The following is a 92,876-nucleotide window of genomic DNA, read 5'->3' as shown; positions in this document are numbered from 1 at the left end:
CACCCCCCCCCCCCCCCCCCCGCCCGCCCCCCCGCCCGCCCCCCGCCCCCCCCCGCCGCCCCCCCCCGCCCCCCCCCCCCCGGGGGGGGCGCGCCCCCCCCGCCCCCCCCCGCCGCCGTATTCCGGCTTGGGAAAGTCTTTATCGGTGGCATATGTCACCCGCCGTCAACCCCTCCTTACGGTCGCGTAGGTCACACCCGAAGGGGAAAAATGTGCTCCCGTGGCAGACGATTCGAGATCAAGAGACAAGAACGCATTCGGGTCGTACGCGGCGATCGGTGACAGCTTCACCGAGGGCGTCGGAGACCCCGGGCCCGACGGGACGTACGTCGGCTGGGCGGACCGCTTCGCGGTGCTGCTCGCCGACCAGCTGCCGGAGCACGACGACTTCCGCTATGCCAACCTGGCCGTACGCGGACGCCTCCTCGACCAGATCGTGGCGGAACAGGTCCCCCGGGCGAAGGAACTCGCCCCCGACCTGGTGACCTTCTGCGCCGGCGGCAACGACATCATCCGCCCCGGCACGGACCCCGACGACGTGGCCGAGCGCTTCGAGCGCGCCGTCGCCGACCTGACCTCCGCCGTCGGCACCGTCATGGTGACCACCGGCTTCGACACCCGCGACGTGATCCTCCTCAAGCACCTGCGGGGCAAGATCGCCACCTACAACGGGCACGTCAGGGCGATCGCCGACCGCTACGGCTGCCCGGTCCTCGACCTGTGGTCGCTCAAGTCCGTCCAGGACCGGCGGGCCTGGGACGACGACCGGCTGCACCTCTCGCCCGACGGCCACACCCGGGTCGCCCTGCGCGCCGCCCAGGTCCTCGGCATGCCGGTGCCCGCCGACCCGGACCAGGCATGGCCGCCGGTCCCGCCGCGCGGCCCGCTGGAGGTGCGCCGGGACGACATCCACTGGGCGAAGGAGTACCTCGTGCCGTGGATCGGACGCCGGCTGCGCGGCGAGAGCTCGGGCGACCACGTCGAGGCCAAGCGCCCCGACCTCATGCCGCTGTAGGTCCGGGCGGGACCGGCGGGGGCGGGACGGCGGGGATCCGCTCCAGCACCCCGCCGGCGAACACGTCGTACAGCGGCAGCGTCTCCAGGTGGACGTAGCCGATGTGGCAGTCGCAGACGGCGAGGGGGCAGGCGCGGGGGCGCAGCGCGGCGCGGTACGAGCCGTCGTACAGGTTCCCCAGCTCGGCCCTGACGAAGTGGCAGCGCCGCACCGTCCCCTCGCCGTCCACGGAGATCACCGACTCGCCCGTGCGACAGGGCAGCCCCGCCGAGCGGTGCGGATGCCTGCTGTAGGGGAAGAGCGGGTCGAGCGCCGTCCACGCGTCCGCCTCCGCGTCGGCGTAGGTGTGTCCCTCGGCCGCGTTCACCCAGAGGTAGACGTGCGACGGCAGCGCGGCGCGCAGCCGGCGGGCGTGCTCCAGGTGCTCGGGGAGGCCGACCACGCCGACACTGAACCGGACGCCCCGGTCGGCCAGATCGCGGCACTTCCCGAGGAAGCGCTCGTACGGCGTCTGACCCGGGTGGTACGTGCACCAGAGCGCGACGCGTGCGGGGTCCGCCTCCGCCAGCCAGTCGGTGCGGCAGCTCAGATTGGTCTGGATCGCCACCCGCTCGACGTGCGGCAGCCGGGACAGCTCGACCAGCGCCCGCCGGTACCAGGAGCGCACCAGCCCCTCGCCCCAGGGGGTGAAGAGGATCCGCAGCCGGTCGCCGGCCTGCCCCGCGGCCCAGCCGGTGAACCTCTCCAGCGCCGCCCGGTCCGCGCGCAGCAGCTCGGGGCTGTCGCGCCGCTTGGCGAAGGGGCAGTAGGGGCAGTCGAAGTCGCAGGAGGAGAGCGGACCCCGGTAGAGCACGGTGAGGTCCATGCCGGGGTCCGGCCCCGGGCCCGGGGCCGACGCGGAGGGCGGTGTCAGGTCCACGGCCGCCCCGCTACTTCGGCTCGTACGCGGCCATCGCGGCCCGCACACCGGAGGAGAACAGCTCGGGGCCCAGCCCGTCCGAGTGGGCCAGGCCCTCCGGCGACAGCCTCAGGAGTCCCGCGGGGGCGTCCCCGTCCAGCCAGCCGAACGCCTCGAACCGCGCCAGTTCCACCGGGAAGTCCGCGAACGGCGACGCGCCGAACCGCTCCTCGTACCCGGCGACCGGCATGCCCTCCGCCTGGAGCAGCGACTGCAGCAGATGGCGCCGCCGGGCCTCGTCCCCGTCCACCGCGCGGCCCACCTCGGCGTGCGCGAAGTCCCCGGTCTCCGTGTAGGCGTCGATCAGCGTCCGGATCTCCCGCATGTCGACGGCGTAGTCGAAGGAGTAGTGGAGCGTCGAGGTGTACGAGCGCGCCCCGCAGCCCAGGCCGATCATCCCGTCCGTCTGGCAGGCGTGGTCGTCCGGTCCGAGCGGGGCGGCGTCCGCGCGGCGGAACATCCGCATCGACACCTGGGTGTAGCCGTGCGCGAGGAGGTGGTCCCGGCCGTACCGGTAGAGACGGAGCCGCTGCTCGTCCCACGCGCGGTCGGCGGCGGCCGGGTCCTGGAGCCGGCCGAGGCCGGTGAGCGGCCGGACGTACAGCGGGTAGAGGTACAGCTCCTCCGGCCGCCAGGCCAGCGCGGCGTCCAGCGAGACCCGCCAGGACCGCTCGGTCTGGCCGTCGATGCCGTAGATCAGGTCGATGTTCAGCACGGGGACGCCGGTGTCGCGGATCCGGCCGAGCGCCGCCTCCACGTCGGAACGCCGCTGCGGCCGGACCGCGGCCCGCGCCTCGGCCTCCACGAAGCTCTGCACGCCGATGCTGAGCCGGGTCGCGCCCCGCTCGGCGAGGAGGGAGAGCCGGTCGGCCGTCGCGGTCGAGGGCGAGGTCTCCACCGAGAGCGGCACCGCCTTCAGGTCCGCGCCCATCCGCTTCTCCGCGATGTCGCAGAGCCGCTCCAGCTCCCCGGCGGTGAGGAAGGTGGGCGTGCCGCCGCCGAAGGCCGCCGTGGCGAACCGCACCGGGCCGTCGTCGCCCAGCGCCTCGCGCACGGCCGCGGCCTGGCGGTCGAGCGCGTCCAGATAGCGGGTCGTCAGCTCGTCCGGGGCGCCGACGCGGGTGAAGAGGTTGCAGAAGCCGCAGCGGACCTCGCAGAACGGTATGTGCGCGTAGAGGGAGAGGGCGTCCTTGGGCTGGTCCGCCCACAGGCTCCGGAGGGCCGGCCGGCCGGGGAGCGGGCGGTACGCGGTCTTGTGCGGGTAGGCGTAGACGTAGCTGCCGTAGGGGCGGGGGACGGGGGTGTTCACGCGGCGGCCTCCCGGTCGGGTCCCGGCAGGACGAACTGCGCGTACGGCACGGTCCACACGACCTCGTGGCCGATCCGGTGGCCGGTGTGGCCGTCCTCGCCGTACGCGGTGCCGTGGTCGGAGCAGACGACGGCGAAGCAGGGCCGGCGGCTGCTCATGGCGGCGAAGAGCCGGCCGATGTGCCGGTCGACGTACTCCAGGGCCGCGGCGTGCGTCTCCCACGAGTCGCCGGCCTCGCGGGTCGCCCCGGGCGTGTGGAACCAGTTGGGCTGGTGCAGCGCCGAGACGTTGACGAAGAGGAAGAGCGGCCGCTCGCGGGGGAGACCGGCCACCACCTCCTCGGCGCGCTCGACCTGGGACTCGAACGAGGTCGGCGAGGCGACGCCGAAGGAGGGCTCCCAGTGGCTCTCCTGGAACAGGCCGGGCAGCACCGTGCCCAGCGGCGGCTGCTTGTTGAAGAAGCCCACCCCGCCGACGCACACCGTCCGGTAGCCCTCGGCGGCGAGCGCGGACACCAGGTCGGGGGTGTCGTGCACGAAGGTGCCGCCGGCGGTCGTCTCGCTCCCCGCGAACCGGGCCGCGAACAGGCGCGGGTGCGGCCCCGGGGCGGCCGGGGTCGGGAGGAACCCGGCGAACATCGCCTGGTGCGAGGCGTAGGTGAAGCTCCCGGGCGCGTGCCGGCGCTCCCAGACACCGCCGGGCAGATGCCGGGCCAAGTGGGGGAGACGGCCCTCGGCCAGCAGCTCGACGGCCACGTCGTACCGGAGCGTGTCGAGGGTGACCAGGAGCAGGTCGTGGCTGCCGACGATCGCGTTCATGTCGGGCTGGTTCACGTGGTGCTCGTTCCTGTGGTGCGGTTCTCGTGCGGCGGGCGTCCCGCCCCGGGCGGAGCGGCGCCCGCGGCGGCGTGGGTCGGACCGGCGGCGCGGGGGCCGGGGAATCCGGCCGCGACCTGCGCCCCGTACGTGTCGAGGCCCTCGGCGCCGCTGCCGGGCAGGCCCGTGAGGCCGGGCAGCAGATCGCCGAAGGCGTTGACCTCGCCCACGGCGAAGCGCCGCCAGCCCGCCGCGGGCAGCAGGTCGACGCCCACGCAGCGGGTGCCGGGGAAGGCGGCGGCCGCCCGCTCGCAGACGCCGAGCGCCTCCTCCCAGCGCCCGCCGGCGGCGGTGATCGCGGCCCGGGCGGCCGCCAGGTCGCCCCGGGCGCCGCCCAGGTGCAGATTGGTCATGGGGGAGCGGCTGGTGCGCAGCACGGCGTGGGTGGCGCGGCCGTCGATCACCACCACCCGCAGGTCGGCGGCCCGGCCTTCCTGGGTGGCCTTCGGCAGCCACCTCTCGACGTGCAGGCCGTCGGGAGCGAGGGCGTCCACGATCGGGGCGATCTCCGACTCGCCCGTGTAGCGGCGTACCCGCAGGGAGTTGAAGAGCCGTCCGCCCGGCCCGCGCTCCACCGACGTGGTGGCCTGGAACCGGCCCGCCCCGTTCGTCTCCACCGCCAGCACCCCCGAGGCCGAGGAGCCGTGCGCGAGCTTCACGAACACCCGGCGCAGGCCGGGCCGCCCGGTCAGCTCCCGGACGTCCGCCCAGCCGCGTACGACGGGGGCGGCGGCCCCGGACGTCGGCGACACGGGCACCGGCACCCCGGCGGCCCGCAGCCGCTCGTGGCCCAGCCGCTTGTCGAAGAGGAGGGACAGCTCGCCGGGGTCGTCGACCAGGGCCGCCCCCGACTCCGCGACCGTGCGGGCGAGGCCCGCCACGGCGGCCGTGAACCGCGCGTACCAGAGGCCGCTGCCCTCGACCCGGGCCGGATCGTCGACGCCCCGCAGCAGCCGGTCGGCCACCGGGTCCTCGCCGGGCGAGTCCAGCCGTACGGTCTCGCCGGCGGCGAACCGGGCCTCGCCCCGCAGCACCTCGGGCCAGGACACCACCCGCGCCCCCGGCAGCCCGGCGGCCCGCAGCGCGTCCTGGAGGAACGCGACGCGGCGGCCCGCGGGATCGCCGACGACCACCGGGCGCCACCCGGTGACGGAGGGACGCGGGAGGACGGTCATTCGGCGACCGCGACGTACCGGTAGACCTCGCCGTCCCCGTCGTCCTCCGGCTCCTGGGCGTCGTCGAGGTCGACGGTCACGCCGTGCGGGACGAGCGCGGCGCGGACCCGCTCCTGCATCGCCTCGGAGAGGTAGTGGTGGGACAGGTCGAGGTGGCCGAGGTGCGTCAGCGGCTGGCCGTCGAGGAGCGCGGCCGCGCCCTCGTCGGTGAGCACCCCCATGGAGAGGTCGAGCCGCTCGATCCGCGCGACGACGGGCGCGCCCGCGACGGCGGACGCGACGGCGTCCTGCACGACGCTGTTGCGCAGGCCCAGACGGCGCAGGGCCGGGAAGGCCGTGCCGGCGAGCAGCGGCGCCAGGTCCTCCGGGGTGCTGTCGCCGCCGTACTCGTCGGTGCCGAGCCAGAGTTCCAGGTTCTCCAGGGCGGGCAGGTCACTGCCCACGATGCCGCGGACCACCTCGGCGCCGAGCCCGCCGGTCTCCACCACCAGGGTCTCCAGACCGGTGTGCCGGACCGGCGGGAAGACCAGCGAGGAGCCCCCGCGCACACCGAGCTCGCGCAGCTCCGGATAGGCGGCGAGCAGCGGCGTCACGTCGGACTGGATGATCCAGGAGATCTCGCAGTCCTCACCCGTCATGTCCCCGAGGAACACCGCCGCCAGCCCCGTCAGGCGGTTGTTGGCGCCGATCAGGGCGGTCACGATGTCCGCCGACGAGTTCTCGTACGCCTCGTCCCAGCCGCCCACGACCAGCGCGCGCACCCGCCCGGTGTCGACCGTCCTCAGGAACCGCGCGAACCGCGCGTCCCACAGCTCGTCCCCGGGATCGGAGTACGTCGGCGCGGAGATCCGCCAGGCCACCCGGTCGGCGTCGGGCAGCTCGACCCGCGCGTCGGCGCCCGGGAAGTCGAACACGGGCAGGCCGTGGAATTCCTGCAGGTAGTGGCCAACGGTCATGACGGTGCTCCAGACAACGGACGAGAGGGGTCGGCTGACGGAGAGAGTTCTACCAAGCCCCACCGACAACGCCCGTGACCGGGTCGCCCCGACCGGGCCGGGGACCGGTGGAGGCCGTGCCCCCCGACCCGCCGAAGGACCGTTGTCAGTGCCTCCCCCTAGCGTCGTCACCGTGTCCGGCCGACCGTGCCGGACGACGAGGGGGAGAGCCATGTACCGGCAGGGAGACGTGCTGATCGCGCCCGTCGACGAGGGGGCCGTCCCGGCACGGGCCAGGACCGCGGCGGGGGAGCCCAGGGACGGCCGGGGCCGGCTGGTCCTCGCCCTCGGCGAGGTCACCGGCCACGCCCACGCCGTCCCCGGACCCGGCCGCCTCGTGCGGGAGCAGGGCCCGTTCGGCCCGTTCCTGCTCGAACTGCCCGAGGGCGGCCGGGTGGTGCACGAGGAGCACGCGCCGATCCCGCTGCCACGGGGCTGGTACCGGGTGGTGCGCCAGCGGGAGTACGTGCCCGGCGCGTACCGGATCATCGCGGACTGACGTCCGCCGGACCGCAACGACAGACGTGGGGGAGACCGACATGAACGACACCACCGCGCGGGACCGGTGGCGGGCCGTCGCCGCGGCCACCGGCCCGGCCGACCGCGCCGCCGCGGAGGCCGGCGTCCTGCTCGCCTACCGCTCCGCGGGACTCGCCGCGCCGCGCCGGATCCTGTGGGCCGACTCGCCGCTCGCGGCCGTCACGCTCCTGCCGGACCTGACCGACCGGGGCCGCTCGGTGCGGGACGAGGTGCGCACCCGCCCGTGGGCGGCCGAGCGCCGCCGCGTCCACGACGTGCTGGGCCCGGCCGGCTGGGCCGACCACTGGCAGCGGACCGGGGCCGCCCTGTGGGACCCCACCCGCGCCCTCGCCGACCGGATACGGGCCGGGGTGACGCAGGCCCTGACGGACCCGGACGCGGTCTCCGCGGACCCGGAGGCCACCGCGTCGGCCACCGGGACCGCCGTGCGGCTGCTGCTGCTCGACGCCGTGCTCGGCCAGCACGACGCCGCCTGGCTCGCCGCCTTCGACGGTCACGGCGACCGTCTGGCGGGCCTCGCCGCCGTGGCCGCGCACGCCGGCTGGTGGTGGCCCTACGAGGACGTCGCCGTCCTCTGCGAGCGGCCGGTCGAGCTGCACCGGGACGAGGCGGGCCGGCTCGACCGCGGGGACGGCCCCGCGCTCGCCTTCCCCGACGGCTTCGCCCTGCACGCCTGGCGGGGGATGCAGGTGACCGCCGGATTCCTCGCCGGCCTCGTGGACCTCACCCCCGAGCGGATACGGGACGAGGAGAACGCCGAACTGCGCCGCGTGATGCTGGAGCACCACGGCTACGACCGCTACCTCGCCGCCTCGGGGGCCCGGCACCAGCACCGCGACGAGACCGGCGTCCTGTGGCGGATCGAGTTGCCCGACGACGAGGACGTCGTGATGGTCGAGGTCGTCAACTCCACGCCCGAGCCGGACGGCAGCCACCGCACGTACTGGCTGCGGGTGCCGCCCACGACGCGCACCGCGAGGGAGGGCGTCGCCTGGACCTTCGGGCTGCGCCCCGAGGCGTACAAGCCGCTCGTGCAGACCTGAGCGGAGCCCGCCGCGAGCGCCCCGGCTGGTACGGAGAGGTGAAGGGAGGCGCCGGTCAGGAGTGGCGCGCGGGAGCCCGCGCCGCCGGGTGCTGGGATGTGCCCGCCGGAGCCCCGGCCACCCCTCCCGAAAGGACCGCCCGTGACGATCCGCCGGCCCAGCGCCGCCCGCACCGCCCGTCTGCTCGCCGCCACCGCCGTGCTCGGCGGCCTCCTCGCCGGCACCGCGGCGCCCGCCCTGGCCGCGGCGCCCGCGCGGACGTCCGCCCCCGCCGCCCAGGAGCCCGCGCCCGCGACGGTCACCGTCGCCGGGCAGGGCCGCGCGTCCGCGGCGCCGGACCTGGCGATCCTCTCCGTCGGCGTCGAGGCCAGCCGGAAGACGGCCAACGAGGCGATGGCCGCGCAGAGCACGGCCGCCGAGGCCCTCCTCGACGTGCTGCGCCGCCAGGAGATCGCCGACCGGGACATCCGTACCGACAGCCTCTCCCTGTCCCCGGTCTACACGCAGAACGCGGCGGGCGAGAGCAAGGTGACCGCCTACCAGGCCGGACAGAACTTCTCGGTGAAGGTCCGCGTGATCGACCGGACGGGTCAGGTCATCGGCGCGGTCAACGGCGCGACGGGGGACTCGGGCCGGATCAACGGCGTCGTCTTCGACGTCGCCGACCCGACGTCGCTGCGGGTCAAGGCGCGGGAGGCCGCCTACCAGGACGCGTACGACAAGGCGTCCCAGCACGCCCGGCTCAGCGGGCACCGGCTCGGCCGGCTGGTCTCGCTCACCGAGGGCGAGTCCGTGCGGCCCGGTGCCGGCGCGGCGCCCGCCCTCGCCGCGGACGAGCCGAGCGTGCCGCTGGCCCCCGGCGAGATCGAGGAGCAGGTCACGGTCTCGGCGGTGTACGAGCTCCTCTGACGAGGCGCGGGGCGGTGGACGGGGCGCACGCCCGCGCCCGAGCCGGTCGGGCGCACGCTCGTGCCCGGGCCGGTCAGCGGGGCGCGGGTCCGGGCGCCGGGGCGGGGGCGGCCGGCTCGTCCGGCAGTCCCAGTTCCCGTGCGAGGGCGGCGTCCGCCCACCGGAGCATGGCGGTGCGGGAGAGGGAGCCGGCGTAGGCGGTGGTCTGCACGGCGAGGCCGTCGAGGAAGGCCGTGAGGCGCCAGGCGGCGGCCGCCGGGTCGGGGCAGTCGAACTCGCCGGCGGCGGTCCCCTCGGCGATCACCCGCGTCAGCGCCGCCTTCCACTCCTGGTCGAGCGAGGTGGCGACCCGGCGCAGCCCGGGGTCGCGCAGCGAGGCCGCCCAGCCCTCGATCCACAGCCGCCAGCCCTTGGCCTGGCCGGTGGGCGCGTACCAGCGGACCGCGGCACGGAGCCGCCGGACCGCCGGGGCGCGGCGGCCGAGGAGCCTGCGCAGGTGGGCGAGGTCGGCCTCGGCGGCATGCGCGAAGGCTGCCGCGACCAGCTTCTCCTTGGTGGAGAAGTGGTAGAGCACCAGGGCGTTGCTGACGCCGAGCGCGGTGGCGACGTCGGAGATCCGGACGGCCGCGACCCCGCGCGCCTCGATCTGTTCGACCGCGGCACGCAGCAGCTCGTCCCGCCGCTCCGCCACGTTCAACCGCACTCTCGCCACGTCGGGCAGCCTACACAGCGCAGGTCGCGGCCATGATCGACTTCCGTGTCCGCGCGTGGCCGTCTCAGTACCAGCCGTAGCGTTCGGCGATCACCGGCAGCCGCTCCGCCACCAGCGCGTGCGCCGCGGCGCGCGGGCTCGTACCGTCGGCCTCGGCCCGGTCCAGCATCCCGCCCACCAGTGTGCGCATGGCCGCGCGCACGCGATCGAACGCCTGTTCGGCATCGGCCTCGATGTCGCCGAAGAGCGTCCACCACCACCAGGCGTTGGTGCACGAGTTCACCACCACGTCCGGCAGCACGGTCACCCCGCGCTCGGCCAGCGCCTCCTCCGCCTCGGGGAGCACCGGCATGTTGGCCGCCTCCGCGATCCAGCGGGCCGTGATCCGCGCCTGGTTCCCGGCGTCGACCGCGTACGAGACGGCCGCCGGGACGAGCACCTCGGCCTCCGCCGACAGCCAGGCGTCCGCCGGCTCCTCCCGGTCCCCGGGCCGCAGCGCCGAGCGGTCGACGGCGCCGTGGGCGTCACGGGCGGCCAGCAGCGCCTCCACGTCGAGCCCGTCGGGGTTCGCCATCGTGCCCCGGACGTCGGCGACGGCGACCACCCGCAGCCCGGCCCGGGCCAGGAAGCGGGCGGTCGCCCCGCCCATGGTGCCGAGCCCCTGGAGCGAGACCCGGGTCCCGGCGTACTCCCGGCCGGCCCGGTCGAGGGCCACGAGCACGGACTCGGCCACCCCCAGCCCGCCGACCAGCTCGTCGAGGCCGATGCCGTCGACCTCGATCGCGAACGCGTCGGCGAGCCGCTTCCGGGCCGCCGCCTCGTCCTCCAGGAGCGGGTACACGGCCTGCACCGAGGACTCCAGACCCGCCTCCGCCACGGCCCGGTCCACCAGCTCCTGGGTGAGGCCCAGGTCCTCCCCGGTCGTCCAGAACCGCTCCACGTAGGGCCGCATGGCGCGCAGGTAGCGGACCAGGACGCCGTACGCCTGCGGGGAGCGGGGATCGCAGTCGATGCCGCCCTTCGCGCCGCCCAGCGGCACGTACCGGGCCGAGGGGTCGTAGTGCAGGGCCTCCTTCATCGTCATCCCGCGGGCCAGCCCGGCCACCTCCTCGGCGGTGCAGCCCTCTCGCATGCGCAGGCCGCCGCTGGCCACGCCGCGGACCAGCCGGTCCACGACCAGATGGCCCCGGCGGCCGGTGACGTGGTCGGTCCAGGCGACGGAGAGCAGGGGGTCGGTACGCATCGCGCGGCTCCTCGGGAGGGACGGACGGCCGGACGGCCTTACTGAACGATGGTTCAGTATGAACGACCGCCCCGGCCGTTCGCGGCGCGGGCCGCCCATAATGGAACGACCCCCAGAGACCAGGAGGCCCTGTGACCGGTACCGGCTCCGACCGCTCGCCGCGCGCCCGGCTGCGCGCGCTCCGCCCCGAGTCCTTCGGCGCGGATCCCACGGGAGCGCGCCTCGCCCGCATCCAGGGCTCGCCGAACTTCGCGGACGGGATCTTCCAGAACCCCGAACCCGCCCGACGCGGCCCCTCCGGCTCCACCGTCGACCTCGCCAAGATCTACTTCGACAAGGAAGGACGGACGCGCCGCGCCCCCACCGGCACGATCCCCGTCCATCCGACCACCCTGGCGGACCTGGCCAAACCCCCGGCCACCGGGCTGCGCATCACCTGGATGGGGCACTCCGGCGTCCTCGCGGAGATCGACGGCCGCCGGGTCCTCTTCGACCCCGTCTGGGGCGACCGCTGCTCCCCCTTCCCCTTCGCCGGCCCCAAGCGGCTCCACCCGGTGCCCCTCCCGCTCGCCGCGCTCGGCCCGGTCGACGTCGTGGTGATCTCGCACGACCACTACGACCACCTCGACCTGCCGACGATCAAGGCCCTCGCCACCACCGACACCGTCTTCGCGGTGCCGCTGGGAGTCGGCGCGCACCTGGAGCGCTGGGGCGTGCCCGCCTCCCGCCTGCGCGAGCTGGACTGGAACGAGTCCACCGAGATCGGCGACCTGACCCTCACGGCCACCCCGGCCCGCCACTTCTGCGGCCGCGGCCTGCGCAACCGGCAGATGACGCTCTGGGCCTCCTGGGTCGTCGCGGGGCCCGGCCACCGGATCTTCCACAGCGGCGACACCGGCTACTTCTCCGGCTTCGAGACCATCGGGGCCGCCCACGGCCCCTTCGATGTCACCATGATCCAGATCGGTGCCTACTCCGAGTTCTGGACCGACATCCACATGACCCCCGCCGAGGGCATGCGCGCCCACCTCGACCTCCAGGGCGGCGGGCCCGGCGGCGTCCTGCTGCCCATCCACTGGGGCACCTTCAACCTCGCGCCGCACCCCTGGGCCGAGCCCGGCGAGTGGACGAAGGACGCCGCGGACGAGGCCGGCCAGGCCGTCGCCCTCCCCCTGCCCGGCGAGCCCTTCGAACCCGCCGGCAAACTCCCCGGCGAATCCTGGTGGCGGGCCGTCTCCCACCCGGGCCCCCGCCCGTGGCGCCGCCCCCGCCCCGCCCCCGCCCCGACCGGCGACCACGCGGACGACCTCGACCTCGCCGGCGAACGCTGACGCACCCGCCCGGCCCGAGCCGGTCCCTCCCGTCCCACATCGTGATCTCCCGCGGTGTGGGACGAGGCGTTTTCCGGGGGGAGGGGATCACCGACGGTCACCCTCCGGTCGCGGAGGAGGGCAGGGCGGAGGGGGCGCGGACGGCGGCCGGGGGGCCGGACGCCGGGGCGTGAGTGGCGCATGGGGGGAGTGGGAGGGAGCGCGGACGGGGTGGGGGAGTGCGGACCTGACGGTCCGTGGCCTCCTCGGGGGCATTCCGTTCAGGAACGATTTCCGCAGAGGGCGGGGGCGAGTTCACGCCTCCGCCTCCTTCCGTTCCTGCTCAGGGGGCGGCGCGGACGGTACGTCAGCGCGTTTCGGCCAATGCTTCTCGGCCTGTCGTGCGAGGGGTGATACCAGACGGGGTCGGACTACGGGTAAGTTTGCCAACTGCGCACCGCACATGAACGGTTGACGACTACAGTGTGTGGTTGATGATCATCGGTAGGCTCATCGCACCCCCCACGTAGACCACCCCCCGAAGACCCCGCAGAACACTCCCGCAGTACGCCGATTCCCGGGCACGTACCAAGGACACTCATGTCTCAACTTCGCGCACCCGCCTCGCGGTCCGACCGACGCGAGGGCGGGCGGCACGGCCGGTCAGGCGCCCGCTCCGCCTCCGGCAGCGGCAGTACCCCGCCGGCCCCGCCCGCCGCACCGCTGTCGACGGAAGCCCGCATACGCCCCCAACTCCTGCGCACCTCCGTGCTCCCCGCCGTCGCGGTGGCACTGGGCGGCGCGGCGGCCGTCCTCTTCACCATCCGCTCCACCGGAGCCAGCCCCACCCCCGGCCTCTGGGCCGCCCTCACGGGAGCGGCGGCCCTCACGGTCGCCTCCGTGACGGCCGCGGCGCTGGGCGCCGACCGGGCCGCCAAGGCCGTTCTCGACCGCTGCAACGCCCTGCGCCGCTCCAGTGCCCGCGGCCAGAGCGAACTGCGGACCGTCGTCGAACAGTTGCGCAAGGGCGAGGGCATCCCGCCCCGGCCCGCCCTGCCGACCGGCACCGTCACAGGTGACGAATTCGACCTCCTGTCGCAGGAGCTGAACCGGTCCCACGAGGCCGCCGTCGCCGCCGTCGTCCAGGCGTCCCGGCTCTCCAGCAGCGTCGGCAACGAACAGAAGGTCGAGGTCTTCGTCAACCTCGCCCGGCGCCTGCAGTCCCTGGTCCACCGCGAGATCCAGCTCCTCGACGAACTGGAGAACGAGGTCGAGGACCCGGAGCTGCTCAAGGGTCTGTTCCACGTCGACCACCTGGCCACCCGCATCCGCCGGCACGCCGAGAACCTCGCCGTGCTCGGTGGCGCCATCTCCCGCCGCCAGTGGTCGAATCCGGTCACCATGACCGAGGTGCTGCGCTCCTCCATCGCCGAGGTCGAGCAGTACCCGCGCGTGAAGCTGGTCCCCCCGATCGACGGTACGCTCCGGGGCCATGCCGTGGCCGACGTCATCCACCTCCTCGCCGAACTCGTCGAGAACGCGACGCTCTTCTCCGCGCCGCACACCACGGTGCTGCTCCGCGCCCAGTACGTCACGGCCGGCCTCGCGATCGAGGTCGAGGACCGCGGCCTCGGCATGCCCGTCACCGAGCAGAACAAGATGAACGCCCTGCTCGCCGACCCCGACCAGGTCAACGTCGCCCACCTCCTCCAGGACGGGCGCATCGGGCTCTTCGTCGTCTCCGCACTGGCCCGGAGGCACGGCATCGCCGTCCGCCTCCAGTCCAACATCTACGGCGGCGTCCAGGCCGTCCTCGTCCTCCCGCAGGGCCTGCTCGGCGCCGACCCCGAGGGGCTGGCGCAGCACGAGCGCCAGACCGCCGCGACCCCCGGATCGTCCGCGATCCCGCCCGGCCAGGTGCAGCTGCAGCCGCAGCCCGCCCCGGTCTCCCCGCCGCCGGCCGCCGCCCCGCCGGCCCCGGCCCCGGCCCCGGTGCCGCGCCCCACGACGGCCCCGGCCCCGGTGCAGAACCCCTTGACGGCCCCCCTGCCGAGCCCCGCGGCGGCGCCCGCCCCGGTGCACGCCCCGGCGCCGGCCGCCGCGTACGGGACGGCCCCCGCCGCCCCCGTACCGCCGTCCGCCCCCTTCCCGGAGCGGGCCGCCGCCCGCCCCGAGGAGGCTCCCGACTCCGGCTCGCACGTGTACCCCCGTACGCATCCGCAGTCGAACGGGTATGCGGGCTTCGAGCACGCCCCCGCGATATCGGGTCAGCCGGGCGGCGCCGACCACACGGCACCGCCCGCCTCCCTGGTCTCACCGCTCCCCCCGGCTCCCCGTGCCGAGGAGAACGGACGCCCGCTGCTCCCCAAGCGGCGCGCCCAGGAGCACCTCGTCCCGCAGCTGCGCGACGAACCCGTGGCCCGCAGGACCGAGGAGCACGCCCTGCACGACCCCGGTCTGATGGCCGCGTTCCAGCGTGGAATCGGCCTCGCCGAGTCCCAGCCCGCCCCCCAAGAAGCGCTGCGTCCAGGCGACGCGCACAAGGAGTAGATGCACCATGGCGAGCAATGTGCCGACCGGCCATTCCTCGGACCTCGACTGGCTGCTGAGCGGACTGGTCCAGCGGGTCCCGTACACCCGCAACGCCGTTCTGCTCTCCTCCGACGGCCTCGTGAAGTCCGTGCACGGCCTCGACCCCGACGCAGCCGACCACATGGCGGCGCTCGCCTCCGGGCTGTACTCGCTCGGGCGCAGCGCCGGCGCCCGGTTCGGTGACGGCGGCGAGGTCCGGCAGGTGGTCGTGGAGCTCGACTCCACCCTCCTGTTCGTCTCCACCGCGGGCTCCGGCACGTGCCTGGCGGTCCTCGCCGGGCGCGAGGCGGACGCCGCCGTCCTCGGGTACGAGATGGCGATGCTCGTCAAGAGCGTCCGGCCGTACCTGGTCACCCCCGCCCGGCAGGCCGCAGGCATGGTCGGTGGCCTGGGACAGTGAACGTGACATCCGCTCAGGAAGGGCCCTGGCTCGACGACGCCGCCGGCCGGCTGATCCGTCCGTACACCGTCAGCGGTGGCCGGACCAAGCCGACCACAGCGCTCGACCTGCTGTCGATGGTGATGGCGACCGGTTCGTCACCGCAGACGCACATGGGGCCCGAGCACAACCTGGCCCTCGGGCTGTGCGACGGGCCCACCTCGGTGGCCGAGATCGCGGCGCACTTACGGCTCCCGGCCGTGGTCACCAAGGTCCTCCTCTCCGATCTCGTGGACTGCGGGGCGCTCACCGCCAGGGCCCCCCGGTTCCACGCCTACTCAACCGACCGTTCCTTGCTGGAGGCAGTGCTCGATGGCCTACGACAACGGCTCTGAGCGTCATGACGGCTCCGCGGCCGACCCCTTCCCCACCGCGCTCAAGATCCTGGTGGCGGGCGGATTCGGCGTGGGCAAGACGACCCTCGTGGGCGCGGTCAGCGAGATCGAACCGCTGAGCACCGAGGAGCTGCTGACCTCGGTCAGCGCCGCCACGGACAGCCTGGAGGGCGTGGAGTCCAAGACCACGACCACCGTCGCCATGGACTTCGGCCGCATCACGCTGGACGACCGGCACGTGCTCTACCTGTTCGGCACGCCGGGCCAGGAGCGCTTCTGGTTCATGTGGGACGAGCTGTCCGAGGGCGCCCTCGGAGCGGTCGTCCTCGCCGACACCCGCCGGCTCCAGGAGTGCTTCTCCGCCGTGGACTTCTTCGAGCGGCGGGGCATCCGCTTCGTCGTCGCGGTCAACGAGTTCGACGGCGCCTACCGCTACGAACCGAACGAGGTACGGGCCGCCCTCGACCTCAAGCCGGACGTGCCGGTCGTCCTCACCGACGCCCGGATCTCCAGCTCCGGCATCCGCACCCTGCTCACCCTCGTGCAGCACCTCCTCACCACCATCCCGGACACCGTGCCGAGCTACGGAGCCACGCCATGACGTACGACCCGACGGGTCACCTCCTGCTGACCCCCATCGACAAGGAGGCGCCGGCCCGTGTCCAGCGGCTGCGCGAACTCGGGCTCGGTGAGCGGCCGGACCCGGCGTTCGACGAGTTCGCCCACCGGCTCGCGGAGGTGACCGGCGCACCGTTCTCGATGGTCAACTTCATCGACGAGAACCGGCAGTTCTTCGCCGGGCTGCACACCCCCGAGGGCACCCACTCGGGCAGCGACCTCGGCGCGGCCGCCGCGGGCGCGGGTGGCGTCGGCCGCTTCATGGCCCGTGACCACGGCTACTGCCCGCACGTGGTGGTCCGTCGCAAGGCGCTCGTCCTGGAGGACGTCTGCGACTACCCGCGCTTCGCGGGGAACCCGGTCGTGGACGAGATCGGCATCCGCTCCTACATGGGGGCGCCGCTCATCGACCGTACCGGCGTCGCGCTGGGCACCATCTGCGTGGTCGACACCGACGTCCGGCCGTGGGGGCGCGCCGGTCTGGAGACGATCAAGGGGATGGCCGCCGAACTGATGGAGCAGATCAACCGGCGCGAGGACAGCATGTTCTGACCGTCCCCGCGGGACACACACCGGAGCCCCGGTGCGGCGATCGCCGCACCGGGGCTCCGGTGTCGTGAGGGGTGGGCGCGTCAGGCGTGCACCGGCTCCAGGTCCGGTGTGCGGACCAGCTCGGAGAGGCGCTCGGACCAGCTGCCCTTGTCCTGGCCGAGGGCGACCTCGGCCAGCCGCAGGAGCTGGATGTCGGAGGTGCCCGCCGGGGCGAAGATGTGGTGCGCGTCCCGGAGGTACCGCTCGATGGCCCGGTCGGTGAAGAGGCCCGCCGCGGCGTGGATCTCCATGGCGTTGCGGCCGGAGTCCACGGCCGACTCCACGTTGACGAGCTTGGCGTTCATCAGCTCGGCGTCGCAGGACAGGCCCTGGTCGAGCAGGTGCACCGCGTGGTAGGCGGCGAGCCGGGCGGTCATCAGCCGGGACTGCATCTGGCCGAGCTTCAGCTTGACCGTCGGCAGGTCGTGGAGCGGCTTGCCGTAGCGGATGCGCTCGGAGGCGAACCGGGTGGTCTCCTCCAGGATCGCCTGGTGGATGCCGAGCGAGACGGCGGTGAGGTTGGCCCGCCCGTACAGCACGCTGGAGGAGTACGCGACGGCGAGGCCGTCGCCCTCGTCGCCGAGGCGGTGGGAGGCCGGAACCCGGCAGTTCTCGAAGATCAGCTCGCCGAAGCTGAAGCCGTGCAGGCCCATCGCCGGCTTCTGCGGACCGGTCCTGAACCCCGGGCGATCGGATTCGACCAGGAAAGCGGTGAGTCCCTTCGATCCGGGACCGGTCCGGACCACGACGCCGTGCAGATCGCCCACGTGGCTGTTGCCGACGTAGACCTTGCTGCCGTTCAGGATGTAGTCGTCGCCGTCCCGCACCGCGCTGGCGCTCATGCCGAGGACATGGCCACCCGACTCGGGCTCGGTGACCGCGATGGTCGGCAGGCACTCGCCGGAGGCGACGGCGGGCAGCCAGGTCTTGCGCTGCTCGTCGCTGCCGAAGTGGACGATCTTCGCCGTTCCCAGCTGGGACGCCTGGACCATGGCACCCATGGCGCCGCTGACCCGGGAGAGCTCCTCGATGATGATCGTCTTGGCCAGATGGCCGGCGCCCATGCCGCCGTACTCCTGGCTGATCGTCGCGCCCAGCCAGCCCTGCTCGGCGATGCGCCGGGACAGTTCGTGGTGGACGGTCCGGGACTCCTCCATCTCGGCTATTCGTGGCCGAACCTCACGCTCAGCGAAGTCGCGGACCGTCTTCCTGAGCTGATGATGCAGTCGGCTGCTGAAGTAGCTGTCCATCCGAGTCCCTCCCGCGAAACGCCTGACCGGTGGGGTTGACCGGGCAGGTGGTACATCGGCAGTGGTCCCGTCCCGAACAGGCCGACCACTTCATGGTGTTGATCTTTCCGGGGTGGAGCAATATCGCCACGATTTTTGGCCGAAACCGGAATGGTTGACGATTGTTTCCGACTGTGTTTCGCGTGCTCTCGGCCTGCTCGGTCCGATCCCGGGTCCCTTCCCCGTGGGCATCTTTCTGCCACATGCCAACGGCATCGAAGTCGTGGGCATATGGCCCCGAGCCCCTTCGCTTCACCACATGCACCCCTTCTTCACCAGAGAGGCGGCATTCCGGATCTCTTCCGCCCCGTCTCCTGCCCAGGTGGCGGGCCCACCGGAGCTCCGTGACGCCCTTCTCGGCCCTGCCCGGGGGGCGCGCAGGCGCATCGCCAGGCGCCCCGGCGCATCACGGAGAGTGAGCATCCGGCTCCCATGTGCGCCCCTCCCGTGTGCCGCGAAAGGCGTTCGTGACCACCCACGAAAGTGCGGTATTGTTCTCATGCGCGTTCGGCCAGGGGAAACCCCAGGTCAGACGGGCATCGGGACGTGGCGCAGCTTGGTAGCGCACTTGACTGGGGGTCAAGGGGTCGCAGGTTCAAATCCTGTCGTCCCGACTCGAAAGAGTCGTGGTTCGAGGGGCCGTTTCAGAGAGATCTGAAACGGCCCCTCGACCGTTTCCGGGAGGAGTGAGGGGCCACGGCCGGGGCGCCGCGTCGGCGCTCTCGGACGAGGGCCCCGCGCGGGTCTCCGCTAGCCCACGAGGTGCTTCGCCCCGCCGGAGACCGGCGGGGTGACGCGCAGGCGGGTGATGACCTCCTCACGGGCGACCGCCGGCAGGAAGTACCGCCACAGGGCCGCGACCTGCTCCAAGAGGTCGCGCCGACCCGTGGAGATGTGGGAGTAGAGCTGCACGCCGGAGTACGAGGCCATCAGGATGGTCGCGAACTCCCGTTCGTCGACGCCGAAACGCAGCTCGTTGCGGGTGCGCGCGGCCATCAGCTGGCGGTGGAAGTGCTCCGCCCACTCCTCGTACGCCGTGGCGTCGCGGCCGCCGAACTCCTGCTGCTCGACGGCCAGCCGGACGCTCGCGCGAAACAGGACGTTGTTCTGGAGTTCCTGGGCGAGGTGATAGCTGGTGTCGATGAGGCGCTGCAGCCCGTCCGGGCCCTTGGGCAGCTCGACGAAGCTCTGCTGGGCCGCCACGACCGCCTCGGCGATCTCCCGCTTCGACTTGAAGTGGAAGTACATCCCACCCTGAGTGACCTGCGCTCTTTCCATGATCGTCCGGATGCTGGCGGCGTGGTACCCGCACTCGTCGAAGACTTCGGCGGCCGCTCGCAGGACGGTCTCACGCGTCCTCACGGCACGCTCCTGGCGCAATTTGGACATCGTGGTCCGTCCCTTCGAAAAACGATCGATCTGTATTTTACGTCTGTTCACACCATCAGCCCGCATGGGGGTCGAGCGGGCGCCGGACCCCCTCCCAGAGGGTGTCCCACAGCCGGGAGCATTCCTCCTGGGGCACCTCCAGCGCACGCGCCCGGGGCACCCGGGGCCAGCAGCCCGCTCCGTAGACGAACAGGGTCACGAGCATCTCCACCTCCTCGGGGCGGAGCCGGTCGGGCAGACCGCCGCTCAGGTACGCCTGCCGGGCCAGTCGCCGGACGGCGCCGAACCATGGGGCCGACCACGTCGTCTCGGCGTCCGGCCGGTCGAGTTCGAGACGGATGGAGCAGCGGACCTCGACGGACTCGCGGATGCTGTGCATCAGGTCGGACACCAGGTCGCCGAGCTGGGCCAGGGGCTCACGCCCCGGCTCCGCGCGCGGCGCCTCCTCCGGTGTGACGCCGATGAGTTGGCGGGCGCGGTGGACGACGGCGTCGGCGAGGTCGTCCTTGTTCTCGAAGTGGAAGGTGAGCGCGCCCGTCGAGAGGCCGGCGGTCCTCGAGATCCGGCTCAGCGAGGTCGCCGCGTACCCGTGACGGTCGAACTCGATGGCGGCGGCCCGGATCAGGGCCGCTCGTGTGCGCGCGGCGCGCTCTTGTGTCATGGCTCTGGCCCTTGTCTGCTCGCCGGTTCGCAACCGCTCCACCAGGGGGTCGATGACGTCGCGCGCGGGCCGCGGCACCAGGGCCCGTACCGGAGTCACCGGAAGTAAAGACTCTACAAAGAAACCCGCCGTCCTGGCGGAGGGGTCGGCGCTCTCGGCTCGATCTGGCCGCAACTTACAGAGCGATCGCCTTGTTTACGTCCCCCGGGGTGCCCCGGAGTTCTGTGACGCTCCTCACGGGCGGGCCGGTGTGTCGCTTCCGGACGATCGTACGACCGATGGGCGAGGGTTGGCTTGAACAGGGGGAATCCACCTCGTCAGGTGTTCGTTACCCGCCGGACGCGTGGCTGTGACCGGATCCTGATTCTCTCGGGTGGCGGCCTCAGGGACGCGTCAAATGAGGTCGACAAAAAAAACAATCGTCCTTTATCTTTCTTGGGCCGCAGGGCTTGCGGCTCTACGGACGACGACGTTCGTGCTCTCGATCGAATGCAGGCATCTGCTCGTGAGGTTCGGAGTACTGCACATGCCCCACACCCTCCCCACCGCCGGAGTGACCGCCGTGTCACGGCAGTTGGTCCACAAGTCCGCCGTCAGCGAGGTCCTCCTCACCGGCTACGAGCGCACGGGCGACGACACGTTCACCGTCACCGCGCAGTGGCCCCGGTCCCACAGCTTCTACGACGTCGTGGCGGGGTGGCACGACCCGCTCCTCGTCGTCGAGACGGTCCGCCAGTGCATCCCCTTACTCAGTCACCTCGGCTACGGGGCACCGGACGACCACCGTCAGATCTGGGACCACCTCACCTGGTCCGTCGAGCACGAGGCGCTGCGGGCGACGACGGCCCCGCCCGAGATACACCTGGCCGTCCGGTGCCGCGACGTCGTGAGCCGCGGCGGCCGGCCCGTGGCCATGGTTCTCACCGCCGAACTCCTGCGCGACGGGGTGCCGTTGGGCAGCGCGACGACGCGCTTCACCAGCCATTCCCCCTCCGTCATCGCCCGGCTGCGGGACCCCTACCGGAAGCTCCTCAGCTCGACCCTGCCGCCCGTCTCGCTGCCCGCCCCCGTTCCCGCCGAGCACGTCGGACGGGACCGTCCCCGGGACGTCGTCCTGGCGCCGGGCGGAGCCCCGCACCGCTTCCTCCTGAGGATGGACGGACGGCACCCCGTCCTCTTCGACCACGAGACCGACCACGTGCCCGGCATGCTCCTCGTGGAGGCGGCGCGCCAGGCCGCCCAGGCCGTCGCCCATCCGGCCACGGCACGGATCACCGGGATGGACAGCGTCTTCGACAAGTACGTCGAGTTCGACCGGGTGTGCGTCATCGAGGCCGAGGTGCTCTCCGAGAGTGCCTCCGGCGAGGTGTCGACGCGTGTCACGGCGGTCCAGGACGGAGCGGTCGCGTTCACGGCCGTCGTCACCGCCCACCGCGCGCCCGCCGTCGACCACTTCGCGCGGAGCTACTGACCCGGCGTCCACGGCGGACCGGACCCGGCGCGGGGCGGCCGGATCCGCCGATCGCGCCCGGGAACCCGTCGAGGGTCCAGGGGCGCCGCTCTCCCGCGCGGACCGGACGCGGGAGGCGTCCGCCGAAGACGAGCCACATCGACCAGGGGGAAGAAACCATGCAGGAGACGGAGCGGACGGCTCAGCGGCGCCACGGCGGGCGTGCGCGGCCCGGGCCGGGGACCGTGCCCGGACCGCGGACCCGCGACATCCCGGCGGAACCGCCCGCGGTGCGGCCGGCGAGCTGGTCCGACAGCCTGGCCCTCGTCATGGACGCCCTGCGGCGTTCGCGCGTCGGCGAGCTGTGCCTGATGCTCTCCCCCGAACTCCTCGGCGATCCCCGGGTGTGCGAACAGGCGCGGGCCCTCAGCGGGTTCGCCGTCGCGCGCGGCACGCGCGTGCGCGTCCTCCTCCAGGCGGAGGGGGAGGACCGCGACCGCCTCCCCGAGCACGTCCGGAGGATCGCGGACACCGGGGCCCTGATGCGCACCATGTCCCGGTCCGGGGGACCGATGATCGTGCTCGACGACGACCTCGCGGTCCTGCCGATGACGCCGGACCTCGGGACGTGGCACTGCACGCTGCTGCGGGGCAGGACCCTGGTCGCCGCCTACAGGGCGCTGTTCGACGCGACCTGGCGGCTGAACGCCCGGTTCGACGGCGTCGCGATGGCCTCGCAGGACGCGGTCGAGGACGCCCTCGGCCTCACGCCACGCGAGCGCGAGGCCCTGCGGTTGCTGGCCGAGGGCCTCACCGACGAGGGGATCTCCCGGCGGACCGGCCTGTCCGTGCGCACCCTCAGGCGCGTCATCGCGGGCGTGATGCTGCGGATGGGAGCGCAGAGCCGCTTCCAGGCGGGAGCGGAAGCGGCCCGGCGCCACTGGATCTGAGGCCCGGCGTGCCCGGTCACACCCCCCAGGGCAGGTCGCGGGGGAGTACGGACGCCGCCCGCAGGGGCAGCGTCTCGGGGCCGCGCAGCACGACGTGCGGCCGGAAGTCGAGCTCCTCGTCGACGAGTCGGGGAGCGGTGACCCGCTGGGCGAACCGGACGAAGGCGAGCTCCGCCTCCAGCCGCCCCAGAGGTGCCCCGAGGCAGTAGTGCGTGCCGAGCCCGAACGACAGGTGCCGGCCCGCCTCGGGGCGGTCGGCGCTCAGCCGGTGCGGGCAGGAGAAGACGTCGGCGTCGCGGTTGGCCCCGCCGAGGAGCAGCACCATCGTGGTGCCCCGCGCGATCCGCGTACCGCGTACCTCCATGTCCTCCCGCGCGTGGCGGTGCACGATCTGCAGGGGTGCTTCGAGGCGAAGCAGCTCCTCGACGAGCCGGGGGGCGGTCGCGGGGTCCTCGCGCAGCGCCGCCAGCTCCTGCGGCCGCCGCAGCAGGGCGTACAGGCCGTTGGCGAGGAGGTTGACCGTCGTCTCGTGCCCGGCGTTCAGCAGCAGACGGCACGTGGTCACGATCTCCTCGTCGGAGAGCGGCCGGCCGTCGACGCGGGCGTCGAGGAGCCGGGACATCACGTCGTCGCGGGGCTCTGCCCGCCGCTCCGCAGCCAACCGGGAGAAGAACAGGGTCAGTTCACGCTCCGCCCGCAGCCGCTCGTCCGCTCCCGGCGCGGGCGTGCCCAGGAACGCCATGTAGGGGTCGACGGCGCGCCCGAGCAGCGACGACCGCGTGCGGTACCAGTCGCGTTCGCCGGTGTCGATGCCCAGCACCCGGCAGATGACGGTGACGGGGAGCGGGGAGGCGAAGGCGCCGACGCCGTCGACGACGGAGCCGCGGGCGACCGCCTCGGCCATGTCGTCGATCAGCCCGTCGACCAGGTCCTTGACCATCGGGGTGAGCCGCCGGACCGCCCGGGGCGTGAAGTCCCCGGCGGTCAGGCGGCGCAGGACGGTGTGCCGGGGCGGATCGGAGAACAGGAAGGACGGCAGCTCCGCCCGCGGTCCGCCGTCGTGGGCCTCCCCGTTCCCCCGCGGCCGGTACATGAGGGCGTGGGCGCGGTCGTTGCTGGCCCGGGGGTCGCGCAGGACGTCGGAGCACGCCTCGTGGGAGGCGAGGACGACCACGGGGTGCTCGCCCTCCATCCACACCGGCTCCGCCGCCCGGATCTCGTCGTAGTACGGATACGGGTGGGGCCGGGCCGCCGGGTCGAGGAGACCGCGCGCCGTCGCGGCCGGGTCGCCCGTGGAGCGCGGGCACGACGCGTCGCGGTTCACCGGCCCGCTCCGGCGTCGAACAGCTCCACGTCCCTGCGGGCGGGGACCTCGCCCCGGGCGGCCGCCAGATCGGCGAACCGGGCGAGCCCGAGGAGGCAGCGGGGATCGAGGTCGTACCGCAGCGTGCGGTAGTAGAGCTCCAGTTGGCCGCGGGTGAAGCCCGACGCCTCCGCCGCCCGCTCGGCCACCTCGCCGAGCGCCCCGAGCGCCAGGTCGCGGGCGTGCAGGAGGCGGTGGAGGGCGTCGGCGACCGCCTCGGGGCGGCGGCGCGCGTACTCCCGGCGTACCGCCCACACCGCGAAGACCATGGGCAGCCCGGTCCACCCCGTCCACAGTGCCGCGGTGTCGTGGACCCACGGCTTCTCCTCGGTCGGCCAGGGGCCGTGCGGCCAGGCGTCGGCGTGACCGTCGAAGAAGGCGCGCAGGGCGGGGTCGCCGATCACGACGGCCGCGTCCCCCGCCTCCAGCAGGGCCGCGGGGTCCGGCGGCCCGGTGAAGTAGGCGGGGGACAGGCCGACGACGTCCTCCAGCAGGATCCGGGCCAGCAGGGCGGTCGTCCGGCTGGTCGACGTGAGGCCCACGCGGGGAGAGCGGAGCGTGTCCAGGGGGCCGGGGCTGACGATGTTGCAGGACATGACGGCGCCTTCGGCGGCGATGGCCAGGCCGGGCAGGAGCAGCAGGTCGTCGGTGTGCCGCAGGTACTCGGCCAGGGAGATCGGCCCCATGTCCAGCTCGCCGGAGACCAGTCGCTCTCCGGCGAGCTCCGCGCTGAGCAGTCTGATGCCGGGCAGCGATCCCGTCCGGCGCAGGCCCCACAGCAGGGGGCGGCAGTTCAGGAAGGAGATCAGGCCGACGCGGGGTGCGTCGAGGGCGCCCGGTCGCGCCGTGACGGCGGGGAAGGACACGGTGGACTCCTGGTGTCGTGAGCGGATGGCGGGAGCCCGGCCTACTTGCGGCCCCACGACTGGATCAGGGCGGGCGTCAGGTCCCAGAAGTCCGGGTCCGCCAACAGCGCGTAGAAGTGCTGGAGTTCGTCCTCCGTCGCATGGCCGCCGTCGACGAGACGCCGGTGCGACATGTGGACGGTCAGCCGCCAGAAGTCGGCGAGCGGCGTGCCGCCGCGCACGTTCTGGGTGTGGGTGCGCGCCCCCACGTCGCGGTAGCCGTAGCCGGCGAAGGAGGCGGGCTGGCTGCGGGACCACCAGCTGTCCGTCCCCAGCGTGCCGCAGATCAGGTCGCTCCACGCGCCCATGACCTTGCGGTAGAGGGGATGCGGCGAGCTGTCGATCGGGAACCAGCAGAAGGACTCGATCAGCACGAAGCCGCCGGGGCGCAGCCAACCGTGGATGCGGCGCATCACGTCGTCGCGCTGCGGCAGGTGACTGAGCACCAGCCGGGCGTGGACCAGGTCGAACGAGTCCTCGGGGAAGGGGTCGGTGGTGACGTCGTGGCGCAGCGCGCGCAGCCGCGGGTGCTCGATCCGGTCGAGCAGGGCGGGGTCGATGTCGGTCGCGACGACCTCGCCCTCCCGCGCCTCCGTGCAGAGCCAGGAGGCGACCGACCCCGAGCCGGCGCCCACTTCGAGGCACCGGGCGTCGGGGGCTATCACCAGGTCGCGCAGCGTCTCGCGGCACAGCGGGTCGAACACCTCCGCGAGGAGCGCGAGCCGCGCCTCCTCGGCGGAGTCGAGCGTGAACAGCGTCTGGCCGTACTTCTCCACGGGAATCCTTTGTGAGGGGGGATGTTCTCCGGGAGAAGATACGGGGAGAGCGGAAGGAAATTTCCGCGGGAATGGATTCTGGCAATTAGCTGCCGGTCGCCCGTTCCGCAGGGGAAACGGGCAGGGGGTGGAGCGTCGATATCCCGCCGATCACCCGGATGGAATCCGTCAGATTCCGGTGCGGGAGAGATCTCCCGCGGCGTACCGCTCGCCTGCGGGCGGGCTGATGAGGTCGAGCCGGCGGACGTGGTCGGCGGAGAGGGCGATCGACGCTGCGGCGGCGTTCTCGGTCACCCGGGCGACGCGCTTCGTCCCCGGAATGGGCACGATGTCGTCGCCCTTCGCGAGGATCCATGCGAGCGCCACCTGGGCCGGGGTCGCCTCGATCTCCGCGGCGACGGCCGCGACCTCGTCCGCGAACTTGAGGTTCTCCTCGAAATTGCCGTCGCGGAAACGGGGAGTGGACAGCCGGAAATCCTTCTCGTCCAGGACCTCGCGGCTCCGGATCGCCCCGGTAAGGAAGCCCCGTCCCAGGGGTGAGTAGGCGACGACGCCGATACCGAGCGCGCGCAGGGCCGGGAGCAGGGTCTCGGTGGGCTCGCGGGTCCAGATCGAGTACTCGATCTGGAGGGCGGCGAGGGGGTGGACCGCGTGCGCGCGGCGCACCGTGTCCAGGCCCGCCTCGGAGAGCCCGATGGCGCGGACCTTCCCCTCCGCCACCAGCTCCGCCATCGCGCCCACCGTGTCCTCGATGGGCGTGTCCGGGTCGACCCGGTGCTGGAACAGGAGGTCGATGTAGTCCGTCCCCAGACGCCGCAGCGATCCCTCCACGGCGGCGCGCACGTTCGCCGGGGAGCTGTCGATGGTGTCGGCGCCCGCGCCGGCGTGCGAGACGAGCCCGAACTTGGTGGCGATGACCGCCTCGGAGCGGCGGCCCCGGACGGCTTCCCCGACGAGTTCCTCGTTGACGAAGGGCCCGTAGATCTCGGCCGTGTCGATGAAGCCCATGCCCAGGTCCAGGGCCCGGCGCACGGTCCGCCTGGCCTCCGCGTCGTCACTGCGCGCGCCTGTGTAGTAATCGGACATCGACATGGCTCCCAGACCGATCCGGGACGTTTCGAGAGTGCCGATCGAAACCTTCTGCACGGGAAACTCTTCTCTCTCCTGCGGGCCGGTCGGGCGGCCGGACAGGGAGGGAATCTACTGCCCGCCCCGGCCGCGACGGTCCGATGGCGGAGCCGCTGGCAGCTATCTGCCACGAAAGGGCCGCTCCCACCGGCGCCTTCCCCGGCCCGCGTGTCATCAAGCGGCCACTCGCTTCCTGATCCCGAATCGCACTGTTCTAATTTTCCTGGCACGCCGATCCGGTCGGAGAAACTGGAGCACCCGATGCCGAAAGAGACCCTCGGTCCCATACCCATCAACGAGGCGTACGAGACCGAACAATTGACACGGCGCATGGGAATCGAGATCGTCACATGCGAACCGGGGCTCGTGGTGGGAACCATGCCGGTGGCGAGGAATCGCCAGCCCCTCGGCATTCTGCACGGCGGGGCGAACGCCGCCTTCGCGGAGACCCTGGGATCCGTCGCCGCCTTCCTCTACGCCGGACCCGGTGGAAACGCGGTGGGAATAGATCTGTCCTGTGTGCACCACCGGTGGGTCTCCTCGGGAATTCTCCGTGGAATCTGCACACCGCTCGCCGAGCGGATGTCGATGGCCACCTACGAGATCAGCATCCGCGACGAACTGGACCACCGCGTCTGCACCGCCCGCCTCACCTGCGCCATCCGGCGCCGCAAGCCACGACGGCCACGCGACCGAGCCGGCAAAGGAGCGGCACCGCGGACGGCCGGCGCCCCCGGCCGCGCCACCCCGTGACCCACGCTGCGAACGGAGCACCCATGAATACGAGTTCAGCACCACCGAGAGCGGAGTCCATCGACGACCTCCTCGGACCCGCCGGCGGACGTTTCTTCGGCCGGGGCTTCCGCCGGGTCGCCTACGACATCGGCGACGTCCGGCTGGCCCGCGGCCCCCAGGGCACGACGACGGCGAGCACGAGCGTCGGCGTCCGCTACCCCGCCGACTGGTCGAAGAAGAAGGCCGGCTCGGACCTGCGCCCCCACTTCAGCACCGTCGACGGCATCGTGATCGCGGCCCAGCTGGCCGAAGCCTGCCTGGGCGGGCCCGGCGCGGACCTGCGGGACGCCTGGCTGCGCTCGGTCAGGCTCTCGGCCGGATCCGCGCCCCAGGAGGACCTGGACGGCCTGCGGGCCGAGGCCACCGTGCGGGGGACCGAGCCGGTCCCGCGGACGCCCGGCAGGTCCGTGTCCCGAGTGGACTGCGCGATCGGCACGATGCGGGTCCGCCTGGAGGTGGAGCACTCCTCGGCGTGCACCCTCGCCGCCGAGCAGGCCGGCACGGCGCTCGACGCGCTCCTCGGCCCGGCGGGCGAACGCTACTTCGGCACCGGATTCACCCGGCGCACCCAGCACATCCGCCGGGTCGACGTCGACCCGGAGCGGCTGCGGGCGAGCTCCGCGCTCACCCTCGCCCAGGACGACGCCACCGTTCCCCGCGCGGGACTCGAAGGCGCCTTCCAGCCCTCCGTCTCGATGATCGACGCGTTCGTGACGGTGCTCCAGCTCGCCCAGATCATGCTGTACGACCTCGACGGCATGCGCCGCCAGGACAGCAACACGCTGTGGATGCGGCAGACCACCCTCACCGCCTCGCGCCCCGACCGCGGCGACACCGACCTCACGGTCGAGGCCGCGCTGGAGGAGGCGCAGGTGCACCGGATGCGCGGCGAGACGTGGCGCACCCTCGACATCACCGGTGAGCTGCCCGGCCTGACGGTGCGCTCCGCGGTCGCCCACCAGCTCCCGGAAGGCCACGTCGCCCCATGACCCCAGCAGCAGTGATCGCCGGCGTGGGAGGCCACGTGCCGGCCCGCGTCGTGACCAACGACGAACTGGCCGAGCGGTTCGACACGTCGGACGCCTGGATCCGCAGCCGGACCGGCATCGCGCAGCGCCACGTGGTCGAGGCCGGTGTCACCACCAGTGACCTGGCGGCCGAGGCCGGCCGACGGGCGCTGAAGAACGCCGGCGAGGACACGGCCGACCTCGTCATCGTCGCGACGACCAGCCCTGACCGGCCCTGTCCCGCCACCGCGCCCACCGTCGCCGCCAAGCTGGGGCTCGGCGAGGTGCCGGCGTACGACGTGGCCGCGGTCTGCTCCGGCTTCCTGTACGCGCTGCAGGCCGGTGCCGCCGCGGTGCTGGCCGGGTACGCCGAACGCGTCCTGGTCATCGGCGCCGAGGCGTTCAGCACCCTGCTCAGCCCGACCGACCGGACCACGTCGGTCATCTTCGGCGACGGCGCCGGCGCCGTGCTGCTCCGGCCCGGCCGGGCGGACGAGCCGGGGGCCGTGCACGACGTCCAGCTGGCCAGCGACGGCACCATGGCGGACCTGATCACGGTGCGCGGCGGCGGCGCCGAGGAACGCGTCGGCGGCGAGGAACCGCGCGAGGAGCACCGCTGGTTCCAGATGGAGGGCAAGTCGGTCTTCCACGCGGCGGTGCGCCGCATGACGCAGTCCTCCCGCGCCACCCTGGCCCGGACCGGCTGGGACGTCGAGCAGGTCGACCGGCTCGTGGGCCACCAGGCGAACACCCGCATCCTGCACGCCGTCGCGGAGCAGCTCGGCCTGCCGCCCGAGCGCTGTGTGATCAACATCGACCGGGTGGGCAACACCTCGGCGGCGTCCATCCCGCTCGCCCTGGCGCACGGCATGGCCGAGGGCGAACTCCGGACGGGCGACCGCGTGCTGCTGACCGCCTTCGGCGGAGGCGCGACCTGGGGGTCCGCGACCGTGACCTGGCCCGACCTGCCCCCCTCCTGACTCCCCGCCCCCACCGGGCTTCCCGCTCTCCCCCCACCGCCACCCCCCACGGCACCCACACCTCCCACAGAAACGAGGCATCCCATGTCCGGCTCCGTCGCAACGATGATCATCGAAATCCTCACCGGCAAGTTCGACGTCCCCGCCGAGGACGCCACCCGGACGACCGTGCTGGAGGACGTCGAGGTGGACTCGCTGGCCCTGCTGGAGATCTCCCTCATCCTGGAGAAGCGCCTGGGCGTCTCCATAGAGGAGGGCGTGCTGAACTCCCGGCAGACCGTCGAGGAGGCCGCCGAGGTCGTCGCGCGCCTCGACGACACCGCGCCCGCCGCGGTCTGAGCACCGGAACCACCGTGCGCATCGTCCTGCTCCGGCACGGAGAGACCGACCGCAACACCGCCGACCTCTTCCAGGGACAGGCCGACGTGCCGCTCAACGAGGCCGGCGGGCGCCAGGCGCGGCAGGTCGCCGAGACCCTGAGCCCCGGCGCCTGGTCGGCGGTCTACTCCTCCCCGCTGACCCGTGCGGTGGAGACGGCCTCGTACGCGGCGAGCCGCCTCCGGGTGCCGCACCACCTCGTCCACGGGCTGCGCGAGCGGCACCTCGGCGACCTCGACGGCCGGGACCGCGCCGCCTTCGCACGGGAGCACCCCCGCACCCTGCGCAGACTCCTCGACGACCTCGACTACGCCCCGGACGGCGGCGAGAGCGGGCGTGCCGTGCTCTCCCGCGCGGCCCGCGCCCTCGGCGACATCGCGCGGGCGGAGCGGGGGACCGGCGGAGCGGTGCTGGTCGTCACCCACGGCGGCGTCGTGAACCTGCTGGGGCTCGCCCTCACGGGCGGGGCGCCCGGCGCCCGCCCGCTCGTCGCCACCTGCGCCGCGACGTGCCTCGACATCGAGTGGCCCCCGGAGGGCGGGCCGCGCGCCGCGCTCCGGGCCGGCGGGGTCCCCGCGCGGGACTGCGAACCCGACGTCACCCCCGAAGCCGATCCCGGCGGCCCCTCCGTCGCCCTCGACGGCCTCGTATCCGACCGACCCGACCACGAGAAAGCACCGAGACCATGAGCATCGAGATCACCGTCGTCTTCGACGTGGAACCCGACCGTTTCCAGGCCACCCAGGCCGCCTTCCGCGAGCTGTGCGAGGCCACCCGCACCGAGGAGGGCGCCCTCCGCTTCGACGCCCTGCTCTCGGCGGACCACCCGAACTCCGTCGTGCTCGTCGAGGAGTGGGCCGACCAGGACGCCATCGACCTGCACATGAAGCAGCCGTACGTGGCGGAGTTCCTCACCCGGGTCGACGGCGCCTACACCGCCGCGCCGGCCGTGCACCGGCTGCGCCCCCTCGACGTCTGAGCCATGGACGACGAGACACGAGAGCAGCCGCGCGTCCTGATCGTCGGCGCCGGGCCCGTCGGCATGGTGCTCGCCTGCGAACTGCTGACCCACGGCGTGCGGGTGGACATCATCTCCGAGCTGCGCCGGGAGAGCCCGCACTCCCGCGCCACCATCCTGTGGCCGCGCGTCCTGGAACTCCTGGACCGGGTGGGCGTCGGACGGAAGCTGGTCGACAGCGGCCACTACTTCGACCAGATGAACTACTACTCGCAGAAGAAGATGATCGGCCTGGTCCGGTTCGACCGGCTGCGCGGTGTGGCGTACCCCTTCGCCATCACCATCCCGCAGTGGCGGACCGAGCAGGTCCTGGAGAGCCACCTCGCCGAGCTGGGCGGCGCCGTCGCCTACGACACCACCTTCGTCGAGGGCACCCAGGACCGGGACGGGGTCCACTGCGACCTGCGCCTCCCCGACGGCCGCCGGGAGTCCCGCACCTACGACTACGTCGTCGGCGCGGACGGCCACAGGAGCACCGTGCGCGAGGCGTTCGGCTTCGCGTTCGCCGGGCGCACCCTGCGCACCCGGCTCGCGATCACCGACGCCGAGATCCTCGGGGAGACCACCAGCAGCGAGGCGGCCTACTACCTGACCCGCGGCGGCAACATGGTGCTCGCCCCGCTGGGGGACGGGATCTTCCGGGTCGGCGCCAGCGTCCCCGACGGCTGGACGGGCGACCGGCCCGACCGGTCCTTCTTCGAGACGCTGCTCGCGGAGCGGGTCCCCGGGAACCGCCGGCTCGGCGAGATGAAGTTCAGCGGCGTCTTCACCGCGCACGTCCGATCGGCCGGCCGCTACGCCAAGGGCCGCGTCTTCCTCGTCGGCGACGCCGCCCACGCCATGAGCCCCTCGGGAGCCCAGGGCGTGAACACCGGCATCCAGGACGCCGTCAACCTCGGCTGGAAGCTGGCGGGCGTCCTGCGCGGCGACTACCCGGCCGACCTCCTCGCCACCTACGACACCGAACGGCGGCCCGCCGTCGACGCGGTGGCGAACCTGTCGACCCGCCTCGCCCGCATCGGGTTGTACTCCGACCGCGGCCGGACGCTGGCCCGCGACCTCGCCTACCGCGTGGGAAGCGGCACCCGCGCGCTGGAGAAGGTGCTCGCCCCCCGCCTCGCCCAACTGGACACCCACTACGGCGCACGGCAGCGCGGCAGCACGCTCGCCCCCGGCGCACGGGTGCCGCTCGGCTGGCTCGACGCGGGCGGCGTCCCGGTCCTGGCCGTGCACCGGTACACCGTGCTGCTCTGGCCGGGACACCAGTACGGCCACGACGCCTGGGTCTCCCTGGTCGGCTCGCTGCGCGGCGAGCTGTCCGCGGCGACCGTGCACGACCTCGGCGGACGCCCGACCGGTCCGCTGCTGCCCCGGCTTCCCCGGACGGCACACGCCCTGCTGGTGCGCCCCGACGGCCACCTCGACGCGGCCGTGCCCCTCGACGTCCACCGGCCCGCGCACACCGTCCGGGCCGTCGCCGAGGCGCTGAGCCGGCGCAGCATCGGACCCGACGTCCCGGCCGCGCTGCGCACGGCCGTCTGAACCACCCTCCACCCCACCCGCAGAAGGAGCACACCATGACCGACACCACCGCACCCCGCGTCGTCCTGACCGAGGTCGACGACATGACCCCCGAACAGCTCGCCGTCTACGAGAAGTTCCAGTCCAACCTCACCAGGGCCCTGCTGCTCACCAAGAACTCGGCCGCGGCCCACCTCGCCCTCGGCGGGACCTTCACCGTCGGCCTGCTCGGTCTGCTCGACCGCGAGGTCGTCGTCCTGCGCGTGGCCCACCTGCGCGACAGCGAGTTCGAGCGGTTCCTGCACTACCCGCTCGCGCGGAAGGCCGGCCTGGACGACCTGGAGATCAAGGCGATCGAGGAGGCCGACTACGCCCAGCTGCCGCCCGAGCGCGCGGCCCTGGTCCGGTACGTCAGCGAGTGCATGGAGGACCACAAGGCCAGTGCGGAGACCTTCTTCGCCCTGCGCGCCTTCTACTCCCAGAACGAGATCGCGGAGATCACCCACCTCGCGGGGCACAGCGCCATGACCGCGATGTACCTGGCCAGCCTCGACATCCCGATCGACGAGGGCATCGCCTCCTGGGGCCGGCTGACCGAGGTCCGGGACGCCGCCCAGGGCGACTCGGCCTGAGGGGAGCGACGTGCAGTACGTCCGGCTGGGGTCCTCCGGCCTGAAAGTGTCCCGCCTGGCCCTCGGATGCATGAGCTACGGCGAGCCGGGACTGGGGACCCACCCCTGGTCGCTGGGCGAGGACGAGAGCCTTCCCCACATCGCCCAGGCGCTCGACCTCGGCATCAACTTCTTCGACACCGCGAACATCTACTCGCTGGGCACCAGCGAGGAGTTCCTCGGTCGCGCGCTGCGGAAGCTGACGCGCCGCGAGGACGTCGTCGTCGCGACCAAGGTGTACGAGAAGATGGACGACAACCCCCTCTCCGGAGGGCTGTCGAGGTCGGCGATCCACCGTGAACTGGACGCCAGCCTGCGGCGCCTGGGCACGGACTACGTCGACCTCTACATCGTCCACCGCTGGGACTACGACACCCCCGTGGAGGAGACGATGGAGGCGCTGCACGACGTCGTGCGCGCCGGGAAGGTCCGCTACATCGGCGCCTCCTCCATGCACGCCTGGCAGCTGGCGAAGGCGCAGTACGTCGCCGACCTGCACGGCTGGACGCGGTTCGTGAGCATGCAGAACCACTACAACCTCCTCAACCGGGAGGAGGAGCGGGACATGCTCCCGTTCTGCCGCGAGGAGGGCGTGGGGGTGACGCCGTGGAGCCCGCTGGCCCGGGGCCGTCTCGCGCGGCCCTGGGACACGGAGTCACGGCGCACCGCGGGCGACCCGATCCAGGACCGCTTCTACGGCCCCACCGAGCGGGCCGACCGGGAGGTCGCCGCCGCGGTCGCGGAGATCGCCGCCGAACGCGGCGTCCCCATGGCCCAGGTGGCCCTCGCCTGGATGCTGGGGCGGCCCGGCATCACCGCTCCCGTGGTGGGGGCGACCCGTCCGCACCACCTCACGGACGCCGTGGCCGCCCTCGGCCTGGAACTGGACGCCGCCGAGACCGCACGGCTCGAAGCACCGTACGTACCGCACGCCGTCGTCGAATACGTCTGATCGTGGAACAGGTGGATGTGACATGGGAATAGCCGACTACGCCCTGGCGCGGCCGCGCGGCAGGCGCACCGTCGCCGAGGTGAGCCGGGCCTCGGGGTACACCCCCGAGAAGCTGGCGCAGGTCCTGCCGTCGGGGACCTTCTCGGTGCTCGCCGACGACGAGACGCCGTGGGGCCTGGGCATCGACGCCGCGCGCGACCTCTTCCGGCGCACGCCGGTGCCGCTCGACGAGATCGGCCTGGTGATCTACGCGGGCGGCGCCGACTGGGGCGCCCCCTTCTGGTCGCCCGCCGCGAAGATCGCCGGGGAACTCGGCATCGAGAACGCGCACTGCTTCGAGGTCTCCAACTTCTGCAACGCCGGCATGGTCGCGGTCAAGCTGGCGGACGAGCAGGTCCGGTCCGGTGCGCACCGGCACGCGCTGGTGATCGTCTCCGACCGGCTCAGCCGGCTGGTGGACTACTCGACCGGGTACTTCGAGCTGTTCAACTTCGCGGACGGCGCGACCGCGGTCCTGCTGTCGGAGCAGGGCCGGTACGAGGTGCCGGCCGCCGCGCACCGCACCGAGCCCCAGTGGGTCGACTCCTACTTCGGGGTGCTCCGGGACGGCGACGTGAAGGTGGAGCGCGGGGACCGGCTCGACGGCCTGGGGGAGGCGTTCCTGGCCAACTTCACCGGCCTCACGCACCGCGTGCTCGCCGAGATCGGCGCGACCGTGGACGACGTCGCCCACTTCCTGGTGACACACGGCAACCAGGACACGCAGCGAAAGTACCTCGCGGAGCTCGGGGTGCCGGAGAGCCGGAGCGTCTTCCAGTACCACCTGGACGGGCACCTCGGCGGTTCCGATCCCTTCCAGGCGCTCCGTGAGCTGGAGGACGGCGACCGTGTCCGCAGCGGTGACCTGGTGATCGTGGCGACCGGGGGCTCCGGCTTCACCTGGGGCGTCACGGCGCTGCGCCACGTGTGACGCGCCCGCGAAGACGAAGGGGCCCGGCCGGTGTCCACCGGCCGGGCCCCTTCGCCGTGCTCAGCCGGCGTGGGACTCCAGGTCCACCCGCAGCAGCCGGAGCGACGCCTCGTGCGGCGAGTCGGGCTCGGCGTGGTAGAACTTCAGGATGTTGCCGTCCGGGAGTTGCGCGGACTGGTACATCAACTCCAGTTCACCGACCACGGGATGGTCGAAGAGCTTCGTGCCCTCCACGCAGTTGGCCACGTCCTGGCGACACCACAGCGCACCGAACTCGGCACTGTGGATGGTGAGTTCGCCGATGAGGGCGGCCAGCTCGGGGTCGTGGCGGTGGCTTCCGGAGATGAAGCGCAGATAGGCGACGTTCGCCTCGGACTCCGTTCGCCAGTCGGCGTAGAGCGACCGCACCTCGTCGTCCAGGAAGTTCATCTTGATGATGTTGGGGCGCCGGACCGGGTCGTCGACGAGGTCGAAGTCGAGGTGCGGCGCGAACAGCGAGTGGAACAGCGGGTTCCAGCCGACGAGGTCGCAGCGGTAGTTGAGCACCGCCGCGGCGACGGAGTCGAGCGTCTCCAGGAGCATGCGGGTCGGGGCGGCGAGCTGCCCGTCCCGGGGCTTGTTCCGCCCGGGCTGCTCGGGCGACCCGATCTTGAGCAGGTAGTCCTGCTCGTCGCTGTTCAGCTCCAGCGCCCGGGCGATGGAGAGCAGCACCTGCGGCGAGGCGTGCGCGGTGTGCGACTGCTCCAGCCTGGTGTAGTAGGTCTGGCTGACCCCGGCGAGGGTCGCCACCTCCTCGCGGCGCAGGCCCGGGACCCGGCGCGCGCCGCCCGAGCGCAGTCCTCTCTGCTCGGGCCGGACGCGCTCACGCATCTGCCGAAGGTAACTGCCGAGGTCCGCGTTCATGATCTGGTCCACCTCTCTCATTATGAAGAGCCCCGGCGCGATGGCAATCGGCACCGGGCTCATGGCAGCAAGCGGCCGGTGAGCGGAGACTCCGCTCACCGGCCGCGGACGACGACCGCGCGGGGGAATCAGACGGTCGTCGTCGTCCTGGGGGAGCGGGCGCGCAGCACGAGCCACAGCACGAGGCCGACCACGACCTGTACCGTGCCGGTCACGCCGATCGCGGTGTGGATGCCGGTGAGTTCCTCGGCGGCCGTCACGGGCCCCTGCCCGATGACGCCGGCGAAGACCGCGCTGACCAGCGGGATGCCGATGGCGATGCCGACCTGCTGGCTCTGCGTGGCCATGCCCGTCGCCATGCCCTGCGCGTCGGCGTCGGCCGACGAGGTGGCGATCACCATGAAGCAGAGCGCGGCGAGCATCGAGAAGAAGGCGTTGACGAACTGGGTGGCGATCAGCGGGATCAGCCAGGAGGAGTCGGCCGAGGCCCACACGCCGAACAGCATGAAGGCTCCCTGGAAGAACAGTGCGATCCCGAGCAGCGAGTGCGGCGGCACCTTCTGCAGGATGCGGGGGCCGACCACACCGGCGATGATCTGCCCGACGCCGATGCCCAGGAGCACGAGTCCCGCGGTCATGGACGACAGCCCGAGGACGTTCTGCACGTAGAGACCGGTGAAGAAGATCAGCGCGGTCTCGCCGCCGAAGATGAAGAGGGCGGCCAGGTTGCCGAAGGCCATGTCCGGCTTCTTGAGGATCTTCACCGGGACCAGGGCGTCGGCGGTACGGCTCTCCACGGCCCAGAAGGCGCCGAGCAGGACGGCGGCGGCGGCCAGGGAGAGACCGGCGACGGCGTCCAGTCCCTCCTCGCCGACGCGGGTGACGCCGTAGATGCCGGCGAACATGCCCAGGGTGATCAGCACCGCACCGGGCACGTCGATGCGGCTGCGCCGCTCGGCCCGGCTCTCCTCCACGACCAGGGGCACCACCACGAGGGCGGCGAGGGCCACGGGGATGTTGATGAAGAAGGCCCAGCGCCAGGAGAGGACGTCGGTCAGCACGCCGCCCAGAATGGCGCCGACGCTGAACCCGCCGCTCATCATGATGCTGTTCAGCCCCAGGGCACGGGCGCGCAGCGTGGGCTCGGTGAAGGCGGTGGTGAGCAGTGCGAGCGCGGCCGGGGTGACCGCCGCGGTGGCCAGGCCCTGGAGGGTGCGGGCCACCAGCAGCATCGCCGGGCTGCCGGCGACGCCGCCGAGCAGCGACGAGACGGCCAGGACGACCATGCCGCCCATGAAGATGCGCCGCCGGCCGACGAAGTCGCCGACCCGGCCGAAGACGAGGGTGCAGCCCGCGGCGGTCAGCGCGAACATCGTCGTGATCCATTGCAGGCTTCCCGTCGAGAAGCCGAGGGAGACCCCGACCTCAGGGAGAGCCACGTTCAGTACGGAGAAGTCTGCGGCCATCATGAACTGGGACGCCAGGAGGACGACGAGAGCCGCCGTCTGGCGGCCGCTCATCCGCACGGCTCCCGATGCCGCGACGTTCGTCTGCGCGGTTTCAACGCTAGTCATGGCTCCACCCTGATCGGAGCCGGGAAGACCAGCCAGCCCTTGCCTGGGGCCACCACAGCCGAGGGTGGTACTGCCGGTGACACCCTCGTGAGGGTCCGGTTCGGCCGTCAGCCGGGGCCGAGTCCGGGGGCGCCCCAGAGCGGGAACCAGCGCTCCAGGTCCCCCTCCATCGCGAGCTCGCCCTTCAGCAGGCCCCGCACCTGGAGTTCGAGGGCGTTGTCGCGGGCCTCGGCGCCGTCCGCGAGCGGCGCGAAGGGGTAGAACGTGCCGCGCTTGCAGAGGTACACGAGGGCGAGGTCGCGCGCGCGGCGCCGGTCGGGTTCCGGGCCGGTCACCGGTGCGCGGAACGCGGTGAGGGAGCAGAGCAGGTTCGCGCCGAAACCGGCCTCCTCCAGGAGCGAGTGCACCGCGTGCAGGTCGTTGACCAGCGAGATCAGGTCCTCGGCGGGCCGCCGGACGGTCAGCCAGGTGTAGCCGTACGCGTCCGAGGCGTAGGTCACGGGGTACGCCCCCGGTGCCGCGTCCCCGTTGTTGTCCGGCCCCTCTTCCGGCCCCTCCTCGGGCCCCGCCGTCACCGCCACGTCGAGCAGGTCCCGTACGTCCTCCTTCAGGCGGGCGAAGGCGCCGCCCTCCACCGCGGCGAAGCACACCGACGCCGCGCCGGCCGGTGCGAAGCCGGTACCCGCCTGGAGGGTGAGCGCGGCGGCCGGGAGGCCGAAGAGGCGGTCCAGGTCGGGCCGGACCGGCCGGCCGCGCCCCAGGATGCCGTCCAGGAGGCCCACGCCGTCACACCTCGCCGAGTCCGGCCGAGATCCGCGCCAGCTGGTCGAGCCGCTGCTCCAGGGTGGGGTGGGTGGAGAGCAGCCGGCCCAGGCTCTCCTTGGAGGAGAAGGCGGGCGCGAACCAGAAGGCGTTGTACGGCTCCGCCTTGCGCAGGTCCCTCGTCGGGATGCGGGCCATCTCGCCGCTCACCTTGGTGAGCGCGGAGGCCAGCGCCGACGGCCGGCCGGTGAGGAGCGCGGCGGCCCGGTCGGCGGCCAGCTCGCGGTAGCGGGACAGCACCCGGGTGAGCAGGAAGCTGACGACGTAGACGGCCGCGCTGACGACGGGCACGAGGATCACCGCGGCGCCCATGGTGGCGTCCCGGCTGCGCCCGAGACCGCTGTAGAGCACCACCCGCGTCATCATCCCGGCGAGCACGCCGAGGAAGGACGCCACGGTCATGACGGCGACGTCCCGGTGCGCCACGTGCGACATCTCGTGCGCGAGGACGCCCTCCAGCTCCTCCGGCTCCAGGCGGCGCAGCAGGCCGGTGGTGACGCAGACCAGGGCCGTCTTCTCGCCGCGGCCGGTGGCGAAGGCGTTCGGCACGTCGCTCTCGGCGATCGCCACCTTCGGCTTCGGCATGTCGGCCAGGGCGCAGATCCGGTCCACGGTGCCGTGCAGCTCCGGCGCCTGCTCGCGGGTCACTTCGCGCGCGCCCATCCCCAGCGCGGCGATCCGGTCGCTGAACCAGAACTGTCCGACGAACAGCGCGCCCGCGACCAGCAGGACGATGGGCCAGGACCCGCGCAGCAGCACCATCAGGACGCCGACGAAGACCACGTACAGCAGTCCGATCAGGAACATCGTCGTCGCCATGCGGGCCGTGAGGCCCCGGTCCGGGGCGTAGCGCGAGCGGGTCGAGGTGGGCATTCCCGCACCCCCTTCCGCGCCTGGGCGGGACCGGCTTCCCGCTCCCTCCTGCCAGTGTGCGCCCCCGCGCGGCGGAACGGGCGGACGGCCGGTGCCGGCCGCCCTCCGGACGAGGCCGCCTGCCGGGGGAGTGCGCTCCGGTGCTCGTGCGTTCGCGAACCGTACCGGCGCGGGCCGCCCGGTGCGGCCCGGGTGGACCGGGGAGGGGCCCCCGGTCCGGTGGCCGGACCCGGAGGGATCGACATCGCAGCGGCGACGGAAGAAGTCGAAGATCCGTTGCAAAATTTGCACATGCGGGAGCGTGGGGACGTAGGGGAAGGTGTCGGTCCGGTTGGCGCTGCTGTATCGCGGGAAGGCGTGCCGGGGTGGGTGCCCCCGCGGACAGGTGCGATGAGGGCGGGTGGATGCCGGCACAGGCCCTGATTGTCGAGCAATTACGAAATCAGCGCGATATCTTGCGTTCACTTGTTGGGGGTGGTTGAGTGTGCCGCGCCCCACAACGCAGACGCCGACCGACGGTGGGGCCACCTCCACGCTCTTGCCCGAAGGGGACCACCCGATGAGAAGTGCCAGGTTCCGCCGTACCCGCCGCGCCAGCGCGGTCACCCTCGTCTCCGCCATGACGCTGACCGCGCTCGCGGCCTGCGGCACGAGCAGCAGCGACAACGAGGGTGGCGGTACGTCGCAGGCGACCGGCTCGGCCGACGCCTCCGCCCCGCTGGACCCGAAGACCAAGGTCTCGATCACGATCGACTGCATGCCCCCGGCGGCGAAGGCGGCGGAGCTCAAGGAGTGGAAGGAGGACGTCGCCGCCTTCAACAAGATCTACCCGAACGTCACGATCGAGGGCCGGTCGACCCCCGGACAGTGTCTGGAGCCGCCGCGCTTCACCGCGATGCTCAAGGCCAAGTCGCAGCCGGACGTCTTCTACACCTACTTCACGGACCTGCCGCAGGTCCTGTCCGAGGACGGCGCCACGGACATCTCCGCGTACGTCAGCGACAAGACGGTCCCCGGTCTGAAGGACATCGACCCCAACGTCCTCGGCACCCTCAAGAAGGACGGCAAGCTCTACGGCCTGCCCACCAGCAACTACACCATGGGCCTGCTGATCAACCGCAAGCTCTTCAAGGACGCCGGCCTGAACCCCGACGCCCCGCCGCGCACCTGGGACGAGGTCCGGGCGGCCGCGAAGAAGATCGCGGGCCTCGGCAACGGCGTCGCCGGCTTCGGCGAGTACAGCGCGGGCAACACGGGCGGCTGGCACTTCACCGCGCAGATGTACAGCCTCGGCGGCGACGTGGTGGACGCGAGCGGCAAGAAGGCGGCCTTCAACGGCGAGCTCGGCAAGCAGCTCGCCAAGAACCTCCACGCGATGCGCTGGGAGGACGACAGCATGGGCAAGACCCAGCTCCTCCAGTGGGGCGACCTGCAGAAGCAGATAGCCACCGACAAGCTCGGCATGTTCCTCGCCGCCCCCGACGACATCACGTACATGGTCCAGCAGCTGGGCGCCAAGTACGACAACTTCGGCATGGGCCCGATCCCCGGCGGCAAGAACACCCTCGCCGGCGGCAACGGCTACATGATCAAGAAGGGCATCTCCCCGGACAAGGTCAAGGCCGGCATCGCCTGGCTGAACTTCAAGTTCACCACGGTCGGCAAGGGCCAGTTCGACTGGGCGCGCACCAAGTCCGACGACCTCCCCGTCGGACTTCCGCAGCCCAACTTCTGGCTGAACGACTCGAAGAAGACCGACGACGCGTCGCGGACGGCCAACGCCACCATGCCGGTCGCCAACTTCAAGGCGTTCATGGACAACCCGGTCGCCGGCAAGGCCGAGCCGCCGAAGGCCCAGGAGATCTACAAGGTCCTGGACAACGTGATGTCCGGCATCCTCACCAACAAGGACGCCGACGTCGACAAGCTCCTCTCGACCGCCGAGTCCCAGGTCAACCAGGTCCTGGCCAACCAGTGACGGAACCGGGCGGGGCGGGGCGTCCTCCCCTCCCCGCCCCGCCCGGCACCCCCGGCACGGCAGCAGACACGGCAGTCCCGTACCAAGGAGCACGAATGTCGGCCCCGAGCATCACCCCGAGCAAGGCGCGGCCTTCCCGCCACTCCCAGCCGGACCGAGGCGGCCCCCCTGCCCCGGGCGGCGCCCTCGCCAGGAACCTGCGGCGCAATCTGACGGCCCACGCCTTCCTCATCGGAGCCGTCGTCTGCTTCGCCCTCTTCTCCTGGTACCCGATGGTCCGCGAGTTCCTCCTGGCCTTCCAGAAGACCGAGAGCGGCAGGACGGTCTGGGTCGGCTGGGACAACTTCAAGACCGTCTTCAACGACCCGGCCTTCTGGCAGGCGTGGGGCAACACGCTCTGGTACACCGCCCTCGCCCTGGTCCTCGGCTTCGCCGTGCCCTTCGTCCTCGCCCTCACCATCAACGAGTTCCGCCACGGCAAGGGGTACCTGCGGCTCCTGGTCTACCTGCCCGTCATGCTTCCCCCGGTCGCCGCCGTGCTGCTCTTCCAGTACCTGTACGACCCGGGCTACGGCCTCCTCAACGAGCTGCTCCGCTTCCTGCACCTGCCCGAGCAGCAGTGGCTCCAGGACGCCGACACCGCGATGCTCTCCCTGGTCATCGCCTCGACCTGGATGAACATGGGCGGGGCCACCCTGATCTACCTCGCCGCGCTCCAGGGCATCCCCGGCGAGCTGTACGAGGCGGCGGAGCTCGACGGCGCGGGCCTGCTCCGCAAGATCTGGCACGTCACGATCCCGCAGACCCGCCTCATCCTGTCGCTGATGCTGCTCATGCAGGTCATCGCGACCATGCAGGTCTTCGTCGAACCCTTCCTGCTCACCGGCGGCGCCGGACCGGAGGGATCGACCACCACCGTCGTCTACCTCATCTACCAGTACGCCTTCAACTTCAACAACTACGGTGCCGCGGCGGCTCTCGGACTGCTCCTTCTCGTACTGCTCGCCGGGTTCTCGGCGGCGTACGTCAAGCTCAGCCGCGCCGAGGACGAGTAGGGCCGGGGGAACAGCCATGTCCACACGTACGCTCATCTCGCCGGCCGTCCTCGCCAAACCGCGCGGCAAGCGCCTCTACTGGGGCGCCTTCGCCCTGGTCGTCGGCGGCTTCACCGCGGTGTTCCTCGGCCCCCTGTACTGGCTGGTCTCCAGCGGTTTCAAGGACACCCAGGAAGTCGTCCGGACCCCGCCGACCCTGGTGCCGGAGAGCTTCACGCCCGAGAACTACAGCCGCGCCTGGGAGGTCATGGACCTCTCCTCCCTGCTGTTCAACACCTTCTACTACGCCTTCGGCGCCCTCGCCTTCCAGCTCGTCCTCGACGTGGCCGCTGCCTACTCGCTGTCGAAGCTGCGGCCCGTGCTGGGCAAGGCCATCCTCGGCATGATGCTCGCCACCCTGATGATCCCGGCGACCGTCCTCATCGTCCCGCAGTACCTCACCGTCCTCGACGTGCCGATCGTCGAGCGCAACCTGCTCAACACCCCGTGGGCGATCTGGCTGCCGTCCGTCACCAACGCCTTCAACATCTTCCTGCTGAAGCGGTTCTTCGACTCCATCCCGAAGGACCTCCTCGACGCCGCGTCGATCGACGGCGCGAGCCCGATGCGCGTCCTGTGGTCGATCGTCCTGCCGATCTCCCGGCCCATCCTCGGGGTGGTCTCGATCTTCGCCGTGGTCGGCGTCTGGAAGGACTTCCTCTGGCCGATGCTGACCCTGCCCGACCCCGCCAAGCAGACGCTCAACGTGGGCATCTACTCGCTCTCCAACGGGGTCCCGGTCAACATCCTCATCGCCGCCCTCACCATCGCCTCGCTGCCGACCCTCATCGTCTTCCTGATCTTCCAGCGGAACATCATGGGCGGCCTGGCCGCGGGCAGCCTCAAGGGCTGACGCCCTCCCCGCCCTTCCCCTGAAGCCTTCGCCGCCGCCCCGGGCCCATCCTGACCCCGCTTGTCCGGCGCGGCGGCGAAGTACCCCTCCCTGCCCGAAAGGACCGTCACGTGGCAGCCCCCACTTCGTCCCGCACCGCCGACTGGTGGCGCGACGCCGTCATCTACCAGGTCTACCCGCGCAGCTTCGCCGACGGCGACGGCGACGGCACCGGGGACCTCGCGGGCGTCCGGGCGAGACTGCCCCACCTCGCCGAACTCGGCGTCGACGCCGTCTGGTTCACCCCCTGGTACGCCTCACCGATGATCGACGGTGGCTACGACGTCGCCGACTACCGCGCCATCGACCCCGCCTTCGGCACCCTCGACGAGGCCGAGAAGCTCATCGCCGAGGCCGCCGCACTCGGCCTGCGCGTCATCGTCGACATCGTGCCCAACCACGTCTCCGACCGGCACGCCTGGTTCAGGGCCGCCCTCGCCGCCGGCCCCGGCAGCCCGGAGCGGGCCCGCTTCCACTTCCGCCCCGGCCGCGGCGAGAACGGCGAACTCCCGCCCAACGACTGGCCCTCGCAGTTCTCCGGCAACACCTGGACCCGCGTCCCGGACGGCGAGTGGTACCTCCACCTCTTCACCCCCGAGCAGCCCGACCTCAACTGGTCCCACCCCGACGTCCGCCGCGAGCACGAGGACGTGCTGCGCTTCTGGTTCGCCCGCGGCGTCGCCGGCGTGCGCATCGACTCCGCCGCCCTGCTCACCAAGGACCCCGACCTGCGGGACTTCGTCGAGGGCGTCGACCCCCACCCGTACATCGACCAGGACGAGATCCACGACGTCTACCGCTCCTGGCGGGCGATAGCCGACGAGTACGACGGCGTCTTCGTCGGCGAGGTCTGGCTCCCCGACGCCGAGCGCTTCGCCCGCTACCTCCGCGCCGACGAGCTCCACACCGCCTTCAACTTCAACTTCCTCGCCTGTCCCTGGGAGCCCGCACGGCTCCGCGCCACCATCGACGACACGCTCGCCGAGCACGCCCCCGTCCACGCTCCCGCCACCTGGGTCCTCTGCAACCACGACGTCACCCGCACCGTGACCCGGTACGGACGCACCGACACCGCCTTCGACTTCGCCACGAAGGCGTTCGGCACCCCCACCGACCTGGAGCTCGGCGACCGCCGCGCCCGCGCCGCCGCCCTGCTCACCCTCGCCCTGCCCGGCTCCGTCTACCTCTACCAGGGCGAGGAACTGGGCCTGCCCGAGGCCGACATCCCGCGCGACCGCATCCAGGACCCCATGCACTTCCGCTCCGGCGGCACCGACCCCGGCCGCGACGGCTGCCGGGTACCCCTGCCCTGGGAGGCCGAGGCACCCTCGTACGGCTTCGGCGCGGGCGACGACCCGTGGCTGCCGCAGCCCGACGACTGGGCCCGCTACGCCGTCGACCGGCAGTCCGCCGACCCCGGCTCCATGCTCAGCCTCTACCGCACCGCGCTCGAACTCCGGCGCACCGTGGCCGGGTTCGGCGACGGCCCCCTCACCTGGCTCCCCGCCGGGGACGGCGTCCTCGCCTTCACCCGCACCGACGGCCTGATCTGCGCGGTCAACCTCTCCGGCGGCTCCGTCGCGCTCCCCGCCCACGAGGAGCTGCTCCTCGCCAGCGGCCCGCTCGACCCCGACGGCTCCCTCCCCCGGGACACGGCCGTCTGGCTGCGGTCCTGAACCCGCGGGCCGCCCCGGAGACACCGTGCGCGGAGCACGGGAGCGCTCCCGGCGGCCCGCCGCCGGACCCCACCGCGCGGCCGAGGCCGCTCAACGCCGACTCCGTCGGCCGCGCCGCGCGGTGGTCGCGGCCGGGACCCTGACCCGGCCAGGACGGACGCCCTGTTCCCGATCCGTGGGGGGCCGGGAGCAGGGCCTCCCGTCCCAGCGAGAAGCACGGACTCCGGGCAGGCCGCCATCGGCCTGCCCGGAGTCCGGTCGTCACCACCCCTCCCCAGCAGAGAAGCGAGCCGAGATGATCCCCAGCCGCGTTCCCTCACGCGTACGCAACGGCGCGAGAGCCACCGCCGTCGCCTGCGCCCTCCTCTGCCTCGGCCAGGCGGCCGACGGCATCGCCGCCGCCTCGCCCGCCGATCCCGACCGCACGTCCGCCGCCGGCCCCGTCGTCACCCGGGCCGGGCTCGACCCGTCCCTGGTCGCGGGCCGCGGCGCCGCCGTCGCCTTCGACGAGCAGGAGGCGGAGAACGCCCGCACCACCGGCACCGTCATCGGCCCGGACCGCACCGCGTACACCCTCCCGTCGGAGGCGTCGGGGCGGAAGGCGGTCCGCCTGGTACCCGGGCAGTACGTCGAGTTCACCCTGCCCCGCGCCGCCAACGCCCTGACCGTCCGCTACAGCATCCCGGACGCCGCGGGCGGCGGCGGGATCACCGCGCCCCTCGACGTCACCGTCGACGGACGCCACCGCCGCACGATGACGCTGACGTCGCAGTTCTCCTGGCTCTACAACCAGTACCCCTTCACCAACGACCCCGGCGCGGACCTCCTGCACCCGGACTGGTGGCTCGCCGAGTGCGCCTGCGTCCCTGCCGCCACCACCCCCGCGCCCGAGATCGCCAAGCCCTTCCGGCCCACCCACTTCTACGACGAGCAGCGCCTGCTCCTCGGCCGGACCCACCAGGCCGGCGACCGGGTCCGCCTCACCGTCCCGGCCGGCAGCGCCGCGGCCTGGACCGTGATCGACCTCCTCGACACCGAACTGGTCGCCGCCCCGCACGTGGAGCGCGGCGGGATCGACGTCCGCGCCTTCGGCGCCGACCCGACCGGGCGCCGCGACGCGGCCCCCGCCATCGAGCGCGCCATCGCCCTCGCCCGCAGGACGGACCGGCCCGTCTACCTGCCGCCGGGCACCTTCCGGGTCGACCGGCACATCGTCGTGGACGACGTCACCGTCGTCGGCGCGGGCAACTGGCACACCGTCCTCAAGGGCCGTCAGGGCACCCTGGCCGAACCCGCCCCCGGCGGCTCCCGGCACACCGGGGTCGGCCTGTACGGCAGGAGCGCCGCCGAGGGCGGCAGCCGCGACGTGCACCTCTCCGGCTTCGCGATCGAGGGCGACGTCCGCGAGCGCGTCGACACCGACCAGGTCAACGCGATCGGCGGCGCGATGAGCGACTCCACCATCGACGGCCTGTACCTGCACCACACCAAGGTCGGCCTCTGGTTCGACGGGCCCATGCGGAACGTGAGGGTCACGAACAACGTGATCACCGACCAGATCGCCGACGCGCTCAACTTCCACACCGGCGTCACCGACTCGCTCGTCGCGCACAACTTCGTCCGCAACAGCGGCGACGACGGTCTCGCCCTCTGGTCGGAGAAGACCGCCGACGCCCGCAACACCGTCACCCGCAACACCGTGCAGTCGCCCACCCTCGCCAACGGCATCGCCGTCTACGGCGGAACGGACACCACGGTCAGCGGCAACCTGGTCGCCGACCCCGTCCGCGAGGGCAGCGGTCTGCACGCCGGCGCCCGCTTCGGCGCCGAACCCTTCACCGGCTTCCTCCGCTTCACGGACAACACCACCGTCCGCGCCGGCACGCTCGACCTCAACTGGCGGATCGGCCTGGGCGCGCTCTGGTTCTACGCCCTGGACGGCTCGATCGACGCCGACGTGCGGGTCACCGGGGACCACTACCTCGACTCCACCCACAACGCGATCATGCTGGTCAGCGAGTACGGGGTGAAGGACCGCTTCTCCGTCCCGTCGGTCCACTTCAAGGACATCCGCGTCGACGGCACCGGCAACTCGGTGGTCAGCGCCCGCACCAAGGGCTCCGCCACCTTCGAGAACGTCGACGCCCGCAACGTGGGTGCCGTCGGCGTGAACAACTGCGGATCGTTCAACTTCCCCGCCACCGGCTCGGAGTTCGCGCTGGAGGACCGCGGCGGCAACGACGGCGGCTGGCTCGCCCCCTGGCTGCTGCCGAACACCATCACCTGCGACGACCGCCCGCCGGTGGTCGCGCCGCCGGCCCCGGCGCCCTGGTGAGCCCCCTGCGCCGTCGTACGACGGCCTGAGGGGCCCTTCGGGGGCGCGGCCGAGGGTCCGCGCCCCCGAAGGGCACGGCACGAGGACGCGTTCTGCCGTGTCGCGGACACATCCCGGAAACGGGCCGCGCGGACGGGCCGCGTTTTTGCGTCATGCGTCATCTTCCTCAGGGAAATTGGCGCAATTGACTTGCATATTTTGCGCTAGACTTGCGTGCATGACGCGACGACTTGCCCAGGTGGCGAAGAAGGTGGGGGTCAGCGAGGCGACGGTCAGTCGTGTCCTCAATGGCAAGCCCGGGGTCTCGGAGGCGACCCGTCAGTCGGTGCTGACGGCGCTGGACGTCCTCGGGTACGAACGTCCGACGCAACTGCGCGGCGAGCGCGCCCGGCTCGTCGGCCTCGTCCTCCCCGAACTGCAGAACCCCATCTTCCCGGCGTTCGCCGAGGTCGTCGGCGGGGCGCTCGCCCAGCAGGGGCTCACCCCCGTGCTGTGCACCCAGACCAAGGGAGGGGTGTCGGAGGCCGACTACGTGGAACTGCTGCTCCAGCAGCAGGTCTCCGGTGTGGTCTTCGCCGGCGGCCTGTTCGCGCAGGCCGACGCCCCGCACGACCACTACTACCGGCTCGCCGAGCGCAACATCCCGGTCGTCCTCATCAACGCCCCCATCGAGGGGCTCGACTTCCCCTGCGTCTCCTGCGACGACGCCGTGGCCGTCGAGCAGGCGTGGCGGCACCTCGCCTCCCTGGGGCACGAGCGGATCGGCCTGGTGCTCGGCCCCGAGGACCACGTGCCGTCGCGCCGCAAGCTGGAGGCCGCCAGGGTGGCCGCGAAGGCGGCCGGCCTGGACTGGGACGACGAACTGGTGGAGCGGTCCATCTTCTCGCTGGAGGGCGGGCAGGCCGCGGCCTCGCGCCTGCTCGACCGCGGGGTGACGGGCTTCGTGTGCGGCAGCGACCCGCTCGCCCTCGGGGCGATCAGGGCCGCCCGCAGGCGGGGGCTCAAGGTCCCCTCCGACGTGTCCGTCGTCGGCTTCGACGACTCCGCCTTCATGACGTGCACGGAGCCGCCGCTGTCGACCGTCCGTCAGCCCATCGAGGCGATGGGGCGGGCCGCGGTCGACCTGCTGTGCGCCCAGATCCAGGGGACGCAGCAGCACCCCGGCGAGCTGCTCTTCGAGCCCGAACTCGTCGTACGCGGCTCGACGGCCCCGCCGCCCGCCCGCTGACCGGCCGGCCCCGGCCGACGGCCCCATTCCTTCCCTCCCGCCTTTTCCCGCACGACAACTGACCGCACGTCACCCGACGGCACCGGTATCTCCGCCCCGAGCGGCTCCGATACCGGTGCCGTCGGCGTTTCCGGGAGTTGACGGTTGTTTGCAAGTGGACGAGAACCGTTGACAAAGTCGTCATGCAGTAGAAACCTTGCGGCTTGGCGGCGCAAATGAGTCACAGAGTTACTCAAGAAGATAGCTAGCCGTCATCGATCCTTGTCGGAGTCATGTCGGGCTCCTGGCGCGTGCACCTGTCGAACGCTCTCCCGAGTTCCCCTCGCGCGTCCTTTCGGCGAGGGGTGCCCCCGGGCGGAGGCAGGCCATGAGCCGCGCCCGCATCGCGGAGAGGTCACCATGAGAGGCACACATCCGAGCAGGCGGTTGGGGGTCGGCCTGCTGACAGCGGGTCTGATATCCGTCGGACTGCTCCCCGTCCCCGCACAGGCGGCGGGCGAGACCAACCTCGCGCTCGGCAGAGCGGCGACGGCCGGCGGCGCCCACGGCGCCTACCCGGCCTCGAACGTCACCGACGGAAGCCAGCAGTCCTACTGGGAAGGCCCGTCGGGATCCTTCCCCCAGTGGGTGCAGGTCGACCTCGGCACCCAGGTCGATCTCGACCGCCTCGCACTGAAACTGCCCACCGGCTGGGAGACGCGCAGCGAGTCCCTCGCCGTCCTGGGCAGCGCCGACGGCAGCTCGTTCAGCACCCTCGTCGCCGGCCAGGCACGCGCGTTCAACCCGTCCACCGCGAACACGGTGAACATCGAACTCCCGGCCGCCACCGCCCGGTTCGTCCGCGTCCAGGTGGCGTCCAACACGGGATGGAACGCCGCCCAGCTCTCCGAGGTGGAGGTGTACGGCGACACCGCCGGCGGCGGCGACCCCGGTGATCCGCCCCCGGTCACCGGTACGAACCTGGCGAAGAACAAGCCCATCGAGGCGACCTCCACGACCCAGAACTACACGGCCGCCCAGGCCAACGACGACAACACCGGCACCTACTGGGAGTCGGCGGGCTTCCCCGCGAGCCTCACCGTCAAGCTCGGCAGCGACGCCGACGTCGAGGCCGTCGTCGTCAAGCTCAACCCCGACCCCGCCTGGGGCCCGCGCACCCAGGCGTTCGAGGTCCTCGGCCGTGCGTCGGCGGCCTCCGGCTTCACCACGCTGAAGGCGCGCGCCGACTACGCCTTCACCCCCTCCGCCGGCCAGAACACCATCACCATCCCGGTGTCCGGACGCGTCTCCGACCTGCGGCTCACCGGCTTCTCCAACAGCGGGGCACCCGGCGCCCAGGTCGCGGAGATCCAGGTGCTCGGCAAGGCCGCGCCCGCCCCCGACCTCGTCCTGAACGACCTCACCTGGACCCCGGCCACCCCGTCCGAGGCCGACGACGTGACCGCCAAGGTCACCGTCCGCAACGCCGGCACCGCCGCGGCCCCGGCCACGACGGTCAACGTCAGCGCCGAGGGAACCGTCGCCGGCTCCGGCGCGGTCCCCGCGCTCGCCGCCGGAGCGTCGGCGACCGTCGACGTCCCCATCGGCAAGCGCCCCATGGGTTCGTACACGATCTCCGCCGCCGTCGACCCGACCGACACCGTGCCGGAGCTCGACAACAGCAACAACAGCCGGACCGCGACCACCAAATTGAACGTCGCCCAGACCCCCGGCCCGGACCTCACGGTCACCGGCATCACTCCCAACCCGGGCACGCCCGCCGTCGGCGCCCCCGTCTCCTTCACGGTCGCCGTCAAGAACCGCGGCACCTCCGCCGTGGCGGCCGGCTCCGTCACCCGGCTGACCGTCGGCACCACCACCCTCGACGGCACGACCCCGGCCATCGCCGCGGGCGACACCGCCGACGTGGCCGTCAGCGGCACCTGGACCGCCACCGACGGCGGCGTCACGCTGACCGCGACGGCCGACGCCACCGGTAAGGTCGCCGAGACGAACGAGGGCAACAACGTCTTCGGCCGCTCGCTGGTCGTCGGGCGGGGCGCGGCGGTCCCGTACACCGAGTACGAGGCCGAGGACGCGAACTACCGCGGCGCCCTCCTCTTCACGGACTCCACCCGCCCGTTCGGTCACACGAACTTCGCCACCGAGTCCTCGGGGCGCGAGTCGGTGCGCCTGAACGCCACCGGCGACTACGTGGAGGTCACCTCGGTCAACGCCGCCAACTCGATCGTGGTGCGCAACTCGATCCCCGACGCCCCGGGCGGCGGCGGACAGGAGGCGACCCTCAGCCTCTACGCGAACGGCCAGTTCGTGCGGAAGCTCACCCTCTCGTCCAAGCACAGCTGGCTGTACGGCACGACGGACCAGCCGGAGGGTCTGACCAACACCCCCGGCGGCGACGCGCGACGCCTCTTCGACGAGTCCAACGCGCTGCTCACCCAGTCCTACCCGGCCGGCACCAAGTTCCGCCTCCAGCGGGACGCGGGCGACACCGCCGCCTTCTACATCGTCGACCTGATCGACCTGGAGCAGGTCGCCCCGGCCGCCGCCAAGCCCGCCGAGTGCGCGTCGATCACCGCCTACGGCGCCGTGCCCAACGACGGCATCGACGACACCGACGCCATCCAGCGCGCCGTCACCGCCGACCAGAAGGGCGAGATCCCCTGCGTCTGGATCCCGGCCGGACAGTGGCGACAGGAACAGAAGATCCTCACCGACGACCCGCTGAACCGCGGCACCCACAACCAGGTCGGCATCCGTGACGTCACCATCCGCGGCGCCGGCATGTGGCACTCGCAGCTGTACACGCTGACCCCGCCCCACCTGGCCAACGGGATCAACCACCCGCACGAGGGCAACTTCGGCTTCGACATCGACGACAACACCAAGATCTCGGACATCGCCATCTTCGGCTCCGGCACCATCCGGGGCGGCGACGGCAACGCCGAGGGCGGCGTCGGCCTCAACGGCCGCTTCGGCAAGAACACGAAGATCAGCAACGTCTGGATCGAGCACGCCAACGTCGCCGCCTGGGTCGGCCGCGACTACTCCAACATCCCCGAGCTGTGGGGACCGGGCGACGGCCTGGAGTTCAGCGGCATGCGGATCCGCAACACCTATGCCGACGGCGTCAACTTCTCCAACGGCACCCGCAACTCGACCGTCTACAACTCCTCCTTCCGCAACACCGGTGACGACGCCCTCGCGGTCTGGGCCAACAAGTACGTCAAGGACACCTCGGTGGACGTCGGCCACGACAACCACTTCCGCAACAACACCGTGCAGCTCCCCTGGCGAGCCAACGGCATCGCGGTCTACGGCGGTTACGGCAACACCATCGAGAACAACGTGGTCTCGGACACCATGAACTACCCGGGGATCATGCTCGCGACCGACCACGACCCCATCCCCTTCTCCGGGCAGACCCTCATCGCCAACAACGCGCTCTACCGCACCGGTGGCGCCTTCTGGAACGAGGACCAGGAGTTCGGCGCCATCACCCTCTTCGCCCAGGGCCCGGACATCCCCGGCGTCACCATCCGGGACACCGACATCCACGAGTCGACCTACGACGGCATCCAGTTCAAGACCGGCGGCGGCGCGATGCCGAACGTCAAGGTGTCGAACGTCCGCATCGACAAGTCGCTCAACGGCTGCGGCATCCTCGCGATGAGCGGCGCGCGCGGCAGCGCCACGCTGACCGGCGTCACCATCACGAACTCGGCCAAGGGCGACGTCTGCTCCCAGCCCGGCACGCAGTTCGTCCTCAACCAGGGCTGACGCCCCGACCACGGCGGGGCGGCCCACGTCCGCAGGCGGCCGCCCCGCTCACCCCCCCGCATCAACGAACCGCGTCTCGCGCCCGTCGGGCGCGCCCCCGCGCGCCCACGGGCGCGAGACCGAGAAGCGAGGAACGATGAGAACCCCCTCCTGGCGATCACGGTGCCTGAGCGCCGCGATCGCGACGAGCCTGCTCGCACTGGGCGGCCCGCTGATCTCCGCCCACGCGGCGGGCGGACCGAACATCGCGCTCGGCGACAGCGCGTCGGCCAGCAGCGCCCAAGGCGGCTTCTCCGCCGCCGGCGTCACCGACGGCAACCAGGGCACGTACTGGGAGAGCGCCGGATCCGCCCTTCCCCAGTGGGTCCAGGCCGACCTCGGCACCGCCACCCGGGTGGACGAGGTGGTGCTGAAGCTGCCCGCCGGCTGGGAGAGCCGCAACCAGACCCTGTCCGTCCAGGGCAGCACCGACGGCACGAGCTTCTCCACCCTGAAGGCATCGGCCGTCTACACCTTCAGCCCCGGCGCCGCGAACACGGTCACCGTCTCCTTCCCGGCCACCCAGACCCGGTTCGTCCGCGTCGAGATCACCGCGAACACCGGCTGGCAGGCGGCGCAGCTCTCCGAGCTGGAGGTGCACGCGGCCGAGGGGTCCTCCGCGAACCTCGCCGCCGGCAAGACCCTGACGGCCAGCAGCCACACCGAGGTGTACGCCGCGCCCAACGGCAACGACGGCAACCGGGCCACCTACTGGGAGAGCGCCAACAACGCGCTGCCCCAGTGGCTCCAGGCCGACCTCGGCGCCACCGTCGCCGTCAACCGCGTCGTCCTGAAGCTGCCGGCCGGCTGGGGCGCCCGCAGCCAGACCCTGAAGATCCAGGGCAGCGCCAACGGCACCGACTTCACCGACCTCTCGGCCTCCCAGGCGTACGCCTTCAACGCGGGCAACGACAACACCGCGACGATCACCCTGGACAGCACGACCACCCGCTACGTCCGCGTCCTGGTGACCGCGAACACCGTGCAGCCGGCCGCCCAGCTCTCCGAGCTGGAGGTCTACGGCCCCGCCACGGGCGACACCCAGGCGCCGACCGCCCCCGCGAACCTGGCGTACACCCAGCCCACCACCGGCCAGGTCAAGCTGACCTGGGGGGCCGCGTCCGACAACGTGGGCGTCACCGCCTACGACGTCTACGCCAACAACGTCCTGCTCACCACCGTCGCCGGCGACGTCACGACCTTCACCGACACCCGGCCGGCGAACCAGACCGTCTCCTACCGCGTGCGGGCCAGGGACGCCGCCGGCAACCAGTCCGGCGACAGCAACACCGTCACCCGCGTCGGCGAGGCCGGCGACTCCCAGGCGCCCACGGCCCCGGCGAACCTCGGGCTCACCGAGCCGGCGAGCGGCCAGGTCAAGCTGGTGTGGACGGCGTCGACCGACAACGTGGGCGTCACCGCCTACGACGTCTACGCGAACAACGTCCTGCGCGGCAGCGTCGCGGGCAACGTCACCACCTACACCGACTCCCAGCCGGTGAGCAGCACGGTCACCTACCACGTGGTGGCCAAGGACGCGGCGGGCAACACCTCCGTGGCCTCCAACAGCGTCACCCGCACCGGCAGCGGCGGCACCGGCTCCAACCTCGCGGTCGGCAAGGCCGTCGAGGCGTCCTCGACGACCGGAAGCTTCACGGCGGCCAACGCCAACGACAACAGCACCGCCACCTACTGGGAGGGCGGGGGCGGCAGCTACCCCCAGACGCTCACCCTCAAGCTCGGCGCCAACGCCGACCTCGACCGGCTCGTGCTGAAGCTCGACCCGGCCCAGGCGTGGCAGGCCCGGAACCAGACCATCGAGGTCCTCGGCCGGGAGCAGAGCGCCACCGGCTTCACCGGCAAGGTCGCGGCCAAGAGCTACTCCTTCGACCCGGCGAGCGGCAACAGCGTCACCATCCCGCTCACCGCGCGGCTGGCCGACGTGCAGCTGCGGTTCACCGCGAACTCCGGAGCCCCGGCGGGCCAGATCGCCGAGTTCCAGGCCATCGGCGTCCCGGCGCCCAACCCGGACCTCGTGGTCGCCTCCCTGACCACCACGCCCGCGGCGCCCGAGGAGGACGACGAGATCACCGTCTCGGCCGTCGTCCGCAACGACGGCGCGGCTCCGGCCGCGGCGAGCACGGTGGCGGTCCGGCTCGGCGGCACCAAGGTCGCGACCGGACAGGTGCCGGCCCTGGCCGCGGGCGAGCAGGCCACCGTCGCGGTCTCCGTGGGCGTCCGCGACGCCGGCTCCTACGAGCTCGGCGCGGTCGCCGACGAGGCGAACCAGGTCCTGGAGCAGAACGAGACCAACAACGCCTACACCCGGCCCACCGCGCTCGTGGTCAAGCCGGTGGCCAGTTCCGACCTCGTGGTCGGGTCGGTGTCGACGACGCCCTCCAGCCCGGCCGCCGGTGACGCCGTCACCTTCAAGGTCGCGGTGCGCAACCAGGGGTCCTTGGCGGCCGCGGGCGGCGACCACGGCGTCACGCTGGAACTGGTCAACTCCCAGGGCGGCGTCGTCAGGACGCTGAGCGGCGTCCACTCCGGTGCGCTGGCTCCCGGTGCGTCGGCGCAGGTCAGCCTGGGCACGTGGACCGCGGTGAACGGCTCGTACACCGTCAGGACGACCCTCGCCGCCGACGCCAACGAGCTGCCGGTGAAGCGCGGGAACAACGCGAGCAGCCAGCCGCTCTTCGTCGGACGCGGCGCGAACATGCCGTACACGACGTACGAGGCGGAGGACGGCACGGCCGGCGGCGGCGCCACCGTCGTCGGACCCAACCGGACCATCGGCGACATCGCGGGCGAGGCGTCCGGCCGCAAGGCCGTCAACCTGGACGCGACCGGTGAGTACGTCGAGTTCACCACCCGGGCCTCCACCAACACCCTGGTCACCCGCTTCTCCCTCCCCGACGCCCCGGGCGGCGGCGGCACCGACTCCACGATCAACGTCTACGTCGACGGGGTGTTCAAGAAGGCCCTGCCGCTCACCTCGAAGTACGCGTGGCTGTACGGCGCCGAGGCGGGACCGGGCAACGACCCGGGCTCCGGCGCCCCGCGGCACATCTACGACGAGGCGAACCTGATGTTCGGGGAGACCATCCCCGCGGGCAGCCGGATCCGGCTCCAGAAGGACGCGGCTAACTCCGCGGCGCGGTACGCGATCGACTTCGTGAGCCTGGAGCAGGTCGCGCCGGTCGCCAACCCGGACCCGGCCACGTACACCGTCCCGGCCGGCTTCGGCCACCAGGACGTGCAGAACGCGCTCGACAAGGTCCGCATGGACACCACCGGCAAGCTCGTCGGCGTCTACCTGCCGCCGGGCGACTACCAGACCTCCAGCAAGTTCCAGGTGTACGGCAAGGCGGTCAAGGTCGTCGGCGCCGGGCCGTGGTACACGAAGTTCCACGCTCCGACCACGCAGGACAACACCGACATCGGCTTCCGGGCCGAGGGCACGGCGAACGGCTCGCTCTTCAAGGGCTTCGCCTACTTCGGCAACTACGTCACCCGCATCGACGGACCGGGCAAGGTCTTCGACTTCGCGAACGTGGCGGACGTCGTCATCGACGACATCTGGAACGAGCACATGGTCTGCCTCTACTGGGGCGCCAACACCGACCGGGTGACCATCAAGAACTCGCGGATCCGGAACATGTTCGCCGACGGCATCAACATGACCAACGGCTCCACGGACAACCTGGTGACCAACAACGACGCACGGGCGACCGGTGACGACAGCTTCGCGCTGTTCTCGGCGATCGACGCGGGCGGCGCCGACATGAAGAACAACGTCTACGAGAACCTGAGCACGACCCTCACCTGGCGGGCCGCGGGCGTCGCGGTGTACGGCGGCTACAACAACACCTTCCGCAACATCCACATCGCCGACACCCTCGTCTACTCGGGCATCACGATCTCCTCGCTGGACTTCGGCTACCCGATGAACGGGTTCGGGACCATCCCGACGAACTTCGAGAACATCTCGATCGTCCGGGCGGGCGGCCACTTCTGGGGCAACCAGTCCTTCCCCGGCATCTGGATCTTCTCCGCCTCGAAGGTCTTCCAGGGCATCCGCGTCAACCACGTGGACATCGTGGACCCGACCTACAGCGGCATCATGTTCCAGACGAAGTACACCGGTTCGCAGCCCGAGAACCCCGTGAAGGACACGGTCTTCACCGACGTCTCCATCACGGGCGCGAAGCGGAGCGGCGACGCCTGGGACGCCCGGTCCGGCATCGGCCTCTGGGCGAACGAGATGCCCGAGCCCGGTCAGGGCCCGGCCGTCGGCGAGGTCACCTTCAACTGCCTGCGCATGCAGGACAACGCCGAGAACATCCGCAACACCACCAATTTCAAGATCAACATCAACCCCTGCTGACCGGGTCACCACCCACCCGCGAGAACGCCGGCGCCCACCGCTCACCAGCGGTGGGCGCCGGCCCGTTCCCGTGCCGCCCCTCGGCGTCGACGACGGCCGACGCCCCGTGGCGGGTCCCACCGGCCGCCGTGCGGGTGGCGGCCGGTGGGCGGGGGTCACGGCTTGGGGACGAGGCAGCCGGCGCGGTTGAGGTCGATGACGCTGCCGGGGCCTATGCAGGGAACGAAGGTGTAGGTCTGCTGGGCGTAGTTGATGCCCTGGCGGACCGTCACGGCGCCGTTCTGGTCGACCTCGCAGGGGTTGTTGAGGGTGCAGCTCCCGCCGCTCTCGTTACCGGTGTTGTTGACGGCGACGACCCGGCCGGTGGTGGTGTCGATCACCGGGGAGCCGGAGGTGCCGCCGATCGTGTTGCACGACGAGGTGTAGCGGACCGAGTCCTTCCAGGTCCACTCGCCCTCCTTGAGACGGTAGGCGAAGCCGTCGACGTTGCAGCTGTAGATCCGCTTCCAGTAGCCGGACACCACCTTGATCGACGAACCCTGCACCGGACGGGCGTCGTTGAGGGTCAGTGCGGCGATGCCGTACTGGCTCTGGATCTGCGCGTACGTCTTGGTCACCTGGTAGACCGACATGTCGGTGTCGGTCATGGTGGCGTACGCGATCTTGCTCGCCCGCAGGGTCGCGACCTTGGTGCCGGCCGAGTTGAGCAGCGAGAACGAGCGGGTGGACGCCTTGTCCTTGATGACCTGGCCCGCAGCCGGGAACCCGGACTCCAGGCAGTGGCCGTTGGAGAGGACGAGCGCCGGGTCGCTCGGGAGCGAGCCGGGTGCGCGGACGAGGGAGCCGGAACAGTTGCTGAGCGCGACCGTTCCCGCGAAGTCGACGGCGACGGCGGCCCGGGCCCGCGGTGCGGGGGCCGTGGGGGCGGGGGCCTTCGCGACCGCTTCCGGGGGCAGGGAGGCGGCAGCTGCCGGGGTCGCCGCCGCACCTGTCAGGAACAGGGCGAGCAGGGCGCCGGCGAGAGGCTTCTTCATGTGGGGGTTCCCCTCCGAGGACCGTGCAACCGGAAATCCTCCGGTTGTCATGTGCATTCTCAGGAGAGGTCACCCCGCTGACAAGACGGCCTCCGCCGCGGGCCCGTCCCTCCGGCCTCGCGCCGGGCACGCGGACGCGCACCCCTTCGCCCTCGTACGCTCCATCGGACCGATCACTCGTTGGTGAGTTCCGCCGGTCCGGCCACCGGACCGGCACGAGGCTGGAGGGACTGTCATCGACACCGCGGCCGGTCACGGCCGCGGGTGGGGAGCCGGCGTGACACGAGAGACGGAATCCCGCGGAACACCGCAGGAGCGGGCGGTCCTCCTCGCGGCGGGTCTCGCGGACCTGGCCGTGAGCACCCTGGGCACGGGCATCGGACTCGTCCGGGGCGTGCTGCGGCGATCGGACGCGGCCGAGGTGGCCTCGGACGCCGAGCGGGAACTGGCGGCGCGCGGACGGCTCGTCCTCGACCGGTACGCGGCCCCGCCCCCGGCCCACCTGGAGGTCCTCGCGCGGCACGCGATCGCCCGGCGGGCCGCCGACGGTGGCTGAGCACGGGGAGGCGACGGCGTTCAAGACGCGCGTCGACGAGGTGCTGCGGCGCTACGTGGCCGAGGAGGCCGACCTCCTCGCCGCGGTCGACCCGGCGCTGGGCCCGGTCGCCGCACAGCTGGAGGGAGCCGTCGCCGACGGCAAGCGCCTCCGGGCCGCGTTCTGCTACTGGGGCTGGCGCGCGGCGGGCCAGCCGGACAGCGAGGCGCTGCTGCGGGCGGCGGCGTCCATGGAGATGGTGCACGCCGCCGCGGTCGTGCACGACGACCTGATCGACGACAGCCCCCTGCGGCACGGCCGGCCCACCGCGCACACGGCCCTGCGCGGCGCGGTGGAACACCACCCGGCCCCCGCGGCGGGCGCCCGCGCGCTGGCGATGCTCGTCGGCGACCTGCTGATGTCGCTCGCCGGGCAGCTGTTCGTCACCAGCGGTCTGCCGGCCGCCTACCTCGGCCGGGCACGAGCCCACTGGGCGGCGCTCGCCCGGGACCTCGTCGCGGGGGAGTGCCTGGAGATCCTGCACACCGGAGCCGCCCCCTCCACGGCCACCTCCCTCAAGGTGATCCGCTACAAGACCGCGAAGTACACCGTCGAGCAGCCGCTGCTCATCGGCGGCGCCCTCGCCGGCGCCGGCCCCCGGCTGCGCGACGGGTACTCCGCCTACGGGCTGCCGCTGGGCGAGGCGTTCCAGCTGAGGGACGACCTGCTCGGCCTGTTCGGCGACGAGGCGACCACCGGCAAGGCGGGCGCCGACGACATCCGCGGCCGCCGGCCGACCGCCCTGCTCGCGGAGACCTGGCGGCTCGCCGGCCCGGCGGAGCGCGCGCGGCTGACCGACCTCCTCGGCCGCCCCGACCCGGACGGGCACGCGCCCGGGGCCGTGCGCGAGGTGATGCGGCGCGTCGAGGCGCCCGAACGCGTCGAGGCCATGATCACCGCCCGGGTCGACGAGGCCCTGCGCGCGCTCGACGACCTGAACCTGCCCCCCGCCCCCGCCGCCGCGCTGACCGCCCTGGCGCACGCGGCGGCGGTCCGCCGGCACTGACGCACCGACCCAGGAGTTCCCGTGATCCACACCGAGGCGTCGATGGACGCCCTGCGGCAGACCGGCGACGAGCTCGCCGACGCCACCGTCGCCACCCTCTTCGAGCGCGGCGAGGTGGGCACCTTCAACACCCTCATGCGGTACGTCTCCACCGCCGGCTCCCCGCTGCCCGACGGGCTTCCCGACGTCGCCCGGGCGTACCTGGAGGCCACCTCCGCCCCGCCGTCCTGGGTGGACTGGGGCGAGATGGAGAGGGCCCGGCTGTTCTTCGTCGACAACAACGTGCACATCTCCACCGCCCTCTCCTTCGCCGCCATGCCCGCCTGCTACGTCGTGCCGCACGTGGCGAGGCTGCTGTCGGCGACGCACGGACTGGCGTACCCCTCCCAGCGCATGGCGGAGACCGGCCAGTTCACCGTCCACCTCATGCAGCCCGACGCCTTCGAGGCCGGCAGCCGCTTCATCCCCGCCGCCCAGAAGGTCCGCCTGCTGCACGCCTCCATCCGCCACCACCTGGAGCGCGAGGACCGCTGGGACATCGGGTCCCTGGGGGTGCCGATCTGCCAGGAGGACATGATCGGCGGGCAGATGTTCTTCTCGATGCTGGTCCTCGACAGCCTGCACCGGCTCGGCATCCACATGTCGACGGAGGGGGCGGAGGCGTACGCCTACGCCTGGCGCGTCGTCGGCGCCATGCTCGGCGTCGACCAGGAGGCCGTGCCCAAGACCCTCGACGAGTCCCGCCGCTTCCTCGACCTGTACATGGTCCGCCACATGGGGCCCTCCCCGGAGGGCGTCCACCTGACCCGCCAACTGATCGACCTGTACGAGGAGGTCGTGCCCGGCACCCTCTTCGACCCGGTCGTCTCGGCCCTCATCCGCCATCTCGTCGGCGACACCTGCGCCGACTGGCTCGACGTGCCCCGCACCCGCTGGGACACCCTCGTCAAGGCCGTCCCGCACCTGCTCGGCGTCCTGGAGACCGTCGAGGACCGCTCCCCGCTCGGCGCCTGGGCCCTGGACCGGCTCGGCCACCTCGCCACCGTCCTGGAACTGTCCTCCCTCACCCGCGGGCGCGTCATGCACTACGCCATCCCCGAACACCTGAGGAAGGACTACGGCGTCCCGTCCGGCCCGTCCCGCGCCCGCCGCTGGGCGCCGCCGCCCGCCACTGTCCCCTCCTGACCCGAGGTCCTGCGGCCGGGCCCCGTGCGGCCGCGACGAGGCCGTGGGGGTCCGGCAGCCGGACAGGCGGTAAAGCGACGGAAAATTCCTCGTCGGCGGGCTGCGGTTCCCGCACAGAGTGTTTTCGCGGTCTTGTCGCGTTCCTGACGCCCTTCGGGCCCGCCGAGGGGCATCGGAACGACGAATTCCGCAGCCGTGCGGGCATTGACCTGCGGTTCCGCCCACGCTTCCATTCCGCCTGGGAGCGAAGGACCACCTGATACCGGCCGCCTCGGAGGCGATACAGCTCCCGCTCGGAACACACTGCTCGTACCGATCGGAACCGTCTGATGACCGACACCCTCAGCGCGCCGCACGCGTTGGCCCCGCAGACCGGCCCCGTGCCGCAGAAGCTCAAGCGTTCCATCGGTGTCGTGGGCGGCACACTGCTCACGCTCTCGTGCGTCACGCCCGCCTCCACCCTGTTCGTGGTCGTACCGGACCTGTTCGGGGGCGTCGGCACCTACGCCGCGCTGACCATCGCCATCGGCTCGCTCCTCTGTATCGGCGTGGCGTTCTGCTACTCCGAGCTGGGCACCCTGATCCCGAGCGCGGGCGGCGAGTACGCCATCGTCTCCACCCTCGCGGGCCGGCTGGCCGGCTGGCTGGTCTTCGTCCTGTCGCTGCTGGTGGTGATGATCGTGCCGCCGGTGATCGCGATGGGGACCGCCGACTACCTCGCGCCGCTGGTCCACATCCCGGCCCCGCTCGCCGGCGCCGGAGTGATGCTCCTCGCGACCCTCGCGGGCCTCCTCGACCTGCGGGCCAACGCGTGGATCACCGGCGTCTTCCTCGTCCTGGAGGTCGTCGCGGCGGGCATCGTCGCGGTCCTCGGCTTCGCCCACTCCGAGCGCGGCGTCGGCGCGCTCGTCCACGGCCAGGTCGCCGGAGAGGGCGGCACCCACTCGCTGGTCACCGGCGCCATGGTGGTCTCCGGACTCGCCATCGCCCTCTTCATCACGCAGGGCTTCTCCACGGCCGTCTACCTCTCCGAGGAGCTGGAGAACCCCCGCAAGAGCGTGGCCCGCACCGTGCTCGCCACCCTGGCCATCTCCACCGTCGTGATCCTCGTGCCCGTCGTCGCCATCACCCTCGGCGCCGGCGACCTGGAGACCCTGACCGGCGGCGACATCAGCGGCATGATCGCCGCCTGGTCCAACTCCGCCGTCGGCACCTTCATCAGCCTCTGCGTCGCCCTGGCCATCGTCAACGCCGGCATCGTCATGGTCATCCAGAACTCCCGCGTCCTCTTCGCCTCCGCCCGCGACAAGGCGTGGCCCGAGCCCGTCAGCAACGCCCTGTCCCGGCTCGGCCGCTTCGGCTCCCCCTGGGTCGCCACCCTCCTCGTCGGCGTCCCCGGCGCGGCCCTCTGCTTCGTCAACCTCGACACCCTGTACGGCGTCACCGGCGTCTCCGTCACCGGCATGTACCTGCTGGTCGCGGTGGCGGCGCTGTTCAGCCGCCGGGGCGCCCACCGCGAGGTCGCGGCCTGGCGCATGCCGCTCTGGCCGGCCGTGCCGGTGCTGCTCATCGGCGTCCTGGCATACGTCCTGTCCATGCAGGAGACCGAGTACCTGCTGTGGACCGGCGGCATCACCGCGGTCGCCACCCTCTACTGGGCCCTGTACCTGCGGCCCCGCAAGGACACCCGCTGGCTGGTCAGCATCCCCGAGGACGAGCAGGTCTGACCCCGCTCTCCCCGACACCTCCAGGGCCGGGGCGGCCTCCGCCGCCCCGGCCCTCGCCGTCGTCCCCGCCGCACGCCCCGGCCGTGGGGGCTTGTCCCCGGGCGGCGGGCCGCTGCAAGATCGTCCGGTGACCGACGAGGGTGGGGACTTGAGGGGAAAGGGCGGTACACCGTGGAGGCGATGACCAAGGGCGGCAACGGGTTCGTGCCGTCCGTCCCGCTGAGGATCGCCGTGCACGGCGGACTGGACGCGATGGCCCTGCTGCTCACCGAGCACGGAGTGGTCCGCGGCGACGGCGACGTGGTCTTCCACGGCGCTCCCGTCCATCCGTCGGGCGCGGTGCGGCTGACCCAGGGCGGCGGTACGTCCTGGCTCGACGTCGGCCTGCCCGAGGTCGAGCAGCAGATCACCCGCGTCCTCGTCGTCGGGTCCACCGACCGCGGCACCCTGCGGGACGTCGTCGGCCCGGCCGTCGAGGCGTTCGCCCCCGACGGCACCCCCGTCGTGCGGTACGACGTGACGGACGCCGCCGAGGAGACGGCGATGGTGCTGGCCGAGCTGTACCGGCGCGCGGGCGGCTGGAAGTTCCGTGCCGTCGGCCAGGGGTACGGGAACGGCCTCGCCGGCCTGGCCACCGACCACGGCGTGGACGTCGCCGACGCCTCGCGCGCACGGGACGACACCCCGCCCGCCGCCCGGAGCCACGTCCCGCCGCCCGCCCGGACCCCGGCCCCGCCCGTACCCGCGCCGCCGCCCGCCCAGGGCTTCGCGCCCGCGCCGCCGCCTCCGGGCTTCGCACCTCCGGCGCCGGGTCCCGCCGCCGGCCCTCCGGCCTCCGCGCCGCCGGCCTTCGCCCCGCCGCCCGCGGGTCCTCCGGCCTTCGCTCCTCCCGGATTCGCCCCGCCCTCCTTCGCGCCCTCACAGGTCTCCAAGGCGCCGCCGCCCGTGGCACCGGTCGCCCCCGCCACTCCCGCTCCCGCTCCCACGCCCTTCGCCGTCCCCGGCGCACCCGAGCCGTGGACGTACGGCCCCGTCTTCGCCCCGTACACGCAGACGGGACGGGACAACGACGTGATCACCGTGGACGGGCTGCCGCCCGGGCCGGTGATCGTCCAGCTCGACGTCGAGGGAGACGGGTACACGGGGTTGGCCACCCTGAACCGGCGCAACAAGGAGCAGGACTACCTGGTCAACAGCACCGAGGACGACTTCCGTGGCCGGGTGCTCGTCACCGTGCCCAGGAACGGGACCCTGCGGCTGAAGCTGGAGGCGGAGGGCCCCTGGCGGATCGAGGTGTCTCCGCTGGCGTCGGCCTTCCGGCTGACGGAGGTGGAGACGCAGTTCCGCGGGCCCGACGTGCTCCTGCACACCGGCGGCGTGGCCGACCTCGCCATCCAGTACCGCGGGGACGACAACCTGATCGTCAACGTCTTCGAGCTCCACGGCCACGACGACCACACCGCCCTGCCCGACGACGACAACGTGGTGAACGAGATCGGCAAGCGCCGCGAGACCGTTCCGCTGCCCGAGGGGCCGCTCGTCGTCCAGTTCGAGAGCGCGGACGGCTCCTGGCGGGCGCACCTGAAGAGGGTGCAGCCGCCGAGCCGCCGCGGCCGCCTCAGCTGAGGGCCGGGTAGTCCGTGTAGCCGGTCTCGCCCCCGACGTACATCAGATGGGCGTCGCGGATCGGATTGAGGGCCGCCCCGGCCCTCATCCGGGCGACCAGGTCGGGGTTGGCCAGGAACGAGCGGCCGAGCGCGATCAGGTCGGCACCCGCCGCGAGCAGGCGCTCGCCGGCGGCGCGCCCGCCGTCGGCGGGCAGGGGGCCGGGCCAGGGGAGGGCCGGGTTCGCCACGAGCGTGCCCGGCCAGGCCGCGCGGAGCGTGCCGAACAGCGGCCGGTCGGGATCGGCGAACACCACGTGCAGATAGGCCAGCCCGAGGTCGCGCAGGGCTTCCAGGAGCGCCGGGTACACCTCCTCGACGTCGTCCTCCGTCATGCCGTTGGCCGTGACACCGGGGGCGATCCGCACCCCGACCCGCTCCGGCCCGATCGCCTCGACGACCGCGCGGACGACCTCGACGGTGAAGCGGATGCGGTGGGCGACCGGACCCCCGTATCCGTCGGTGCGCCGGTTGGTGGCGCCGGACAGGAACTGGTGCAGGAGGTAGCCGTTGGCGGCGTGCACCTCGACCCCCGCGAACCCGGCGTCGATCGCCCGCCGGGCCGCCGCGGCGAAGTCGGCGACGGTCGCGTCGATCTGGTCGGCCGTCATCTCCCGTGGCACCACGGCCTCCCGGTGCCCGGACGGGGTGAACACCGTGCCGGGCAGCGGCACCGGCGAGGGCGCCAGCGGGTGGAGCCCCGTCGTCTCCGGGTGACCGACCCGGCCGCCGTGCTGCAGCTGGAGGAACATCCGTCCCCCGGCCTCCCGCACGGCCGAGGTGACCCGCCGCCACCCGGCCACGTGGGAATCGTCGTACATCGCCGGGATGTCGGGGTACGTGGCGCCCACCGCGTTGGGCGTCGTGGCCTCCGCGATGATCAGCCCGGCCGTGGCGCGCTGTGCGTAGTACGTGGCCATGATCGGTTCCGGCACCCCCGTCGCACCGGCGCGGTTGCGCGTCATCGGCGCCATGACCAGCCGGTTGGGCAGCCGCAGCGCACCCAGTCGGGCGGGCCGGAACAGCGGTGAGACGGCGGGGGACGAGCCCGTCGGGGCCGCGCCCGGTCCCGTCGGCGAGGCCGCGTCCACTGCCGCGCCCGGTTCCGTCACCGCGCCCGGTTCCGTCACCGCGATCGCGCCCGCGGTCGCCTCCGTGCCCCGGTCCGCCGGCTCGGTCGGCCCCGCCGGTGCCTTCGTCTCCCGCTCCGGCGCCACCGTGCCGCTCGTGATCGTGCTCATGGCCGTACTCCCTCGTCCGTGTTCCCGTCGGGGCCGTCGGCCCCGCGGAACCCAAGGTCGCGCAGGCCGCTTCGGGATCGCTGACGGTCCGCTGACGGTCCGTCCCGAAGCGGATGATCACGGGTGTGTAGGGTTCCCGGCATGAGGTTCGGGGTGCTCGGTCCGCTGGTCGTGTGGGACGCCGAGGGCGCGCCGGTACGGGTGCCCGAGACCAAGGTCCGGACACTCCTCGCCGTCCTCCTCGCCCACGAGGGCCGTCCCGTCCCGGTGGACCGGCTGGTGGACGACATCTGGGGGGACGCCGTACCCGGCAACCCCGCCAACGCCCTCCAGGCCAAGGTCTCCCAGCTCCGCAGGGCCATCGGCCGCGACCGCGTCGCCCACCTGCCCGCCGGATACCGGCTGCGCCTCGACGGCGGCCCCACGGAGGTCGACGCCGGGGAGTTCCGGGCGCTCGCGGCGCGGGCCCGGCTGCTCCCCGGGCCGCGCGCACGGGCGCTCCTCCTCACCGAGGCCCTGGAGTTGTGGCGCGGCCCCGCGTACGCCGACTTCGCCGACGCGGAGTTCGTACGCCCGGAGGCGGGTCGGCTGGCCGAGGAGCGGCTCGCGGTCGTCGAGGAACAGGCCGAGGCACGGATGGAGTTCGGCGATCCGGCGCTGCTCGGCGAGACGGCCTCGCTCGTCGCGGACCACCCGCTGCGCGAACGGCTGCGCGCCGTGCGGATGCGTGCCCTGTACGCCGCCGGGCGGCAGAGCGAGGCGATCGCCGCGTACACGGAGCTGCGCACCCTGCTCGCCGACGAGCTGGGCCTCGACCCGAGCCCCGAACTGGCCGCCCTGTACGCGGCGATCCTGCGGCACGACCCCGGGCTGACGCCTTCCCCCGGGGCCGGCGGTGCCGCTGCCGCCGGGCGGATCCCGACGGACCCGGAGCCTGATCGCGGTATCGGTGCGACCGACGCTTCCGACCCCGCCTGCGGCCCGGTCGCCTCGGCGCGGCCGGATGCGGCGGCCCCGCACGCCTTCGCCGCCCGTCCTCCGTACCTCCCCGTGCCTCCGACGGTCCTGGTCGGGCGCGGGCCCGCGGTGGAGGAGGTCGGCCGGCTCGCCGGGAGCGAGCGGCTGGTCACGCTGACCGGGCCGGGCGGGGTGGGCAAGACCCGGCTGGCCCTCGCCGTGGCCGAACGGGTCTCCGGCGATCCGGACGGCCGGGTGCCCGACGGGGTGTGGTTCGTCGAGCTCGGCGGTCTGCCCGGCGTGCCACCGGGAATACCGGCGGGATCCGGCGCCGCGGGGACTCCCGGCACCGCCGACGTCGTCCAGGCGGTGGCCGGGGCGCTCGGAGTCCGTGACGCGGCCTCGTCGGCGCGGAGTGCGGGCGGCCCGACCGAGGTGCTGCTCGCCGCGGTCCGGGACCGCCGGCTCCTGCTCGTCCTCGACAACTGCGAGCACGTGATCGAAGCCGCCGCCGACCTGGTCGCGTCCCTGCTGTCCCGCGCGCCGGGGGTGCGCGTCCTCGTCACGAGCCGCGAGTCCCTCCGCCTGCCGGGCGAGTACGTGTACGCCGTCGACCCCCTTGCCCCGGACGCCGCCGCACGTCTCTTCGTCGAGCGGGCGGCGGCTGCCGCACCCGGCTTCGCTCCCGGGATCACCGGGAGCACCGAGGGCGTCGACGCCGGATCCGGGTCCGGGTCCTTCGGCGCGTACGAGCACGGGAACGACCGCGGGGACGCGTACGGGAGGGGGGATGTGGCCGGGGACGCGTACGGGAACGGGGGCGCGGACGGGAGCGAGCAGGACGCCGTCGCCGACATCTGCCGCCGTCTCGACTGCCTGCCCCTCGCCCTGGAACTGGCAGCGACCCGGGTGCGGGCGCTGGGCGTCCGGGAACTGGCCGCGCGTCTGGGCGACCGGTTCCGGCTGCTCGCCTCGGGGCAGCGCGGGCTGCCGGCCCGGCAGCAGACCCTGCGCGCGGTCATCGACTGGAGCTGGGACCTGCTCGACCCGTCGGAGCGGGCCGTGCTGCGCCGCATGTCCGTCTCGGCGGGCGGCTGCGCGCCGGAGGCGGCGGAGGCGGTGTGCGCGGGCGACGGCATCGCCCGTGAGGACGTGCTCGACCTGGTGGGACGCCTGGTCGACCGCTCGCTCGTGGTGGCGGTCCCGACCGCCCGCGGTCCGCGCTACCGGCTCCTCGAGTCGGTCGCCGCCTACGCCCGGGACCGGCTCCACGAGGCGCGGGAAGGGGACACCACCGCGGCCCGGCACGTCCGCCACCACCGGGCCTTGGCCGAGCACGCCGAACCCCTGCTGCGCGGAGCCGGACAACGGGTGTGGCTCGCCCGGCTCGACGCCGAGTCCGCCGAGCTCCGCGCCGCACTCGACCACGCCCTGGGCGGAGGCGATCCGCGGGAGGCGGTGGCACTGGCCACCGCCCTGAGCCCCTGGTGGCTGCTGCGGGGCCGGCTGCACGAGGGGCGACGCCGGCTCGCCGAGACGCTGGCCGCCGTTCCGGCCGAGGACGCCGGCGAACTCCGGCTCCTGCACGGGGCGTTCGCCATGCTGACGGGCGGCCGGGTGCCGGAGGCGGACCGTACCGGGGCAGAGGTGTCCGGGGCAGAGGTGTCCGAGGTGGGGACGCCCGAGGCGAGTGGGCCGGAGGCGAGTGCGCCGGAGGCGGGCGGGGCGGACCTCCCCGGCGGACTGCACCGTGCTCGCGCGCTGTGGATGTTCGCCCACGGCCTGCACCACGCGGGCGACCCCGAGGCGGCCATGAGGGTCAACGCCCGTGCCCTCAGGGCGTTCACCACGGCCGCCGACCCGTGGGGCGTCGCCGCCGCGCGCTCGCTGCGCGCGCAGACGGCGTTCGCCGCCGGTGATCTGGCGGCGGCCCGCGACGACGCCGCGGCCGCAGCCCGGGCGTTCGCGGAACTCGGCGATTCCTGGGGTGAGTTGCAGACCGTGCCGGTGCTCGCCGCGCTCGCCGAGATCGAGGGCGACTACGCCGCCGCCACCGAGCGCCAGAGCGAGGGGCTGCGACTGGCCGAGGAGCTGGGGCTGCCGGCCGAGGTGTCCGCGCGCCTCGCCGGCCTGGGACGGCTCGCGCTGCTCGCGGGGGAGTGGGAGCGGGCCCGGGTGCTGCACGAGCGGGCCCGGCGCGAGGCGGCCGAGCAGGGCCACATGTTCGGCGAGGTGTTCGCCCTCATGGGCCTCGCGCTCGGTGCACGTCGCTCGGGCGACCTCGACGCCGCCGAGCGTCATCTGCGGACGATGCGCGACGCGTACCCGTCGTCGGCCGCGGGGAGGCACCTGATCCAGGTGGAACTGGGCTTCGCCGCCGAACTGCGCGGCCTGGCCGAGCGCGCCGCCGCGTACCAGGCGACCGGACTCGCCCTCGCCCGGCGGCTGGCCGACCCGCGCGCCCTCGCGCTCTCCTTCGAGGGGAGCGCCGGCGCCGCCGCGGCGGCCGGCGGCACCACCGCCCTGACCCGCGCCGCGCTCCTCCTCGGTGCCGCGGACACCGCCCGGAGGGACGCCGGAGCGCCGCTTCCCGGGGGAGAGCGAGCCGACGTGGACCGCATCGCCCGCGCGGCCCGTACGGGCCTCGGCGAGCCCCTCTACGCGGCCGCCTTCCGCGAGGGCGCCGCCCTGTCCCCCGCGGAGGCGGTCCGCGCGGCCGCCGGGCGGGACCGGAGCGGGAGGGAAACGGGATCGGCGGGTCCGACCCTGCAGGAGTAGTTCTCTGCAGGAGGAGTCTTTCGATGAAGCATCCCCCGGACCGTGTCGACGTGGCCGAGGGGCTACGGCACATCCTTCAGGAGCTGTCCGCCATCGAACGGTCGGTCGAGCACGACCTGCCGGGGCGGCCGGCGCCGTACACGGAGGTGGACGAGCCCTGGGACGGGCCTGAGTTCCGTGTCGAGACCGTGAGCGACAACAGCATGCACACGGTGGTGGACATCAGCGTCCGGAGAGGCCCCGGCCCGGCGGCGTCCGACCCCGGCGCACCCGACGAGGACGAGGTCGCCACCCTGCGTGCCACCGTCCGCGCGCTGCTCGACCTCGCCGACGTCGGATCGGGGCGCGTCAGCACCACCGTGGTCCTCACCGAGCGGGGTCCGCGGGTGGTCAGCTGCCGTCTCGGCCCCGGAGCGACGGTGTTCGCCCGCGAGAGGAGGTCCGCGACGGGCTGACATCGGCTGCGGAGAAGGCGTCCCCACCCGGGCTGACCAGGCGTTCCCGGGTGCGTTCCCGTGCCGTCCCGCAGGGCGGTATCGGGTCGGGAACGGTCCGGGAACGGGTCCCCGGAAAGTACGTGGTGTCGGGAAGCAGAAACCGCAGAAACCACGCAAAGGGGATACGCCATGGGACGCAAGTCGGCCGGACTCGTCGGGATCGTCGCCGCCGCCCTCGCCTTCGGCCTGGGGGCCACGGTCGAGGCGGGACAGGCGCAGATCCAGCCGGCCGGCGTCCGCGTGGTGGCCGACGACCAGGGCCCGACGGTCATCGGCAAGGGCGGTGTCGTTCAGGCGGGTGCCACGGATGACCAGGGTCCGACGGTCATCGGCAAGGGCGGTGTCGTCCAGGCCGGCGTCACGGATGACCAGGGTCCGACGATCATCGGCAAGGGCGGCGTCGTCCAGGCGGGTGCCACGGATGACCAGGGTCCGACGATCATCGGCAAGGGCGGTGTCGTCCAGGCCGTGGCGACCGACGACCAGGGCCCGACCGTCATCGGCAAGAACGGGGTCACCGTCCTCGCCGTCTGATCCCCTCCCCTCCCGGCACATACGACGGTGCCCCGCTCCAGGTCCTTCCGGGACTCGGAGCGGGGCACCGTCGTATGCGGGGCGGCGTCAGCTGCGTCGGCGGTCCGCGGGGACGCCCATCTGGTCGAAGAGCTCCTCGGCGGAGTGCTCGTTGCGGGCCGCGTCCTCGGCGAGGCCGAGCGCCGCCTGGGCGCGGGCCATACCGGAGAGGGCGTACGCGACCTCGATCCGGAAGTCCAGGGAGTGGGCCACCTCGTGGGCCCGCTGGTGGAGGCCGAGGGCCGCCGCGTACTCCTTGCGTTTGAACAAATAACGGCCGACCGTGTTCTCGACCTTGGCTCGGCGGAGTAGAGAAACGTTTGGCCCGATGGTTTCGATGGCGCGATCCGCGTAATGCGTGGCCTGCTCGGGCCGCCCGAGTCTCTGGGTCACCTCCGCTAAGAGGGCGAGGGCGAGCGCCACCTGGCCCGGGTCGCTGCTCTCGGTGCACAGCTCGCGCGCCCGGTTGAGGCAGGCGTCCGCGGCCTCGTCGTCGCCGAGGCAGGCGTGGGCGAAGGCCAGGTCGGTGAGGGCGACCAACTTGTTCTCGTGCTGGCCGAGTTCGTCGCAGAGACCGATGGCGCGACGGGCCGCCGACGCGGCCTCCTCGTGCCGGCCCCACTGCTCGTAGAGCGTGCTGAGGAGGGTGAGGCTCTCGGCCTCGGCCCGGCTCGCGCCCAGTTCCCGCTGGTGCGCGATGGACTTCTCCAGATGGGACAGCGCCTGCGGGAACCGGCCCAGCAGACTGTTGAGCTGGCCGAGGGCGCTCTCGCTGTGGGCCAGCGTCTGCACGTCGCCGAGGCGTTCGGCGACGTCCCGGCCCTCCGTGGCGACCTCGATGCCCTCGGCGAAGCGTCCCAGCTTCCAGCAGGCGACGCCCAGGTTGGACAGGCTGACGCCGAGCAGCGGCAGTTCGCCGAGGCGGCGCGCGGCGGCCACTGCCACGAGGCCCATCGAGCGGAACTCCTCCAGCTGCCCGCGCGCGCTCAGCTGGAAGGCGAGGTTGCGGGTCAGGAACACCGTGTGCCGGTCGTGTCCGGCGCGGTCGGCCAGACCGACCGCCCCGAGCAGCGACCCCTGTTCACGTGCGAACCACTGCTCGGCCTGCCCGCTGTCCGCGAACCAGGGCAGCCGGGACGCCCACGCCTCGGTGTCCTCCACCTCCGCCACCTCGGTCGGGATGCGGCGCCTGCCCGGGAACATCACCTGGCAGGCCGACTCCGTCGCCGCCAGGTAGTAGTCGAGCAGCCTGCGCGTGGACGCGGCGTCGTCGCCGTCGGTCGACGGAGCCCGCAGGCTCTGCGCGAAGCTGCGGACCAGGTCGTGGAAGGTGTAGAGACCGATCTCCGGCTGCTGGAGCAGATGCACGTCCAGCAGGAGTTCGAGGATGTCCTCGGCGTCCATCGGGTCCGTGTCGAGGAGCGCGGCGGCCGCGTGCACGTCGAGGTCGCCGCCGGGGTGCAGCGCCAGGCTGCGGAACGCGGTCCGGCAGTCCTGCGGCAGGGCCTGGTACGACAGTCGGAGGGTGGCGGCGACGCTGCGCTGGCCCGAACTCAGCTCGTCGAGCCGTCGCGTCTCGTCGCGCAGCCGGTCGGCCAGGTACCGCAGCGTCCACCGGGGCCGGTTGCGCAGCCGCGCCGTGGCGATGCGCAGGGCCAGCGGCAGGTGCCCGCAGAGCCGGGCCAGTTCGGCGGCCGCCTCGGGCTCCGCCGCGTACCGCCGCTCGCCCAGGGTCTCCGCGATCAGCGCCGCGCACTCCGGCGGCGACATCACGTCGATCGATATCCACTGCGCCGAGTCGAGGTCCACCAGCCGGGCCCGGCTGGTGACCAGCACCAGGCAGCCGGGCGAGGTCGGCAGCAGCGGCCGGACGCCGTCCGCGTCGGCCGCGTTGTCGAGGAGGAGCAGCAGCCGCTTCCCCGCGACGGTCGACCGCCACAGGGCCGTGCGCCCCGCGGCGTCCTCGGGGATGCGCGCGCCCGGCACACCGAGCGCGCGGAGCAGGCTGTCGAGCGCCCCGCTCGCGGTCACCGGCTGCTCGCCCGGGGTGTATCCGCGCAGGTCGATGTAGAGCTGGCCGTCGGGGAAGTCGCCGGCCAGGGTGTGCGCCGCGTGCACCGCGAGGGAGGTCTTCCCGCTGCCGCCCATGCCGTCCAGGGCCACGATGCGCGAGTGACGCGCGTAATCCCGGCCCGCGGAGTCCAGGAGTTCCTGCAGTTCGTCGCCGCGTCCGGTGAAGTCCGCCAGGTCGTACGGCAGGGTGCACGGGGCCTCGGGGGCGGCCGGGGCCGGGCGGGGGAGCGGGGCCGCGTCGGCCGGGGGAACGGGGGCCGCCAGCTCCGGGCTGTCGCGCAGGATCCCCTCGTACACCTTGGTCAGACGCGGTCCCGGGTCGACCCCGAGCTCCTCCACCAGGAGTTCGCGTACCCGGCTGTACTCCTCCAGCGCCTCGGCCTGGCGTCCCGAGCGGTAGAGGGCCAGCATCAGCTGGGCGCGCAGCGACTCGTGGAGCGGATGGGCCTGCACCAGGTCCCGGAGGTCGACGACGAGCTCGGCGGACTCTCCCAGACCGAGCCGCAGTTCGAAGAGCTGCTCGGCCGCCGCGAGGCGGCGCTCCTCGAAGGCGGTGGCCGCCGCCTCGATCACCGGGCCGCCCGCTCCCGAGAGGATCGGTCCGCGCCACAGGCCGAGCGCCCGGCGCAGCGCCTCGACCGCGTCGATCGCGCGGCCCTCCGCGGGTGCGTCCCGCGCGGCCCGCACCAAGGAGCCGAACTCCGTCAAGTCGAGCTGTTCCGAGCCCAGTACCACCCGGTAACCGGGGCCGTCCGTGACGATGACGTCGCTGCCCGAGGGGATGCGCCGCCGGAGGTCGGCGACCGCTTTGCGCACCTGATGGGAAGCGGTCGCCGGCGGGTCCTCGGCCCAGGCCGACTCCACGAGGCGGCCGATCGTCAGCACCCGTCCGGGCTCCAGGAGCAGCGTCCCGAGCACCCGTTCCTGGATCAGTCCCCCCAGCCGCAGCCGTGAACCGTCCGCCCATCCCTCCAAGGGACCCAGCACGTTGAAACGCAGCGATCGCGCCTCGGCAACGGTCATCGCCCAAGCACCCCCCCCAGGTCACTCGTCCACGCCGACGGCGCCGGTGAATGCGGATCCTAGCCCGTTCCCGTGACGCTCGGGAACGAGCCGGTACGGGAACGGTAAGCACCGCGGCCACTGTGTGGCTCACGAGGCCGACTCCTTCGCGGCCCTCGCACTGAGGACCCCCCATGCATCCAAGGAGACTGGTCATGACCGAGCAGGCATCACCGGACGGACTCGCCGAACAGCTGCGGGCCGCACGGCAGTGGGCAGGGATCACCCAGGAGCAGCTGGCCGGTCTGTCGACCGTCAGCGTGCGGGCCATCAGAGACCTGGAGCAGGGACGGGTCCGGCACCCGCGCCGCGAGACGCTCCGCCTCCTCGCCGGCGCCATGCGCCTGAGCGACGCCCGCCGGGCCGCCCTGGAACTCGCCGTCGAGGGCGCCGAGGCCGGCACGGTGATGCGCGAGACGTACGGCGCCGAACTGGCCCCGCCGCCCAAGCCGCTGCGCCGGCTGGTGGGACGCGCCGAGGAACTGCGGGCGCTGACCGCCCTGCTGTCCACCGAGCACGAGCGGCTCCTCAGCGTCGTGGGCCTGGCCGGGGTCGGCAAGACCCGACTGGCCCAGGAGGCGGCGCTGGCGCTGCACAGCCGCGACCGGACCCCGGTCGTCTGGGTGGACATGGACGAGGCCGCGCCCCCGGTGGCCGGCCCGGCGGCGGCCCGCAGCCCGCGGTCCGCGCTGGCCGGCTGGGCCCGCTCGGTGGCCCTCGGCGGCCGCGGCCTGGACGAGCTCGCCTCCGTGATAGGCGGCCGGGCGACCCTCCTGGTCCTCGACGGCCACGACGGCGCGCCCCATCTCGCGGCCCCGCTGCTCGAACTGCTCCACGCCTGCGACCGCCTCAAGGTGCTGATCACGACACGTGAACCGCACCGCACCCCCGGCAACCGGCTGCTGCCGCTCGGCCCGCTCCCCGTGCCCGCCCCGGCGCCGGGCGACGCCACCGGCGGCCCGCTGTCGGGCGACTCCCTGACCGCCGGGCAGCCGGCCGTCGAACTGATGCTGTCGTACGTCGGCCACATGCGCCCCGACCTCCTGCCGAGCGACTCCCTGGTGCGGACGGTCGCCGAACTCAGCCGGGCCCTCGACGGGGTCCCGAGAGCGATGGAGGCCGCGGCCTCCTGGCTCCTGCTGCGCTCACCCGCCGAGCTGCTGGGGATCGCCCGGACCGCGCCGCTGGACGTCGTCGACGACGTCACCGCGAGCGGCACCGGGGCCGGCGACGGACTCGCCGCGCAGCTCGAAGCAGCCGTCGCGGCCCTGGACGACGGTCCGGCCGCGCTCCTGGGAAACCTCGGTCTGCTGGCCGACGGATGGAGCGCCGACCAGGCGGCCGCGGAACTCTCCGCCTCCCCGGCGACCGTGGTGCGCGACGTGCACGCCCTGATGCTGCGCGGGCTGGTGCGGCGGCTGCCCGGCGACGAGGACGGAGCCCCGCGGTTCGGCGTGCTCCACCTCGTGCGGCGCCCGGCCGCCGATCGTGCCGCCCTCCTCGTACGGTCCACGGCGCTGGTCTCCTGAGCCCGCCCTGCCCTCCCGTTCCCCCTCGGCTCGATCCACTTCCTCTTCTTTCCCTTCCTTCTTTCTCTCTTCTCTTTGCGTCCTCCTCACGTCTCTCCCCACCACCCTCCGCAGAAAGGCATGTCCGCCATGCGCAACCTGATCTCGCTCGCCGACCTCACGCCCGAGCAGCTCGCCCGTATCGTCGCCCGCGCCGTCGAGTTCGGCACCGGTGAGGTCACCGACAGGCCGCTGACGGGCCGCCAGGTGGGCATCTACTTCCGCAAGTCGTCCACCCGGACCCGCACCTCGTTCTGGAGCGGCGCCACCCGGCTCGGGGCCGACGTCATCACCTTCGGCCCCGACGAACTCCAGCTGACCACCGGGGAGACGGTGGAGGACACCAGCCGCGTCCTCGGCCAGTACCTCGACGCCCTCGTCGTCCGCACCAACGGCGACGTGGCGGAGATGCGCCGCCTCGGCGGCAGCCCGGACCTCGCGGTGGTCAACGCCCTCAGCCTCGACGAGCACCCCACCCAGGCGGTCGCCGACCTGGCCACGCTCAGCGAGCGGTTCGGCGACCTCGCCGGGCGCCACGTCCTCGTCGTCGGCGAGGGCAACAGCTCCGGAGCGGCCCTCGCGTTGGCCGGCGCGCTCACCCCCGGACTGCGCGTCACCCTGCTGTCGCCCGAAGGGTACGAGGTGCCCAAGGACACGATGGACCTGGTCGACGAAGTGAGCGGCGGGCAGCACCTGGTGACCCGGGTGACCGACCCGGCGGCTGTCGAGGGCCCCGTCGACGCGGTCTACACGAGCCGCTGGCAGACCATGGGCGTGCCGAAGGCCGACCCGAACTGGCTGGCGTCCTTCGAGGGGTTCGGCATCGACCGGGAGTTCTTCGCGCGCTACAGCGGCCCGGACACCGTCTTCCTGCACGACCTGCCGGCCGTCCGCGGCCAGGAGGTCTCCGACGAGGTGCTCGACGGCGAGCGCAGCCTCGCCTGGCGGCAGGCGTTCCACAAGATGACCGCCGCGATGGCGGTCCTGGAGTGGTGCGTGGTCGGCGAGCACTGACCGCACGACGCCGGGGCGGCGTCGGTACGGGCTCGGGTGAGCCGTACCGACGCCGCCCCGGCGTGTGCGCCCCGACGATCAGCCGCCCATCGCGGCGACCACCGAACGGGGGCGCAGGTCCGTCCAGTTGGCCTCCACGAACTCGGAGCACTCCTGCTTGCTGCCCTCCTCGCGGACCAGCAGCCAGCCCTCGGGGCGGCGGATCCGGGCGGGCCACAGCGAGTGCTGGCCCTCGTCGTTGGCCAGGACGACGAAACGGCCGTCGGCGTCGTCGAACGGATTGGTAGCCATGGCTTCACCTCTGTTGGGTCCGTGGAACGGGGATCCGGTGCCGCACCGGTGTCTCGACGCTACGAGACGGTGTGCGCCGGTTCGGGCAGCCCGTGCGGCAGTTGGGCGGCAGCCCGCCGGCCGGCGCGGGTCAGACCAGGACGCGCGACACCTCGTGTGCGCGCGTGACGGCGATCCCGGTGGCCACCGCGGCGGCCCGCACCGAGCCGAGCGCGTCGCGCAGCAGCTCCGTGCGCCGGTGCGGCTGGTCGGCCAGCTCCGGGCGGTCCGCGTCGATCAACTGCATCGCCGCTTCGAGGACGGCGAACTTCGCCTCTCCCAGCGGGTCGTGGCGATCCGTCTCGGACATGACGTCGAGCAGGGCCGCGGCCAGTTCCGCGGTGGGGGCGATCTGGGACATGGGTCCACTCCTCAGGGTGTCTCGGGCGCGTGCTCCCGCATTCCGCTCCGGCCGGCGTCGCGGCGGCGGAATTCGACTGTAGGACGGCCCGTGAAGGGGGAGCCGACCGGCGGCGGCAACTGCCGCCCGGCTGCCGCCCCGGGCGCCGGTCGGCCGCTCGCGGCGTTCCTACGATCGATGCCGAAGGGAAGTTCCGAGCGGTCCAGGACCTCCTTCTCCCACTTGTCACCCCACGATGTGGACGAAGTGATGATGCAGCCTGCGGAAGTGGCGTCCCGAGCTCGATCCGGGCCGCTGGACGTGATGGTCACCGGACTACCGTCCGATGCCCACACCTGGAATCTCGTGTTCATTCAACTGCTGATCGAAGACCTGGGACACCATGTCGTCAATCTGGGCCCGTGCATTCCCCAGGACGAGATCGTGGAGTCCTGCGGCAAGTTCCAGCCCGACCTGCTCGTCGTGAGCAGCGTGAACGGCCACGGCTTCCACGACGCGGAGGAGCTGATCCGGACGATCCGCTCACGCTGGGAGCTGGCCGGCCTGCCCGCCGTCATCGGCGGCAAGCTGGGCGTCCTCGGCGCCGAGGGCCGGGCCGGCAACGGGCGCAGGCTCGTCGAGGCCGGCTTCGACGCGGTGTTCGAGGAGGACCAGGGCCTCGGCGCCTTCGAGGAGTTCATCGCCGCCCTGGCGGCGAACCGGGGCCCGGCCGCGCCGGCCGCCCCCCTCGCGCCGACGGCCTCCGTGCTCGCGCCGCCCGCCCCGCTGGAAGGGGTGGCACGGTGACGTCCTTCGGACGGTTCGTGGCCGCCGCCCGCGCCCGGGGCGCCCTCGTGGTCCAGCCCCGCATGGGCTTCTCCGAGCCCGCCAGGATGCGGGCCGGACTGAGGGCCACCAAGGGCGCCGGTGACGCGGTCGCCGGCACCCTCACCATCGACAGCTACACCCGGGTCGGCGACGAGCCCTCCGCGGTCCGCGCCCTGGGCCGTGGCGTCCCGCTCAACGGCTACCCCATCACCTCCTACAGCCCGGACACCTCGCGCTGGGTGCTCGACGGGATCGAGGAGGCCCGCTTCCCCGTCCAGGTCCGGCACGGCTCGGCGCGCCCGCAGCGGATCGTCGCCGCGCTCGCCCGGCTCGGCCTCACCGCGACCGAGGGCGGACCCGTCTCGTACTGCCTGCCCTACGGCCGCACCCCGCTCGTCGACTCGGTCCGCAACTGGCAGGAGACCTGCGAGCGGCTGGCCGCCCTGCGCGTCGACGGCGCCGAACCGCACCTGGAGAGCTTCGGCGGCTGCATGGTCGGCCAGCTGTGCCCGCCCGGACTGCTCGTGGCGATCAGCGCCCTGGAGGGCGTGTTCTTCCACCGGGCGGGACTGCGCTCCATCTCGCTGAGCTACGCCCAGCAGACCAGCCCGGCACAGGACCGGCAGGCGGTGCGCGCACTCCGCCGCCTGGCTGCCGAGCTTCTGCCGGAGACCGACTGGCACATCGTGGTGTACACCTACATGGGGGTCTACCCCCGCTCCACCCGCGGCGCCCACGCCCTCCTGGAGGACTCCGCCGCACTGGCGGTCACGGCGGGCGCCCAGCGACTGATCGTCAAGACGGCCGCGGAGGCGCACCGCATCCCGACCGTCGCCGAGAACGTCCGCGCCCTGCGCATCGCGGCCGACGCCGCGGCCCGCGCCGCCGACGCGACGGACGAGACCGACGACCCGGCCGACAACCCGGTGTACGCGGAGGCCCGAGCCCTCGTGGACGCCGTCCTCGACCTGGACGCCGACCTCGGCACCGCGCTGCTCGCAGCCTTCGAGCGCGGCTACCTCGACGTCCCCTACTGCCTCCACCCCGACAACGCGGGCCGCTCCCGCAGCCACATCGACGAGACGGGCCGGCTGACCTGGTCGGACATCGGTGCCATGCCCATCGGGCGGGTCACCGGCCGGCGCGGCTCCCGGCTCACCGCGTCCGGACTCCACGACGCGCTGACCTTCGTCCAGCGCCGCTACGACCACCCCGACCACGACGGCGACCGCACCCCCGCCGTTCCGCTCCTTCAGGAGGTATGACCGTGACCGTCACCATCGCCGAGGCCGTGGACGAGGCACTCCTGCCCTTCCCGTCCTCCCCCGACGTGCACCTCACCGACCCGCTGACCCGGGCCACCCTGCGCGTGCAGAGCCGGATGCTCGCCGCCACCCGCGCCTTCCTGACGGCCCGCGGCTTCCAGGAGCTGCTGCCGCCGATCATCGGCCCGGTCACCGACCCCGGCATCCGCGGCTCGAAGCAGGTGGACGTCGACTTCTACGGCCACAAGTACAAGATGATGACGAGCGCGATCCTGTACAAGCAGGCGTCGCTCCTCGCCTTCGACAAGATCTTCTACATCGCGCCGAACGTCCGCCTGGAGCCGCTGGAGACGGCGGTCACCCACCGCCACCTCGCCGAGTTCCACCAGATCGACGTCGAGATCCGCGACGCCCGCCGCGAGGACGCGATGGACCTCGCCGAGCAGCTCGTCACCCATGTCGTCGCCGACGTCGTCGCCGGCCTGCCGGGCGACCTCGACCTGCTCGGCCGCGACACCGACGCCCTGCGCGAGGCCGTCGCCGCCTCCTTCGGGCGGGTCGGCCACCAGCGGGCCACCGCCGAGCTCATCGACCTCGGCCACCCGCAGGACCCGGCCGCCGAGATCGACTGGCAGGGGGAGGAGATCGTCTCGGCCCGCGCCGAGCGCCCCTTCTTCATCACCGACTACCCCAAGGGCTCGCGCGGCTTCTACGACAAGGAGAGCGCCGAACAGCCCGGCGTGCTGCGGAACTTCGACCTCATCGCCCCCGAGGGCTACGGCGAGCTGGCCAGCGGCAGCGAGCGCGAGCACGACTACGCCACCCTCGTCACCCGGATGCGCGAGACCGGCGAGAACCCCGCCAAGTACGGCTGGTACCTGGACCTGGCCCGCCGGGGGATCCCCGCCAGCTCGGGCTTCGGCATCGGCCTGGAGCGCTTCACCCGCTACGTCACCGGCCGGCAGGCCGCCTGGCAGGCCAGCGCCTACCCCAAGCTCCCCGGGGTGGTGTCGGCATGAGCACCGCACTCGTCGCGGACGGCTTCCCCGAGGAGCAGGTCCGCCTGCGTGCCCGCCAGGGCGCCGGGGCCGTCTTCCCGGCCGAGTCCGGCTACGGCAGCGGACTGCTCGGCGCCGTCCCGGCGCCGACGGCCGGCCGGGTCGCGCACGACCCGGACGACCTGCTGGAGCGGATGCGGATCGTGCCGCCGGTCTTCATGCCCGAGCGGCTGAAGAAGCTCATCGACCTCGCCCGCGAACCGCTGTACACCGACGTCGAACTCGACACCTTCATCGGCGGGTTCACCAGCAGGCTGCCGCTGTACGTGTCGGCCTTCGGGTCCACCCAGGTCGCCAGCCGCGACCTCGGCGAGGCCGCCGGACGCCAGGCCGGAGCGCTCGGCATCCCGCTGGTCATCGGGGAGAACATCGTCCCCGTCAACGGCTACCGCAGCGCCGGCGAGAACGGCGTCTCGCCGCTCCTCGGCCGGATCGCCGCCTACGCGGAGGCCGCCGACGACGAGCACGGTGGCGTCGTCGTGCAGCAGTCCACCGAGGACGCCGACGCCGAGGTCTGGAACCTCGTCTACAGCGACCCGGTCTCCGAACCCCTCCTCGCCACCGGCCGCCTCGCCTTCGAGCTCAAGGTCGGCCAGGGCGCCAAGCCCGGCCTCGGCGGCCTCACCCTCCTCAGCCGTGAGACCGCCGGCCAGGTGGCCGAGCAGTTCGCCCTCGACGAGGTGTACGGAGCCGCCGGCGACCGGGTCCTGCGGGTCGCCAGCCCCGGCACCTTCACCGAGGAGATCCTGCGCCAGCAGATCCGCCTCATGCGGAACAACTTCCCCCGCGCCCGGGTGTGGGTGAAGCTCCACCCCGGCCGCGACGTGGCCCGGGCCGCGGCCACCGCCTGGGCGGCCGGCGCGGACTCCGTCACCGTCGACGGCGCGGAGGGCGGCACCGCCTGGGCGCCGACGGCCTTCCTCGGCCACGTCGGTCTGCCGCTCGCCGACTGCCTGCGCCGCGTCGGGCGCACCGACCACTGCCTGCTCGCCAGCGGCCGCATGTGGGAGGGCACCCGCGCGGTCAAGGCCCTCGCCCTCGGGGCCCGCGCCGTCGGCCTCGGCCGCGCCGCCCTCCTCGCCGTGGACGAGGACCGCGAGGCCGGCCTGACCCGCCTCGTCGAGGCCCTCGCCCTCGAACTGCGCATGCTGGTCAGCGCGGTCGGCAAGTACCACGTGAACGCCCTGGACCCGGAGGACCTGTTCCTGCCGGAGTCGTGGGGACCGGCGCCCGGCGCCGCCTAGCCCTCCTCAGCACCACACACGCGATTCCCAGTCGTGGCCGTACGGGATGTCCGGCACGCCGCGAGATACCCGTGCACGCCCGAACCTTCGAGAATGGTGTCGAGAAGATGTCTCACCAGCCCTCCGTCCAGGCCCCCGCCGTCGACATCGACGCGTACAACAGCACCGCCGTGCGGCTCCCCGAGGGTGCCCTGCACGAGTTGTTCGCCGCCCAGGCCGCACGGACCCCGGACGCCGTGGCGCTGGTGTGCGGGCAGCGCGAACTCACCTACCGGGAGCTGGAGTCAGCCGCCACGGCCCTGGCCCACGTGCTGCGCGACCGCGGCGTACGGCCGGGCGACGGCGTCGCCCTCTTCCAGGACCGCTCCCTCGCCTACGTCGTCGCGATGCTCGCGGTCCTGAAGACCGGCGGGGCGTACGTCCCGCTGGACCCGCGTCAGCCGGAGGAGCGACGGGCGTTCATCCTCGCCGACACCGGCGCCGTCCTCCTGGTCACCGACCGCGACGAGCAGGACGTGGCCTTCGCCGGCGAGGTCCCCGTCGTGCGGCTCACCGAGGACGTGACCCTGCCGAAGCGGGTCATGGGCCCGCTCGACGTCGCGGTGCACCCGGACGAGCTGGCCTACGTGATGTACACCTCGGGTTCGAGCGGCACGCCGAAGGGTGTGGCCAACACCCATCGCAACGTGGTCGAGTTGGCGCTCGACCCGTGGTGGGGTGCGGGGGAGCGGCACCGTCGGGTGCTCGCCTACTCGCCGCTCGCCTTCGACTCCTCCACCTACGAGCTGTGGGTGCCGCTGCTGAGCGGCGGCACCGCCGTCGTCCTCCCCGCGCCCAAGCTGGACATCGCCGAGCTGGGCGAGGCGCTGGTACGGCACGGGATCAGTGCGGTGTACTTCACGACCGCGCTCTTCGACGCCATGGCGTCCGAGGCCGTGGAGTCGCTGGCCGGCCTCGCGGAGATCTGGACCGGCGGCGACGTCCTCTCCCCGGTCGCGCTGCAGAAGGTGCTCGACGCCTGCCCGACGACCTCGGTCGTCCACGCCTACGGCCCGACCGAGTCCACGGTCTTCTGCAGTTACCAGGCGTTCGGCCCCGCCGAGCGCCGGGTGGAACGCCTCCACCTGGGCGTGCCGATGGCCAACACCCGCATGTACGTCCTCGACGCGGAGCTGCGCCCGGTCGAGACCGGCGTGGTCGGCGAGCTGTACGTCGCCGGCACCCACCTGGCCTGGGGATACGTCGGCCGCCCCACCGTGAGCGCCGAGCGGTTCGTCGCCGACCCGTTCGGACCGGCCGGGGAGCGGATGTACCGCACCGGAGACCTCGCCCGCTGGAACGAGCACGGCGAGATGGTCTTCGAGGGCCGCGCCGACCAGCAGGTCAAGCTCCGCGGCTTCCGCATCGAACTCGGCGAGATCGAGACCGTCCTCCTCGACCACCCCTCCGTCGCCCAGTCGGCGGTGATCGTCCGCGAGGACCGTCCCGGCGACAAGCGGCTCGTCGCCTACGTGGTCCCCACCGCGGGAAGCCGCGTCGACACCGACGCCCTCCACGGATACGCCGCCGAGCACCTCGCCGAGTACGCGGTGCCCTCCGCCTTCGTCGAACTCGCCGACCTCCCGCTGACCGCCAACGGCAAGCTCGACCGGCGCGCCCTGCCCGCCCCGCTCGTCGGCGGCGCCGGGGGACGGGCCCCCCGCACCCCGGCCGAAGAGGTCCTCTGCGGCCTCTTCGCCGACGCCCTCGGCGTGGCGGCGGTCTCCATCGATGACGACTTCTTCCGCCTCGGCGGCCACTCCCTCCTCGCCACGCGCCTCGTCGGCCGCATCCGCACCGCCCTCGCCACCGAGCTCTCCCTGCGCGACTTCTTCCGGCACCCGACGGCCGCCGGACTCGCCCAGCGGATCGCCGCGGGCTCCGGCGAGGCCCTGCGCCCCGCGCTCACCGCCGCCGGCCGCTCCGACGACGACCTCCCGCTCTCCGCCGCCCAGCGCCGCCTGTGGTTCCTCGACCAGATGGAGGGGCCGTCCGCGACGTACAACATCCCGCTCGCGGTCCGCCTCACCGGCGCCGTCGACCCCGAGGTCCTGCGCAGCGCCCTCGCCGACGTGATCGCCCGCCACGAGGTCCTGCGGACGACCTACCCGGTCCACGAGGGGGAGCCCCGGCAGCACATCGCCGCCGCCGACGGGGTGACCGTGCCGCTCGCGGTCGTCCCCGTCGCCGAGGACGAACTGCCCGGACGGCTCGCCGACGAGACCGCCCACCTCTTCGACCTCGCCTCCGATCTCCCGCTGCACGCAGCCCTGTTCGAGCTCGCGCCGAACCGGAGCGTCCTGGTACTCGTCGTGCACCACATCGCCTCCGACGGCTGGTCCAACACGCCCCTCATGCGCGACCTCGGCGCCGCCTACACCGCCCGCGCCGAAGGCGCCGCGCCCGCGTGGGAGCCGCTGCCGGCCCAGTACGCCGACTACTCCCTGTGGCAGCGCGACCTCCTCGCCGACCACGAGGAGAAGCAGCTCGACCACTGGCGCGAGGCGCTCGACCGGCTGCCCACCGAGGTGACCCTGCCCACCAGCCGGCCCCGCCCGGTCGTGGCCTCCTACCGCGGCGCCACCCACACGGTGCACTGCCCCGCCGAGACCCACCAGGCCCTCTCCACCCTGGCCAGGGAACACGGAGTCACGCTCTACATGGTCGCGCAGGCCGCCACGGTGGCCCTGCTGTCCCGCTCCGGCGCCGGCACCGACATCCCGCTCGGTTCCCTCGTCGCCGGCCGCACCGACGAAGCACTGGAAGACCTGGTCGGCTTCTTCGTGAACACGCTGGTGCTCCGCACCGACGCCTCCGGGGACCCGACCTTCCGGGAGCTCCTCGACCGGGTCCGCGAGACCGACCTGGCGGCCTGGGCCCACCAGGAGCTGCCCTTCGACCGGCTCGTCGAGACCCTCAACCCCGAGCGCTCCGCCGCCCGCCACCCCCTCTTCCAGGTCATGCTCACCCTCGCCGAAGCCGCCGAGGCGACGCCGCAGCTCCCCGGAGTGCGCGCCGAGACCCAACAACTCAGCGCCGGTATCGCCAAGTTCGACCTGACGGTCAACTTCTACGAGCACCGCGACCGGGTCGGCCACCCCAACGGACTCGACATCGTCCTGGAGTACGCCACCGACCTGTACGACGCCGACACCGTCGAGGCGGCCGCCGAGCGGCTCGCACGGGTCCTGGACGCCGTCATCGCCGACCCGGACGTCAAGGTCGCCGACATCGAACTGCTCTCGGCCCACCAGCGCCGCGCGCTGCTCACCGACTACAACGACACCGCCGCCGTCCTGCCCGAGGGCACGCTGCACGGGCTGTTCGCCGCGCAGGCCGCCCTGACCCCGGACGCCACGGCGCTGGAGTGCGGTGGGCAGGCGATGAGCTACCGCGCACTCGACCGCGCCTCCGACGCCTTCGCCCACCGGCTGACCGCGCGGGGCGTCCGGCCGGGCTCCGCCGTCGGCCTCTACCTGGACCGCTCGGCCGAGTTCATGGTCGCGGTCCTGGCGGTCCTGAAGACCGGCGGGGCGTACGTCCCGCTGGACCCGCGTCAGCCGGAGGAGCGCCTCGCCTTCATCCTCGCCGACACCGGTGCCCCGCTCCTCGTCACCGACCGGTCCGCCGACGAGGTGCCGTTCGCCGCCGGCCTGGACGTGCTCGCCGCACCCGACGTCCCCGCACTCCTCTCCGACACCGCGGCCGGCGCCCCCGACGTCGCGGTGCACCCGGACGAGCTGGCCTACGTGATGTACACCTCGGGTTCGAGCGGCACGCCGAAGGGCGTGGCCAACACCCACCGCAACGTGGTCGAGTTGGCGCTCGACCCGTGGTGGGGCGCGGGGGAGCGGCACCGTCGGGTGCTCGCCTACTCGCCGCTCGCCTTCGACTCCTCCACCTACGAGCTGTGGGTCCCGCTGCTCAGCGGCGGCACCGCCGTCGTCCTCCAGGTCGCCAAGGTCGACGTCGCCGAGCTGGGCGACGCGCTCGTGCGGCACGGGATCAGCGCGGTGTACTTCACGACCGCGCTCTTCGACGCCATGGCGTCCGAGGCCGTGGAGTCCCTCGCGGGGCTCGCGGAGATCTGGACCGGCGGCGACGTCCTCTCCCCGGTCGCGCTGCAGAAGGTGCTGGACGCCTGCCCGACGACCTCGGTGGTCCACGCCTACGGCCCGACCGAGTCCACGGTCTTCTGCAGCTACCAGGTCTTCGGCCCCGACCGGCGGATGGTCGAGCGCCTCCACCTCGGCGTGCCGATGGCCAACACCCGTATGTACGTCCTCGACGCCCGGCTGCGGCCCGTCGTCCCCGGCGTGGTCGGCGAACTGTACGTGGCCGGCAGCCACCTGGCCCGGGGATACGTCGGACGGGGCGCCCTCTCGGCCGAGCGGTTCGTCGCCGACCCGTTCGGGCCCGCCGGGGAGCGGATGTACCGCACCGGAGACCTCGCCCGCTGGAACGAGCACGGCGAGATGGTCTTCGAGGGCCGCGCCGACCAGCAGGTCAAGCTCCGCGGTTTCCGCATCGAACTCGGCGAGATCGAGGCAGCCCTCCTGGCCGACCCCTCCGTCGTCCAGGCCGCGGTGATCGTCCGCGAGGACCGTGCCGGCGACAAGCGGCTCGTCGCCTACGTGGTCCCCGCCCCGCAGGGCCGGGTCGACACCGACGCCCTGCGCCGCGACTGCGCGCGGCGGCTCGCCGAGTACATGGTGCCCTCCGCCTTCGTCGAACTGGACGTCCTGCCGCTGACCGCCAACGGCAAGCTCGACCGCCGGGCGCTGCCCGCGCCGCGCGTCGGCACCGGACCCGGCGGACGCCAGGGCCGCACTCCCGTGGAGGAGGTGCTGTGCGGCCTGTTCGCCGACGCCCTCGGGCTGCCCGCGGTCTCCATCGACGACGACTTCTTCCGCCTCGGCGGCCACTCCCTCCTCGGCACGCGGCTCGTCAGCCGCATCCGGCAGCTCCTCGGCGCCCGGGTCTCCGTCCGCGACCTGTTCCGGTGCCCCAGCGTCGCCCGGTTCGCCGAGTTCCTCGCCGAGACCGACGGCGAGGACCGCCGCCCGGTCCTCAAGGCCGCCGCACGGCCGGCCCGGGTCCCGCTCTCCGCCGCGCAGCGGCGCCTGTGGTTCCTCGACCAGATGGAGGGGGCGTCCGCGACGTACAACATCCCCCTCGCCGTCCGCCTCACCGGGGCCCTCGACGCCGACGCGCTGCGCCGGGCCCTCACCGACGTCGTCGGCCGCCACGAGGCGCTGCGCACCGTCTTCCCCGCCGAACAGGGCACCCCGCACCAGCTGGTCGTGGCGGCCGACGAGGCCCGCGTCGACCTCCCGGTCATCCCGGCGACCGCCGACGCGCTCCCCGCCGTCCTGCGCGACCTGTCCGCCACCACCTTCGACCTCTCCCGCGAACTGCCCATCCGCGCCGACCTGGTGAGGATCTCCGACCAGGAGCACGTGCTGCTCCTGGTGACCCACCACATCGCCTCCGACGGCTGGTCCAACACGCCCCTCATGCGGGACCTCGGCGCCGCCTACACCGCCCGCAGCGAGGGCGCGGCGCCCGACTGGGAGCCGCTGCCCGTCCAGTACGCCGACTACGCGCTGTGGCAGGAGGCGCTGCTCGCCGCCGACGAGGAGCGCCAGCTCGCCTACTGGCGCGGCGCGCTGGAGCGACTCCCCGAGGAGGTGACCCTCCCCACCGACCGGGCCCGGCCGGCCACCGCCTCGTACCGCGGGGCCTCGCTCACCGTGCAGTGCCCGGCCGACCTCCACAAGGCACTGACCCGGCTGGCCCGCGAGAACGGCACCACGCTCTTCATGGTCGCGCAGGCGGCCACCGCGGTCCTCCTGTCGCGCTCCGGCGCGGGCCCCGACATCCCGCTGGGCTCACCGGTCGCCGGCCGCACCGACGAAGCCCTGGAGGACCTGGTCGGCTTCTTCGTGAACACGCTGGTGCTGCGCACCGACGTCAGCGGCAACCCGACGTTCCGGGAGCTCCTGGAGCGGGTCAGGGCCACCGACCTGGCGGCCTGGGCCCACCAGGACGTCCCCTTCGACCGGCTCGTGGAGACCCTCAACCCCGAGCGCTCCGCGGCCCGTCACCCGCTCTTCCAAGTGATGCTGTCGGTCACCGACGCGGCCGGTCCGGTGCCCGAACTCGGCGGTCTGCGGGCCGAGTCGGAGTTCACCGCACTCGACATCGCCAAGTTCGACCTCACCTTCACCTTCCACGAGCACCGGACCGGCGACGGCGGCCCGGGCGGCCTCGGCATCACCGTCGAGTACGCCACCGACCTCTACGAGGCGGCCAGCGTCTCGGCCGTCACCGCACGACTGGTCCGCCTCCTCGAAGCGGCCGCCGGGACCCCGGACGTCCCGATCGCCGACCTCGACGTCCTGGCCGCCGACGAGCGCAGGCAGCTCCTCGACACCTGGCACGGCACCGCGCACAGCCGCCCCGCCGCCTCGCTGCCCCAGCTGTTCGCCGCCCAGGCCGCCCGCACCCCGGACGCCGTCGCCGTCACCCTGGCCGGCCGGCGCCTGACGTACGCGGAGCTCGACCGGCGCGCCAACCGCCTGGCCCACCGGCTGATCGAGGAGGGCGTGCGGCCCGGCTCCCGGGTGGTCCTCTTCCTGGAGCGCTCCCTGGAGGCCGTCGTCGCGATCCTCGCGATCGTCAAGGCCGGCGCGGTGTACGTGCCGCTCGACACCCGCTACCCGACGGACCGCATCGAGCTCATCGTGCGGATGGCCGGAGGCACCCTCTTCCTCACCGACCGCGAGCTCGCCGGCCTCGAACTGCCGCAGGGCGCAAGGGCCCTGAACGTGGCCGACAGCACCGAGGGCCTGCCGGAGACGGCGCCCGAGGTCGAGGTCCACCCCGAGCAGCCGGCCTACGCGATGTTCACCTCGGGCTCGACCGGCGTGCCGAAGGGCGTCGTCGTCACCCACCGCAACGTCGCCGAACTGGCCGCCGACACCGCCTTCACCTCCGACGTCCACCGCCGCGTCCTGCTCCACTCGCCGCTCGCCTTCGACGCCACCACCTACGAGCTGTGGGCCCCGCTGCTGTCCGGCGGCACCCTGGTCGTCGCCCCGCCCGGCCTGCTCGACACGGCCGCCCTCGCGAGGATCCTCTCCGAGGAGTCGATCACCGGGCTGTGGCTCACCGTGGGTCTGTTCCGGCTGGTCGCGGAGGAGGACCCGGCGGCGTTCGCGGGTCTGGGCGAGGTGTGGACGGGTGGTGACGTGGTGCCGCCGGAGGCGGTGCGCCGGGTGATGGACGCCTGCCCGGACCTGACCGTGGTGAACGGTTACGGGCCGACGGAGACGACGACGTTCGCCACCTCGCACCCGCTGCACCGGCCCTTCGACTACGACGGCGCCCTGCCCATCGGCCGCCCCCTGGACAACACCCGCCTCTACGTCCTCGACGAGCACCTCGGCCTCGTGCCGGCCGGCGTCCGGGGCGAGCTCTACATCGCGGGCACCGGACTCGCCCAGGGCTACCTGGACCGGCCGGCGCTCACCGCCGAACGGTTCGTCGCCGACCCCTACGGCCCGCCCGGCTCCCGCATGTACCGCACCGGCGACCTCGTCTGCTGGTCGCGGGAGGGCGAGATCGAGTACCTGGGGCGTGCGGACCAGCAGGTGAAGCTGCGCGGCTTCCGCATCGAGCCCGGCGAGATCGAGTCGGCGCTCGTGGCCCACGGCTCCGTCGCCCAGGCCGCCGTGATCGTCCGCGAGGACCGGCCCGGCGACAAGCGCCTCGTCGCCTACGTCGTCGGACACGGCGCCACCCCACCCGACCCGGACGCGCTGCGCACCCACGCCGGCGAACTCCTGCCGGACTACATGGTCCCGTCCGCCTTCGTGGCCCTGGACGCCCTGCCGCTCACCGGGAACGGCAAGCTCGACCGCCGCGCCCTGCCCGCGCCCCCGGCCTCGGCCGAGAGCACCGGCCGCCGGCCGCGCAACCCGCGCGAGGAAGTGCTCTGCGGGCTGTTCGCCGACGTCCTCGGCGTCCCCACCGTCTCCATCGACGACGACTTCTTCCGCCTCGGCGGGCACTCGCTGCTCGCCACCCGGCTGGTCAGCCGGATCCGCACCGCCCTCGGGGCCGAACTCCCGGTCCCCGCCCTCTTCGAGAACCCGAACGTGGCCAGCCTGGCCGAGCGGCTCGACCGCGCCGAGAGCGCGCGCCCGAAGCTGCGGCCGATGCGCCGGATGGGAGCCTCCCAGTGATCCCCCTGTCATACGCCCAGCAGCGCCTGTGGTTCCTCGCCCAGCTGGAGGGCCCCTCGGCGACCTACAACATCCCGCTGGCGCTCCGCCTGACCGGCGCCCTCGACACCGAGGCGCTGACCCTGGCCCTCGGCGACGTCGTCGCCCGGCACGAGAGCCTGCGCACGGTCTACCCCGAGCGCGACGGCACCCCGCACCAGGAGATCCTCGCCGCCGAGGACGTACGCCTCGACCTGCCGGTCCTGCACACGGACGAGGCCGGCCTCGCCGAGGTCCTCGCCGCCGAGTCGGCGCACGTCTTCGACCTCGCGGCCGACCTCCCCGTGGAGGCACGGCTCATCCGGCTCGCCGACGGCGACCCGGCGGAACGGCCCGGGTCCGACCGCGAGCCGGAGCACGTCCTCCTCGTCGTCATGCACCACATCGCCTCCGACGGCTGGTCCATCGCCCCGCTGCTGCGCGACCTCGCCCACGCCTACCGGGCACGCCTCGCCGGCCGGGCCCCGGAGCAGGAGCCGCTGGAGATCCAGTACGCCGACTACACCCTCTGGCAGCACGAACTGCTGGGCGAGCCCGACGCCGAGGACAGCGTCATGGCCCGGCAGGCCGCCTACTGGCGCGAGCGGCTGGCCGGACTGCCGGCCGAGGCCACCCTCCCCGCGGACCGGCCCCGCCCCGCCGTCGCCTCCTACCGCGGTGACACCCGCGGCCTCCACTGCCCGCCCGAGACCCACGCGGCCCTCGTCGAGCTGGCGAAGGAGAGCGGCGCCACCCTCTTCATGGCGGCCCAGGCCGCCCTCGCGACCGTCCTCGCCGCCTCCGGCGCCGGCACCGACGTCCCCGTCGGCTCCCCGGTCGCCGGCCGCACCGACGAGGCGCTCGACGACCTCGTGGGCTTCTTCGTCAACACCCTCGTCCTGCGCACCGACGTCAGCGGCGACCCGACCTTCCGGGAGCTCCTGGAGCGGGTCCGCACCACCGACCTCGGGGCCTGGGCCCACCAGGACCTGCCCTTCGACCGGCTCGTCGAGGCGCTCAACCCCGAGCGCACCGGCGACCGCCACCCCCTCTTCCAGGTCATGCTGACCCTGGTGCAGGCCGGTGCCACCGACTCCGGAGCGCACTTCCCCGGCCTTGAGACCCGCGCCGAGTACTCGCCCACCAGCACCGCCAAGTTCGACCTGACCGTCGGCTTCGACGAGCACCTCACCCCCGACGGCCGCCCCGGCGGACTCGACATCACCGCCGAGTACGCCACCGACCTCTACGACCCCGAGACCGTCGAGGCGCTCCTCGCACGGCTCGGCCGGCTGCTCGCCGAGGCCGTCGCCCACCCCGACACCCCGCTCTCCGGCCTGGACCTGCTCGACGCGGCCGAGCGCACCCTGCTCCTCGACACCTGGACCGGCCACGCCACCCCGGTGCCCGACGGCTCGGTCGCCGACCTCTTCGCCGCGCAGGCCGCGCGGACCCCGGACGCCGTCGCCCTCACCCACGAGGGCCGCGCCTTCACCTACGCCGAGGTCGACGCCGTCTCCAACCGGTTCGCCCACCACCTGGTCTCGCTCGGCGTCGGACCCGAGACCGTCGTCGCCGTCCTGATGGAACGCTCCGCCGACCTCGTCCTGTCGCTCCTGGCCATCACCAAGGCCGGCGGTGTCTACGCCCCCCTCAACGCCGTCGACCCGGCCTCCCGGCTCACCCGCATCCTCGCCGACACGGCGGCCCCGGTCCTCCTCGTCGACCCCGCCCTCACCGACCACGAGATCCTGACCGAGGCGACCGGTGTGCGCGTCGTCCTCGTCGACGGGCTCGCCGACGACGAGGCCCTCGGCGCCCACCCGGCGACCGCTCCCGCGACCGCGACGCACCCCGACCAGTGGCTGTACGTCATGTTCACCTCGGGCTCGACCGGCGTGCCGAAGGGCGTCGCCATCACCCACCGCAACGTCGCCGAACTCGCCCTCGACCGGAGCTGGACCCGCCCCGCCCACGCCCATGTGCTCTTCCACTCCCCGCACACCTTCGACGCCTCGACCTTCGAGCTCTGGGTGCCCTGGCTCTCCGGCGGCACCGTGTCGGTCGCCCCGCCCGGAGTCCTCGACACGGCCGCCCTCGCGACCGTGCTGAAGGAGGAGTCGATCACCGGGCTGTGGCTGACCGCCGGTCTGTTCCGGCTGGTCGCGGAGGAGGACCCGGGGGCGTTCGCGGGTCTGGGCGAGGTGTGGACGGGTGGTGACGTGGTGCCGCCGGAGGCGGTGCGCCGGGTGATGGACGCCTGCCCGGACCTGACCGTGGTGAACGGTTACGGGCCGACGGAGACGACGACGTTCGCCACCTCGCACCCGCTGCACCGGCCCTTCGACTACGACGGCGCCCTGCCCATCGGCCGCCCTCTCGACAACACCCGCCTCTACGTCCTCGACGACCACCTCGGACTGGTCGCCCCCGGTGTCCCCGGCGAGCTGTACATCGGCGGTGCCGGACTGGCCCGCGGCTACCTCGGCCGCCCCGCCCAGACCGCCGAACGGTTCGTCGCCGACCCCCACGGCCCCACCGGCTCCCGCATGTACCGCACCGGCGACCTCGTGCGCTGGTCGCGGGAGGGCGAGATCGAGTACCTGGGGCGTGCGGACCAGCAGGTGAAGCTGCGCGGCTTCCGCATCGAGCCCGGCGAGATCGAGTCGGCGCTCGTGGCCCACGGCTCCGTCGCCCAGGCCGCCGTGATCGTCCGCGAGGACCGGCCCGGCGACAAGCGCCTCGTCGCCTACGTCGTCGGCCCGGCCGACACCGACCTCACGGCCCTGCGCCGCCACGCGGCCGACGCCCTGCCCGAGTACATGGTCCCGTCCGCCTTCGTGCTCCTGGACGCCCTGCCGCTCACCGGGAACGGCAAGCTCGACCGCCGCGCCCTGCCGCGGCCCGTGCTCGGCGGCGAGAGCGACGGCCGCGCCCCGCGCAACCCGGTCGAGGAGGTGCTGTGCGGGCTGTTCGCCGACGTCCTCGGCGCCCCGTCCGTCACCGTCGACGACCACTTCCTGCGGCTCGGCGGCCACTCCCTGCTCGCCACCCGCCTGGTCAGCCGGATCCGCGCCGCCCTCGGCGCCCGGATCACGGTCCGCGACATCTTCCAGCACCCGACCGTGGCCCAGCTCGCCGAGCTGGTCGCGGCGGGCAGCGGGGAGCCGGCCCGCCCCGCCCTCACGGTCCAGGAGCGGCCCGAGCGCATCCCGCTCTCCTCGGCCCAGCAGCGCCTGTGGTTCCTCGACCAGCTGGAAGGCCCGTCGGCCACCTACAACATCCCGCTGGCCCTCCGCCTCACCGGCGCCCTCGACGCGGACGCCCTGCGCCGCGCCCTCACCGACGTCGTCGTACGCCACGAAGCCCTGCGGACGGTCTTCCGGACCGCCGACGGCGAGGCGTACCAGCACGTCCTGCCCGCCGACGGGATCGACGTACCGCTGCCGACCGTGCCGGCCACCGAGGAGACCCTCCCCGCGCTGCTCGCCGAGGAGAGTGCCAAGGTCTTCGACCTGACCACCGAACTCCCGCTGCGCGCCGCCCTGCTGGCCCTGTCCGACGACGCCCACGTCCTGGTGGTCGTCGCCCACCACATCGCCTCCGACGGCTGGTCGAACGCTCCCTTCTTCGCCGACCTGGCCCGTGCCTACGAGGCCCGTGGCGGGGGAGCGGCCCCCGACTGGGCGCCGCTCCCGGTGCAGTACGCCGACTACACCCTGTGGCAGCGCGACCTGCTCGCCGCCGAGCAGCTGCCCCAACTCGACTTCTGGCGCGAGGCCCTCGCCGGCCTCCCGGAGGAGGCGACCCTTCCCGCGGACCGACCGCGGCCGGCCGTCGCCTCCTACCAGGGCGCCACGCTCACCGTGTCCTGCCCCGCCCCGGTCCACCGGGCGCTGACAGGGCTGGCGCGGGAGACCGGCACCACCGCCTTCATGGCGGCCCAGGCCGCCGTGGCGACCGTGCTCGCACGGTGCGGTGCCGGAAAGGATGTCCCGATCGGTTCGCCGGTCGCGGGACGGACGGATCAGGCTCTCGACGATCTCGTGGGCTTCTTCGTCAACACGTTGGTTCTGCGTACGGATCTG

At 73.0% G+C, this 92,876-nt stretch carries 69 protein-coding genes and 1 tRNA gene; 47 read left to right on the top strand and 23 right to left on the bottom strand.

Annotation, left to right across the window (positions count from 1 at the left end):
* Positions 1 to 220: 220 nt before the first annotated feature.
* Positions 221 to 1,015 carry an SGNH/GDSL hydrolase family protein gene (locus AB0424_RS19225; RefSeq protein ID WP_366306900.1) on the top strand — a complete coding sequence of 265 codons (795 nt, stop codon included), beginning with the start codon at positions 221 to 223 and terminating at the stop codon, positions 1,013 to 1,015.
* Here the strand turns inward: AB0424_RS19225 and AB0424_RS19220 are convergent.
* The 5 genes from AB0424_RS19220 to AB0424_RS19200 all read right to left on the bottom strand — a co-directional run bounded on the left by AB0424_RS19220 (position 1,002) and on the right by AB0424_RS19200 (position 6,288).
* Positions 1,002 to 1,880 (bottom strand): STM4011 family radical SAM protein, encoded by an 879-nt coding sequence (locus AB0424_RS19220; protein ID WP_366306898.1) that lies wholly within the window; start codon positions 1,878 to 1,880, stop codon positions 1,002 to 1,004. The two genes, AB0424_RS19225 and AB0424_RS19220, sit on opposite strands and share 14 nt — an antisense overlap.
* A gap of 64 nt (positions 1,881 to 1,944) precedes the next feature.
* Positions 1,945 to 3,282, bottom strand: a complete 1,338-nt coding sequence (locus AB0424_RS19215) for an STM4012 family radical SAM protein (RefSeq protein WP_366306896.1) — start codon at positions 3,280 to 3,282, stop codon at positions 1,945 to 1,947.
* Entirely contained in the window at positions 3,279 to 4,100 is an 822-nt protein-coding gene (locus AB0424_RS19210) for an STM4013/SEN3800 family hydrolase (RefSeq protein ID WP_366307266.1), read from the bottom strand. Before AB0424_RS19210 ends, AB0424_RS19215 begins: the two co-directional genes overlap by 4 nt.
* 11 nt (positions 4,101 to 4,111) lie before the next feature.
* Positions 4,112 to 5,332 carry an STM4014 family protein gene (locus AB0424_RS19205; RefSeq protein WP_366306894.1) on the bottom strand — a complete coding sequence of 407 codons (1,221 nt, stop codon included), beginning with the start codon at positions 5,330 to 5,332 and terminating at the stop codon, positions 4,112 to 4,114.
* A complete protein-coding gene (locus AB0424_RS19200) occupies positions 5,329 to 6,288 on the bottom strand; it encodes an STM4015 family protein (RefSeq protein ID WP_366306892.1) in 960 nt (319 codons plus the stop codon). Before AB0424_RS19200 ends, AB0424_RS19205 begins: the two co-directional genes overlap by 4 nt.
* Positions 6,289 to 6,499: 211 nt before the next feature.
* On the opposite strand from AB0424_RS19200, the gene AB0424_RS19195 reads away from it, so the two are divergent.
* The 3 genes from AB0424_RS19195 (at position 6,500) to AB0424_RS19185 (ending at position 8,819) form a co-directional block, all read left to right on the top strand.
* Positions 6,500 to 6,826 (top strand): hypothetical protein, encoded by a 327-nt coding sequence (locus tag AB0424_RS19195; protein ID WP_366306890.1) that lies wholly within the window; start codon positions 6,500 to 6,502, stop codon positions 6,824 to 6,826.
* A gap of 40 nt (positions 6,827 to 6,866) precedes the next feature.
* Entirely contained in the window at positions 6,867 to 7,910 is a 1,044-nt protein-coding gene (locus AB0424_RS19190; protein ID WP_366306889.1) for a DUF6745 domain-containing protein, read from the top strand.
* Positions 7,911 to 8,051: 141 nt separating this feature from the next.
* Positions 8,052 to 8,819, top strand: a complete 768-nt coding sequence (locus AB0424_RS19185; protein ID WP_366306887.1) for an SIMPL domain-containing protein — start codon at positions 8,052 to 8,054, stop codon at positions 8,817 to 8,819.
* A gap of 73 nt (positions 8,820 to 8,892) precedes the next feature.
* Here the strand turns inward: AB0424_RS19185 and AB0424_RS19180 are convergent, their stop codons facing one another.
* Together AB0424_RS19180 and AB0424_RS19175 are read right to left on the bottom strand one after the other, a co-directional pair.
* Positions 8,893 to 9,531 (bottom strand): TetR/AcrR family transcriptional regulator, encoded by a 639-nt coding sequence (locus AB0424_RS19180; RefSeq protein ID WP_366306885.1) that lies wholly within the window; start codon positions 9,529 to 9,531, stop codon positions 8,893 to 8,895.
* Positions 9,532 to 9,595: 64 nt separating this feature from the next.
* Positions 9,596 to 10,774, bottom strand: coding sequence for a Glu/Leu/Phe/Val dehydrogenase dimerization domain-containing protein (locus AB0424_RS19175; protein WP_366306883.1), 1,179 nt, complete (start codon positions 10,772 to 10,774; stop codon positions 9,596 to 9,598).
* A 131-nt stretch (positions 10,775 to 10,905) separates the two neighbouring features.
* Between AB0424_RS19175 and AB0424_RS19170 the strand changes: the two genes are divergently transcribed.
* The 6 genes from AB0424_RS19170 (at position 10,906) to AB0424_RS19145 (ending at position 16,620) form a co-directional block, all read left to right on the top strand.
* Entirely contained in the window at positions 10,906 to 12,105 is a 1,200-nt protein-coding gene (locus AB0424_RS19170) for an MBL fold metallo-hydrolase (RefSeq protein WP_366306881.1), read from the top strand.
* A gap of 579 nt (positions 12,106 to 12,684) precedes the next feature.
* Entirely contained in the window at positions 12,685 to 14,634 is a 1,950-nt protein-coding gene (locus tag AB0424_RS19165; protein WP_366306879.1) for an ATP-binding protein, read from the top strand.
* A gap of 7 nt (positions 14,635 to 14,641) precedes the next feature.
* Positions 14,642 to 15,076 carry a roadblock/LC7 domain-containing protein gene (locus AB0424_RS19160; RefSeq protein ID WP_366306877.1) on the top strand — a complete coding sequence of 145 codons (435 nt, stop codon included), beginning with the start codon at positions 14,642 to 14,644 and terminating at the stop codon, positions 15,074 to 15,076.
* 2 nt (positions 15,077 to 15,078) lie between these two features.
* The gene (locus AB0424_RS19155; RefSeq protein WP_366306875.1) at positions 15,079 to 15,450 is read left to right on the top strand and encodes a DUF742 domain-containing protein; all 372 of its coding nucleotides are present in this window, start codon (positions 15,079 to 15,081) and stop codon (positions 15,448 to 15,450) included.
* A complete protein-coding gene (locus AB0424_RS19150) occupies positions 15,428 to 16,051 on the top strand; it encodes an ATP/GTP-binding protein (protein ID WP_366306873.1) in 624 nt (207 codons plus the stop codon). The genes AB0424_RS19155 and AB0424_RS19150 overlap by 23 nt, the downstream gene beginning before the upstream one ends.
* Complete coding sequence (locus AB0424_RS19145) at positions 16,048 to 16,620, top strand: GAF domain-containing protein (RefSeq protein ID WP_366306871.1); 573 nt, start codon at positions 16,048 to 16,050, stop codon at positions 16,618 to 16,620. The genes AB0424_RS19150 and AB0424_RS19145 overlap by 4 nt, the downstream gene beginning before the upstream one ends.
* Positions 16,621 to 16,700: 80 nt before the next feature.
* Here the strand turns inward: AB0424_RS19145 and AB0424_RS19140 are convergent, their stop codons facing one another.
* Positions 16,701 to 17,909, bottom strand: coding sequence for an acyl-CoA dehydrogenase family protein (locus tag AB0424_RS19140; protein WP_366306869.1), 1,209 nt, complete (start codon positions 17,907 to 17,909; stop codon positions 16,701 to 16,703).
* Between the two features lie 579 nt (positions 17,910 to 18,488).
* Here AB0424_RS19140 and AB0424_RS19135 point away from each other — a divergent pair.
* Positions 18,489 to 18,562, top strand: a tRNA-Pro gene (locus tag AB0424_RS19135).
* A 136-nt stretch (positions 18,563 to 18,698) separates the two neighbouring features.
* Here the strand turns inward: AB0424_RS19135 and AB0424_RS19130 are convergent.
* Positions 18,699 to 19,310, bottom strand: a complete 612-nt coding sequence (locus AB0424_RS19130) for a ScbR family autoregulator-binding transcription factor (protein WP_366306867.1) — start codon at positions 19,308 to 19,310, stop codon at positions 18,699 to 18,701.
* Positions 19,311 to 19,392: 82 nt separating this feature from the next.
* Positions 19,393 to 19,998 (bottom strand): helix-turn-helix domain-containing protein, encoded by a 606-nt coding sequence (locus AB0424_RS19125; protein WP_366306865.1) that lies wholly within the window; start codon positions 19,996 to 19,998, stop codon positions 19,393 to 19,395.
* 526 nt (positions 19,999 to 20,524) lie between these two features.
* Between AB0424_RS19125 and AB0424_RS19120 the strand changes: the two genes are divergently transcribed.
* On the top strand, positions 20,525 to 21,469 hold the full coding sequence (locus AB0424_RS19120) for a ScbA/BarX family gamma-butyrolactone biosynthesis protein (protein ID WP_366306863.1): 945 nt from the start codon (positions 20,525 to 20,527) through the stop codon (positions 21,467 to 21,469).
* A gap of 158 nt (positions 21,470 to 21,627) precedes the next feature.
* Positions 21,628 to 22,398, top strand: coding sequence for a LuxR C-terminal-related transcriptional regulator (locus AB0424_RS19115; protein WP_366306861.1), 771 nt, complete (start codon positions 21,628 to 21,630; stop codon positions 22,396 to 22,398).
* A gap of 16 nt (positions 22,399 to 22,414) precedes the next feature.
* Here AB0424_RS19115 and AB0424_RS19110 read toward each other — a convergent pair whose 3' ends face one another.
* The 4 genes from AB0424_RS19110 to AB0424_RS19095 all read right to left on the bottom strand — a co-directional run bounded on the left by AB0424_RS19110 (position 22,415) and on the right by AB0424_RS19095 (position 26,588).
* A complete protein-coding gene (locus AB0424_RS19110) occupies positions 22,415 to 23,722 on the bottom strand; it encodes a cytochrome P450 (protein ID WP_366306859.1) in 1,308 nt (435 codons plus the stop codon).
* Positions 23,719 to 24,627: a menaquinone biosynthesis protein gene (locus tag AB0424_RS19105; RefSeq protein ID WP_366306857.1), complete on the bottom strand. Its 909-nt coding sequence runs from the start codon at positions 24,625 to 24,627 to the stop codon at positions 23,719 to 23,721. The genes AB0424_RS19110 and AB0424_RS19105 overlap by 4 nt, the downstream gene beginning before the upstream one ends.
* A gap of 41 nt (positions 24,628 to 24,668) precedes the next feature.
* Complete coding sequence (locus AB0424_RS19100) at positions 24,669 to 25,442, bottom strand: class I SAM-dependent methyltransferase (RefSeq protein ID WP_366306855.1); 774 nt, start codon at positions 25,440 to 25,442, stop codon at positions 24,669 to 24,671.
* Positions 25,443 to 25,610: 168 nt separating this feature from the next.
* Positions 25,611 to 26,588 carry an aldo/keto reductase gene (locus AB0424_RS19095; RefSeq protein WP_366306853.1) on the bottom strand — a complete coding sequence of 326 codons (978 nt, stop codon included), beginning with the start codon at positions 26,586 to 26,588 and terminating at the stop codon, positions 25,611 to 25,613.
* Positions 26,589 to 26,831: 243 nt separating this feature from the next.
* Between AB0424_RS19095 and AB0424_RS19090 the strand changes: the two genes are divergently transcribed.
* The 10 genes from AB0424_RS19090 to AB0424_RS19045 all read left to right on the top strand — a co-directional run bounded on the left by AB0424_RS19090 (position 26,832) and on the right by AB0424_RS19045 (position 34,862).
* A complete protein-coding gene (locus AB0424_RS19090; RefSeq protein WP_366306851.1) occupies positions 26,832 to 27,323 on the top strand; it encodes a hotdog fold thioesterase in 492 nt (163 codons plus the stop codon).
* A 23-nt stretch (positions 27,324 to 27,346) separates the two neighbouring features.
* Positions 27,347 to 28,354, top strand: coding sequence for an AvrD family protein (locus AB0424_RS19085; RefSeq protein WP_366306849.1), 1,008 nt, complete (start codon positions 27,347 to 27,349; stop codon positions 28,352 to 28,354).
* Positions 28,351 to 29,352 carry a beta-ketoacyl-ACP synthase III gene (locus tag AB0424_RS19080; RefSeq protein WP_366306847.1) on the top strand — a complete coding sequence of 334 codons (1,002 nt, stop codon included), beginning with the start codon at positions 28,351 to 28,353 and terminating at the stop codon, positions 29,350 to 29,352. The genes AB0424_RS19085 and AB0424_RS19080 overlap by 4 nt, the downstream gene beginning before the upstream one ends.
* Before the next feature lie 105 nt (positions 29,353 to 29,457).
* Entirely contained in the window at positions 29,458 to 29,691 is a 234-nt protein-coding gene (locus AB0424_RS19075) for an acyl carrier protein (RefSeq protein ID WP_366306845.1), read from the top strand.
* Between the two features lie 14 nt (positions 29,692 to 29,705).
* Positions 29,706 to 30,419, top strand: coding sequence for a histidine phosphatase family protein (locus AB0424_RS19070; protein ID WP_366306843.1), 714 nt, complete (start codon positions 29,706 to 29,708; stop codon positions 30,417 to 30,419).
* Positions 30,416 to 30,709, top strand: coding sequence for a putative quinol monooxygenase (locus AB0424_RS19065; protein ID WP_366306841.1), 294 nt, complete (start codon positions 30,416 to 30,418; stop codon positions 30,707 to 30,709). The genes AB0424_RS19070 and AB0424_RS19065 overlap by 4 nt, the downstream gene beginning before the upstream one ends.
* Before the next feature lie 3 nt (positions 30,710 to 30,712).
* Entirely contained in the window at positions 30,713 to 32,290 is a 1,578-nt protein-coding gene (locus tag AB0424_RS19060) for an FAD-dependent monooxygenase (protein WP_366306839.1), read from the top strand.
* 35 nt (positions 32,291 to 32,325) lie between these two features.
* Positions 32,326 to 32,901, top strand: coding sequence for a hypothetical protein (locus AB0424_RS19055; RefSeq protein ID WP_366306837.1), 576 nt, complete (start codon positions 32,326 to 32,328; stop codon positions 32,899 to 32,901).
* Positions 32,902 to 32,911: 10 nt separating this feature from the next.
* Positions 32,912 to 33,892, top strand: a complete 981-nt coding sequence (locus tag AB0424_RS19050; RefSeq protein WP_366306835.1) for an aldo/keto reductase — start codon at positions 32,912 to 32,914, stop codon at positions 33,890 to 33,892.
* Between the two features lie 22 nt (positions 33,893 to 33,914).
* Complete coding sequence (locus tag AB0424_RS19045; protein WP_366306833.1) at positions 33,915 to 34,862, top strand: 3-oxoacyl-[acyl-carrier-protein] synthase III C-terminal domain-containing protein; 948 nt, start codon at positions 33,915 to 33,917, stop codon at positions 34,860 to 34,862.
* A gap of 60 nt (positions 34,863 to 34,922) precedes the next feature.
* Here the strand turns inward: AB0424_RS19045 and AB0424_RS19040 are convergent, their stop codons facing one another.
* From AB0424_RS19040 to htpX, 4 genes are all read right to left on the bottom strand, one after another.
* Positions 34,923 to 35,786, bottom strand: a complete 864-nt coding sequence (locus tag AB0424_RS19040; RefSeq protein WP_366306831.1) for a helix-turn-helix transcriptional regulator — start codon at positions 35,784 to 35,786, stop codon at positions 34,923 to 34,925.
* 107 nt (positions 35,787 to 35,893) lie between these two features.
* Positions 35,894 to 37,339 (bottom strand): MFS transporter, encoded by a 1,446-nt coding sequence (locus tag AB0424_RS19035; protein ID WP_366306829.1) that lies wholly within the window; start codon positions 37,337 to 37,339, stop codon positions 35,894 to 35,896.
* A 107-nt stretch (positions 37,340 to 37,446) separates the two neighbouring features.
* A complete protein-coding gene (locus AB0424_RS19030; protein WP_366306827.1) occupies positions 37,447 to 38,121 on the bottom strand; it encodes a hypothetical protein in 675 nt (224 codons plus the stop codon).
* Between the two features lie 4 nt (positions 38,122 to 38,125).
* Positions 38,126 to 39,034 (bottom strand): zinc metalloprotease HtpX, encoded by a 909-nt coding sequence (gene htpX / locus AB0424_RS19025; protein WP_366306825.1) that lies wholly within the window; start codon positions 39,032 to 39,034, stop codon positions 38,126 to 38,128.
* A 559-nt stretch (positions 39,035 to 39,593) separates the two neighbouring features.
* Between htpX and AB0424_RS19020 the strand changes: the two genes are divergently transcribed.
* The 8 genes from AB0424_RS19020 (at position 39,594) to AB0424_RS18985 (ending at position 56,443) form a co-directional block, all read left to right on the top strand.
* Entirely contained in the window at positions 39,594 to 41,012 is a 1,419-nt protein-coding gene (locus tag AB0424_RS19020; RefSeq protein WP_366306823.1) for an extracellular solute-binding protein, read from the top strand.
* A gap of 95 nt (positions 41,013 to 41,107) precedes the next feature.
* Entirely contained in the window at positions 41,108 to 42,067 is a 960-nt protein-coding gene (locus AB0424_RS19015) for a sugar ABC transporter permease (RefSeq protein ID WP_366306821.1), read from the top strand.
* A 16-nt stretch (positions 42,068 to 42,083) separates the two neighbouring features.
* The gene (locus AB0424_RS19010; RefSeq protein WP_366306820.1) at positions 42,084 to 42,959 is read left to right on the top strand and encodes a carbohydrate ABC transporter permease; all 876 of its coding nucleotides are present in this window, start codon (positions 42,084 to 42,086) and stop codon (positions 42,957 to 42,959) included.
* Between the two features lie 110 nt (positions 42,960 to 43,069).
* Positions 43,070 to 44,674: an alpha-amylase family glycosyl hydrolase gene (locus AB0424_RS19005; protein ID WP_366306818.1), complete on the top strand. Its 1,605-nt coding sequence runs from the start codon at positions 43,070 to 43,072 to the stop codon at positions 44,672 to 44,674.
* 295 nt (positions 44,675 to 44,969) lie between these two features.
* Positions 44,970 to 47,009, top strand: coding sequence for a glycosyl hydrolase family 28-related protein (locus tag AB0424_RS19000; protein WP_366306816.1), 2,040 nt, complete (start codon positions 44,970 to 44,972; stop codon positions 47,007 to 47,009).
* Positions 47,010 to 47,226: 217 nt separating this feature from the next.
* On the top strand, positions 47,227 to 48,237 hold the full coding sequence (locus AB0424_RS18995) for a LacI family DNA-binding transcriptional regulator (protein WP_366306814.1): 1,011 nt from the start codon (positions 47,227 to 47,229) through the stop codon (positions 48,235 to 48,237).
* 399 nt (positions 48,238 to 48,636) lie between these two features.
* Complete coding sequence (locus tag AB0424_RS18990) at positions 48,637 to 52,017, top strand: CARDB domain-containing protein (RefSeq protein ID WP_366306813.1); 3,381 nt, start codon at positions 48,637 to 48,639, stop codon at positions 52,015 to 52,017.
* A gap of 136 nt (positions 52,018 to 52,153) precedes the next feature.
* Positions 52,154 to 56,443 carry a discoidin domain-containing protein gene (locus AB0424_RS18985; protein ID WP_366306811.1) on the top strand — a complete coding sequence of 1,430 codons (4,290 nt, stop codon included), beginning with the start codon at positions 52,154 to 52,156 and terminating at the stop codon, positions 56,441 to 56,443.
* Between the two features lie 155 nt (positions 56,444 to 56,598).
* Here AB0424_RS18985 and AB0424_RS18980 read toward each other — a convergent pair whose 3' ends face one another.
* A complete protein-coding gene (locus AB0424_RS18980; RefSeq protein ID WP_366306809.1) occupies positions 56,599 to 57,477 on the bottom strand; it encodes a serine protease in 879 nt (292 codons plus the stop codon).
* A 277-nt stretch (positions 57,478 to 57,754) separates the two neighbouring features.
* On the opposite strand from AB0424_RS18980, the gene AB0424_RS18975 reads away from it, so the two are divergent.
* The 5 genes from AB0424_RS18975 to AB0424_RS18955 all read left to right on the top strand — a co-directional run bounded on the left by AB0424_RS18975 (position 57,755) and on the right by AB0424_RS18955 (position 63,616).
* Entirely contained in the window at positions 57,755 to 58,033 is a 279-nt protein-coding gene (locus tag AB0424_RS18975; RefSeq protein ID WP_366306808.1) for a polyprenyl synthetase, read from the top strand.
* Positions 58,026 to 59,078: a polyprenyl synthetase family protein gene (locus AB0424_RS18970; protein ID WP_366306806.1), complete on the top strand. Its 1,053-nt coding sequence runs from the start codon at positions 58,026 to 58,028 to the stop codon at positions 59,076 to 59,078. The genes AB0424_RS18975 and AB0424_RS18970 overlap by 8 nt, the downstream gene beginning before the upstream one ends.
* A gap of 21 nt (positions 59,079 to 59,099) precedes the next feature.
* Entirely contained in the window at positions 59,100 to 60,263 is a 1,164-nt protein-coding gene (locus AB0424_RS18965) for an oxygenase MpaB family protein (protein ID WP_366306804.1), read from the top strand.
* Positions 60,264 to 60,592: 329 nt separating this feature from the next.
* A complete protein-coding gene (locus tag AB0424_RS18960; RefSeq protein WP_366306802.1) occupies positions 60,593 to 61,990 on the top strand; it encodes an APC family permease in 1,398 nt (465 codons plus the stop codon).
* Positions 61,991 to 62,170: 180 nt separating this feature from the next.
* Positions 62,171 to 63,616: a TerD family protein gene (locus AB0424_RS18955; protein ID WP_366306801.1), complete on the top strand. Its 1,446-nt coding sequence runs from the start codon at positions 62,171 to 62,173 to the stop codon at positions 63,614 to 63,616.
* On the opposite strand, the gene AB0424_RS18950 is transcribed toward AB0424_RS18955, so the two are convergent.
* Positions 63,609 to 64,895: an alkene reductase gene (locus tag AB0424_RS18950; RefSeq protein WP_366306800.1), complete on the bottom strand. Its 1,287-nt coding sequence runs from the start codon at positions 64,893 to 64,895 to the stop codon at positions 63,609 to 63,611. The genes AB0424_RS18955 and AB0424_RS18950 overlap by 8 nt on opposite strands.
* A gap of 141 nt (positions 64,896 to 65,036) precedes the next feature.
* Here AB0424_RS18950 and AB0424_RS18945 point away from each other — a divergent pair, with 141 nt between their 5' ends.
* From AB0424_RS18945 to AB0424_RS18935, 3 genes are all read left to right on the top strand, one after another.
* Complete coding sequence (locus AB0424_RS18945; RefSeq protein WP_366306799.1) at positions 65,037 to 68,630, top strand: BTAD domain-containing putative transcriptional regulator; 3,594 nt, start codon at positions 65,037 to 65,039, stop codon at positions 68,628 to 68,630.
* Positions 68,631 to 68,653: 23 nt separating this feature from the next.
* Entirely contained in the window at positions 68,654 to 69,085 is a 432-nt protein-coding gene (locus AB0424_RS18940) for a hypothetical protein (RefSeq protein ID WP_366306798.1), read from the top strand.
* A gap of 171 nt (positions 69,086 to 69,256) precedes the next feature.
* Positions 69,257 to 69,661, top strand: coding sequence for a hypothetical protein (locus AB0424_RS18935; protein WP_366306796.1), 405 nt, complete (start codon positions 69,257 to 69,259; stop codon positions 69,659 to 69,661).
* An 87-nt stretch (positions 69,662 to 69,748) separates the two neighbouring features.
* Here the strand turns inward: AB0424_RS18935 and AB0424_RS18930 are convergent, their stop codons facing one another.
* Positions 69,749 to 72,796 carry a BTAD domain-containing putative transcriptional regulator gene (locus AB0424_RS18930; RefSeq protein ID WP_366306794.1) on the bottom strand — a complete coding sequence of 1,016 codons (3,048 nt, stop codon included), beginning with the start codon at positions 72,794 to 72,796 and terminating at the stop codon, positions 69,749 to 69,751.
* Positions 72,797 to 72,990: 194 nt separating this feature from the next.
* Here AB0424_RS18930 and AB0424_RS18925 point away from each other — a divergent pair, with 194 nt between their 5' ends.
* Both AB0424_RS18925 and AB0424_RS18920 read left to right on the top strand, forming a co-directional pair.
* Positions 72,991 to 74,364 (top strand): helix-turn-helix domain-containing protein, encoded by a 1,374-nt coding sequence (locus AB0424_RS18925; RefSeq protein WP_366306792.1) that lies wholly within the window; start codon positions 72,991 to 72,993, stop codon positions 74,362 to 74,364.
* A 129-nt stretch (positions 74,365 to 74,493) separates the two neighbouring features.
* On the top strand, positions 74,494 to 75,417 hold the full coding sequence (locus AB0424_RS18920) for an ornithine carbamoyltransferase (RefSeq protein WP_366306791.1): 924 nt from the start codon (positions 74,494 to 74,496) through the stop codon (positions 75,415 to 75,417).
* Positions 75,418 to 75,495: 78 nt separating this feature from the next.
* Here the strand turns inward: AB0424_RS18920 and AB0424_RS18915 are convergent, their stop codons facing one another.
* Both AB0424_RS18915 and AB0424_RS18910 read right to left on the bottom strand, forming a co-directional pair.
* Complete coding sequence (locus tag AB0424_RS18915; RefSeq protein WP_366306789.1) at positions 75,496 to 75,708, bottom strand: MbtH family NRPS accessory protein; 213 nt, start codon at positions 75,706 to 75,708, stop codon at positions 75,496 to 75,498.
* Positions 75,709 to 75,838: 130 nt separating this feature from the next.
* Positions 75,839 to 76,108, bottom strand: a complete 270-nt coding sequence (locus AB0424_RS18910) for a hypothetical protein (RefSeq protein WP_366306788.1) — start codon at positions 76,106 to 76,108, stop codon at positions 75,839 to 75,841.
* Positions 76,109 to 76,285: 177 nt separating this feature from the next.
* Here AB0424_RS18910 and AB0424_RS18905 point away from each other — a divergent pair, with 177 nt between their 5' ends.
* The 6 genes from AB0424_RS18905 to AB0424_RS18880 form a co-directional block, all read left to right on the top strand.
* Positions 76,286 to 76,894 carry a cobalamin-dependent protein gene (locus AB0424_RS18905; protein WP_366307264.1) on the top strand — a complete coding sequence of 203 codons (609 nt, stop codon included), beginning with the start codon at positions 76,286 to 76,288 and terminating at the stop codon, positions 76,892 to 76,894.
* A complete protein-coding gene (locus AB0424_RS18900; RefSeq protein WP_366306786.1) occupies positions 76,891 to 78,180 on the top strand; it encodes a methylaspartate mutase in 1,290 nt (429 codons plus the stop codon). The genes AB0424_RS18905 and AB0424_RS18900 overlap by 4 nt, the downstream gene beginning before the upstream one ends.
* Positions 78,177 to 79,199, top strand: coding sequence for an asparagine synthetase A (locus AB0424_RS18895; RefSeq protein ID WP_366306785.1), 1,023 nt, complete (start codon positions 78,177 to 78,179; stop codon positions 79,197 to 79,199). Before AB0424_RS18900 ends, AB0424_RS18895 begins: the two co-directional genes overlap by 4 nt.
* Positions 79,196 to 80,482, top strand: a complete 1,287-nt coding sequence (locus tag AB0424_RS18890; RefSeq protein ID WP_366306783.1) for a glutamate synthase-related protein — start codon at positions 79,196 to 79,198, stop codon at positions 80,480 to 80,482. Before AB0424_RS18895 ends, AB0424_RS18890 begins: the two co-directional genes overlap by 4 nt.
* Positions 80,483 to 80,589: 107 nt before the next feature.
* Complete coding sequence (locus AB0424_RS18885; RefSeq protein WP_366306781.1) at positions 80,590 to 88,770, top strand: amino acid adenylation domain-containing protein; 8,181 nt, start codon at positions 80,590 to 80,592, stop codon at positions 88,768 to 88,770.
* A partial coding sequence (locus AB0424_RS18880) for an amino acid adenylation domain-containing protein (RefSeq protein WP_366306779.1) occupies positions 88,767 to 92,876 on the top strand: 4,110 nt, incomplete at its 3' end. The genes AB0424_RS18885 and AB0424_RS18880, both read left to right, overlap by 4 nt.

The sequence above is a fragment of the Streptomyces sp. NPDC051180 genome, from assembly GCF_040689545.1.
In the GTDB taxonomy this organism is placed as follows: domain Bacteria; phylum Actinomycetota; class Actinomycetes; order Streptomycetales; family Streptomycetaceae; genus Streptomyces.
The sequence above is the reverse complement of the archived record's forward strand: the minus strand, read 5'-3'. Positions and strand labels throughout refer to the sequence as shown.

What these genes read in the sequence shown, in the direction of transcription:
- AB0424_RS19120 (WP_366306863.1), top strand. Translation starts at nt 20,525, where the DNA reads ATGCCCCACACCCTCCCCACCGCCGGAGTGACCGCCGTGTCACGGCAG.
- AB0424_RS19055 (WP_366306837.1), top strand. Translation starts at nt 32,326, where the DNA reads ATGACCGACACCACCGCACCCCGCGTCGTCCTGACCGAGGTCGACGAC.
- AB0424_RS19115 (WP_366306861.1), top strand. Translation starts at nt 21,628, where the DNA reads ATGCAGGAGACGGAGCGGACGGCTCAGCGGCGCCACGGCGGGCGTGCG.
- AB0424_RS19085 (WP_366306849.1), top strand. Translation starts at nt 27,347, where the DNA reads ATGAATACGAGTTCAGCACCACCGAGAGCGGAGTCCATCGACGACCTC.
- AB0424_RS18890 (WP_366306783.1), top strand. Translation starts at nt 79,196, where the DNA reads ATGAGCACCGCACTCGTCGCGGACGGCTTCCCCGAGGAGCAGGTCCGC.
- AB0424_RS19195 (WP_366306890.1), top strand. Translation starts at nt 6,500, where the DNA reads ATGTACCGGCAGGGAGACGTGCTGATCGCGCCCGTCGACGAGGGGGCC.
- AB0424_RS19010 (WP_366306820.1), top strand. Translation starts at nt 42,084, where the DNA reads ATGTCCACACGTACGCTCATCTCGCCGGCCGTCCTCGCCAAACCGCGC.
- AB0424_RS18945 (WP_366306799.1), top strand. Translation starts at nt 65,037, where the DNA reads ATGAGGTTCGGGGTGCTCGGTCCGCTGGTCGTGTGGGACGCCGAGGGC.
- AB0424_RS18955 (WP_366306801.1), top strand. Translation starts at nt 62,171, where the DNA reads ATGACCAAGGGCGGCAACGGGTTCGTGCCGTCCGTCCCGCTGAGGATC.
- AB0424_RS18920 (WP_366306791.1), top strand. Translation starts at nt 74,494, where the DNA reads ATGCGCAACCTGATCTCGCTCGCCGACCTCACGCCCGAGCAGCTCGCC.
- AB0424_RS19090 (WP_366306851.1), top strand. Translation starts at nt 26,832, where the DNA reads ATGCCGAAAGAGACCCTCGGTCCCATACCCATCAACGAGGCGTACGAG.
- AB0424_RS19080 (WP_366306847.1), top strand. Translation starts at nt 28,351, where the DNA reads ATGACCCCAGCAGCAGTGATCGCCGGCGTGGGAGGCCACGTGCCGGCC.
- AB0424_RS19000 (WP_366306816.1), top strand. Translation starts at nt 44,970, where the DNA reads ATGATCCCCAGCCGCGTTCCCTCACGCGTACGCAACGGCGCGAGAGCC.
- AB0424_RS19045 (WP_366306833.1), top strand. Translation starts at nt 33,915, where the DNA reads ATGGGAATAGCCGACTACGCCCTGGCGCGGCCGCGCGGCAGGCGCACC.
- AB0424_RS18980 (WP_366306809.1), bottom strand. Translation starts at nt 57,477, where the DNA reads ATGAAGAAGCCTCTCGCCGGCGCCCTGCTCGCCCTGTTCCTGACAGGT.
- AB0424_RS19190 (WP_366306889.1), top strand. Translation starts at nt 6,867, where the DNA reads ATGAACGACACCACCGCGCGGGACCGGTGGCGGGCCGTCGCCGCGGCC.
- AB0424_RS18915 (WP_366306789.1), bottom strand. Translation starts at nt 75,708, where the DNA reads ATGGCTACCAATCCGTTCGACGACGCCGACGGCCGTTTCGTCGTCCTG.
- AB0424_RS18995 (WP_366306814.1), top strand. Translation starts at nt 47,227, where the DNA reads ATGACGCGACGACTTGCCCAGGTGGCGAAGAAGGTGGGGGTCAGCGAG.
- AB0424_RS18910 (WP_366306788.1), bottom strand. Translation starts at nt 76,108, where the DNA reads ATGTCCCAGATCGCCCCCACCGCGGAACTGGCCGCGGCCCTGCTCGAC.
- AB0424_RS18940 (WP_366306798.1), top strand. Translation starts at nt 68,654, where the DNA reads ATGAAGCATCCCCCGGACCGTGTCGACGTGGCCGAGGGGCTACGGCAC.
- AB0424_RS19040 (WP_366306831.1), bottom strand. Translation starts at nt 35,786, where the DNA reads ATGAGAGAGGTGGACCAGATCATGAACGCGGACCTCGGCAGTTACCTT.
- AB0424_RS19200 (WP_366306892.1), bottom strand. Translation starts at nt 6,288, where the DNA reads ATGACCGTTGGCCACTACCTGCAGGAATTCCACGGCCTGCCCGTGTTC.
- AB0424_RS18905 (WP_366307264.1), top strand. Translation starts at nt 76,286, where the DNA reads ATGCCGAAGGGAAGTTCCGAGCGGTCCAGGACCTCCTTCTCCCACTTG.
- AB0424_RS19145 (WP_366306871.1), top strand. Translation starts at nt 16,048, where the DNA reads ATGACGTACGACCCGACGGGTCACCTCCTGCTGACCCCCATCGACAAG.
- AB0424_RS19220 (WP_366306898.1), bottom strand. Translation starts at nt 1,880, where the DNA reads ATGGACCTCACCGTGCTCTACCGGGGTCCGCTCTCCTCCTGCGACTTC.
- AB0424_RS19075 (WP_366306845.1), top strand. Translation starts at nt 29,458, where the DNA reads ATGATCATCGAAATCCTCACCGGCAAGTTCGACGTCCCCGCCGAGGAC.
- AB0424_RS18885 (WP_366306781.1), top strand. Translation starts at nt 80,590, where the DNA reads ATGTCTCACCAGCCCTCCGTCCAGGCCCCCGCCGTCGACATCGACGCG.
- AB0424_RS19160 (WP_366306877.1), top strand. Translation starts at nt 14,642, where the DNA reads ATGGCGAGCAATGTGCCGACCGGCCATTCCTCGGACCTCGACTGGCTG.
- AB0424_RS19015 (WP_366306821.1), top strand. Translation starts at nt 41,108, where the DNA reads ATGTCGGCCCCGAGCATCACCCCGAGCAAGGCGCGGCCTTCCCGCCAC.
- AB0424_RS18925 (WP_366306792.1), top strand. Translation starts at nt 72,991, where the DNA reads ATGACCGAGCAGGCATCACCGGACGGACTCGCCGAACAGCTGCGGGCC.
- AB0424_RS19125 (WP_366306865.1), bottom strand. Translation starts at nt 19,998, where the DNA reads ATGACACAAGAGCGCGCCGCGCGCACACGAGCGGCCCTGATCCGGGCC.
- AB0424_RS18960 (WP_366306802.1), top strand. Translation starts at nt 60,593, where the DNA reads ATGACCGACACCCTCAGCGCGCCGCACGCGTTGGCCCCGCAGACCGGC.
- AB0424_RS19020 (WP_366306823.1), top strand. Translation starts at nt 39,594, where the DNA reads ATGAGAAGTGCCAGGTTCCGCCGTACCCGCCGCGCCAGCGCGGTCACC.
- AB0424_RS18985 (WP_366306811.1), top strand. Translation starts at nt 52,154, where the DNA reads ATGAGAACCCCCTCCTGGCGATCACGGTGCCTGAGCGCCGCGATCGCG.
- AB0424_RS19140 (WP_366306869.1), bottom strand. Translation starts at nt 17,909, where the DNA reads ATGGACAGCTACTTCAGCAGCCGACTGCATCATCAGCTCAGGAAGACG.
- AB0424_RS18895 (WP_366306785.1), top strand. Translation starts at nt 78,177, where the DNA reads ATGACCGTGACCGTCACCATCGCCGAGGCCGTGGACGAGGCACTCCTG.
- AB0424_RS18950 (WP_366306800.1), bottom strand. Translation starts at nt 64,895, where the DNA reads ATGAGCACGATCACGAGCGGCACGGTGGCGCCGGAGCGGGAGACGAAG.
- AB0424_RS18930 (WP_366306794.1), bottom strand. Translation starts at nt 72,796, where the DNA reads ATGACCGTTGCCGAGGCGCGATCGCTGCGTTTCAACGTGCTGGGTCCC.
- AB0424_RS19035 (WP_366306829.1), bottom strand. Translation starts at nt 37,339, where the DNA reads ATGACTAGCGTTGAAACCGCGCAGACGAACGTCGCGGCATCGGGAGCC.
- AB0424_RS18935 (WP_366306796.1), top strand. Translation starts at nt 69,257, where the DNA reads ATGGGACGCAAGTCGGCCGGACTCGTCGGGATCGTCGCCGCCGCCCTC.
- AB0424_RS19205 (WP_366306894.1), bottom strand. Translation starts at nt 5,332, where the DNA reads ATGACCGTCCTCCCGCGTCCCTCCGTCACCGGGTGGCGCCCGGTGGTC.
- AB0424_RS19150 (WP_366306873.1), top strand. Translation starts at nt 15,428, where the DNA reads ATGGCCTACGACAACGGCTCTGAGCGTCATGACGGCTCCGCGGCCGAC.
- AB0424_RS19060 (WP_366306839.1), top strand. Translation starts at nt 30,713, where the DNA reads ATGGACGACGAGACACGAGAGCAGCCGCGCGTCCTGATCGTCGGCGCC.
- AB0424_RS19165 (WP_366306879.1), top strand. Translation starts at nt 12,685, where the DNA reads ATGTCTCAACTTCGCGCACCCGCCTCGCGGTCCGACCGACGCGAGGGC.
- AB0424_RS18990 (WP_366306813.1), top strand. Translation starts at nt 48,637, where the DNA reads ATGAGAGGCACACATCCGAGCAGGCGGTTGGGGGTCGGCCTGCTGACA.
- AB0424_RS19065 (WP_366306841.1), top strand. Translation starts at nt 30,416, where the DNA reads ATGAGCATCGAGATCACCGTCGTCTTCGACGTGGAACCCGACCGTTTC.
- htpX (WP_366306825.1), bottom strand. Translation starts at nt 39,034, where the DNA reads ATGCCCACCTCGACCCGCTCGCGCTACGCCCCGGACCGGGGCCTCACG.
- AB0424_RS19175 (WP_366306883.1), bottom strand. Translation starts at nt 10,774, where the DNA reads ATGCGTACCGACCCCCTGCTCTCCGTCGCCTGGACCGACCACGTCACC.
- AB0424_RS19210 (WP_366307266.1), bottom strand. Translation starts at nt 4,100, where the DNA reads ATGAACGCGATCGTCGGCAGCCACGACCTGCTCCTGGTCACCCTCGAC.